87 protein-coding genes are annotated in these 102147 nt (G+C 66.7%); 36 read left to right on the top strand and 51 right to left on the bottom strand.

Annotated elements, in window-relative coordinates:
* From ACYZGB_RS14195 to ACYZGB_RS14185, 3 genes are all read right to left on the bottom strand, one after another.
* Positions 1-2101, bottom strand: a 2101-nt coding sequence (locus ACYZGB_RS14195) for a PAS domain-containing protein (RefSeq protein ID WP_462389107.1), incomplete at its 3' end; no start/stop codon positions are given.
* Positions 2102-2424: 323 nt separating this feature from the next.
* A complete protein-coding gene (locus ACYZGB_RS14190) occupies positions 2425-5367 on the bottom strand; it encodes an aconitate hydratase (protein ID WP_462389106.1) in 2943 nt (980 codons plus the stop codon).
* A gap of 198 nt (positions 5368-5565) precedes the next feature.
* The gene (locus ACYZGB_RS14185) at positions 5566-5976 is read right to left on the bottom strand and encodes a hypothetical protein (RefSeq protein ID WP_462389104.1); all 411 of its coding nucleotides are present in this window, start codon (positions 5974-5976) and stop codon (positions 5566-5568) included.
* A gap of 123 nt (positions 5977-6099) precedes the next feature.
* Here ACYZGB_RS14185 and ACYZGB_RS14180 point away from each other — a divergent pair, with 123 nt between their 5' ends.
* Positions 6100-6975, top strand: a complete 876-nt coding sequence (locus tag ACYZGB_RS14180) for a helix-turn-helix domain-containing protein (protein WP_462389102.1) — start codon at positions 6100-6102, stop codon at positions 6973-6975.
* A gap of 156 nt (positions 6976-7131) precedes the next feature.
* Here ACYZGB_RS14180 and ACYZGB_RS14175 read toward each other — a convergent pair whose 3' ends face one another.
* The gene (locus tag ACYZGB_RS14175) at positions 7132-7434 is read right to left on the bottom strand and encodes an H-NS histone family protein (protein WP_063462523.1); all 303 of its coding nucleotides are present in this window, start codon (positions 7432-7434) and stop codon (positions 7132-7134) included.
* A gap of 439 nt (positions 7435-7873) precedes the next feature.
* Between ACYZGB_RS14175 and ACYZGB_RS14170 the strand changes: the two genes are divergently transcribed.
* Complete coding sequence (locus ACYZGB_RS14170) at positions 7874-8716, top strand: symmetrical bis(5'-nucleosyl)-tetraphosphatase (protein ID WP_462389100.1); 843 nt, start codon at positions 7874-7876, stop codon at positions 8714-8716.
* Positions 8717-8732: 16 nt separating this feature from the next.
* On the opposite strand, the gene ACYZGB_RS14165 is transcribed toward ACYZGB_RS14170, so the two are convergent.
* Together ACYZGB_RS14165 and ACYZGB_RS14160 are read right to left on the bottom strand one after the other, a co-directional pair.
* On the bottom strand, positions 8733-9782 hold the full coding sequence (locus ACYZGB_RS14165; RefSeq protein ID WP_462389098.1) for an FAD:protein FMN transferase: 1050 nt from the start codon (positions 9780-9782) through the stop codon (positions 8733-8735).
* An 11-nt stretch (positions 9783-9793) separates the two neighbouring features.
* Entirely contained in the window at positions 9794-10192 is a 399-nt protein-coding gene (locus tag ACYZGB_RS14160; RefSeq protein WP_462389096.1) for a c-type cytochrome, read from the bottom strand.
* 184 nt (positions 10193-10376) lie between these two features.
* Between ACYZGB_RS14160 and ACYZGB_RS14155 the strand changes: the two genes are divergently transcribed.
* The 8 genes from ACYZGB_RS14155 (at position 10377) to ACYZGB_RS14120 (ending at position 19811) form a co-directional block, all read left to right on the top strand.
* Positions 10377-10739 (top strand): hypothetical protein, encoded by a 363-nt coding sequence (locus ACYZGB_RS14155; RefSeq protein WP_462389094.1) that lies wholly within the window; start codon positions 10377-10379, stop codon positions 10737-10739.
* A gap of 24 nt (positions 10740-10763) precedes the next feature.
* Positions 10764-12686, top strand: coding sequence for a TAT-dependent nitrous-oxide reductase (gene nosZ, locus ACYZGB_RS14150; RefSeq protein WP_462389092.1), 1923 nt, complete (start codon positions 10764-10766; stop codon positions 12684-12686).
* 209 nt (positions 12687-12895) lie between these two features.
* Complete coding sequence (locus tag ACYZGB_RS14145) at positions 12896-15508, top strand: 4Fe-4S binding protein (RefSeq protein WP_462389091.1); 2613 nt, start codon at positions 12896-12898, stop codon at positions 15506-15508.
* A complete protein-coding gene (locus ACYZGB_RS14140) occupies positions 15508-16809 on the top strand; it encodes a nitrous oxide reductase family maturation protein NosD (protein WP_462389089.1) in 1302 nt (433 codons plus the stop codon). The genes ACYZGB_RS14145 and ACYZGB_RS14140 overlap by 1 nt, the downstream gene beginning before the upstream one ends.
* Entirely contained in the window at positions 16784-17728 is a 945-nt protein-coding gene (locus ACYZGB_RS14135) for an ABC transporter ATP-binding protein (protein WP_462389087.1), read from the top strand. Before ACYZGB_RS14140 ends, ACYZGB_RS14135 begins: the two co-directional genes overlap by 26 nt.
* 1 nt (position 17729) lies before the next feature.
* A complete protein-coding gene (locus tag ACYZGB_RS14130) occupies positions 17730-18545 on the top strand; it encodes an ABC transporter permease (protein WP_063462516.1) in 816 nt (271 codons plus the stop codon).
* Entirely contained in the window at positions 18542-19102 is a 561-nt protein-coding gene (locus tag ACYZGB_RS14125; RefSeq protein WP_462389085.1) for a nitrous oxide reductase accessory protein NosL, read from the top strand. Before ACYZGB_RS14130 ends, ACYZGB_RS14125 begins: the two co-directional genes overlap by 4 nt.
* 7 nt (positions 19103-19109) lie before the next feature.
* Positions 19110-19811, top strand: a complete 702-nt coding sequence (locus tag ACYZGB_RS14120) for a nitrous oxide reductase accessory protein NosL (protein WP_462389083.1) — start codon at positions 19110-19112, stop codon at positions 19809-19811.
* Between the two features lie 61 nt (positions 19812-19872).
* Here the strand turns inward: ACYZGB_RS14120 and ACYZGB_RS14115 are convergent, their stop codons facing one another.
* The 3 genes from ACYZGB_RS14115 to ypfJ form a co-directional block, all read right to left on the bottom strand.
* Complete coding sequence (locus ACYZGB_RS14115) at positions 19873-21387, bottom strand: DEAD/DEAH box helicase (protein ID WP_462389082.1); 1515 nt, start codon at positions 21385-21387, stop codon at positions 19873-19875.
* A gap of 405 nt (positions 21388-21792) precedes the next feature.
* The gene (locus ACYZGB_RS14110; RefSeq protein WP_462389080.1) at positions 21793-23955 is read right to left on the bottom strand and encodes a SulP family inorganic anion transporter; all 2163 of its coding nucleotides are present in this window, start codon (positions 23953-23955) and stop codon (positions 21793-21795) included.
* 38 nt (positions 23956-23993) lie between these two features.
* Positions 23994-24878 (bottom strand): KPN_02809 family neutral zinc metallopeptidase, encoded by an 885-nt coding sequence (gene ypfJ, locus ACYZGB_RS14105; RefSeq protein ID WP_462389078.1) that lies wholly within the window; start codon positions 24876-24878, stop codon positions 23994-23996.
* A gap of 131 nt (positions 24879-25009) precedes the next feature.
* On the opposite strand from ypfJ, the gene pcp reads away from it, so the two are divergent.
* The 3 genes from pcp (at position 25010) to ACYZGB_RS14090 (ending at position 28571) form a co-directional block, all read left to right on the top strand.
* Positions 25010-25684 carry a pyroglutamyl-peptidase I gene (gene pcp / locus ACYZGB_RS14100; protein ID WP_462389076.1) on the top strand — a complete coding sequence of 225 codons (675 nt, stop codon included), beginning with the start codon at positions 25010-25012 and terminating at the stop codon, positions 25682-25684.
* 211 nt (positions 25685-25895) lie between these two features.
* Positions 25896-26858, top strand: coding sequence for a delta(1)-pyrroline-2-carboxylate reductase family protein (locus tag ACYZGB_RS14095; protein WP_462389074.1), 963 nt, complete (start codon positions 25896-25898; stop codon positions 26856-26858).
* Between the two features lie 12 nt (positions 26859-26870).
* Positions 26871-28571 (top strand): diguanylate cyclase, encoded by a 1701-nt coding sequence (locus tag ACYZGB_RS14090; protein WP_462389072.1) that lies wholly within the window; start codon positions 26871-26873, stop codon positions 28569-28571.
* A gap of 54 nt (positions 28572-28625) precedes the next feature.
* Here ACYZGB_RS14090 and ACYZGB_RS14085 read toward each other — a convergent pair whose 3' ends face one another.
* From ACYZGB_RS14085 to ACYZGB_RS14030, 12 genes are all read right to left on the bottom strand, one after another.
* The gene (locus ACYZGB_RS14085) at positions 28626-28922 is read right to left on the bottom strand and encodes a hypothetical protein (RefSeq protein ID WP_462389070.1); all 297 of its coding nucleotides are present in this window, start codon (positions 28920-28922) and stop codon (positions 28626-28628) included.
* A 139-nt stretch (positions 28923-29061) separates the two neighbouring features.
* The gene (gene dcd, locus ACYZGB_RS14080) at positions 29062-29634 is read right to left on the bottom strand and encodes a dCTP deaminase (RefSeq protein ID WP_462389068.1); all 573 of its coding nucleotides are present in this window, start codon (positions 29632-29634) and stop codon (positions 29062-29064) included.
* An 85-nt stretch (positions 29635-29719) separates the two neighbouring features.
* Positions 29720-31018 carry a guanine deaminase gene (gene guaD, locus ACYZGB_RS14075; protein ID WP_462389066.1) on the bottom strand — a complete coding sequence of 433 codons (1299 nt, stop codon included), beginning with the start codon at positions 31016-31018 and terminating at the stop codon, positions 29720-29722.
* 97 nt (positions 31019-31115) lie between these two features.
* Positions 31116-32216, bottom strand: a complete 1101-nt coding sequence (locus tag ACYZGB_RS14070; RefSeq protein WP_462389064.1) for a BMP family ABC transporter substrate-binding protein — start codon at positions 32214-32216, stop codon at positions 31116-31118.
* Positions 32217-32362: 146 nt separating this feature from the next.
* Complete coding sequence (locus tag ACYZGB_RS14065; RefSeq protein ID WP_462389063.1) at positions 32363-33991, bottom strand: methyl-accepting chemotaxis protein; 1629 nt, start codon at positions 33989-33991, stop codon at positions 32363-32365.
* A gap of 208 nt (positions 33992-34199) precedes the next feature.
* Positions 34200-35252, bottom strand: a complete 1053-nt coding sequence (locus ACYZGB_RS14060; protein ID WP_462389062.1) for an adenosine deaminase — start codon at positions 35250-35252, stop codon at positions 34200-34202.
* A complete protein-coding gene (locus ACYZGB_RS14055) occupies positions 35252-36232 on the bottom strand; it encodes an aromatic ring-hydroxylating dioxygenase subunit alpha (protein ID WP_462389060.1) in 981 nt (326 codons plus the stop codon). The genes ACYZGB_RS14060 and ACYZGB_RS14055 overlap by 1 nt, the downstream gene beginning before the upstream one ends.
* Before the next feature lie 108 nt (positions 36233-36340).
* The gene (locus ACYZGB_RS14050) at positions 36341-37507 is read right to left on the bottom strand and encodes a BMP family ABC transporter substrate-binding protein (protein ID WP_063462501.1); all 1167 of its coding nucleotides are present in this window, start codon (positions 37505-37507) and stop codon (positions 36341-36343) included.
* Between the two features lie 109 nt (positions 37508-37616).
* A complete protein-coding gene (locus tag ACYZGB_RS14045) occupies positions 37617-38537 on the bottom strand; it encodes an ABC transporter permease (RefSeq protein WP_124515745.1) in 921 nt (306 codons plus the stop codon).
* Entirely contained in the window at positions 38537-39610 is a 1074-nt protein-coding gene (locus ACYZGB_RS14040) for an ABC transporter permease (protein WP_462389058.1), read from the bottom strand. The genes ACYZGB_RS14045 and ACYZGB_RS14040 overlap by 1 nt, the downstream gene beginning before the upstream one ends.
* Complete coding sequence (locus ACYZGB_RS14035) at positions 39603-41198, bottom strand: ABC transporter ATP-binding protein (protein WP_462389057.1); 1596 nt, start codon at positions 41196-41198, stop codon at positions 39603-39605. Before ACYZGB_RS14035 ends, ACYZGB_RS14040 begins: the two co-directional genes overlap by 8 nt.
* Before the next feature lie 79 nt (positions 41199-41277).
* On the bottom strand, positions 41278-42210 hold the full coding sequence (locus tag ACYZGB_RS14030) for a LysR family transcriptional regulator (protein WP_462389056.1): 933 nt from the start codon (positions 42208-42210) through the stop codon (positions 41278-41280).
* A 110-nt stretch (positions 42211-42320) separates the two neighbouring features.
* On the opposite strand from ACYZGB_RS14030, the gene xdhA reads away from it, so the two are divergent.
* Together xdhA and xdhB are read left to right on the top strand one after the other, a co-directional pair.
* On the top strand, positions 42321-43829 hold the full coding sequence (gene xdhA / locus ACYZGB_RS14025) for a xanthine dehydrogenase small subunit (protein ID WP_462389054.1): 1509 nt from the start codon (positions 42321-42323) through the stop codon (positions 43827-43829).
* Positions 43826-46174 (top strand): xanthine dehydrogenase molybdopterin binding subunit, encoded by a 2349-nt coding sequence (gene xdhB, locus ACYZGB_RS14020; RefSeq protein ID WP_462389053.1) that lies wholly within the window; start codon positions 43826-43828, stop codon positions 46172-46174. The genes xdhA and xdhB overlap by 4 nt, the downstream gene beginning before the upstream one ends.
* Before the next feature lie 111 nt (positions 46175-46285).
* Here xdhB and ACYZGB_RS14015 read toward each other — a convergent pair whose 3' ends face one another.
* The 22 genes from ACYZGB_RS14015 to apbC all read right to left on the bottom strand — a co-directional run bounded on the left by ACYZGB_RS14015 (position 46286) and on the right by apbC (position 73216).
* Complete coding sequence (locus ACYZGB_RS14015) at positions 46286-48349, bottom strand: bifunctional 2',3'-cyclic-nucleotide 2'-phosphodiesterase/3'-nucleotidase (RefSeq protein ID WP_462389051.1); 2064 nt, start codon at positions 48347-48349, stop codon at positions 46286-46288.
* An 88-nt stretch (positions 48350-48437) separates the two neighbouring features.
* A complete protein-coding gene (locus tag ACYZGB_RS14010) occupies positions 48438-48665 on the bottom strand; it encodes a DUF7661 family protein (protein WP_462389049.1) in 228 nt (75 codons plus the stop codon).
* A 13-nt stretch (positions 48666-48678) separates the two neighbouring features.
* Positions 48679-49173 carry a RidA family protein gene (locus ACYZGB_RS14005; protein ID WP_462389047.1) on the bottom strand — a complete coding sequence of 165 codons (495 nt, stop codon included), beginning with the start codon at positions 49171-49173 and terminating at the stop codon, positions 48679-48681.
* A gap of 80 nt (positions 49174-49253) precedes the next feature.
* The gene (locus ACYZGB_RS14000; protein WP_462389046.1) at positions 49254-49685 is read right to left on the bottom strand and encodes a group II truncated hemoglobin; all 432 of its coding nucleotides are present in this window, start codon (positions 49683-49685) and stop codon (positions 49254-49256) included.
* 76 nt (positions 49686-49761) lie between these two features.
* On the bottom strand, positions 49762-52281 hold the full coding sequence (locus ACYZGB_RS13995; protein ID WP_462389044.1) for an ABC transporter permease: 2520 nt from the start codon (positions 52279-52281) through the stop codon (positions 49762-49764).
* 63 nt (positions 52282-52344) lie between these two features.
* Positions 52345-54030 (bottom strand): C13 family peptidase, encoded by a 1686-nt coding sequence (locus tag ACYZGB_RS13990; RefSeq protein ID WP_462389043.1) that lies wholly within the window; start codon positions 54028-54030, stop codon positions 52345-52347.
* Positions 54031-54077: 47 nt separating this feature from the next.
* Positions 54078-55034, bottom strand: a complete 957-nt coding sequence (locus ACYZGB_RS13985; protein WP_462389041.1) for a formate dehydrogenase accessory sulfurtransferase FdhD — start codon at positions 55032-55034, stop codon at positions 54078-54080.
* A 181-nt stretch (positions 55035-55215) separates the two neighbouring features.
* Entirely contained in the window at positions 55216-55602 is a 387-nt protein-coding gene (locus ACYZGB_RS13980; protein ID WP_462389112.1) for a hypothetical protein, read from the bottom strand.
* Between the two features lie 17 nt (positions 55603-55619).
* Positions 55620-56828 carry a formate dehydrogenase subunit gamma gene (locus ACYZGB_RS13975; protein ID WP_462389040.1) on the bottom strand — a complete coding sequence of 403 codons (1209 nt, stop codon included), beginning with the start codon at positions 56826-56828 and terminating at the stop codon, positions 55620-55622.
* Positions 56829-56836: 8 nt separating this feature from the next.
* The gene (locus ACYZGB_RS13970; RefSeq protein ID WP_462389039.1) at positions 56837-57076 is read right to left on the bottom strand and encodes a hypothetical protein; all 240 of its coding nucleotides are present in this window, start codon (positions 57074-57076) and stop codon (positions 56837-56839) included.
* The gene (gene fdh3B / locus ACYZGB_RS13965) at positions 57073-57690 is read right to left on the bottom strand and encodes a formate dehydrogenase FDH3 subunit beta (protein ID WP_063458791.1); all 618 of its coding nucleotides are present in this window, start codon (positions 57688-57690) and stop codon (positions 57073-57075) included. Before fdh3B ends, ACYZGB_RS13970 begins: the two co-directional genes overlap by 4 nt.
* Positions 57691-57713: 23 nt before the next feature.
* Positions 57714-60683: a formate dehydrogenase subunit alpha gene (locus tag ACYZGB_RS13960; RefSeq protein WP_462389037.1), complete on the bottom strand. Its 2970-nt coding sequence runs from the start codon at positions 60681-60683 to the stop codon at positions 57714-57716.
* Positions 60684-60695: 12 nt separating this feature from the next.
* Positions 60696-60905, bottom strand: coding sequence for a formate dehydrogenase (locus ACYZGB_RS13955; RefSeq protein ID WP_462389035.1), 210 nt, complete (start codon positions 60903-60905; stop codon positions 60696-60698).
* A 160-nt stretch (positions 60906-61065) separates the two neighbouring features.
* Positions 61066-61701 carry a TorD/DmsD family molecular chaperone gene (locus ACYZGB_RS13950; protein ID WP_462389033.1) on the bottom strand — a complete coding sequence of 212 codons (636 nt, stop codon included), beginning with the start codon at positions 61699-61701 and terminating at the stop codon, positions 61066-61068.
* Complete coding sequence (locus ACYZGB_RS13945) at positions 61698-63767, bottom strand: 4Fe-4S binding protein (protein WP_462389110.1); 2070 nt, start codon at positions 63765-63767, stop codon at positions 61698-61700. Before ACYZGB_RS13945 ends, ACYZGB_RS13950 begins: the two co-directional genes overlap by 4 nt.
* The gene (locus ACYZGB_RS13940) at positions 63727-64425 is read right to left on the bottom strand and encodes a DUF3306 domain-containing protein (RefSeq protein ID WP_462389032.1); all 699 of its coding nucleotides are present in this window, start codon (positions 64423-64425) and stop codon (positions 63727-63729) included. The genes ACYZGB_RS13945 and ACYZGB_RS13940 overlap by 41 nt, the downstream gene beginning before the upstream one ends.
* On the bottom strand, positions 64418-64984 hold the full coding sequence (locus ACYZGB_RS13935; RefSeq protein WP_462389031.1) for a DUF3305 domain-containing protein: 567 nt from the start codon (positions 64982-64984) through the stop codon (positions 64418-64420). Before ACYZGB_RS13935 ends, ACYZGB_RS13940 begins: the two co-directional genes overlap by 8 nt.
* Before the next feature lie 66 nt (positions 64985-65050).
* A complete protein-coding gene (gene fdhF / locus ACYZGB_RS13930) occupies positions 65051-67936 on the bottom strand; it encodes a formate dehydrogenase subunit alpha (protein WP_462389030.1) in 2886 nt (961 codons plus the stop codon).
* On the bottom strand, positions 67933-69840 hold the full coding sequence (locus ACYZGB_RS13925; RefSeq protein ID WP_462389028.1) for an NADH-ubiquinone oxidoreductase-F iron-sulfur binding region domain-containing protein: 1908 nt from the start codon (positions 69838-69840) through the stop codon (positions 67933-67935). The genes fdhF and ACYZGB_RS13925 overlap by 4 nt, the downstream gene beginning before the upstream one ends.
* 189 nt (positions 69841-70029) lie before the next feature.
* Positions 70030-70986: a LysR substrate-binding domain-containing protein gene (locus tag ACYZGB_RS13920; RefSeq protein ID WP_462389027.1), complete on the bottom strand. Its 957-nt coding sequence runs from the start codon at positions 70984-70986 to the stop codon at positions 70030-70032.
* 4 nt (positions 70987-70990) lie between these two features.
* Positions 70991-72049, bottom strand: coding sequence for a PDDEXK nuclease domain-containing protein (locus ACYZGB_RS13915; RefSeq protein WP_462389025.1), 1059 nt, complete (start codon positions 72047-72049; stop codon positions 70991-70993).
* A gap of 75 nt (positions 72050-72124) precedes the next feature.
* Positions 72125-73216, bottom strand: a complete 1092-nt coding sequence (apbC, locus tag ACYZGB_RS13910) for an iron-sulfur cluster carrier protein ApbC (protein ID WP_462389024.1) — start codon at positions 73214-73216, stop codon at positions 72125-72127.
* A gap of 142 nt (positions 73217-73358) precedes the next feature.
* Here apbC and ACYZGB_RS13905 point away from each other — a divergent pair, with 142 nt between their 5' ends.
* Entirely contained in the window at positions 73359-73925 is a 567-nt protein-coding gene (locus ACYZGB_RS13905) for a restriction endonuclease (RefSeq protein ID WP_462389108.1), read from the top strand.
* 97 nt (positions 73926-74022) lie between these two features.
* Positions 74023-75288, top strand: coding sequence for a patatin-like phospholipase family protein (locus ACYZGB_RS13900; protein ID WP_462389023.1), 1266 nt, complete (start codon positions 74023-74025; stop codon positions 75286-75288).
* Positions 75289-75307: 19 nt separating this feature from the next.
* Here ACYZGB_RS13900 and ACYZGB_RS13895 read toward each other — a convergent pair whose 3' ends face one another.
* Entirely contained in the window at positions 75308-76459 is a 1152-nt protein-coding gene (locus ACYZGB_RS13895; RefSeq protein ID WP_462389022.1) for an SMP-30/gluconolactonase/LRE family protein, read from the bottom strand.
* Positions 76460-76634: 175 nt separating this feature from the next.
* Here ACYZGB_RS13895 and metG point away from each other — a divergent pair, with 175 nt between their 5' ends.
* Positions 76635-78725 (top strand): methionine--tRNA ligase, encoded by a 2091-nt coding sequence (gene metG, locus ACYZGB_RS13890; RefSeq protein ID WP_462389021.1) that lies wholly within the window; start codon positions 76635-76637, stop codon positions 78723-78725.
* Between the two features lie 101 nt (positions 78726-78826).
* On the top strand, positions 78827-79063 hold the full coding sequence (locus tag ACYZGB_RS13885) for a hypothetical protein (protein ID WP_462389020.1): 237 nt from the start codon (positions 78827-78829) through the stop codon (positions 79061-79063).
* A gap of 51 nt (positions 79064-79114) precedes the next feature.
* On the opposite strand, the gene ACYZGB_RS13880 is transcribed toward ACYZGB_RS13885, so the two are convergent.
* Positions 79115-79762 (bottom strand): YitT family protein, encoded by a 648-nt coding sequence (locus ACYZGB_RS13880; protein ID WP_462389019.1) that lies wholly within the window; start codon positions 79760-79762, stop codon positions 79115-79117.
* A 330-nt stretch (positions 79763-80092) separates the two neighbouring features.
* On the opposite strand from ACYZGB_RS13880, the gene ACYZGB_RS13875 reads away from it, so the two are divergent.
* Positions 80093-81754, top strand: a complete 1662-nt coding sequence (locus ACYZGB_RS13875; RefSeq protein ID WP_462389017.1) for a SulP family inorganic anion transporter — start codon at positions 80093-80095, stop codon at positions 81752-81754.
* A gap of 36 nt (positions 81755-81790) precedes the next feature.
* Here the strand turns inward: ACYZGB_RS13875 and ACYZGB_RS13870 are convergent, their stop codons facing one another.
* Positions 81791-82303, bottom strand: a complete 513-nt coding sequence (locus tag ACYZGB_RS13870; protein WP_462389016.1) for an outer membrane protein assembly factor BamE — start codon at positions 82301-82303, stop codon at positions 81791-81793.
* 77 nt (positions 82304-82380) lie between these two features.
* Here ACYZGB_RS13870 and ACYZGB_RS13865 point away from each other — a divergent pair, with 77 nt between their 5' ends.
* The 9 genes from ACYZGB_RS13865 (at position 82381) to bioF (ending at position 89913) form a co-directional block, all read left to right on the top strand.
* Entirely contained in the window at positions 82381-82587 is a 207-nt protein-coding gene (locus ACYZGB_RS13865) for a DUF3460 family protein (RefSeq protein WP_121421045.1), read from the top strand.
* Between the two features lie 64 nt (positions 82588-82651).
* Entirely contained in the window at positions 82652-83515 is an 864-nt protein-coding gene (locus ACYZGB_RS13860) for a segregation and condensation protein A (protein WP_462389014.1), read from the top strand.
* A gap of 68 nt (positions 83516-83583) precedes the next feature.
* Entirely contained in the window at positions 83584-85173 is a 1590-nt protein-coding gene (gene nadB / locus ACYZGB_RS13855; protein WP_462389013.1) for an L-aspartate oxidase, read from the top strand.
* Entirely contained in the window at positions 85170-85805 is a 636-nt protein-coding gene (queE, locus tag ACYZGB_RS13850) for a 7-carboxy-7-deazaguanine synthase (RefSeq protein WP_462389012.1), read from the top strand. The genes nadB and queE overlap by 4 nt, the downstream gene beginning before the upstream one ends.
* Positions 85806-85828: 23 nt before the next feature.
* Positions 85829-86203, top strand: coding sequence for a 6-carboxytetrahydropterin synthase (locus tag ACYZGB_RS13845; RefSeq protein WP_462389011.1), 375 nt, complete (start codon positions 85829-85831; stop codon positions 86201-86203).
* 62 nt (positions 86204-86265) lie between these two features.
* Positions 86266-86646, top strand: a complete 381-nt coding sequence (gene panD, locus ACYZGB_RS13840; protein WP_462389010.1) for an aspartate 1-decarboxylase — start codon at positions 86266-86268, stop codon at positions 86644-86646.
* Between the two features lie 2 nt (positions 86647-86648).
* Positions 86649-87977, top strand: a complete 1329-nt coding sequence (bioA, locus tag ACYZGB_RS13835) for an adenosylmethionine--8-amino-7-oxononanoate transaminase (RefSeq protein WP_462389009.1) — start codon at positions 86649-86651, stop codon at positions 87975-87977.
* Positions 87974-88645: a dethiobiotin synthase gene (gene bioD, locus ACYZGB_RS13830; RefSeq protein WP_462389008.1), complete on the top strand. Its 672-nt coding sequence runs from the start codon at positions 87974-87976 to the stop codon at positions 88643-88645. The genes bioA and bioD overlap by 4 nt, the downstream gene beginning before the upstream one ends.
* Positions 88642-89913 carry an 8-amino-7-oxononanoate synthase gene (bioF, locus tag ACYZGB_RS13825; RefSeq protein WP_462389006.1) on the top strand — a complete coding sequence of 424 codons (1272 nt, stop codon included), beginning with the start codon at positions 88642-88644 and terminating at the stop codon, positions 89911-89913. Before bioD ends, bioF begins: the two co-directional genes overlap by 4 nt.
* Before the next feature lie 56 nt (positions 89914-89969).
* Here bioF and ACYZGB_RS13820 read toward each other — a convergent pair whose 3' ends face one another.
* On the bottom strand, positions 89970-90728 hold the full coding sequence (locus ACYZGB_RS13820; protein WP_462389005.1) for a carbonic anhydrase: 759 nt from the start codon (positions 90726-90728) through the stop codon (positions 89970-89972).
* Between the two features lie 274 nt (positions 90729-91002).
* Between ACYZGB_RS13820 and ACYZGB_RS13815 the strand changes: the two genes are divergently transcribed.
* The 5 genes from ACYZGB_RS13815 (at position 91003) to ACYZGB_RS13795 (ending at position 95238) form a co-directional block, all read left to right on the top strand.
* A complete protein-coding gene (locus ACYZGB_RS13815; RefSeq protein WP_462389004.1) occupies positions 91003-91608 on the top strand; it encodes a response regulator transcription factor in 606 nt (201 codons plus the stop codon).
* Positions 91605-93395, top strand: a complete 1791-nt coding sequence (locus ACYZGB_RS13810) for an ATP-binding response regulator (protein ID WP_462389002.1) — start codon at positions 91605-91607, stop codon at positions 93393-93395. The genes ACYZGB_RS13815 and ACYZGB_RS13810 overlap by 4 nt, the downstream gene beginning before the upstream one ends.
* A gap of 153 nt (positions 93396-93548) precedes the next feature.
* Positions 93549-93941, top strand: coding sequence for an MAPEG family protein (locus ACYZGB_RS13805; protein WP_081474639.1), 393 nt, complete (start codon positions 93549-93551; stop codon positions 93939-93941).
* The gene (locus ACYZGB_RS13800; RefSeq protein WP_462389001.1) at positions 93929-94819 is read left to right on the top strand and encodes an alpha/beta fold hydrolase; all 891 of its coding nucleotides are present in this window, start codon (positions 93929-93931) and stop codon (positions 94817-94819) included. The genes ACYZGB_RS13805 and ACYZGB_RS13800 overlap by 13 nt, the downstream gene beginning before the upstream one ends.
* Before the next feature lie 59 nt (positions 94820-94878).
* Positions 94879-95238 carry a 5-carboxymethyl-2-hydroxymuconate Delta-isomerase gene (locus ACYZGB_RS13795; RefSeq protein ID WP_063458819.1) on the top strand — a complete coding sequence of 120 codons (360 nt, stop codon included), beginning with the start codon at positions 94879-94881 and terminating at the stop codon, positions 95236-95238.
* A 61-nt stretch (positions 95239-95299) separates the two neighbouring features.
* On the opposite strand, the gene ACYZGB_RS13790 is transcribed toward ACYZGB_RS13795, so the two are convergent.
* The 3 genes from ACYZGB_RS13790 to nadC form a co-directional block, all read right to left on the bottom strand.
* Positions 95300-97096: a chorismate-binding protein gene (locus ACYZGB_RS13790; RefSeq protein ID WP_462388999.1), complete on the bottom strand. Its 1797-nt coding sequence runs from the start codon at positions 97094-97096 to the stop codon at positions 95300-95302.
* Between the two features lie 77 nt (positions 97097-97173).
* A complete protein-coding gene (gene nadA / locus ACYZGB_RS13785) occupies positions 97174-98304 on the bottom strand; it encodes a quinolinate synthase NadA (protein WP_462388998.1) in 1131 nt (376 codons plus the stop codon).
* Positions 98301-99152 (bottom strand): carboxylating nicotinate-nucleotide diphosphorylase, encoded by an 852-nt coding sequence (gene nadC / locus ACYZGB_RS13780; protein WP_462388997.1) that lies wholly within the window; start codon positions 99150-99152, stop codon positions 98301-98303. Before nadC ends, nadA begins: the two co-directional genes overlap by 4 nt.
* Before the next feature lie 166 nt (positions 99153-99318).
* Here nadC and panB point away from each other — a divergent pair, with 166 nt between their 5' ends.
* Complete coding sequence (gene panB, locus ACYZGB_RS13775) at positions 99319-100200, top strand: 3-methyl-2-oxobutanoate hydroxymethyltransferase (RefSeq protein WP_462388996.1); 882 nt, start codon at positions 99319-99321, stop codon at positions 100198-100200.
* Positions 100201-100236: 36 nt separating this feature from the next.
* Positions 100237-101082: a pantoate--beta-alanine ligase gene (gene panC, locus ACYZGB_RS13770; protein ID WP_462388995.1), complete on the top strand. Its 846-nt coding sequence runs from the start codon at positions 100237-100239 to the stop codon at positions 101080-101082.
* Positions 101083-101155: 73 nt separating this feature from the next.
* On the opposite strand, the gene ACYZGB_RS13765 is transcribed toward panC, so the two are convergent.
* Entirely contained in the window at positions 101156-101878 is a 723-nt protein-coding gene (locus ACYZGB_RS13765; RefSeq protein ID WP_462388993.1) for an alpha/beta fold hydrolase, read from the bottom strand.
* Between the last annotated feature and the right edge of the window lie 269 nt (positions 101879-102147).

Here is a 102147-nt window from a genome sequence, read left to right as displayed (position 1 = left end):
GTGCGCCCAGGCTTTTGGTGCGCTGGCAGCCGGCGATGGAGCGTTGCAGGCGGTCCAGCAAGAGGCGCCGGTTGGGCAGGCCGGTCAAGGCGTCGTAGAAGGCCAGGCGTTCGATTTCCTGCTCTGCGCGTTTGCGGTCGGTGATGTCGCGGCACACACCGAGCACACCGGTCACGCGGCCATGCAGGTCGCGGATGGGGGTCTTGATGGTTTCGAACTGGCCCTGGTAGCCGTCCTCGGCAAAGGTGAGCGTTTCCTCATACACCAGCGGCTGCCAGGCCTGCATGGCCCGCTGGTCGTACTTGCGAAAGCGCTCGGCCTCTGCCGAGGTGGTCAGGTCGTAGTCGTTGCGGCCCACCACATCGCGTTCGGGCCGGCCCGCAAAGCGCTCGAACACGGGGTTGACCGACAGGTACACGCCCTCGGCATCCTTGAGAAACACCATGTCGGGCATGGCGTTGACAACACGCGCGAGGTGCGCCTTCTGATGCGCCAACTCTATCTCGATGCGCTTGAGTGCCGTAAGGTCGTAGGCAAACAGCACTACGGCCAATGCACCATCCCCCGTGATGGCCTCAGGCACGACGGTGGAGTGGCGGTACTGCACGCCGTCGGGCCCGTCGATGCGGTTTTCAAACACCGCCGCCTCACCCGCAAAGGCCTTGTTGAAATGAGGCTGCATGCGCACGAACAACTCCGGCGGGATCACATCCTGTAGCAGCCGACCCTGCAGGTCCTGCGGTGTTTTGTTAAGCCAGCGTGCCTGCTGCTCGTTGACGTACAGAACACGCAAGTCATGGTCAAGCCGGGCCACCCCACCCGGCACTAGGCGCAGCATGTTGGCCATGAGAGCATCTTTGGCATGCGCTGCTTCGGCGGCCTGGTGGTGGGCGGTGATGTCGGTCTGCACGCCGTCCCAGAGCACACGACCATCCTCCAGACTGCGTGGAGACGAACCCAGGTGCATCCAGCGCACCTGCCCATCCGTGCGGCGTACCCGGAACACGGCCTCCATGCTGGTCATGGATAAGAAAGAATACCGCTCTGCAGCGCGCAGGGCCTCAATGTCTTCCTCCAGGACCTGCCGGTAAAGCACGCCAGGGTCGGCCAGCACATCTTGCACGCGCACACCGTTGAGGCGTTCGATGGCATCGCCCATGTGCACAAAATGCACCCGGCCATCGAGTTCGCGCACCACCTGGAACAACACGCTGTGGGGCAAATTTCGGCCCAAGAGCGACAGACGGCCTTCACTTTCGCGCAGGCGGCTCTCGGCCGTCTGGATGCGCGCAAAAGGCCGACGGATGCCTGCATCGAACACCGCCTGGTACAGCAGCGCATAGGCCACTACCCGCAAGCCATGGGCCAGCGGCTCACCGATGGGTGAATGACCGCCCAAAACCCCCACGGTGATTTCGCCACACAAAAAGACCATGGCCGCCCAAGCAAACAGGCGGTCGCGAGACTCGTTGTCGCCCTCTTGACCATCGCCGCCAGCGCGGCGGTACAGCGCCCCGGCAATCACAGCCAGCGCCAGCACCAGCCCCACTGCCAGCACTTGGCGTAGCACGCCACCAGCAACCTGGGCAAACCACCCTGGCAAGGGGCCCATGGCCGACCCTACCACCACCAAGGTGACACCACCCGAAACCACCAACCAGGCGCGGGGCGCCCCCGGTGCTACCAGCCGCGTAGCCATGAGACCCAGGGTTAACACCTCTGCAATGCGTGCCCACCCGCTGAACCAACTGGACATATGCGTGTTGTCCGCTGGCATGTGCATCGGACCGGAATGCACAAGCAAGCCATGCAGAAAATCGCAGGCCACCGCAACCCCCACCCCCACCACCAGCACGTTGGCACGCGCCTGTTCGCGCGCGTCGAGCGCATGCAGCGACACCGACACCACCAGCAGCCCCAACAACACCGCTGCAGTGTCAAGCAGCGGCTCCAGCCCGTACTGCTCCCCGACACCGTTCCCCAACCATTGCATCAACGGTAAGACCACCACAGCCAACACCGCCACTATCAGCACCACCGTGACAGCGGGCGCGTCCGACAGATAGGAGCGCGCGGTCAGGGGGGGTTGGGGAGGGACCATGGGTAGCGTGAAGAGGTGGTACAAAAACGGGGTGGTGGGTGATTCCGGGAGTACGTCACAAGTGTATCGAGGCGTAAGGAAATGACCAGACCATCGCCACCGGTCGCACCCTCCTGGGCCACCCCAAGAAAAACGGGGCCGAAGCCCCGTTGTGCAACCGCTCAGAAGGTGTGAATGAACCCGGCGTGCCCGAGCAGGCCCCAAAAACGCGCCCGATCTAGGCGCAAAGCGCAGCCATAGCGCGGGCTATGGCGAGCATTGGCAACGACGAGCGGGAGTGTTTTGGCGGGATGAGCGGGCATGGCGGGTTCGTTCACACCTTCTCAGCCCTCCAGCAACTGCCGCAGCACAAAGGGCAGGATGCCCCCGGCGCGGTAGTAGTCCACCTCGATGGGGGTGTCGATGCGCAGCGTGACCACCACCTCGCGCACTGCGCCGTCGGCGCGGCGGATGACCAGCCGGGCATCGCTTTGGGGGGTGAGCGCGGCGTCGGGCACCACGTCGATGACTTCGTTGCCCTCCAGGCCCAGCGTCTCCCACGAATCGCCCGCCTTGAACTGCAGCGGCAGCACGCCCATGCCCACCAGGTTGGAGCGGTGGATGCGCTCGAAGCTGCGCGCCACCACGGCCTTGATGCCCAGCAGCTGCGTGCCCTTGGCGGCCCAGTCGCGGCTGGAGCCGGTGCCGTATTCCTCACCCGCAAACACCACCGTGGGCGTGCCCTGGGCCATGTACTGCATGGCGGCGTCGAAGATGAACATCTTCTCACCCTGCAACGCCCCCTCGTTCTGGAACAGCGTGACACCGCCCTCTTCGCGCGAGCCGTCGGCCGTGGGCGGAATCATCAGGTTTTTGATGCGCACGTTGGCAAAGGTGCCGCGCACCATCACGTCGTGGTTGCCGCGCCGCGCGCCGTAGCTGTTGAAGTCGGCCTTCTGCACGCCGTGCTGCCGCAGCCACTGGCCTGCGGGCGAACTCTCCTTGATGGAGCCTGCGGGCGAGATATGGTCGGTAGTGATGGAGTCGCCGAACAGCGCCATGATGCGTGCGCCCAGCACCGACGGAAGTTGGGCATCATTTTGGCCTTCTCCGCCCGTCCCGCTTGCCTTACCAGCCCCTTTTTCAAGAGCAAACTGGGCAAAAAACGGTGGCTCGGCAATGTAGGTGCTGACGGGCCAGGTGTAGGCCGTGCCACTCACGCCCTGGATCTTCTCCCACAGCTTGCCGGGGTCGGTCGCCACCTTGGCGTAGTTGTCGCGGAAGGCCTTGCCCTTCATGGCGAATTTCAGCAGCGCATGCACCTCGTCGCTGTTGGGCCAGATGTCGCCCAGGTACACGTCGCGCCCCCCCTTGCCTTTGCCCACGGGCTCGGTCATCAGGTCCTTGAGCACCGTGCCCGCAATGGCGTAGGCCACCACCAGCGGCGGGCTGGCCAGAAAGTTGGCCTTGAGGTTGGGGTGGATGCGTGCCTCGAAGTTGCGGTTGCCCGACAGCACAGCAGCGCAGACCAGATCGTTGCTGGTGATGGCCTCGTTCAGCTCGGGCGTGAGGTCGCCCGCATTGCCGATACAGGTGGTGCAGCCATAGCCCGCAATCGAAAAACCCAGCTTTTCCAGGTAGGGCAGCAGGCCGGTTTCAGTGAGGTACTCGGTCACGATGCGCGAGCCAGGCGCCAGCGAAGTCTTGATGTGCGGCTGCACCTTGAGCCCCGCCTCCACCGCCTTCTTGGCCAAAAGGCCCGCTGCCAGCAGCACGCTGGGGTTGCTGGTGTTGGTGCAGCTGGTGATGGCGGCAATCAGCACATCGCCATTGCCCACTGTGGGGTCGGCGCCCTTGGCGGGCAACGTGGCACTGCGGGCCTCGGCATGCGCGGTGGCCAGGGCCGGTTTGTTGGCCTCCATCTCGACCACCGAACGCGGTGCACCCGCCGGGGTGGGCTTGCCGTCGGGTGCCACATCGGCCACCACATCTGCCGCGCGGTGAACGTGGAAACGGGTGTGCAGCAGTTCGGCCGGGCGGTTGAAGCCGTTGTGTGCCGCAGGTTGGCTGAACAGGTCGGCAAACTGGCGGCTGACCTGGCCCAGCTCGATGCGGTCCTGCGGGCGCTTGGGACCGGCCAGGCTGGGGGTGACGCTGCCCAGATCCAGCTTCACTACCTGCGAGTAGTCCACCTCGCCCGCCAGCGGCACGCCGAACAGACCCTGGGCCTTGAAGTAGGCTTCAAAGGCTTCGATCTCGGCCTTGGTGCGGCCCGTGCCCTGGAAGTAGTCGATGGTCTTTTCGTCCACCGGGAAGAAGCCCATGGTGGCGCCGTACTCGGGCGCCATGTTGCCGATGGTGGCGCGGTCGGGCAGCGCCAGGGTGCGGGTGCCCTCACCGAAAAACTCGACAAACTTGCCCACCACCTTGTGCTTGCGCAGCAGCTCGGTCACCGTAAGCACCAGGTCGGTGGCCGTCACGCCTTCGCGCAGCCGCCCCGTCATCTCGAAGCCCACCACATCGGGCGTGAGGAAGTACACGGGCTGGCCCAGCATGGCGGCCTCGGCCTCGATGCCGCCCACGCCCCAGCCCACCACGCCAATGCCGTTGATCATGGTGGTGTGGCTGTCGGTGCCCACCAGGGTGTCGGGGTAGTAGACGTTGTCCTTGCGCTTGTGCACCCCACGCGCCAGGTATTCGAGGTTGACCTGGTGCACGATGCCGAAACCCGGTGGCACCACACCAAAGGTGTCAAAGGCCTGCATGCCCCACTTCATGAACTCGTAGCGCTCGCGGTTGCGCTGGAATTCAAGCTTCATGTTCAGGTCGAGCGAATTTTTCTTGCCGTAGTGGTCGATCATGATGGAGTGGTCCACCACCAGGTCCACGGGCACCAACGGCTCGATCTTTTTGGGGTTCTTGCCCAGTTTCACGGCCACGCTGCGCATGGCGGCCAGGTCGGCCAGCAGCGGCACGCCGGTGAAGTCCTGCAGCACCACGCGCGAGACGACGAAGGGGATCTCGTCCTTGCGCTCGGCATTCGGCGCCCAGCGGGCCAGCTGCTCCACATGCTCCGGCGTCACCTTGCGGCCGTCGCAATTGCGCAGCACCGATTCGAGCACGATGCGGATCGACACCGGCAAGCGCTTGATCTCTGGAAACTGTTTGGCCAGCGCGGGCAGCGAGTAGAACTGGCCTTCTTTGCCGGACGCTGTCCTGAAGCTCTTGAGGGTGTTGGCAAACGCGTGGCGGGCGGGCTGGGGCGACAACTTGCGTGAAGTGGCCATGGCGGACTCCTGTGAAAGGCAACACGACCTATTCTGGCAGTCCTGCATGGCGGTGCAATCGTGGGGCCTTACCGCCCCGGGGTGTGGCGGCGGCCTCCCGCCATGCTGCGGGGGGCATTTCTCAAGCAAAAAAGGCCGTTTCCGCCTGATAGACAAGCAAAGTCAGCTATATTTTGTATAGCAAACAAAGATGCGCCATCATGCTGCCGCCCACACACGCAAACGGCGCACGCCCCACCACTGCAGCTCGGCCAGCAGCGCCACCGACACCACATGCACCAGCAGATAGGCCTGGCCCAGCAGCGTGGGCGTGAGCGTGGAGCCCAGCAGGAGGGCCAGGCTGGCCACTGCCCAAGCAAAGTTGCCCACGATCAGCACCCACAGCCAGCCCCGGGGCATGGGCTCTGACCGGGCAATCGCAATGGCCAAGGCGGCGTAGCCCAGCAGCATCACACCCGTGACCTGCAGCAGCACTGCAGGCAGACCCAGCCATTCGGCCAGCGGCGCCGTGAGCAACAGGTGCAACGCGCCCAGCAAAACCCCCGTGGAGGCATCGAACCAGACCACGGCACGCAGGAATCGGGGAGAAGACATCAGCTTGGCGAACATGGAAAGCTCCTTGGTGGATGAAACAACGGTTGAAAGAGGGCTCCATCGTTCCCGCCCTGGCGCATGCCGTCGATGACCTGGCAGGTAATGGCCCGTGCGCGGTTTGCACCTAGGATGCGGCACATGACCTCCACCAACTCCGCACCGCATCGCCCCCCGCGCCATCCACTGCCGCACCGCGTGGCGCCAGCGGGGCCCGCCTCGTTTGGCGACCACCTGCGCACCTGGCGCCAGCAACGGCACCTGAGCCAGCTGGAGCTGGCCGACGAGGCAGACATCTCCACCCGGCATGTGAGCTTCATGGAAACCGGCCGCACCAACCCCAGCCGCGACATGGTGCTGCGCCTGTGCGAGCGCCTGGCCATCCCGCTGCGCGAGCGCAACGCCCTGCTGGTGGCCGCAGGCTACGCCCCCATGTACCGCGAACGCGCGCTGGACGACCCGGCCTTGGCCGCCGCCCGCCAGGCGGTGGAGCTGGTGCTCAAGGGCCACGAGCCTTGCCCCGCCATCGCGCTCGACCGCTGCTGGAACGTGGTGGCCACCAACCGCGCCGCGCTGGCGCTGCTGTCTGCCCATGTCAGCCCCGAGCTGCTGGCCCCACCCATCAACGTGTTTCGCCTGAGCCTGCACCCAAAGGGCCTGGCACCTCGCATTGCCAACCTGGCGCAATGGCGCGCGCATCTGTTCGAGCGCCTGCGCCAGCAAATCCAGGCCACGGCCGACCCCACCCTGATCGCCTTGCAGGCCGAGTTGCAGCAATACCCCACCCCTGAAGAAACCACGCCGCTGGTATTGGCCGGCGAAATGCTGGGCGTGGTCATGCCGTTTTGTTTCGAGAGCGTACACGGCATGCTGTCGCTTATCAGCACCACTACGATATTCGGCACCCCGGTGGATGTGACATTGCAGGAGTTGGCCGTGGAGTCGTTCTTTCCGGCCGACGATTTCACCGCCAACGCACTGCGTGAACTGGCCCTGCAGCAAAATACCGGTGGCTGAAGTCCACAAACCCGCAGATACAGATGTGCAGATACAGGCAGATCGCAGCTATGCACGCCTTGGGGAACGGCGGCTGAGGCCATGCCTTAACCCTCTGCACACACCAATAAAAAAGCCCGCATCAGCGGGCTTTTTTGTGGTGGGAGTTGTAGCCCATCAAATGGCGAACTTCTCGCGGTTTTCATTTTGAATCCACTTGGGCGCCTTGCCACGGCCGGTCCAGGTCTGGCCGGTTGCGGGATCGCGGTACTTGGGTGCCACCTTGGAGCCTGCCGTGGAGCTGCGGCCGGTTTTGCCTGCGGCCTTGCCGGCAGGGAATACATCCTGGGCGGTCAAACCATATTCGGCGACCAGTGCACGAACCTGGGACACAGCATCCGACAACTCCCGGCGCCGTGCTTCGCTAATTTGTTGCTCAAGGGCTTCACGCTGCTTCAAAAGTTCTTTGTAGCTGGTCATGGTGTCAGAATAAGAAGTGTGAGGTTGGTGACGGGCCGATTATAGGAATAATCCCCCAACATGGAAGCACGGCTTGCAAATTTTCTCCGAGAAAACCACAAATAACAGGGGTCTATATTCATCCAGAGCGAATACCCAGGCCTCGCATTGGGGAGTGTTTGCCTTTTTCAAGTCCCTGGGACGGGTACTGCGGCACCTTTTCATGAATATCCCCGGCACCAAACTGGGGCCTCGCGCGGACAAGGGCGCCAAGAGACGCGCGCCGACTTGCAGGGCCCTGCTGCGCCCCTGGTGTAATCCCCCACCGTCTCGGCAGAAAATCCACGCTCCATCCCACCCACACCACACCACACCACACCACACCACACCACACCACACCACACCACACCACACCACACCACACCACACCACACCACACCACACCACACCACACCACACCATGGCTATTTATTGCATAGGCGATATCCAGGGCTGCGACAGCGCCCTGGGCCGCCTGCTGGACACCATCGGCTTTTCCGCCAGCCGCGACACCGTCTACCTGCTGGGCGACCTGGTCAACCGGGGGCCCGATTCAGCCGCCGTGCTGCGCCGCAGCATGCGCCATGGCGACGCCATCCGCTGCCTGCTGGGCAACCACGACCTGCACCTGCTGGCCGCTGCAGCGGGGGCGCGCAAGCCTTCGCGGCGCGACACGCTGGCCTCCGTCCTGGACGCCCATGACCGCGAAGCCCTGCTCGCCTGGGTGCGCCAGCAGCCCCTGGCCCGCGCGCACACGCATGCCGGGCAGACCTTGCTGATGGTGCATGCCGGTGTGCTGCCCACCTGGTCGGTGGCCGACACGCTGGCCTATGCCGATGAGGTTCAGGCCGTGTTGCGCAGCCCCGAGCTGCCCGCCTTCTTGCAGGCCATGTATGGCAACACCCCCGACCGCTGGAGCGACCCACTCACCGGCACCGACCGCCTGCGCGTGATCGTGAACGCCCTCACCCGGCTGCGCTTTTGTTCGGCCGACGGGGTGATGGACTTTGAAAGCACCGAAAGCGCCAGCGACGCCCCACCCGGGCTCATGCCCTGGTTCGACGTGCCAGGGCGCCGCACGGCGGGCACCGTGATGGCCTTTGGGCACTGGTCCACGCTGGGCTGGCTCGATCGCAGCGACCTGCTGGGGCTGGACACCGGCTGCGTGTGGGGCGGCTGCCTGAGCGCCGTGCGGTTTGGCGCAACGCTGGCCGAACGGGAACTGCTGCAGGTGCACTGCGAACAGGCCCAGGCCCCGGGCTGAATAAACCACAGCAGGCTCAAGACGGCACAGGCTCCAGCAGGGCCGACATGGCGGCGGACTGCCAGACACTACCGTCCTGCCCGGCGATCAGCACCGCCAGCCCCGGCGTGCGCTGCGCCAGTGCCCGGCCCGCCTGCGGGCCCTGCACCATCAGCGCGGCGCCCAGGCCGTTGACGGCCGCCACATCGCGCGCCACCAGGCTCACGCCATGCACGCCCGATGCCGGGCGGCCGGTGCGCGGGTTGAGCACATGGTGCTGCCGCTGGCCTGCGTGGAAGAAGAAACGTTCGTAGTCGCCCGACGAGGCCACCACACCGGTGCCCGCCATGGCCACAACACCCAGCAGGCGGTCGGGCGCACGCGGGTCGCGCAGCCCCACACGCCAGGCCCGGCCTTGCCACAGCCCGTGGGTCAACACATCGCCACCGCCATTGATCATGGCGTTCTCGACCCCCTCAGAGCGCAGCACGGTCATACCGGCTTCCAGGATCGGGAGCTTGGCAATCCCGCCCAGGTCCAGGGCCATGCCCTGGCGCACCAAAAAGGCGGTACCCGCCCGGGCATCGAGCACCAGGCCCCGCGCACCCACCAGGGTCCGCTGCCGCGCCAGCTCGGCCGCCCCGGGCACCACCTTGTCGCCCGGACCAAAGTTCCACGATTTGAAGGCGCCCACGGTCACATCAAAAGCCCCCTGGCTCATGGCCGACACGCGCTGCGCACTCTGCAGCACGGCCATGACCTCGGGCGGCACGGCCGCAGGCGTGATGCCCGCCGCCAAGTGGATGCGGCTGACCACACTCTGGGGCTGGTAGCGGCTCATCAGCGCCTCCAGCCGCTGCATCTCTGCATAGGCACGGCCGATGGCCTGGCGCAGCAGCGGGCCATCGGCCCCCTCGGCCACGATGTCCACCTGCGTGCCCATCAGGGGCCGCGTGGCACGGCAGGGCTCCACCCGCCCACCCAATGCCACCGCTCCGGTGTGCCAGAGCGCGCTGCCCAGCAAAGGCAGCGCCATGGCCATGCGGCGGCGTGACAGGCCATGGGCGCAGAGAGACGCTTGCTGCATGGCGCCTCCGCTCAGAGTGACTTGTCGGCCATGTAATCCACGGCGGCCTTCACCTCGGCGTCGCTCAGGTTGGCCGCACCGCCCTTGGCGGGCATCATGCCCTTGGCGCCGGTGTAGCCCTCGATCGCGTGCTTGTACAACGTGTCCTTGCCCTGGGCAATGCGCGGGCCCCAATCAGCCTTGTCACCGGGCTTGGGCGCACCGGCCACGCCAGCGGCGTGGCACATGGCGCAGGTCTTGCCAAACACACCCTTGCCCAACTCGTTCTCTGCCGCAGGGGCCGGGGCAGCCACCGGTGCGGGCGCGGCGGCAGGCGCCGCCGCCGCTGCGGGTTCCGGCTTCTTGTCGCCACAGCCCGCCAGCAGCGCGGCCACGATCGCCACGGCGACCATCATGGTGTTCTTTTGCATCGCATACATCCTGTTCTTGGGGTTGAAACATCCATCCCGAAGGGCCTGGAAAACAGTGCCCGGGCCTTCTCTGGAGGGGTGCAATAACTGTAGGCGCTGGGGGCGTTGTGGGGCAGAGGGGCGCAGCGCCAAAGGATGATCCACATCAATTAGATTCACATTAGATGAATCTATTATCCAACCCATGCAAAGCCACCACACCCTGCGAACCCTGCGCCTGTGGGTGCTGGCGTGGTTTGTGTTGGCGCTGGGGGTGGCGGTAGTCGCCCCGCTGGTATCGCCCCCCAGCATGGAACTGGTCTGCTCCGGCACCGGCAACGGCGCAGCACGTCTCGTCATCAAGACCGCCGATGGCCTGGCAGCGCTGAAAACATCGACGCTGGACTGTCCCCTGTGCCTGGCGGCGGACACCCCACCAACACCGCCACACACAGCACTGCCCACGGCACAAGCCCCGGCTTTTGCGCCCCACATGGGCACCCCCCTTCTCGCACAGGCCAGGGTGGCATTCAGCCCCCCGGCGCGTGCCCCCCCGTTTTTCAACTGAGTCCATCCCCAAGAGGAACCAACCATGACCGAGAGAAAAGACGCATCCCATCCCACCGCCGGCATGGGCCGACGCAGCTTCATCAACACCGCCGCCCTGGTAGGGTTGACCGCTGGCGTCGCCGCCTGCACCGAAAAGCCCAGCGCAGCCACGCCCGCAGCACCCGCCGCCGCACCGGCAGGCGGCCATGCCAGCGCAGGCGCCAACGCGCACCTCAAGCCCGGCGAGCTGGACACCTACTACGGCCTGTGGAGCGGCGGCCACACGGGCGACATGCGCGTGCTGGGCCTGCCCTCGGGCCGCGAGATCACGCGCATCCCCTGCTTCGTGCCCGACGCGCTGGTGGGCTGGGGCGTGACCAACGAGAGCAAGAAGGTCATGGGCACCAAGCCCGACGGCAGCCTGAAGTACACGGTGGCCGACACCCACCACACGCACGCCTCGTACAAGGACGGCAACTACGACGGCCGCTACGCCTGGATCAACGACAAGATCAACAGCCGCATCGCGCGCATCCGCCTCGACTATTTCGTCTGCGACAAGATCACCGAGCTGCCCAACGTGCAGGGCTTCCACGGCATCTTCCCGGACAAGGCCGACCCGGTGGACCCGGCCATCAACTACACCACGCGCGTGTTCTGCGGCGGTGAATTCGCCATTCCCCTGCCCAACACGGGCACCGAAGATTCGGGCAAATACCGCTCCATGTTCAGCTGCGTGGACGCCGAGACCATGGAGGTGCGCTGGCAGGTGCTGATCGACGGCAACTGCGACCTCGTGGCCACGTCCTACGACGGCAAGCTGGCCGCCACCAACCAGTACAACGTGGAGATGGGCGCGAAGTACGAGGACATGATGTCTGCCGAGCGCGACGCATGCCTGTTCTTCAACGTGGGCCGCATCGAGGCCGCCGTGAAGGCTGGCAAGTTCAAGACCATCGGCAGCAGCAAGGTGCCCGTGGTGGACGGCACGCACGAAGCCAACAAGGACCCCAAGACGGCCCTCACCGCCTACGTGTCGGTGCCCAAGAACCCGCACGGCGTGAACGCCAGCCCCGATGGCAAGTACTTCATCTGCGCCGGCAAGCTGTCGCCCACCGGCACGGTGATCGAGCTGGCCAAGGTACTCGACTACTTCGACGGCAAGCTTGAAAAGCTCGATTCCGCCATCGTGGCCGAAGTGGAGCTGGGCCTGGGCCCGCTGCACACCGCGTTCGACGGCCGGGGCAACGCCTACACCACGCTCTTCCTGGACAGCCAGGTCGTGAAGTGGAACGTGGAGGCCGCCATCAAGTTCCACGCGGGCGACAAGACCGCCAAGTACGTAGTGGACCGCCTGGACGTGCAATACCAGCCGGGCCACTTGAATGCCTCGCAGTCCGAGACCCGGGCCGCCGACGGCAAGTTCCTGGCCGTGGGCTGCAAGTTCTCCAAGGACCGCTTCCTGCCCGTGGGGCCGCTGCACCCCGAGAACGAGCAACTCATCGATATCTCGGGCGAGAAGATGGTGCTGATGGCCGACCACCCCGTGCGTGGCGAGCCCCATGACTTCATCATCTTCAAGCGCGACCTGGTCAAGCCCAAGCAGGTCTACAGCCTGGACGACTTCCCGCTGGCCATCAAGGACCCGAAGGAATCCGGCGTGTTCCGCAATGGCAAGAAGGTCACGGTGAAGATGACCTCGCAAGCCCCCGCCTTCAGCCTGCGCGAGTTCAAGCTCAAGAAGGGCGACGAGGTCACGCTGATCCTGACCAACCTGGACAAGATCGAGGACCTGACGCACGGTTTTGCGATCCCGAACTACAACGTGAACTTCATCGTGAACCCGCTGGAGACCGCGTCCGTGAGTTTCGTGGCCGACAAGCCTGGCGTGTTCTGGTGCTACTGCACGCACTTCTGCCATGCGCTGCACCTTGAAATGCGCACCCGCATGATCGTGGAAGGTTGAATGGGGCGATCCCCCTGAGGCGCTGCGCGCCTTCCCCCTTCTCTCGGCTTCGCCGGGAAGGGGGACGCCACCAGCGCGGCGGGGCGGCCCTTGCGCGGTGGCACTCGCCTAAGTGCGCGCCAGTTGCGCAGATTGCGCCCCGTTTTTGAATCAAATGAGCATCTACCGCCCGTCCAATGGGCGCTAGCAGCTATCAAAACAATAGTTCGATGACTTCACTCGCCCCACGGATCGCTGCCTGCTGCATAGCCCTGTTGCTGGCGCTGCTCGCGCCCCGCGTCCATGCGGGTGCGTACGAGGCCGAGCTGCCTGCCAACCTGGCCACGGCGAGCGACCTGTGCGCGCTGCTGCCGTGCACCGATGCCTTCCCCGGCGCCGTGCGGTTCTCCGAGCGCAAGGGGCAGCCGCCGTATGTCGAGGCCTATGGAGACGGCTCCAAGCTGCTGGGCTATGTGATGCTGTCCACCGACATCACCGACACACCCGCTTACTCAGGCAAGCCGGTGGTCACGCTGATCGGCATGGACAAGGATGGCCGCTTCGTGGGCGTCAAGGTGCTCAAGCATTCCGAGCCCATCCTGCTGCTGGGCATTCCGGAATCGGCGCTCACCAACTTCAACAACCAGTACCTGGGCAAGTCGGTCACCGACACCATCGAGGTCGGCCCCTCGCGCCCCGAAGAGAACGTGCTCGGCGTCGATGCCATCTCCGGCGCCACCGTCACCGTGGTGGCGCAGAACCAGGTGGTCATGGCCTCGGGCGCGGCCGTGGCGCGGCAGACCGGCATCATCGCGCCCACGGTGCGCGAGGCGGCGCGTTTTGCCCACACCGGTCAGGCCTACAGCTGGGCCCAGCTGGTGCAGATGGGCGCCGTGCAGCAGCTGCTCGTCAAGCCCGAACAGGTGGGCCTGCCACGGGGCCCCGAGCCCTTCATCGAGTTGTGGTTCGGCGACCTGAACCACCCCGACGTGGGCCAGAGCCTGCTGGGCAAGAACGGCTTCGAGAGCCTGCGCTCGCGCCTGAAGGACGGCGAGAACGCGCTGTTCGTCATCAAGACGGCGGGGCAGGAGTCGTTCAAGGGCTCGGGCTTCGTGCGCGGCGGCATCTTCGACCGCGTGCAGGTCAAGCAGGGGGCGGACTCCTTCACCTTCCGCGACCTGGACGCGCTCAACCTCTACGGGCTGGACGCCGCGGGCGCGCCCGGCTACAACGAATCGGCCATCTTCATCATCCGCTCGCAGGCGTTCTCGGCCGCGTACCCGTGGAAGTTCGCCTTCCTGGGCAACCGCGTGGACCGCGCCACCGGCCACCGCAGTTTTGCGGTGTTCGAATCCAGGTACTGGCTGCCCGCCGCGCTGCTCGACGGCGGCCGCCCCGAGGTCAAGGAGCCCGATGCGCCCTGGGTGCGCATCTGGAAGTCGCAGGCCCTGCCCATCGCGCTGTTCGCGCTGCTGCTGGTGGGCGTCACGGTGGTCTATGCGCTGCGCGAAACACTCACGCGCCGCTCCACCCACAAGAACAAGTGGCCCGTGAACGCGTTCAAGTACAGCTTCTGGGCCATCAGCATCGGCTGGATCGGCTTCGGCCAGATGGCCCAGCCCTCCATCACGCAGGTGCTGACCTGGTTCCACGCACTGCTGTTCCAGTGGACCTGGTCGCTGTTCCTGTCCGACCCGTTCATCTTCCTGTTCTGGATCTTCATCATCGCCACTGTGTTCCTGTTCGGGCGCGGGTTGTTCTGCGGCTGGATGTGCCCGTTTGGCTCGCTGCAGGAGGGCATTTACAAGATCGCACGCGCCCTGGGCCTCAAGCGCTTTCAGACCCAGCTGCCGCAGAAGTGGCACGACCGGCTCAAGTGGGTCAAGTACGCGGTGTTCTTCGGGTTGCTGGTGGTGTCGATGTTCTCGATGGGACTGGCTGAGAAGCTGGCCGAGGTGGAGCCGTTCAAGACCACCTTCCTGGTCGGTGTGATGAACCGCGCCTGGCCCTACAGCCTGTTTGTGGCGGCCATCCTGGGCGTGTCGATCTTCATCGAGCGGCCCTACTGCAAGTACATCTGCCCGCTGGGCGCATCGCTCGCCATGCCCAGCACGTTCCGCTGGTTCGGCCTCAAGCGCAAGCAGGACTGCAACAGCTGCAAGGCCTGCGCCGTGGGCTGCGGCGCGCAGGCGATTGACGCAGACGGCCGCATCGACCACCGCGAATGCCTGCACTGCCTCGATTGCATGGTGCTCTACACCGACACCAAGGGCTGCCCGCCCCTGGCCAAGGAACGCAAGCGCCGCGAGAAAGATGGTCTGGAAATCACGCCCATCGGCAAGAACGGCTATTTCATCCCGATCCACCCTGCCACGGTGCAGGACCAGATCTCAGCCAAGGCCGCCCAGGGACCCGACCCACGCATGCCTACAACGCCTGCACACCCTGCCCACAAGGCTGGAAGCCAAGGCCTGCGCTGGCCGCAATGGGTACTGCTGGAGCTGGTGGACCACCTGTGGCCCTGGAGCCGCGAAGGCTGGGCGTCGCGACGCGCGCTGCAGATCGCGGGCTTCTCGCTGGCCGTGGCTGCCAGCCTGGCCTGGGTGATGACAGCCCTGGGCACGTTGTCGTCGGGCGCCATCATCGGCTGGTGGTTCGGCTGGAGCGTGTACGAGGTGCTGATCCGCCTGTCGGGCAAGCGCTATGTGAAGGACGGCCCCTGGTGGCGGGGCCGCTACCGCCGGGCGGGCGTGATGGACATGCTGAGCTACGTGGGCTTCAAGAACCTGCTGATCGGCGCAGCACTCTTCCTGGCCATCAAGGCCGTGGTGGGACTGGCGTGATGAAGTCCCCCCTTGCACTCGCTGCGGTTGCCACGGCCCTGGCACTGTGGACCGCGCTTCCTGCCACAGCTGCCACCGTGCAGGTCCGCCCCGGCCAGGACCTGCAGGCCGCCATCACGGCTGCGGCGCCGGGCGACACGGTGGAGGTGCAGCGGGGCTTTTACCGCGTGAACCTGCGCATCGACAAGGCCCTGACCCTGCGCGGCATCGACCGCCCCACGCTCAGCGGCGGCCAGGCGGGCGACACCATCCGTGTCACCGCGCCCGACGTGGTGATCGAAGGCCTGATCGTGCGCGACTCGGGCACCAGCCTCAAGGACCAGAACGCGGGCATCTACATCTTCCCTGGCGCGCACCGCGCCGTGGTGCGCCAGAGCGACCTCACCTATAACCTGTTCGGCCTGTGGATCGAGAAGGCCGACGGCGTGCAGGTGCTGCAAAACACCATCACCGGCCTGCGCGATGTGAACTCCTCGCAGCGCGGAAACGGCGTGCAGCTGTACAACACCCAGGGCGCCCGCATCGAGGGCAATCACATCAGCTTCGTGCGCGACGCGCTGTATGTGGACGTGTCGCACCACGCCGTCTTTCGCGGCAACAAGCTGCACCACAGCCGCTACGGCACGCACTACATGAACTCCTACTACAACCTGTGGGAGGACAACGACACCTACAACAACCGGGGTGGCCTGGCGCTGATGGAAGTGCGCGACCAGGTGGTGCGCAACAACCGGGCCTTCCGCAACAGCGACCACGGCATCATGCTGCGCACGCTGCAGGACTCGGTCATCGAGAACAACCTGGTGGCCGACAACCAGCGCGGCTTCTTCATCTACGACGTGGAATACGCCACGCTGCGCGGCAACCGGGTGGTGCGCAACACGGTGGGCGTGCACCTGTCGGCCGGCTCCACCCGCAACGTGGTGGACGGCAACGACTTCATCGGCAACCGCGAGCAGGTGCGCTACGTGGGCGCCCGCGACGAGCGCTGGGGCGGCCCCCTGGGCAACTACTGGAGCAACTACCTGGGCTGGGACCGCGACGGCAACGGCGTGGGCGACGTGCCCTACGAAGCCAACGACATGGTGGACCGCCTCACCTGGCGCCACCCCGCCATCAAGCTGCTCCTGGCCAGCCCCGCCGTGCAGGCCCTGCGCCTGGTGGGCCAGCAGTTCCCTGTGCTGCGCGTGCCCACCGTGGTGGACCCGAAGCCCCGCATGCAGCCGCTTGCGCAGTCGCCCGCGCAGCCGAACACACCCGAACGGAATCTTCAGCGTGACCCGCAACCCTCCCCCCATTGACCCACGCGCCGGCCCCGCCATCGAGGTGCTGGGCGCCCACAAGCACTACGGCGCACACCACGCCGTGGACGGCATCGACCTGCGCATCGAGCGCGGTGAGATCCTGGGCCTCATCGGCCACAACGGCGCGGGCAAGAGCACGCTGTTCAAGTTGGTCCTAGGCCTGGTGCCCGCCACCTCCGGCGAGATCCGCGTGGACGGCACCAGCGTGTCGGGCCGCGACTTTCGCACCGCGCGGCGCCACCTGGGCTACCTGCCCGAGAACGTTGTGCTGTACGACAACCTGAGCGGACTGGAGACATTGCGCTTCTTTGCCCGCCTCAAGGCCGCGCCGCTGGCCCAATGCGATGCGCTGCTTGACCAGGTAGGCCTGGCCCACGCGGGCAACCGCCCGGTGCGCGAATACTCCAAGGGCATGCGCCAGCGCCTCGGGTTCGCGCAGGCGCTGCTGGGCAACCCGCAGGTGCTGCTGCTGGACGAGCCCACCAACGGCCTGGACCCGCAGGCCATCCGCGACTTCTACGCCACGCTGCGGGGCTTGCAGGCCCGGGGCGTGACCATCGTCATCACCTCCCACATCCTGGCCGAGCTGCAAGAGCGTGTGGACCGCCTGGCCATCCTCGCCTCAGGCCGACTGCAGGCCCTGGGCAGCGTGCAGGCGCTGCGCGAGCGTGCGCACATGCCGCTGGCCATCGACCTCGTGCTTGCTCCGGCCGATGTTCCGGCTGCGCAACAGGCACTGGCCCTGCTGCCGGGCATCACCCCACTGCCCACGCCCGAGGGCCTGCGCCTGACCTGCCCCCGCGAGCTGAAGGTCGCCGCGCTCGCGGCCCTGGCGCCGCTGGGCACGCGGCTCGCGGACGTGCAGATCCACGAGCCCTCCCTCGAAGACCTGTACTTCGACCTTCGCAGGAGCTAGCATGGAATTCACCCAGATCCTCACCATCGCCGCCAAGGAATTCCGCGACCGCATGCGCAACCGCTGGGTGCTGGCGGTGGCCCTGGTGTTCACTGTATTCTCGCTGGCCATCACCTACTTCGGCGGCGCGCAGCAGGGCACGGTGGGCCTGCGCTCCATCGAGTTCACCATCGCCAGCCTGGTCAGCCTGGTGATCTACCTGATCCCGCTGATCGCGCTGCTGCTGGGCTTCGATGCCATCGTGGGCGAACGCGAGCGCGGCTCGCTCGACCTGCTGCTGTCACTGCCCCTCACGCGGCTGGAGCTGCTGCTGGGCAAGTACCTGGGGCTGGCGGGCGCGCTCACGGTGTCCACGCTGGCGGGTTTTGCGCTGGTGGCGGTGCTGCTGTACCGCCAGTTCGGCTGGGGCGGGCTGTTCCACTACGGTGGCTTCATGGCCAGCGCCGTGCTGCTGGGCCTGGCGTTCCTGAGCCTGGCCCTGCTGCTGTCGGTGCTGGTGCGCGAGCGCACGCGCGCCTCGGGGCTGGCGATCGCCGCATGGTTCTTCTTCGTGCTGGTGTTCGACCTGCTGCTGCTCGGCGCCCTGGTGGCCACGGGCGGCAGCCACGGCGGCGAGGCCATGGCCTACCTGCTGCTGCTCAACCCTGCGGACGTGTTCCGCATCCTCAACGTGTTCTCGCTGGAAGACGTGCGCACCCTGTACGGCCTGACCAGCATCGTGCCCCCCGCCCTGGCCAAGCCATGGCTCATGGGCGCGGTGATGGGTGGCTGGATCGTGGTGCCGCTGGCGCTGGCGGGCTGGAGATTCAAACCATGACAAAAAAATATGAATGCGCCTGCGCCACGCGGCGCCAGCTGCTCGGCTGGGCGGCCCTCGCCTCGCTGGGCACACTCACCGGCATCACGGGCTGCAGCCAGGCGGACACGGGCGCCCAATCCCTTGCCCCCATAGAAATCGACCGCACCACCAGCTGCGAACTCGATGGCATGCTGCTGGCCGACTACCCCGGCCCCAAGGCTCAGGTGCACTTTGCGGGTCAGAGCAAGCCCTCGTTCTTTTGCGACACGGTGGAGCTGTTCAGCACCCTGCTGGCGGGTGAGCAGGTGCGAGCCGTGCAAGCCGTGTATGTGCAGGACATGGGCCAAGCCGACTGGAACGCGCCGCAGGGCCACTGGATCGACGGCAAAACCGCCGTCTACGTGGTGGGTGGCAAGCGCCACGGCTCCATGGGCCCCACCATCGGCAGTTTTGCGCAAGAAGCCGACGCCCGGAAGTTCGCCGCCGAGTACGGTGGCAAGGTGCTGCGGTTCGCCGAGATCCAGCCAGCCATGGTGGACCTGAGCGGCGGCGCCTTGCACGACACCCGCATGTGACACTGCCATGCGCCTGCTGCACCGCACTGCTTCCACCACCTCCAGCACCTGCCCGCCACCCAACCGGCGTGCAGCACTGACAGCCCTGCTGGTGCTGGGCACAGGCGCGGCCGCTGGGGCTGCGTGGCGATGGCGGCGGGGCAACGGCACGGCGTCATCCGCCGCCCTTCCCGGCCCGGGCGACGATGTGTGCATCGTCGCCCCACCCACACCATACGACCCAACCTCCGGCCTGCCCCTGGCCGCTGCGCGCGAGGTGCCCACCGACGCGCGCTGTCCCGTGTGTGGCATGTACCCGGCGCGGGCGCGGGCCTGGGCGGCGCAGGTCATTTTTGCGCAGGGGGATGCGTATTTTTTCGACTCGCCGCTGAGCCTGATGCTGTACCTGGGCAATGTGGCGCACTACACGCGGGGCCGCACGCCCGATGCCATCGTGGCCCGTTACGTGAGCGATGCCGGCACCGGTGCCTGGGTGGACGCACACCAGGCGGTGTACGTGGCGGGCTCATCGGCCCTGGGGCCCATGCGGGCGGGCAACCTGCCAGCGTTTGCGGGCGCGGCGGAGGCGCGGCGGTTTGCTCAGGTGCAGGGCGGCGCTGTTCTCACGTTCAGCGCCATCGACGCAGCCCTGTTGCGCGGGCTGGCCCCCCACCTGCGCGCCGATCACCGCCTGCATGCACAGGCGGACCAGGCATTGGCTATCAAATAAATAGCTAACAGCGCTTGACAGTCGCGCCGTAGAGGCCAAAAAACCTTCTAAAAACCGGCGCTTACTGCGCCGAAGTTTCTGGCTGGGCGGCGGCCTTGAACAGCGCGGCCACCTTGCGCTTGGGCTTGATGTTGGCCGAGATGCTGCTGCGCGGCGCAGCCTTGGTGGCGGCTTCCCAGGCGGGTGCGGCGTCGGAGGCAACGCTGGCTTCGTAGGGTTTTTCGAAGAACGGGTCGCGCGAGATCGCGGCGGGACGGAAGCCCCGGTGCTGATCGCGTGGATCGCGGGACTCACGGGATTCACGGCCGCTGCGGTGGTCACGATCCCGCTCACGGCGGGGGGCCGATGCACCCAGGGCGTCGCGGCCATCGCCCGTCTCGCCCGCTTCGCGCCAGGCGCGGCGGCCGTCGTTGATGCGGCCCCGGGGCTGGTCTTCGTCGTATTCAACGGCTTCCAGCTCGATCTTCTTCTTGATGAGCTTCTCGATGTCCGCCACCAGGCGGGCATCGCTGCCCGACACCAGGGTCACGGCCAGGCCCGATGCGCCTGCACGGCCCGTGCGGCCGATGCGGTGCACGTAGTCTTCGGCGTTGAAAGGCACGTCGAAGTTGAACACGGCGGGCACATCCTTGATGTCCAGGCCCCGCGCGGCCACGTCGGTGCACACCAGCAGGTCCACTTCGCCCTTCTTGAAGGCTTCGAGCGCCTTGAGGCGCTCGTCCTGGCTCTTGTCGCCGTGCAGGGCGGCGGTCTTGAGGCCTTCGCGCTCCAGGCTGCGCGCCAGACGGGCGCAGCCAAGCTTGCTGTTCACGAAGATGAAGGCCTGCTTGAGCCCCCGGGTCTTGAGGACCTGGTGGATGGCGCGGCGCTTGTCGTCGTCATTGGCGCTGTAGAAGCGCTGCTCCACCGTGGAGGCCGTCTCGTTCGGGCGGGCCACCTCAATGGTGATGGGGTTCTGCAGGTAGCTGCTGGCCAGGCGCTTGATCTCGGGCGAGAAGGTGGCACTGAACAGCAGCGTGGTGCGCTGCTTGGGCAGGTAGCTCAGGATGCGCTGCAGGTCGGGCAGGAAGCCGATGTCCAGCATGCGGTCGGCCTCGTCGAGCACCACGTACTCGACCTGGTTGAGCACCGCGTTCTTGGCCTCGATGTGGTCGAGCAGACGGCCTGGCGTGGCCACCAGCACCTCGACGCCTTTTTTCAGCTCGATGGTCTGGGGCTTCATGTCCATGCCGCCAAACACCACCGTGCTGCGCAGCTTGGTGTGTTTGGCATACAGCGCGATCTGCTGGGCCACCTGGTCGGCCAGCTCGCGCGTGGGCAGCAGCACCAGGGCGCGCACCGGGTGGCGCGCGGGCGAGGTGGAACTGTTTTCGTGCTTGAGCAGGCGCTGCAGCAGGGGCAGCGAGAAGGCGGCGGTCTTGCCGGTGCCGGTCTGGGCGGCACCCATTACGTCCTGGCCGGTGAGCACGACCGGAATGGCCTGCTCCTGGATGGGCGTCATGGACTCGTAGCCCATTTCGGCCACGGCACGTGCCAGCGGCTCGGCCAGCGATAGATTGGAGAAGGAACTAGTCATTAAAAGCGTGTTTGTAGGCGACGCTGAATTTATGTCTGAGCAATGTGGCACGCCCTTGGGAGGGGGCTGGCTGCAAGGCGCAAACCGCAGCCGGGCTGGTGGCCCGGCGAGGAGTGCAACGCCGCAGAAAGGGCCCCAGCGGGCAATGTGCCGTGCGCCGGGGACTGTTGGGGCGTTGCGCTAGAACCTGCTCACGATCTCCCACGACCCCGGGGGCCGTGCGAGGTCATGAACAGGCTCGCAGCCCTCTATTGTCGCACCGGTGGCCCAAAAAGCGATTTTTTGCGCTGCAGAGTGGTATGCCACACAGGTCCACGGGCGGCGTGGGGGCACATGTTTACTATTATTTTTATAGCTAAAAATGCTTACCCATTGCGCGCAGAGGCCAATTTTTGCATGCAAAAGTCACTCCAGAACGGCCCGCAACTGGCGTGTGGTCACCGCCAGCCGCCTCGCCCCGATCTGCGCGAGGTTATTCATCACTGTGAGCGCAGCCTCGGGGTACTGCCGAGCCCAGGCGTCAAAGTGCGCGCGCGACAGCCGCACCAGATGCGCAGCCCCGCGCTCGGCCCCGGCGCAAGCGCTGCGGGCCGCGCCGTTGAGGAAGGCCATCTCGCCAAAGGCCATGCCCGGCCCCACGGTGGCCAGGCGCAGCCCCTTGTCGGGCGGCCACAAGGTCACCAGGGTGATGTGGCCCGACTTGACCACCAGCAGGTCGTGGTCGGTGTCGCCCGCGCGGAAGACCACGCCGTGGGCGGGCACGTCCAGCGGCTCCAGCAGGGCCATGAGCGCATCGGCGGCGGCACGGGGCACGCCTTCGCCGATTTCGCCCAGCAGGTCGCGCTCGGGGCGCGCGGGGCGCTGCTCGATGGGGCGCTGGGCCAGGATGCCGGCCTCGGCCCATTCCAGCGCGCGGTCCAGGTCGGCAAAGGCGCGCACATGTTCGCCCGCGTGTTCGGCGGCCAGGGGGTCGAGCGCAGCCACGGCGGCGGCAATGCCCTGCTGGCCCAGGTCGCGCACCAGCGCGCGCAGCTGGGCCAGCGCCGTGCTGTCCCAGGCGGGCACACGGCCCGCGTCCAGAATCACCCAGCGGTGGCGCGGCTGCAGCAGCATGCGCACCTGCTCGGCCAGGTGGGCCGCCACGCCAAACGACATCACGCCCTGCAGCTCGAACACGGCCACCTGGTTCATGCGCGGCGCCAGCCAGGTGTCCGAGCCCGCCCGGCGCAGGCGCCGCGAACGCAGCTCGCCATCCAGCCGCACATGGCGCAGCACCGTGGCGGCCGAGTCGTGCAGCAGCACAAAGGTGGCCACCACCAGGCCCGCCACCAGCGCGCCCACACCGCCCATCACCGCAAACACCAGGGCCACCAGCCAGCTTTGCGCCCAGGTCACGCGCGAGCGGCGCGCATAGCCCAGCGACCACATCAGCCCCGGCACCTGCATCAGCCCCGCCAGCACCAGCCCACCCGCCAGGCATGCCATGGGAACCCAGTGCAGCCACCATGGCCCCGTGATGGCCACACCCAGCATGATGGCGGCGTGCCAGCGCGGGGCATCGCGCGATGCACCGGCCTGCGCCAGCACAATGCGCGAGCGTGACGCGCTGGTCGATGCCGGGATCATCCCGGCCAGGCCACACAGCGCGCCCAGCAGGCTCTCGCGGCGCAGGGCCAGGTTGGCGTCGCCGCGCAGGCCGTGGTCCAGCTCCAGCTCCTGGTTGAAGACCAGGATTTCCAGGCTGTTGACCAGCGCCATCAAGAGCGCCAGCACCACCAGGGCCGAGCCCTGCTGCTGCGCCAGGGCCATCCAGGGGATGCCGCTCCAGTCGGGCAGCGGCGGCCAAGCAAATGCGCTGGGCTGCACGGCGGGCACAAACACGGCCCCCAGCCCGACGCCCCAGAAGCCAGCCAGGGCCACGGCCAACGCCACCACGGCCACCGCCGTCAGCAGGCCGGGCATGCGGGGCCAGCGGCCACGCAGCCACCAGGCCAGCCCCACCACGGCCCCGGCCGCAAGCGCATGCCAGCCCAGCAGGGCATCCCAGGGCGCGGCCACCCCCGCGCCAAAGCCGTTGCGCACCTGGCCCAGCACCATCGACAGGCCCACGCCCGCCGCAAAGCCATGGGTGACCGAAATGGGCAAGAAACGCGCCACCGACGCCAGCCGCAGCACACCCAGCAGCCACTGGAAGACAAACGCCAGGGCCACCGTGGCCCCGCTCACAGCCAGCACCTGCCGCGCATTCAGCCCCAGCGCGGGCGCCGCGCCATGGGCCGTGGCCAGCACGGCCGCAAACAGCAGCGCCACCACCGTGGTGGGCGCATACACCACGCCCGCCCGGGGCGCCAGCAGCGTGAGCAGCAGGCCTGGCAGCGCGGCCGACCACAGGGCCAGCGCCGCCAATGAGTAGCTGCCCGCCAGAGGCGCAAAGGCCAGCAGCCCCAGGCCCACCGCATGGGGCACGGTGACCGCCGCCGCAGACCATGCCGCCGCCGCGCCCGAGGGCTGCGTTGCGGGGTCAGGCGCCCGGTGGGATGGCGCCGCCAGGGGCACTGCAGAGGACATGGGCCGTGGCCTTCAAAACCCGTGCGGGCTGCTTCCGCCTACAGGCTGCGTGCGGCGAAGGTGTCGCAGGCCTTCACGCTGCCGTTCTGCAGGCCGTTGTGGAACCAGCGCTGGCGCTGGGCGCTGGTGCCGTGGGTAAAGCTCTCGGGCACCACGGCGCCGCCCTGGGCGCGCTGCAAGGCGTCGTCGCCAATCTTGGCGGCCGCGTTCATGGCTTCTTCCACATCGCCCTGCTCCAGGATCTGGCGCGCGTTTTGCGCATGGTGGGCCCACACGCCCGCAAAACAGTCGGCCTGCAGCTCCAGCCGCACCGACAGTGCGTTGTATTCGGCCTTGCTCACGCGGCCACGCATCTGGTCCACCTTGCCGCTGATGCCCAGCTGGTTCTGCACATGGTGGCCCACCTCATGGGCAATCACATAGGCCTGTGCAAAGTCGCCGGGGGCGCCCAGACGGTTCTTGAGGGTTTCGTAAAAGCCCAGGTCGATGTAGACCTTCTGGTCGGCCGGGCAATAAAAAGGGCCCATCGCCGCCTGGCCCGTGCCGCAGGCCGTGGGCGTTGCGCCCCGGAACAGCACCAGGCGCGGCTCTTGGTACCGGCCGCCCCCCTGGCGGAACACCTGGCCCCACACGTCCTCGGTGTCAGCCAGCACGGTAGACACAAAACGGGCCATGGTGTCGTCTGCGGGCGGGCGCTGCACAGGCCCCGGCTGCTGTTGCACATGGGCGGGTGGCCCGCCACCACTGAGCAGCCCCAGAATCGTCAACGGATTGATGCCCAGCACCCAGCCCCCCAGCAGGGCGATGACGATGGTGCCGATGCCAATGCTGCGCCCGCCGAACACCGGTGACCCGCCCCCGCCACCGCCACCACTGCGGCGGTCTTCCACGTTGTCGGATTCGCGATTGCCTTCCCATTTCATTCTGGTTCTCCTGCGCCCTCCTGCGGGTGGAAGGCCATGCCCAATATTACGCGCCGTACCGACGGCGGTGCAGCGAATTACGATGTGCACCTGCCGCACAGCCCCTGATCCTCTCCTGGTTGACGCCCGCCATGATCAACAACACCCAGCACCTCACGCCCGCACCCGCCCCGGTGATCCTGCTCACGGGCTTTGACCCGTTCGGTGGCGACCCGCTCAACCCCAGCTGGCTCATCGCCCAGGCGCTGCAGGGCCAGCGCATTGGCGGCCACCGGGTGGTGGCCGCGCAGCTGCCCACGGTGTTCGGGCAGTCGCTGCAGCGGCTGGCGGCGCTGGTGCACACGCACCAGCCCGCGCTGACGGTGTGCCTGGGCCTGGCGGGCGGGCGCAGTGCGCTGTCGCTGGAGCGCATCGGCATCAACATCAACGATGCCCGCATCCCCGACAACACCGGCGCCCAGCCCATCGACACCCCCGTGGCGGCCGAGGGGCCCGCCGCCTACTTTGCCAGCCTGCCCATCAAGGCCATGCTGCGCGCCGTGCAACGTGCGGGCTTGCCTTGCGAGGTGTCGCAGACGGCAGGCACCTTCGTTTGCAACCATGTGCTGTATGGCTTGCTGCATCTGCTGGCCCAGGGCGCGGGCCCTGCCGGGGCGCGGGGCGGCTTTGTGCATGTGCCCTGGCTCACCGGGCAAGGCGCGCCCCACCTGCCGCTGCGCGACATGGTGCGCGGCATCCACGCCGCGCTGTGGGCCGCTGTGCTGGCGCCCCAGGACATCACCTTGCAGGCCGGGGCCACGCACTGAGAGCGGCTAAAAAAACCCTTCTGGCGTCGTTGCCGCGTCTTGTCGTACTACTCGTACTGCCTCCGACGCGGCGCCTAGCCAGAACCGCTGCGCTGGGTTTTGATATCCGCTCTAAGCCAGTCTGTGGGGCAAGCCCGGGAATGCCCTGAGAAACGGGGGATTGCACCCGCCAAACAGCCCGGAAACGCTGGCCGCTGTGTACAGTCAGGCCATGTCTTTTGCACCCTCCACCCTGGCCGCAGGCACGCTGGATGCCGCCGCCACCGCACAGCGCCTACCCTGGTCCGCGCTGGCCGACGAAATCGCCCAGCTGCTGCACGACAGCACCGTCTCGGTGCCCGCCCGCAGCGTGTTGCCCCTGGCCCAGGGCGGCAGCCTGTTCCTGATGCCCGCCACCGACCGCAGTGTGGCCATGACCAAGCTCATCACGTTCACGCCCGCCAACGCGGGCACCGGGCGCCCCTCGATCCAGGGCGACGTGGTGGTGTTCGACATCGCCACCGGCGCACGCCAGCTGGTGCTGGACGGCCCTACGGTCACAGCCCGGCGCACGGCCGCGGTCTCGCTGCTGGCTGCGCGGCACCTGGCACCAGTACCGCAGGGCCCCTTGCTCATCGTGGGCGCCGGGGTGCAGGGCCTGGCCCATGCCGAGGCCTTTGTGGAGGGGCTGGGCGTGCAGGAGGTCTGGATCAGCTCGCGCAGCATGGCCAGTGCCGAAACCCTGGCGACACAGGTGCGCGCGCTGGGCGCCCAGGTGCGGGTGGTGGCCGATGCTGACGCGGCCCTGGCCCACTGCCCCCTGGTGGCGGCCTGCACCACGGCCAGCAGCCTGGTGCTGCATGCCACACCCCGGCCAGACGCGTTCATCACCGCCGTGGGCGCATTCACCCCCACCATGGCCGAGCTGGCGCCCGCGCTGTGCCTGCATGTGGCACACCACGGCAGCATCGTGGTGGACACGGCCGATGCCAGCCACGAGGCAGGAGACCTGCTGCGAGCCGGGCTGGACGTGACCACCCTGCCCGTGCTGCAGGACGTGGTCTGCGGCCCGTGGATGCACCGTGCACCCGCCGGGCCGGTGCTGTTCAAGAGCTGTGGCTGGGCCGGCTGGGACCTGGCCGCCGCGCGGCTGGCCCTGCGCCAGGGCGCCGCTCAGCCCGCCTCATCCACCTGACAGGCCCGCCTGATGGCCCTGCTCGCACGCTTTTCCGACCACAGCCTGCGCATGCAGATTGCGCTGGTGTTCGGCACGCTGGTCATTGCGCTGGCCGTGTTGCTGTCGCTGGGCTTTGGCGAGCTGCTCAAACACCGCATCCAGCGCGACGCGGGGGATTCGCTGCAGGCCGTGACCGAAAACGCAGGCAAAGTCCTGGCTGCCGGGCTGATGCAGCGCAGCCTGGAGGCCGAGGTGCTGGCCAGTGCCGCTATGGTCTGGTCCGCAGGGCTGGACTCGCCCGAGGCCCAGCACATGCTGGCCCGCAGCCAGGCCATGCAGCCCAGCAACGTATGGATCGGCGTGGCCGACGCACAAGGGGTGGTGCGCAACGCCACCGGCGGCCTGCTGCTGGGCCACAGCGTGGCGCACCGCCCCTGGTTCCAGCGCGGCCTGCAAGAAGTGCATGTGGGCGATGTGCACCCCGCCCAGTTGCTGGAGAGCCTGCTGCCCCCCACAGCGTCTGGCGAGCCCCACCGGTTTGTGGACTTCGCCGCCCCCATCCGCATCGGCCCCACCACCGTGGGAGTGCTGGGTATCCATGGCAGCTGGGAATGGTCGCGCCAGGTACTCGAAGGCCTCACGCCGGCCACCTCAGCCGAAACAGCGCTGGAACTTTTCATCTTTGACCGCCAGGGCCAGATGATCCTGGCGCCCCGGCGACATGGCACCATGCTGCAAGCCTCCGGACAGCGCTTGCCCGAGGGCATCCGTATCAACAACAACCGCGACGGCGGGCGCCTGCAGACTGCCGTGGTGCCCTGGCTCGATGGCAAGCGCTACCTCACGGCCGCCACGCAGCTCCAACCCCGCAATGCCGCCAGCGACCTGGGCTGGCGCATCGTGGCGCGCCAGCCGGTCGAGCTGGCGTTTGCCGAGGCCGACCGCACCGTGCGCATGGCCCTGGCCATTGGCCTCACAGCGGCCCTATTGGCCTCGGCCCTGGCCTGGCTGGCCGCGCGCCGCCTGAGCGAAGACCTCTATGCGCTGGCAGACGCCGCCAGCGCCGTCGAGGCAGGCCGACCCGGCAGCAACATCCCGGCCGTGCACAGCAACCGCGAGGTGCGCCAGCTCTCGCAGGCGCTGGGCCGCATGACCCACCGGCTACTGGCTGCCCGCGAGGCCATGGAAGCAAAGGTGCGCCTGCGCACCCTGGAGCTGGAGGCCGCCAACCGCGCCCTCGACCTGCAGGCCCGCACCGACGCCCTCACTGGGCTGCTCAACCGGCGCGGCTTTGAGACGCAGATGGCGTTTGCACTGGCGCTGGCCCGGCGCAGCACCCGACCGCTGAGCCTGATCGCCGTGGATGTGGACCATTTCAAGCGCGTGAACGACACCTACGGCCACGAGGCCGGGGACGAGGTCCTGCGCCGGCTGGCGCGCACGCTTGAAACGCGGCTGCGCGGCTCGGACGTGATCGCCCGGCTGGGGGGGGAGGAATTTGTGGCACTGCTGCCCGACACCGACCTGGAAGGCGCGCGGGCCATTGCCCAGACGCTGGTCACGGCCATGGCCCAACAGCAGGACCCGGTGGTGGGCACCATCACCGTGAGCGCTGGCGTGGCCAGCATGCGGGGCGCTGATGACAGCGGCGCCGCCATCCTGCGGCGCGGGGACATGGCGCTCTACGAAGCCAAGGGCCAGGGCCGCAACCGGGTTTGCGTGGAGGCCTGAGAGGCCTGAGAGCCTAGAGAGGTTGTGGTTGCAGCAGCGCTGACGACGCGCTGGCTATCTGGACTGTGGTGTATCGAAGTAGGACTGCAGCTGGGCGGCCAGGTGGTGCAATTCGCCATCTGCAGAACCGCGCGCCAGCGCCAGTTGCTCCAGCGCATAGGGGCGGTGGCCCAGCATCATGGACATGTTCACGCAGTGTCCGCTGGCGGCCATCTTCAGCACAAACGCATTGAGCAGCTCACAAGGCCAGTAGGTGGCCGTTGGGCCACCAGCGAGGGCCCCGGCAGCCAGCGCCGGGCACAGGGCCTCGGCCTGGGTGGCGGGCGCAGAAGGTGCAGCTAAGGTCAGCATGGCAAGGCTCCATCCAGCCGCCAGACCACGCGGCGGCATGGGTTCATGCTAAAAAAACCGCCGAGGCCTGCCATTCAGCCAAGCGGCTGAGGCCACGTAGGACGAAAGCCCGGAAGCCAGGCCGCGCCCCCGCACCGAATCAGGCCTTGGGCAGCGTCACACCCACCTGGCCCTGGTACTTTCCGCCACGGTCGCGGTAGCTGACCTCGCAGACATCGTCCTTGTCGCTCTCGAAAAACAGCACCTGGGCGCAGCCTTCGCCCGCGTAGATGCGCGCGGGCAGTGGCGTGGTGTTGCTGAACTCCAGCGTCACATAGCCTTCCCACTCGGGTTCGAACGGGGTCACGTTGACGATGATGCCGCAGCGCGCGTAGGTGCTTTTGCCCAGGCAGATGGTGAGCACATTGCGCGGGATGCGGAAGTACTCCACCGTGCGCGCCAGCGCAAAGCTGTTGGGCGGGATGATGCAGCTGTCGCCCTCGAAATCCACAAAACTCTTCTCGTCGAAGTTCTTGGGGTCCACCACCGTGCTGTGGATGTTGGTGAACACCTTGAATTCGGGTGCGCAGCGGATGTCGTAGCCATAGCTGCTGGTGCCGTAGCTGATGATCTTGCGGCCCTCGGCCTCGCGCACCTGGCCGGGTTCGAAGGGCTCGATCATGCCGTGCTCTGCCGCCATGCGGCGGATCCATTTGTCGCTCTTGATGCTCATAGCAGAACTCCCTGCGCAGTGGCCTGGCTGCTTTTCATGAAAACCGCCGGGCGCTATTAAATGTGTAGCTGTTAGCGCTTGATGATCAGGCGCGGGAGCCGTATTTTGCTTGAGAAATCACGGTTTGCTCCACCACCCGGTCATCGCCGAGCACGATCAGCGCAAACAACAGCTCTTCCAGGTTGCGCGCCTGCTGGGTCTTGCGCGCCAGCAACGGCGTGGCTTGGGGGTTGAGCACCACAAAGTCGGCCTCGCAGCCGGGCTGCAGATTGCCCACCACACCCGCAAGGCCCAGCGCCCGGGCGGCACCCGCCGTGTGCTGCCACCACAGCTGCTGGGGCGACAGGCTCAGGCCCTGCTTGGTCTGGCCCTCTCGCCCCACGTAGTAGGCCGCCATCATGGTGTGAAACGGGCTGAAGCTGGTGCCCCCGCCCACGTCGCTGGCCAGGCCATAGCCAAAGCCCACGCGGTCGGCCCCGGCGTAGTCAAAAAAGCCGCTGCCCAGAAACAGGTTGCTGGTGGGGCTGACGGCCGCCGTGGCGCCCGTGTCGCGCATCAGCGCACGGTCGTCGTCGTCAAAGTGGATGCAGTGGGCGTACACCGCCCGCTCGCGCATCAGGCCGAAGTCGTCGTACACCCCGAGGTAGCTGCGCGAAGCCGGGAACAGCTCACGCGCCCAGCGGATCTCGTCCAGGTTTTCGGCCACATGCGACTGGATCCACACATCGGGGTAGCGCGCGGCCAGCTCGCCCGCGCCGCGCAGCTGCTCGGCTGTGCTGGTGGGGGCAAAACGCGGGGTGATGGCATAGCCCAGGCGGTCCACGCCATGCCAGCGCTGGATCAGCGCCTCGGTGTCGATCAGGCTTTGCTCGGTGTCGTCGCGCACGCCGTCGGGCGAGTGGCGGTCCTGCAGCACCTTGCCGGTGATCAGGCGCATCTGCTGGCGCTGCGCCTCGGCAAACAGGGCATCGGCCGATGCAGGGTGCGAGGTGGAAAACGCCAGTGCCGTGGTCACGCCGTTGCGCAGCAGTTCGGCCACAAAAAACTCGGCCACCTGCTGGCTGTAGCCAGGGTCCACAAACCGCGATTCGTGGGGAAAAGTGTAGTTCTCCAGCCAGGGCAGCAGGCCGTCGGCAGGGGAGCCGATCACATCGGTCTGTGGAAAGTGGATGTGCATGTCCACAAACCCCGGCGCCAGGATGCGCCCCGGCAGGTGCACCACGGGCTCGCCCGCAAACTGCGGTGCCAGGGCCTGCCAGGCACCCGCCGCCAGCACACGCTGGCGCCCCTGGGCGTCGGGGCCCACGGCCAGCAGGCCATCTTCGTCATACAGGGCGCGGCCGTCGTCGGCAAAGCGCAAAAGGGCAGATCGGTATACAGGCATGGGAGCAAGCTTAGCGGCAGGGGGCGCCGCTTGTATACGGCGCGCCCCATAGTGGCTATGGGGTTGGCGGCAAACGCGTTGTTGTGGTGCGAGCCGCTCAGCGCGCCAGCTTGCCCACCACGCCTTCGACCAGCCAGTTCATCTGCAGAATCTGCGCGTCCGTCAGCGCTTGGCCGGGGGCGATGCGCTCCTGCCCTTCGTTGTCGCGCACCGGCGCCTTGCCTGCGCGGAAAGGCTGGAGCTTGCCGCTTCCGATGGTCTTTTGCGCGGCCAGCACCTCCTGCTGCACGGCGGCAGGCACCTTGGCGCCGAAATCACCGACGCGGATCATGCCCTCGCGCACGCCGCCCCACACATTGGCACTTTTCCAGGTGCCGTTTTGCACGGCGCGTACACGCTCGGTGTAGTACGCCCCCCACTGGTGTGTCACGGCCACGATCTGGGCGTCCGGCCCGGTCTTGCGCATGTCCGAGTGGTAGGCCACCGCCATCTTGCCGCGCTCCTGCGCGGCCGCCATCACGGCGGTAGAGCCGGTGTGGAACGCAATCACATCCACATCCTGGTTGAACAGCGCCATGGCGGCGTCACGCTCCTTGGGCGGGTCGAACCACACGTTGAGCCACACCACCTTGACGGTGGCCTGCGGGTTCACCGAGCGCATGCCCAGGGTGAAGGCATTGATGCCCTGCAGCACCTCGGGGATGGGGAAGCCGGCCACAAACCCGGCCACGCCCGTCTTGCTCATGCGGCCCGCCGCAATGCCTGCGAGGTAGCGGCCTTCGTAGTAGCGCGCGTTGGCCGTGGCCACATTGGAGGCCTGCTTGTAGCCAGTGATGGATTCGAACTTCACGTTGGGGAAGTCCTGCGCCACCTTGAGCGTGGGCTCCATGTAACCGAAGCTGGGCGTGAAGATGATCTGGTGGCCGGTGGCAGCCAGGTCGCGGATCACGCGTTCGGCGTCGGCGCCTTCGGCCACGTTCTCGACGAAGGTGGTCTTCACCTGCGGGCCCAGCGCCGCGTCAACGGCCTTTCGGCCTTCTTCGTGCTGGCGCGTCCAGCCCGCCTCGGTGATGGGCGAAACATAGACAAAACCAGCCTTGACGGGCTCGGCGGCGCTGCCCTTGGCGGGTGTGGTCTGGGAAAAAACGGGGGCGAAAAAACAGGCGGCCACGAGCGTGGCTGCGAGGTTTTTATACATGGTATTCCTCTACATGGTCCTGATGAAAAAAACGTGCGAGCCGCAGGACGACGGCTCGCCGTGAAGTGAATGTCCGCGGAGGATTTTCTGGTGTGAGAAATCTCTCTGTCAGCGGGGGCGCCGCATGGGCATGAACTGCCGCGCGCTCAGCTCACACGCAGCTGCTGCCCGGGCTGTGGTGCCGGCAGGCCATATGCGCCAGAAGCGCTGGAAGCGCTCTGCACCCCGTTGCCTAGGCGGAACGCCCCCACCACGTCGGACAGGCGCGAGGCCTGATCCTTCAGGCTCTCGGCGGCGGCAGTGGATTCTTCCACCAGCGCGGCATTCTGCTGCGTCATCTGGTCCAGCTGGCTCACGGCCACGTTCACCTGGCCAATGCCCAGGCTTTGCTCGGACGCCGCGGCGCTGATCTCGCCGATGATGTCGGATACGCGGCGCACTGAGCTGACGATTTCGGTCATGGTGCTGCCCGCGTTCTGCACCAGCGCAGAACCGGATTCGACCTTCTCCACCGACACGCCGATCAGTGTCTTGATTTCCTTGGCCGCGTTGGCCGAGCGCTGGGCCAGCGAACGCACTTCGCTGGCCACCACCGCAAAACCGCGGCCCTGCTCGCCTGCGCGCGCTGCCTCCACGGCAGCATTGAGCGCAAGGATGTTCGTCTGAAACGCGATGCCGTCGATGGTGCCGATGATGTCGGCAATCTTCTTGCTGCTGGCGTTGATCTCGTCCATGGTGTTCACCACTTGTGCGACCACCTCACCACCTCGCTGCGCCACCTGCGCGGCCGATGCAGCCAGCTGGTTGGCCTGCACAGCGGAGTCTGCGCTCTGGCGCACGGTGCTGGTGAGCTCTTCCATCGAGCTAGCGGTCTCCTGCAGGCTGCTGGCGGTCTGCTCGGTGCGTGCGCTCAAGTCCTGGTTTCCGATGGCGATCTGGGTGCTGGCAGTGGAAATGCTGTCCACCACGCCACGCACTTGCCGCAGCGAGCTGTGCAGCGCGCTGCGCATGGCATCCAGGGCGCGCAGCAGGTGGCCGGTTTCGTCATTGGCGTAGCTCGCCTGGGGAGCGCCGGTCAGGTCCATGTTAGCGATGGTCTCTGCAATGGCTTCGGCCTGACGCAGCGGGCGGGTGATGCTGATGGTGAGCACCCAAGCCAGCAGAGCGCCCAGCAGCAGCGACACGCCGGTGCAGATCTGCAGCAGCAGCGTGGTCTGGGCGCGCAGTTCCTCGCTGCGCTTGCCGGCGGCGTCCAGCTCAGCTCGCTGGCCGTCCACCATTTGCTGCACACCCGCAAGGTAACTGCGGGAGGTGGGTTCAAACCGCTCGGTAAAGACCTTGTTGGCGTTCTCAGCATCGCCCGCCTGCTTGAGCTTGCTCACTTCCTCGCGGGCGGCCAGGTAGTCCTTGCGCAGCTCTCCCACCTTGGCGAAAAGCTGCTTCTTTTCTGGCGTATCCATCTTGGATTCGATGAACTTCTGCAGTTCATTGGTTTCGCGGATCGACGCGGCCGTGGCGGGTGCAAAGTAGGGAATCAGGCTAGCGTCACTGCTCTTGGCAATGGCCGCAGCACGCTGCACGCCCGATGTGGTGTGGCGCAACCAGTCCGAACCCGCGCGCTCGGTCTTGATGTTGTCGTCGACCATGGCGTCGATCTCCTTGCCCAACTGGCTGAGCTTGACCACGGCCACTACGCTGCTGGCAAAAAACAGCGCCAGGATCAGGCCCAGCACCAATGTCAGGCGCTTGCCAATGGAGATTTGACTGAGAAACATGGGAGGACTCCAAGAAGGGGAGGCATGCCGTCCGCGCGCAGCACAAAGGCGCGTCGGGCGGCATTGATGGTGGTCGACTACCCCTTAGGCCCAGGAGCCGGAGGCAAGTCGAACGAATGCTTATTATATTTGGGGTTTACCCGCCCCTGCCGCGCGGGAGACTGCATACCAAACAGCCCCCCGATGCCCGCAGCCCCATGCGCAAACCTCAGTAGTCGTGCTCCACACACCGCTCAAAGGTTTCCTTGAGCTTGTGCTCCCACACCCGCTTGTCGGCATTGCCCCCAAAACTCGCCTCGAAGCTGTTGAACGCCAGCTGGTAGGCATGTTTGGCCGTGAGGCCCGTGGCGGCAAAAACCTGGGTGAAGTTCTCGTTGATGTAGCCGCCAAAGTAGGCCGGGTCGTCTGAGTTGACCGTGGCGGCCAGCCCCGCTTCCAGCAGCTGGCCCAGGTTGTGGTCGGCCAGGTTGGGGAACACGCACAGCTTCTGGTTGGACAGCGGGCACACCGTGAGCGCAATGCGCTCGTGCGCCAGGCGCTGCATCAGCGCGGCATCGTGCACGGCCTGCACGCCATGGTCGATGCGCTCGACCTTGAGCACATCCAGCGCACTCCAGATGTAGGCAGGCGGCCCCTCCTCGCCTGCATGGGCGACCAGGTGCAGGCCCAGTTCGCGGCAGCGGGCGAACACACGCGCAAACTTCTCGGGCGGATGGCCCAGTTCGCTGGAATCGAGCCCCACGCCCACGATCTTGTCGATGAGCGGCATGGCCTGCTCCAGCGTTTCAAACGCGGACTCCTCGCTCAGGTGGCGCAGGAAACACAAGATCAGCGTGGCGCTGATGCCCAGCTCGGTGCGAGCATCTTCACAGGCCCGGTGCAGGCCATTGATCACGGTCTCCATGGCCACGCCACGTGCGGTGTGGGTCTGCGGGTCAAAAAAGAGTTCGGCATGCAGCACGTTGTCGCGCGCCGCGCGGCCCAGATACGCCCGCGCCATGTCATAAAAGTCCTGCTCATGAATCAGCACGCTGGCGCCCGCGTAGTAGATGTCGAGAAAACTCTGCAGGTTGGTGAACGCATAGGCACTGCGCAGGGCCTCCACGCTGGCATAAGGCAGTGTCATTTCATTGCGCTGCGCCAGGGCAAAGATCAGCTCGGGCTCCAGCGAACCTTCGATGTGGATGTGCAGCTCGGCCTTGGGCATGGCGCGCAGCAGCCCGGGCAGGCGCTCGGCGGAGATGGGGGGGATTTTGAACATCAGCAAACTCCAAAGGTGATGCCGCTCTGGCGCAAGAAGCGGCGGTAGGCAGATGATGCCTTGTCGGCGGCGGTATGCAACTCCGCCCGCAGATCGAGCGGCAGGCACTGTGGCATTTGCGACTCCAGCACGGGCTGGTCCTGCGTGAAGATGGTGTGCTGAAAAGCCTGCAGCTTCTCGTCGGGCGAATCAAAATCGGCCACTGCGAGGCGAAACCACACCCGGCTGCGCACCGGCGTCATGGGGCAGATGAACAGCGCGATGGACTCACGCCAGCCGTCCACCGCCGTGGTGCCCGCCTCGGGCACCTTGGTGAGCACAGCGGCATAGGGGGCCGTGACTTCGTAGGTGTATTCGACCTGTGCGGCTGCGGTGGAATGCAGGTTCGACTGGGGTTGCCAGGCCTTGCAGCCCGTGGCCAGCAGGCCGGTGGCTGTGGGCTCCACGCGGTAGTCGTCGATGGCGGTGGCTTCGCGACTGCCCAGCCAGCCCTCATGCACAAAACCAAAGTGCGACATATCGAGGAAATTCTCGATGATGCGTGGCGCACTGGCGGCCACGTCGTAAGGGCCGCAGTTGAGCTTGCGCAAGCGCGCATCCTCTTCGGCGGCGAATGGGGGCGGCGCTGCACTGCCCGGCGCAATGCGCACCCACACCAGGCCATGGGCCTCGCAGGCCTCATGGTGCCGGGCGCAGTGCGTGGTGGGCGGCACAAACGCAGGCAGTGCGGGCACATGCGTGCACTGGCCCGAGCCCTCGAACTGCCAGCCGTGGTACGGGCACTCCAGCCGCCCCTGCACCGTCACCCGGCCCAGCGACAAGCGCGCACCCCGGTGCGGACACCGATCGGCCAAGGCCTGCACCCCACCCAGGCCATCACGCCACAGCACCAGCGGCTGGTCCAGCAACTGCACGGCCAATGGGGTGTTCGCCACATCACCCGCCAGTGCCACGGGGTGCCACAACGTCGATTCGACCATCGTCCCTGCTCCAAAAAAAGCACTCAACAATGAAAAAGGGCCACCCTGGAAGGCAGCCCTTTTGAACGGGCAGCCCCAAGAGGCTGCCTGATGACGGGTCAGAAGTGCTTACTTCTTTTCGCCGCCAGGGATCTTGCCTTCCACGCCCTTGACGTAGAAGTTCACGCCGCCGAGGAACTTGTCATCGGCCACCGCGTCTTTGGCCAGCACTTCCTTGCCGTCCTGGCCCACGATAGGACCCTTCCAGATCACGAAGCTGCCGTCAGCCAGGCCCTTTTTGATGGACTCGACCTTGGCCTTGGTGTCGGCAGGCACGTCTTCGGCGATGGAGACGATATCGATCGCGCCTTCCTTCACACCCCACCAGCTTTGGCCCGAAGCCCACTGGCCTTCCAGCGCGTCCTTGGTGGCCTTGATGTAGTACGGACCCCAGTTGATGATGGCCGATGCCAGGTGGGCCTTGGGGCCGTAGGCGGTCATGTCCGAATCCCAGCCGAAGGCGCGCTTGCCCTTTTCTTGCGCCGTCTTCAGCACGGCGGGCGAGTCGGTGTTCTGGAACAGCACGTCAGCACCGCCGTTGATCAGGCTGGTGGCGGCTTCGGTTTCCTTCGGTGGGCTGAACCATTCATTCACCCAGACCACCTTGGTCTTGATCTTGGGGTTGACCGACTGCGCACCCAGCGTGAAGCTGTTGATGTTGCGGATCACTTCAGGAATTGGCACCGAGCCGACCACGCCCAGCGTGTTGGACTTGGTCATGGCACCGGCGATCACACCGGCCATGTAGGCACCTTCGTAGGTGCGGCTGTCGTAGGTGCGCATGTTCTCGGCGGTCTTGTAGCCGGTGGCATGCTCGAACTTGATGCCCTTGTTGTCTTCAGCGACCTTGAGCATGGATTCCATGTAGCCAAAGGTGGTGCCGAAGATCAGCTTGTTGCCCTGGCCGGCCAGGTCGCGCAGCACGCGCTCGGCGTCAGCGGACTCGGGCACGCTTTCCACAAAGCTCGTCACGACCTTGTCGCCGAATTCCTTCTCGATGGCCTTGCGACCGTTGTCGTGGGCAAACGACCAGCCGCCGTCGCCCACCGGGCCGACATAGGCAAACGCGATCTTCAGTGGCTCGGGCTTGGGAGCCGGTGCTTCCGCAACGGGTGCCGGTGCAGGCGCGGGGGCCGGTGCCGGTTCTTCCTTCTTGCCGCAGCCCACGAGGGCAGCAGCAGCCACGGCGGAGAGCGCTGCCACCTTGAGCATGGAGCGTTTCTGCAGATCAGTCATGTCGGTTTCCTTATCGAAGAAGTAAAACTTGCAAGGGTTGAGGGACGAAAACGGTGATTATGGTGCGATCTACCGCAAGGTAACCAGATTTTCATGCGGGCGACCCCTTTCAGGAACCCGGATAAAACGGCTTGCCCAGCGACGCCGGCATGTTGATGCGGATCCACGCCGGATTGCGCGAGATCAGCGCCAGCACCACGATGGTGGCCACATACGGCAACATGCTCAGCAACTGGCTGGCCACCTGCACGCCCGTGGCCTGCAAATGGAACTGCAGCATGGTCACGCCACCAAACAGATAAGCCCCAAGCAACACCCGTGCCGGGCGCCAGGTGGCAAAGGTGGTGAGCGCCAGCGCAATCCAGCCGCGCCCGGCCACCATACCCTCGACCCACAGCGGGGTGTAGACGGTGGAGATGTAGGCACCGGCCAGCCCACACAAGGCGCCGCCCACCACCACGGCGGCCAGGCGGATGCGGCGCACCGGGTAACCCAGCGCGTGGGCCGACTCGGGCGACTCGCCCACCGAGCGCAGCACCAGTCCGGCGCGCGAGCGGTACAGGAACCAGATCAACCCCACCACCAGCAGCATGGTGAGGTACACCAGCGGGTGTTGCTGGAACAGCGCGGGCCCGAGCAGTGGCACATCGCCCAGCACGGGAATTGCGTACTTGGGCAGCTCGGGCAGCTTGGCCTGCACGTAGCTGATGCCCGCAAACGCGGAGAAGCCCACGCCGAACAGACTGAGCGCCAGCCCCGTGGCGTACTGGTTGGTGTTGAGCCAGATCACCAGCACACCAAAGATGGCGGCCAGCACGGCACCAGCGGCCATGCCTGCAGCAAAGCCCAGCCAGGTGTTGCCCGTGTGCACCACGGTGGCAAACCCCGCGATGGCGGCGCACAGCATCATGCCCTCAGCACCCAGGTTGACGATGCCGGCCTTCTCGTTGATGAGCAAGCCCAGGGCCGCGATGGCCAGCACGGTGCCCGCGCTGAGCGTAGCGCCGATGAGGAGTGCGTAGGATTCCATCAGGCCACCACCTTCTTTGTACCTACCCAGCGCACGCGGTAGGCAATCAATGTGTCACAGGCCAGCAGCGTGAACAGCAGCAGCCCCTGGAACACGCCGGTCAGCGACTTGGGCAGACCCAGGCGCGACTGCGCCAGCTCGCCGCCGATATAGAACATGCTCATGAGGATGGCCGAGAGGATCATGCCCACCGGGTGCAGCCGCCCCACAAAGGCCACGATGATGGCCGCGAAGCCGTAGCCTGCGGGCACATAGGGCGTGAGCTGGCCAATCGGCCCCGCCACTTCCAGCGCGCCTGCCAGGCCCGCAGCGCCGCCCGAAATGAGCAGCGCCGTCCACAGCGCACGGCGCGACGAAAAGCCCGCATACCGCGCCGCCGCCGGTGCCAAACCGCCCACCTGCTGAGCAAACCCTGCCCGCGTGCGGAACAGGAACACCCACAATGCGGCCGCCCCGGCCAGCGCCAGCAGCAGGCCGATGGACATGCGCGAACCCTGCATCAGGCGCGGGATCTGCGTGACCTTCTCGAAGGTCTTGGTCTGCGGGAAGTTGTAGCCCATGGGGTCTTTCCACGGGCCGTAGACCAGGTAGCCCAGCACCAGCGTGGCCACATAGACCAGCATCAGGCTCACCAGGATTTCATTGGCGTTGAACTTGTCTCGCAGCAGCGCCGTGAGCCCCGCCCAGGCCATGCCGCCCAGCACCCCGGCAAGCAGGATGGCAGGCACGATCCAGGGGCCCGTTGTCTTGTCGGCCAGCAGCGCCACGCCGCCCGCCACCACGGCGCCGATGACAAACTGGCCTTCGGCGCCGATGTTCCACACGTTGGAGCGGAAGCACACCGCCAGCCCCAGCGCAATGAGCAACAGCGGCGTGGCCTTGACCATGAGTTCGCCAATGGCGTACTGCGTCTTGATCGGCTCCCAGAAGAACACCTGCAGCCCGCGCACCGGGTCTTTGCCCAGTGCGATGAACAGGGCCACACCAATCAGCACCGTGAAGGCCAGCGCCAGCAGCGGCGAGCCGTAGGTCCAGAGCTTCGACGCCTGGGGGCGCGGTTCCAGCTTAAGCATGCTGCACCTCCCCGGCTTGTTGTTGCTGTTGCTGCGCCAGATGGGCCTGCACGTCGGCATGCCACAGGCCGCTCATCCATTCGCCAATGCGCTCCACCGTGGCATCGGCGCGGGGCACTGAGGGCGACAGGCGCCCCTTGGCCACCACATGCAGCCGGTCGCAGATTTCAAACAATTCGTCCAGCTCCTCACTGACCACCAGCACCGCGCAGCCCGCGTCGCGCAGCGCCAGGATGGAGCCCCGTATTTGCGCCGCCGCGCCCACATCCACGCCCCAGGTGGGTTGCGAGACGATGAGCAGCTTGGGGTTGGCGTCGATCTCGCGGCCCACGATGAACTTTTGCAGGTTGCCGCCCGACAGCGACTTGGCTGCCGAATGCGGGCCACCGGCCTTGACATTGAAGCGCTGGATGATGTCCCGGGCATGCGCTTCGAGCGCGCCCACCTTGATCCAGCCGCTGCCCGACACCGCGTTCTTGCGCGTGAGCAACAGGTTGTGCGCCAGGCCCATGGTGGGCACGGCGCCCCGGCCCAGGCGCTCCTCGGGCACAAAGTGCAGGCCTAAAGCGCGCCGCTGGCCCGGCCCCATGCGGCCCGCGTTCTGCCCCACCACCTGGATGCTGGCGGGCTCGGCCCGCTGGTCTTCGCCCGACAGCGTGTAGAGCAACTCTTTTTGCCCATTGCCTGACACACCGGCAATGCCCACCACTTCGCCCGCCTTCACCTCGAACTGCAGGTCGATCAAGTCCACACCGAACTGGTCGGCACGCGGCAGCGACAGGCCTTGCACACGCAGCACGGTAGCGCCGGTCTGCACCGCGCGGTGTTCCAGCGCAGGCGGCTCGGCGCCGATCATCAGGCGCGACAGGGAGGCATTGGTCTCCTCGGCCGGGTTGCACACGCCCGTGACCTTGCCGCCACGCAGCACGGTGCAGGCGGTGCAAAGCGCGCGGATTTCGTGCAGCTTGTGGCTGATGTAGAGGATGCTGCAGCCCTCGCTGGCCAGCTTGCGCAGCACCACAAACAGCTTTTCAACCGCCTGGGGCGTGAGCACCGAGGTGGGCTCGTCCAGGATCAGCACCTTGGGGTTGGTGAGCAGCGCGCGGATGATTTCCACGCGCTGCATCTCGCCCACGCTCAGCGTGTGCACGGGGCGCAGGGGGTCGATGTCGAGGCCGTATTCGGCGGCCTTGGCGCTGATGCGCTGGGTCACCTCGGCCAGAGTCAGGCTCTTGTCCAGGCCCAGCCACACGTTCTCGGCCACGGTGAGGGTGTCGAACAGGCTGAAGTGCTGGAACACCATGGCAATGCCCAACGCCCGCGCCTCTTGCGGGTTGCGCACCTGCACGGCTTGGCCGTTGAAGAACACGCTGCCTTCGTCGGGCTTGACCGAGCCGTAGATGATCTTCATCAGCGTGGACTTGCCTGCGCCGTTTTCGCCCAGCACCGCATGGATTTCACCCGGCAGCACGGTGAGCGACACACCGCTGTTGGCCACCACGGCCGGGTAGCGCTTGGTGATGCCCACAAGCTGCAGCCGGGGCGGCGGCGACGCCCCCGGGGCGGAGGGAATAGGAGGTGAACTCATGCGGGGATTGTCTCTCAGTTTTACAACTTGTTATAAGAACGAAAACACCTTCTTGCGCTTGTTCAGCATACCCAAGCAGCTATTCTTTTCGTAGCGAAGACGCGACAGCCTTGACACATTCGCGCAGCCACACGGCCGCCGCCGAGTGGTGGGTGCGCGCGTGCCAGAGCTGGTAATACATGAGCCGGGGAAACGGCACCGGGCACGGCAGGATGGCCAGCGGCAACTGCTCCACATAACGCTCGCAATACTGACGGCCCGTGGTCAGCACAAGCAAGCTGGATGCCACGATGCTGGGGATCAGGCTGAAATGCGCGCAGCGCGCCGTGATGTGGCGCTGCATGCCCAGGCTGTCCAGGTGCACGTCGATCACGCCGCGTGCACCGGGGTGGGTGGGGGTGGGCGCGATGTGCTCGGCCGCCAGCCAGCTCTCCACGTCCCAGCCGCGCCGCACGGCGGGGTGGTCCTTGCCCACCAGGCACACCACCTCGTCGCCAAACAGGCGGCCCATGTGCAGGTCGTCCGGCGGCTGGGGCCAGTTGCCGATGACCACGTCCACCTCGCCCTGCGCCAGGTGCGCGTGGTAGTGCGCGTCAGCCGACAGCGGCAGGATCTCGATGGGGCACAGGGGCGCCTCGACCTTGATGCGGGACACGAGCTGGGGCAGGAACAGCGGGTCGAGGTAGTCGCTGGCGGCGACGCGGAAAGTGCGGGTGGCGGTGCGTGGATCAAACCCGCGTGCATCCGAAAACAGCGCCTCGGCCGCACGCAGGATGGCACCGGCGGGCTCCACCATGCGCAGCGCGGCATCAGTGGGCATCATGCTGGCGCCCGAACGCACCAACAACGGGTCGCCCGACAGGTCGCGCAGCCGTTTGAGCGCAGCCGACACCGCCGGCTGGTGCATGCCCAGGCGGACGGCGGCCCTCGATACGCTGCGTTCTGTGAGCACGGTGTGCAAGACCCTTATGAGATGGAGGTCTATCTTGTCGAAAAGGGCGTGGTCTCTCATAGCAGTGCGTGCATTGATGTCATAAGCTTGTACTTATGCTGAAGGCCTCAGGGCGCCCTACCCTCTGATGAATTGAAGAATTGATAGCAATCGAAGAAGCGGCATCCGTCATGACCACCCAACCCTTGCAATTCCTGCGCCGAGGCCAGCCCGTGGCGCTGGGCAATGTACCACCCGACCGCACCCTGCTGGAGGTGCTGCGCGAAGACCTGGGCTGCACCGGCACCAAGGAGGGCTGCGGCGAAGGCGACTGCGGCGCCTGCACCGTGGTGCTGGGCGAAGAGCGCGATGGCCAGCTGCACTACAGCGCCGTGAACAGCTGCATCCGCCTGGCCCATTCGGTGAATGGCATGGCGCTGTGGACCGTGGAGGACCTGGCGGAAGACCCGCTGATTCAGCCCGTGGGCGATGCCGCCGCTGCCCGACAAACGATCACGCTCCACCCCGCGCAGGAGGCGATGGTCCAGTGCCACGGCTCCCAATGCGGTTTTTGCACACCGGGCTTCGTCATGAGCCTCTTCGGCATGTACCAGAACCACGTCTGCCATGGCGAGCCCATCACCCGCGAGCTGGCCCAGGAAGAACTCTCGGGCAACCTGTGCCGCTGCACCGGCTACCGCCCCATCCTCGACGCCGCCCAGCAGATGGCAGCGCTGCCCGGCATGGCGGTCAATGAAACCGAAGTGCTACAAAAATTGAAGCTGCTAGCAAATGAGCAGAGCGCGCAAGCAGCCAATTTGTCTTACATCGCCCCCACCAGCCAGGCCACCCTGCTGGCCGCACGCGCCGCCCACCCCGGCGCGCAAATCGTGGCGGGTTGTACCGACGTGGGGCTGTGGGTGACCAAGCAACACAAGCAATACACCCAGGTGATCGACGTGACCCGCGCGGCCGAGCTGCGCCAGGTGACACAGCACGCTGACGCCATCCACATCGGCGCGGCCGTGAGCCTGACCGACGCGTTTGCAGCCCTCACCGCACAGTGGCCGCAGCTGCACCGTTTTGCCACGCGGTTTGCGGGGCTGCCCGTGCGCAACTCGGGCACGCTGGGCGGCAATGTGGCCAACGGCTCGCCGATTGGCGACTCCATGCCGCTCTTGATCGCCCTGCGCGCCCACGTGGTGCTGGCGAGCCAGGCCCGGGGCGAGCGCCAGCTGCCGCTGGAAGACCTCTACACCGGCTACCGGCAGAACGTGATGGCGGCGGATGAGTTGCTGGTACGCATCGTGGTGCCCCGCCCCACGGCGCAAGAGCAGCTTCGGGCGTACAAAATTTCGAAACGCTTTGACGACGACATCTCCGCCGTCTGCCTGGTGCTGAACCTCGATATCGCCAACGGCACCGTGCAGCGCGCCAGCATCGGCGCGGGCGGCGTGGCTGCCACCCCGGCCCGCGCGCGGCAGACAGAGGCCGCGTTGGTAGGCCAACCGTGGACCGAGGCCACCGCGCAGCGCGCCGCTGCGGTTTTGCAGGCCGAGTTCAGCCCCATCTCGGACATGCGCGCCAGCGGTGCCTACCGCCGCCAGGTGCTGGGTAGCCTGCTGCAACGCTACTGGCTGGAGAGCCAGGGCCACCCCTCGGTGAGCCTGGACACCTTGACGCTGGAGGCCACGGTATGAACGCCCCCGAACACATCCCCACCCAGGCCCTGCCCTCACCCACCCGGGCCGCCATGGGCCATTCGCACATCCACGAAAGCGCCCGCGCCCAGGTAGCAGGCGCCGCGCACTACATCGACGACCTGCCCGAGGTGAAGGGCACGCTGTATGCGGCGCCCATCCTCTCCACGGTGGCGCATGGCCGCCTGAACGGCGTGGATGCCACCGCCGCGCTGGCCCTGCCCGGCGTGCGCGGCGTGGTGCTGGCGGGCGATGTGCCCGGCGACAAGATCCTGGCCGCCTTCGCGCACGACGAACCGGTGTTTGCCATCGACAGCGTGCAGTTTGTGGGCCAGGTGATCGGCCTGGTGGTGGCCGATTCTGTGATGCAGGCGCGCCGCGCGGTACGCGCTGTGAAGCTCGACATCACGCCCCTGCCTGCCGTGCTGACGGTGCAGGACTCGCTGAAGGCACAAAGCTATGTGCTGCCCCCCGTGTTTGTGCGCCGGGGCGACGCGGCGGCGGGCCTGGCGCAATCCGCCCACCGCCTGAGCGGCGCGTTCGAGGTGGGTGGGCAGGAGCATTTCTACCTCGAAGGCCAGATTGCCTACGCCATGCCGCTGGAGCAAAAGCAGTGGTGGGTTTACTCCAGCACGCAGCACCCGGGCGAGGTGCAGCACTGGGTCTCGCACGCCTTGGGCATCGACAATCACGCGGTGCGCGTGGAATGCCGCCGCATGGGTGGTGGCTTTGGCGGCAAGGAGACGCAGGCCGGGCACCTGGCCGTGTGGGCCGCCGTGGCCGCCCACAAGCTGGGCCGCCCCATCAAGCTGCGGCTGGACCGGGACGAGGACTTCATGGTCACCGGCAAGCGCCACCCGTTTGCGTACGAATACGACGTGGGCTTTGACAACACCGGCCGCATCACGGGCCTGAAACTGCACATGGCGGCCAACTGCGGCTTCAGCGCCGACCTGTCGGGCCCCGTGGCCGACCGCGCGGTGTTCCACAGCGACAACGCCTATTACCTGAGCGATGTCGAGATCGCCTCGTACCGCTGCAAGACGAATACCCAGAGCCACACCGCGTTCCGTGGTTTTGGCGGCCCACAGGGCGTGATCGTGATCGAGGCCATCCTGGGCGACATCGCGCGTGCGCTGGGCCTGGACGCACAGGACGTGCGCCTGGCCAACCTGTATGGCAAGGACGCGAGCAGCGGCCGCAACGTCACCCACTACCAGATGGCGGTGGAAGACAACATCCTGCACGAGCTGATGCCCACGCTGGAGCAGACCTCGGGCTACCGCCAGCGCCAGGCCGAGATTGCGGCCTGGAACGCGCACAACCCGATCATCAAGCGCGGCATCGCCATCACACCCGTCAAGTTCGGCATCAGCTTCACGGCCACGCTGTTCAACCAGGCGGGCGCGCTGGTGCATGTGTACACCGACGGCAGCGTGCAGGTGAACCACGGCGGCACCGAAATGGGCCAGGGCCTGCACACCAAGGTGGCGCAGATCGTGGCCGACGAGCTGGGCGTGCCGCTCGCGCGCGTGCTGGTCACGGCCAGCGACACCAGCAAGGTGCCCAACGCCAGCGCCACCGCCGCCAGCAGCGGCACCGACCTGAACGGACGCGCCGCCCAATATGCCGCGCGCAACGTGCGCGACAACCTGGCCTCGTTCGTGTGCGGCCTGGACGGCTGCGGTGCAGGTGCTATCCGGTTCTCGGGTGGCCAGGTGATCTCGCCAAAGGCCGTGCGCAGCTTCGACGCCGTGGTCAAGGAGGCGTACGCCAACCGCATCCAGCTGTGGAGCGACGGCTTTTATCGCACGCCCAAGATCCACTACGACAAGGCCACGCTCACCGGTCGCCCGTTCTATTACTTCAGCTACGGCGCAGCCTGCACCGAGGTGGCCATCGACACCCTCACCGGCGAGAGCCGCGTGCTGAAGGTGGACATCCTGCACGACGTGGGCCACAGCATCAACCCGGCCATCGACATCGGCCAGATCGAGGGCGGGTTTGTGCAGGGCATGGGCTGGCTCACCACCGAGCAGCTGGTGTGGAACGACAAGGGCTACCTGGCCACCCACGCGCCCAGCACGTACAAGATTCCGGCGACGGGCGACATCCCGGCGCACTTCAAGGTGGACCTGTGGCCCGAAGCCAACCGCGAGGACAACGTGGGTGGCAGCAAGGCGGTGGGCGAGCCGCCGTTCATGCTGGCGATCAGTGTGTACGAGGCGTTGCGCAATGCGGTGGCGGCTGGGCGTACCGGGGTGGATGCAGCGGCGCCGGTGGTGTTGACGGCTCCGGCGACTGCGGAGAATGTGCTCAGAGCGTTGGGACGGGTGGGGGATTGAGATGGCGGTTTAAAAAATAGCCACCAGCGTCCGTCCAACAAGCGCCAGCAGCTATCAAAAGAGAAGCATCGCATTCCCGCCTGGGGCTGCGATGCTCTCTGCAGGCACTGCCTACTTGGACAGGTCCACGGCGTACTTCGACGTGCCCTTGCCCGACCCGTCATCGGCCGCCAGCAGCGTCACGTTCGCCAGCCCTGCGGCCTGCGCCACGGTCAGCGCATTGGCGCCCGAGCTGAACACCACCGGCCCCGCCACGCTGGCCTTGGCGAAACGCCAGCTCTTGGCCGCGCCGTTCGCGACGCGGGTCACCGCCGGGTTCTTGCGGATGTAGTCGATGACCACGTCGCGGTTCGCATCGGGCGAGGCCCAGATGGTGCCGGAGCCATCGAGCTTGTCGATGAAGCTCTTGCCGCTGGTGGCGCGGTAGTTGTTGGTGGCAATCACAAACTCCTGCGCCACATCGATGGGCTTGCCCAGGTAGGCCAGGTTCTTGATGCGGCTTCCCACGGGCTGCGTCACGTCGATCTCGTACTGCACGTCGGCCGTGGTGAACATGTCGAAGTTGTAGCCCGGGAACGTGCTGATGAGCTGCTGTTCGGTGGTCTTGGCCGGGTCGATCTGGTTGAAGCGCTTGGCGGCGGCTTCGAGCCAGTTCTTGATATCACCGCCGTTCACCTTCACCGCATACACCGTGTTGGGGTACAGGTACAGGTCGGCCGCGTTGTTGATGGCCAGCGGGCCCACGGCCACGTCGGTGTAGTCGGCGCCGCCCTGAAAGCCGCTCTTGAACGGCGCGCTCACCGACAGCACGGGCAGCTGCGCATACTGCGGCAGACTGGCCTTGATGTACGCCGCCACATAAGCCTGCTGCGCCTGGTTCACGATCTGGATCGCGCCCGGGTCGCCCACGTCCGCGAACAGCGTACTCATGCGGAAGTCGGTCTGGCCGATGGGCGTCTTCACGTACTGGATGGCGGCCTGGTGCTGTGGCTCGATCAGCGGTGCCACCGCTGGGTCTGCATCCACATACACGTTCGCACCCGCGGCGTTCTTGCTCTGGATGTTGCGCAGCTCGCTCTTGCTGGCCGACTTGTTGACCGTCCACTTCGCGCCATCCCACTGCAGCGCCAGCTGCACCACACCCAGCGCCTTGCCCCAGGAGCTGGCCATGACGGTCGGCACACCGTTCACGGTGCCCGCCTTGTGGTCCACGCCGGGCAGGTTGAAGCCGGGCGTGGCCGCCGTGTCGGGGAACACGCCGTGCTGGTGGCCCATCACCATGGCGTCGATGCCCGCCACCTTCGAAAGATGCAGGCCGGGGTTCTCCATGGTGGGCGAATACGCCGCGCCATCGAGCCCGCCGTGCAGCAGCGCCACCACGATGTCAGCGCCCTTGGCGCGCAGTTCGGGCACGTACTTGGTGGCGGCTTCCACTGCGCCCTCGGTGCTCACCTTGCCTTCCAGGTAGCGCTTGTCCCAGTTCATGATGCCGGGCGTGGTGAAGCCGATCACGCCCACCTTGATGGGCAGCTTCACTTCCTTGCCGTCCGCGCCCTTGGCCACCAGGGTGCGCTCCAGCACCGTGTAGGGCTGCACCAGCGGCTTCTTCGTCTTGTTGCTGATCACGTTGGCCAACACCATCGGAAAGCCCGCGCCCGCGCATTTCTTGCTCGCGTCCACGCCGTCCACCTCCAGGCCGCCACCCAGCACCTGGTTCAAGAACGGCAGGCCGTAGTTGAACTCGTGGTTGCCCAGCGTGCCGGCATCAAAGCCCAGCGCGCCCATGGCCTTGTACATCGACAGCTGCTGCGTGCAGGGGATGGGGCTGATGGTGGCCTCGTAGTCGGCCAGCGCCGTGCCCTGGATGGTGTCGCCGTTGTCCACCAGCAGGGTGTTGGCAAACTCCTTGCGCGCCGCACGCACCAGTGTGGCGGTGCGCTCGAAGCCGTAGCTCTTGTCCTCGGCCAGCTTGAAGTAGTCGTAGCTGCGCACGTTGAAGTGCAGGTCGGTGGTTTCCAGCACGGCCAGCGTGGCCGTGGCGCCCGCGTTGGTGTTGTCGCTGCCACTGCCGCATGCGGCCAGCGAGGCCACCAGCGCCACCAGGCCCATGGTGGCCACGCGGCGTGAGAGCCGCGCAGGAGAAGAAGTCGAATGGCTCAGAGTGCGTTCAGACATGAACAGTCCCGGGATAAACAAGGGACCGAGTGTCTGGCGGGGGTTTGACAGCGGTGTGACGTGGCGCCCGGGGGCTTAGAACCTGTTCTTACCCGATGCGGTGCACGTCGCCGTTGTGGGGCGAAGCACTTTCGTGGAACAGGTCTTCGAGGAACTGCGCCAGCTCCTGCTCTTCGACAAAGTCGGGGATCACGAAGCCCGCGGGTGTCCGCTTGCCATCGGCCCCGACACGGTAGGCCTGCCACAGCGCGCCCTCGCGGCGCACTTCGACGATGCGGCCAAAGACGTTGAAACGGGGATGCGTCGGCGCGTCCATGTGCGGCACGCCTTCACGTGGCGGGATGTGACACCACGGTGGTGGTGGTGGCGATCAGGTCCACTTCCACCGTGGCGTTCTTGGGCAGTTGCAGCACGCCCACCGACGTGCGCGTGTGCGCCCCGGCGTCACCCAGCACGGTGAACAGAATGTGCGATGCGCCATCGGCCACCTCGCTTTGCTGCGTGAAGCCGGGCGCCGACTGCACATACACGGTGATGCGCAGGATGGACTGCACGGCGTCAAGCGAACCCAGCGCACGCTGCAGCAGGGCGAGTGCCCGCATCACACACACCTTGGCGGCCTTTTGCGCATCGGCCAGCGAGGCCCCGGCACCGGCCGCGCCGGTGACCACCACCGTGTCGCCCACGCGCGGGATCTGCCCGCTCAGGTAAATGTGGTGGCCGTCGCGCACCAGTGGCACGTAATTGCCGCCGATCTTGATTTCGCCATCAAAGCTGTAGCCCAGGGCCTGGGCCTGTTCCTCAAAACGGGCATCACGGGACATAAAAAACGACGCTCCTCTTCTTCACCACAAGCAGCGCGCACCAGGTCGGGGGCGCGTCAGCACAAAAATCAATGCAGCCGTCACACGCCCTTGTTGCGCATCCAGTCTGCCGTGCCCATGAAGCTCTCCTTCAACCGCGTACGCAGGTCAACGGGCACGCCCGTCTCGCCCATGGCCTGGTCCATGCAGGCCACCCACTGGTCGCGCTCCTTGATGCCGATGGCAAACGGCATGTGGCGCATGCGCAGGCGCGGGTGGCCAAAGCGGCTCTGGTAGTGGTCGGGCCCGCCCAGCCAGCCGCAGAGGAACCAGAACAGCTTTTGCCGAGCACTGGCCAGGTCGCTGCCATGGGCGGCGCGCAGTTCGGCGTAGGCGGGCTCCAGGTCCATGAGGTCATAGAACCGCTCGACCAGCGCATGCACGCGGTCTTCGCCGCCGATCCATTCGAAGGGCGTGGTGGGTGGGGCGGCAGGGGAAGAGGCCTCTGGGGTGCTCGATGCTTCAGAATTCATAACAAAAACAGGCCTTTGCGCTTGTTCATCATACCCTTATAGCTATATTTTTTATAGCAAACAAAACAACCACCACCTACTCGGCCGCGCGTCGCAGGGTGTCCACCACGGGGCGCAGCAGCACCTCGCGCAGGCCCCACCAGCCGGCTGCCAGCGCCAGCACGGCGCCAGCCAGGGCACCCGCCAGCGGCACCCAGGGGGCGGCCGTCCAGGTGAAGTCGAACACATAGCGCGCCAGCGCCCAGCCCACACCCACCGCCACCGCGCTGGCCAGGAAGCCCGCCAGCAGGCCCACGCCCACCAGCTCGGCGCGCTGCACCTGGCGCAGCAGGCTGGCGCGGGCGCCCACGGCGCGCATGATGGCGTACTCGCGGGCGCGCTCCTCGCGTGTGGCGGTGACAGCGGCAAACAGCACCACCAGGCCTGCTGCAAGCGTGAAGGCGAACAGGAACTCCACCGCGCGGATCACCTGTTCCAGCACGCGCTGCACCTGGGCAATGGTGGCGCCCATGTCCACGTTGGTGATGTTGGGGAATTGGCGCACCAGACCGTTGTCAAAGCCGTGGGTTTCGGGGGCACGGTAAGCCGCGAGGTAGGTCACGGGCACGTCCTTCACCTCGGCCACCGGGTACATCACGAAGAAGTTGGCCCGCATGGAACCCCAGTCCACCTTGCGCAGGCTGGTGATGCGCGCCTCGTTCTGCACACCGCCCATGTCGAACAGCAGGCGGTCGCCCATCTTCAGACCCAGGGTTTCGGCAATACCTTCTTCAACACTGATGGCGCCCTCTTCGCCGGGCGTCCACTGGCCCGCCACCACCTGGTTGTGCGGCGGCGCCTCGACGGCGTTGGAGAGGTTGAATTCACGGTCCACCAGGCGCTTGGCGCGGTCGTCGGTGTAGTCGGCCGGGCCCACGGGCTTGCCGTTCACGGCCAGCAGGCGGCCCCGGATCATGGGGTACCAGTCGTAGCGCGCTACACCGTTGTCCTTGAGCGTCTGCTGGAACGCATCCGCCTGGTCAGGCATCACGTTGATGACAAAACGGTTGGGCGCATCGGGCGGCGTGGCCTGGCGCCAGCTGCTGATGAGGTCTGTGCGCAGCAACACCAGCAGCACCAGCGCCAGCAGGCCCACGGCCAGGCTGCTGACCTGCACCACGGCATAGGCCGGGCGCGCCGAGATCTGCCGCGTGGCCAGTACCAGCCAGCGGGGCGCGGTGCTTTCGTTCACGCTGCGCCGCAACAGCTTGACCGCCACCCACGACAGCCCCGCAAACAAGGCCACGGCTCCGGCAAAACCGCCCACGGCGATCAGGCCCAGCTTGATGTCGCTGCTCACGGCCAGCAGCAGCGCTGCAAACCCGGCCACGCCAATGCCCAGTACCGCCAGCGATGCAGGCTTGAGCCCGCCCACGTCGCGCCGGATCACGCGCAGCGGCGGCACCTGGGCCAGTTGCAGCACAGGCGGCAGGCCAAACGCAAACAGCAGTGTGAGCCCCATGCCCAGGCCAAAGGCCACGGGCCACAGGCTGGATGCAGGCAAGGCCGACTCCACCAGCCCCGCGAGCAACAGCACAAAGGCGTGGTGCACCGCATAGCCCAGCAGCACGCCTAAAGCGCTGGCAAACAGGCCCACCAGCGCAAATTCGGTGGTGTAGGCACCGGCAATGGTGCGCTGGCTCTGGCCCAGCACGCGCAGCATGGCCGAGGCATCCAGGTGGTCGGCCGCAAACCCCCGCGCGGCCAGCGCCACGGCCACGGCCGACAGCAAGGCTGCCAGCAGGGCCACCAGGCTCAAGAACTTTTGGGCACGGTCCAGCGTCTGGCGCATCTCGGGGCGGCCGCTTTCCAGCGACTCCACCCGCACGCCGTGCACCTCGGGCTTCTTGGCCTCAGCCACCGCCCAGTCGTTGAAGGCTTTGACGGCAGGCGCAGCGCCCACCACGGCAAAGCGATAGGTCAGGCGGCTGGCGGGCTGCACCAGGCCGGTGGCAGGCAGGTCGCGCTCGTTGACCATCACGCGCGGCGCAAAACTCATGAAACCCGCACCCCGGTCGGGTTCGATCACGATGATCCGTGCAATGCGCAGCTGGGCGTCGCCCAGCAGCAGCTTGTCGCCCATGGCAAGGTTGAGCGATTCGAGCAGCGGCGCATCCACCCACACCTCGCCCGGCGCGGGGATGTCGCGCGTGGGCTGCTCCAGCGCGCCTGGGGCATCGGCCACCGTGAGGCGGCCGCGCAGCGGGTAGCCCGGTTGCACGCTCTTGAGCGCCACGAGCTTGCTAGCGCCACCCTGGGCATCGCTCGCGCGGCCCATGGTGGGAAAGCCCAGCGTGGTCACCGACTGCAGACCCAGGGCTTGGGCGCGTTCCACAAAGGCGGCGGGCGTCGGGTTGTCGCTGGCCACTACGGCATCACCACCCAGCAATTGCAGGGCGTCGCGCTGCAGGCCGCCCTGCAGGCGATCGGCAAAAAAACCTACGGAGGTGAGCGCGGCCACCGCCAGCGTGACCGCCACGATGAGCAGGCGCAATTCGCCCGCACGCAGGTCCCGGGCCAGGGTGCGCCAGCCAAGGCGCAGAAAAGACAGGTTCATGGCATGGGACCTTAGCGCAAAGCGAACGGGCTGGCGGGCCGTGGGGTGTTTGGGTGGGGCGGGTTACGGGGCGCGGCTGGCAGGGGCTGCCGCCACGCTGCTGCCGCTGGCCTCGGGCTCCACCTGGGCCGTCTGCAGCCGCTGCTCCAGCGCCTGCAGCACCGGGGTGATCTGCTTGCCCACGCGGATCTGCGGGTTCGAGAAACCATCGGCCTTGCCCGCCTCCACCTCGCGCTGCTTGATCAGCGGCACGGCCTTGGCAAACGCCTCGGTGAACGAATGGGTCTGGCGCAACTGCTCGTGGAACACCGCACGGCCAAAAAAGGTCAGCTCCGACAGCCTGCCGCAGCCATACGAGGTGTGCGTGGCATCGGCCGCCGTCATGATCAGGGTGCCGTCGGTGGCCAGGGGTTCGATCCAGCCGCCCGAGAAGCAGGCCGACACCGCAATCACCCGGTGGCGGATGCCCGCCACGTCCAGCGCCGCACGCAGCATCTCGGGCGTGGCGGGTGCCACCTGCAGCGGCCAGTGCGAGGCCGCCAGCGCGTGGTCGCGTGCGCCGTGCGAGGTCAGGTACACCACCAGCAGGTCGTGCTCGCGGTCCATGCGGGCTGCCAGCGCGGCCACGGCCCGCTGCAGGTTCTCGGGCGTGGCCCAGGCATGGGTGTCGGCCGTCTCGGCGTGGTTGAGCAGGTGCAGCACCCGGCCCTGGGCGTCAAAACGCTCCTGCAGCAAGCTGCTGACCATGGTGCTCTCGCGGCGGAACACGTTTTCGTCGGCATAGGGGGCGAACACCAGCCCATAGACATCGACCACCCCGGGGCGCTCGGGCGCCAGCGCATCCACCTGCTGCTGCCACAGAGTTTGCTGCTCTTCAAACATCGCCTGGGTCAAGGCCAGCGGCACGGGCTCGGGCGCCTGCGCCTCGTCAGAGGCGGCGGCAGCAGTCTCTGCCGATGCATCGACCATGGCCTGGACATCCGGCTCCCAGGGCTGGTCCTGGAACTGCCACATGCCTACCCCGATCACTGCCGCCATGGCCGCAGAAAACGCCGCCGTGCGCCAACGCGACTGGATGAAGCGTGCACTCACCACCACCAGAGTGGCCAGCACCCACAGCATGAGCACCCCATAGGCCACCCAGAAAACGATGGCCGCCACAGTGTCATCCCACAGGCCGGGCCGGTGCACTGCCGTCGCCATCAGGGCATACAGCACCAGCAAGGGCGCCAGCGGGGCCCAGGCCGTCAACACATACCAGGCAGCCAAACCCCCTGTGGGCGCGGGCACACCCGCCGATGCCACCGCTGGGCTGGCAGCGGCACGCTGTGCCGGTGCCATGGCCCACCAGGCCAGCCACAGCAGCACCAAGCCACTCCACATCGGCGTGAGCCAGCCGCGCAGGTTGAACTGGGCAGGCCCCACCACCTCCAGCCGTGAGGCCGCCACCAGCAAGCCCGCGCTGACCAGCGACAACACCAGCAACTGCCAGGGCGTAGGCGCTGCGGCGGCCGTGCGGGGCGGCAGGAACAGCGCGGCACGCAGGCCCTCGCGCATCCAGCCCCACAGCGACAAACGTGCGGCAGCGGCACCATTCGCAGCCTCCGGGGCCGGCGGCTGCTGCGCGGGGTCCTGCGGCGGGCGGTTCAGCGGGACTTCCACCTCGGACTGGGTCTCGGCAAGTTCAGGGCCCCACTGGCTGGGCAATGTATCGGCCCAGGTGCTGCTGCTGGCGTTCAGGTCTTTCATGCGCGGATCATGCCATTGGGGCGTGACGAATCAGGCCCCAAGCCAAGTTAAACATCCCCACCCGCCCTCACCCCATGCACCACCGCCAGCTCCGGCTGCAACACCAACCGGTGTGCACCGCTGTAGCACACAAACCGGCGATTCGTCGCCCGCCCGATGGCACACAGGCCCAGCTGCTGAGCCACCGCGTGGCCCATCTGGGTCATGCCGCTGCGCGAGACCACGATAGGCACGCCCATCTGGGCGGATTTGATGACCATCTCGCTGGTGAGGCGGCCGGTGGTGTAGAAGACCTTGTCGGTACCGGACATGGGCACGACAGGCGCGCTCGCTTCCATACTGCCAGGTACAGCGCTGGCTGAAGGTGGGGTTGCCTCGGGGTTCATCCACATCCAGCCTGCGATGGTGTCGATGGCATTGTGGCGGCCCACGTCTTCCACAAAGGTCAGCAGTTCCTCGCCCTGGAACAGGGCGCAGCCGTGCACAGATCCTGCGGATTTGTAGGTGCTCTCCTTGAGCCGGATGGCGTTGACGATGCCGTAGAGCTGGGCCTGCGTCAGCTGCGCCTCGGGCAGCGCAATGCGGTCTACCTCGTCCATCAGGCCGCCAAACACGCTGCCCTGGCCGCAGCCGGTGGTGACCACCTTGCTGGCGGTGCGCTCTTCGATGCGGGCAATGCCGTGGCGTGTGCGAACGGCAGCGGCGTGCACCTCCCAGTCCACGGTGATGGATTCGATGTCGAACACCGATTCAACCAGCCGCTGGTTGCGCAGATAGCCCAGCACCAGCAGCTCGGGCTGTGCCCCCAGCGTCATCAAAGTGACCAGCTCGCGCTTGTCCACATAAATAGTGAGGGGCCGCTCGGCGGGGATCTGCACCTGCTCGGCTTCGCCCCGTTCGTTGACGACCTCCACCTGGTGGGTGAGCGGCGCCTGGGCCTGGGTGAGGCGTGGCAGCACGGGCGGTACAGCGGGTGAGTGCGAAGGCGTCGAAGGGCGGGTCATGGGCTGAATATACGCACTACGGCACCTCACGGTGGCCCGCAGCGCCGAACCACGGGATTGCGCAGGCATGCGACACAAATCCCTGCCCTGCACGGGCAGAGTGCACCAAAAAAACACAAAAGCCGCGCCACCAGAGGGGACGCGGCTTGCTACCCAACGGGCTGATCGGAAGCCCGTGCCCTCAGGACTTGGATGCGGGCGTGGCTGCTGCTGCCGGCACCTGAGTACTGGGTGGGCTGCTGGCCGTGCCGGGTGGCGAATGGGCGCCCGCAGCCTCGGCAGGCTTGGCCGCAGGGGGCGTGTAGGCAAAGGGGCCCGGGTCGGCACAGGCTGCACCTGCTGCAGCGGGCTTGGCCGATGGCGTGGTCTTGCGGTAATGCGCGGCCACCTTGTCTTGCGAAAGGCACAGTTTGTAGTTGTCCACCTTGCCCGCCCAGGCGGTCTTGGCAGCGGCTTCTGCGGCCTTGGCGGCGGCCTCGGGCGACGGGGCGGGCAGCTTGGCGGATGCCAGGGTGCACACACCTGCCGCGCACAGTGCCAGCGCCAGGGAGCGGGTAGTTCGTGTCATCGTCATGGTGCGGGTCCTCATACCTGCGCGGGCTGCTGGCCCGCAGATGCTGTGGCGGCATCGGCCACTGGCTGGCTGGCGCTGCGCTGGCGCGGGATCTTGCCGGCCTGCACGTCGTCGTACCAGAGCTCGTGGTGCTCCTTGGCCCAGCCCTCGCTCACGTAGCCGGTGCGCATGGCCTTGTACGCGCCCTTCATGCCCACCGTGCCCATGTAGATGTGGCCGCAGATCAGCGCCATCATCCAGATGGCCAGGGTGGCGTGGATCATGTGGGCGATCTGCATGTCGCCGCGCACATCGCCAAAGCCGGGGATGAGCTTGTCGAGCACCAGGCCCGTGGCCACCACAAAGATGCCGGGGATGGTGATGCCCCACCAGAACAGCCCCTTCTCGCCCGCATTGAAGCGGTGCGAAGGCACCTCGTGCTCGCCCTTGCCCAGCATGCCACCGCCTTTGGCCAGCCAGACAAAGTCGGCGCGGTTGGCGATGTTGTCCTTGATGAAGGTAAGGATGATCACCAGCAGCGACACGGCAAACAGCGGGCCCACAAAGTTGTGCACGTTCTTGAGCGCATAGGTCAGCCAGCCAAACAACGTGGTCCCCAGGATGGGCAACAGGAAGAACTTGCCAAACGCCATCACGATGCCGGAGATGGCCAGCGCGATGAAGGCAAACGCATTGGACCAGTGGGCCGCGCGCTCGAACGGGGTGAAGCGCTCGATGCGGCGAGGGCCGGTGCCGTCGGGGTGCTCATGCCCCAGCGGGCCCTTCACAAAGTAGAAGATGCCCAGAGCCAGCAGCACGATGGCAAACAGCGCCGCGCCGTAGGGAATGATCCAGTGGTTGCGCACCTGGCGCCAGGCCTCGCCCGCGTTGGTGTAGCGCGACCCGGGGTACTGCACAAAAGGCTGGATCAGGTTGCCCGCCTCGGGCGCCTGGGCTGTGGGCAGGCTGCTGTAGCCCGTGACGCCCTGCCCCACCTGGCGCCACATGGGCGCGTTGTTGCCGGGCTGCACCTTGGCGCGCTCGCCGTTGGTCTGCTCGGCGTACTTGGGGTCGGCGCTGGCGTCGGGTTTGACTTCGAAGATGTTCTGGCTCTTGATGCCACCGGGCGCAGGCGCGGCAGCGGGGGCCACAGACGCTGGCGCCTGTTGCGCAAACGCAGCTCCACCCGACAACCCGGCCAGCCCCGCCGCCAGAGCCAAGGACCACACGATGTGTTTCATGGTGGGCCTCACTTGGTTTGGGTGCGGGTGTACTCGTTCTGGCCGTACTGCTGGCGGGCCTTCAGCTGGGCTTCCCAGCTGGCTTTGTCGCCCGCCTTCCAGCCCGGCTCGGTGAAGTTGCTGCCGGTGCCTGCATAGGGCACGGCATCGCTGCGAATGCCCGCGCCGGTCTGCGGCTTTTCGCCGCAGGCAGTCAAAGCGCCCAGGGCCAGAACGGCGATGGCGATGAGATGAAGGCGATGGATCATGACTTGCCTCCTGCAGGCTGACCTGCCTGTTGCGAACCATAGGCCGTGCCCCAGCCCCACACTTCGGCGCCCTTGCCACGCTGCACCACGCGGTTGCGGAAGATGTCTGCCACCACATCGCCATCACCGGCCAGCAGAGCCTTGGTGGAGCACATTTCTGCGCAGGCGGGCAGCTTGCCTTCGGCCAGGCGGTTGCGGCCGTACTTTTCAAACTCGGCCTGGCTGCCGTGGGTCTCGGGACCACCGGCGCAGAAGGTGCATTTGTCCATCTTGCCGCGCACACCAAACGTGCCCTGAGATGGGAACTGTGGCGCACCAAACGGGCAGGCGTAGCTGCAGTAGCCGCAGCCGATGCACACGTCCTTGTCATGCAGCACCACACCTTCTTCGGTGCGGTAGAAGCAGTTGACGGGGCACACGGCCATGCAGGGTGCATCGCTGCAGTGCATGCAGGCCACCGAGATGGATTTTTCGCCGGGCACACCGTCGTTGAGCGTGACCACGCGGCGGCGGTTCACGCCCCAGGGCACCTCGTGTTCGTTCTTGCAGGCGGTCACGCAGCCGTTGCACTCGATGCAGCGCTCTGCGTCACAGATGAATTTCATTCGTGCCATGTGTGTCTCCTTGCGTGGCGCGATCAGGCGCGTTCCACGTTGCAGATCGTGGTCTTGGTTTCTTGCATCATGGTCACGCTGTCGTAGCCATACGTCGTTGCGGTGTTGACGGCCTCACCGCGCACCACAGGCGCCGCGCCCTTGGGGTAATACGCCAGCATGTCCGCCCCCTGCCAACGGCCCGAGAAGTGGAACGGCATCCACACCGTATCGGGGGCCACGCGCTCGGTCACCAGCGCCTGCACATTGAGCCGCGCGCCGGTGGGCGAGCTCAGCCACACACGCTCGCCATTGCGAATGCCCCGGTCGGCAGCGGTCTTGGGGTTGATCTCGACAAACGACTCCTGCTGCAGTTCAGCCAGCCAGGGGTTGGAGCGGGTTTCCTCACCGCCGCCTTCGTACTCGACCAGACGGCCCGAACTCATGATCAACGGAAATTTCTCGTGCACCTTGTCGGCGATGTTCTTCTCCTGCACGCTCTTGTACAGCGTGGGCAGGCGCCAGAAGGCCTTCCTGTCGTCGTGGGTGGGGTACTTGGCCATGAGGTCGGGCCGGGTACCATACAGCGGCTCGCGGTGCTGCGGAATCGCATCGGGGAAGTTCCACACCACGGCGCGCGCCTTGGCGTTGCCAAACGGGTGGCAGCCATGCTTGAGGGCCACGCGGATGATCGCGCCCGTGGGGTCGGTCTTCCAGTTCTTGCCTTCGGCCTTGGCCTTCTCGGCATCGCTCAGGTCGTCCCACCAGCCCAGCTTTTTCAGCAGCACATGGTCAAACTCGGGGTAGCCCGTGGTGATCTCGCAGCCCACGGAGTGCGAGCCATCCTCTGCCAGCAGATTGACGCCGTCCTTCTCCACACCGAAGTTGGCGCGGAAGTTGCCCCCCCCCTCCATCACGTGCTTGGAAGTGTCGTACAGGTTGGGCGAGCCGGGGTGCTTGAGTTCGGGCGTGCCGTAGCAAGGCCAGGGCAGGCCAAAGTAGTCGCCGCCAAAGTCGTAGCCGGTTTCCTTGTCCTTGCCGCCCTTGGACTTGAGGGTCTTCACATCGAACAAATGCATGTTCTTCATGTGGGCCTTCAGGCGCTCAGGGCTTTGGCCGGTGTAGCCAATGGTCCAGACCGACTTGTTGATTTCACGCAGGATGTCTTCGACCACGGGCTCGTCCATGCCCTTGACCTTCTGCATCTTGTAGTTCTTGGACAGCTCGGCGGCAAAGCCCAGCTTTTCGGCGAACTGGTGCATGATCATGTGGTCCGAACGGCTCTCCCACAGCGGCTCGATCACTTTTTCGCGCCACTGGATGGAGCGGTTGGAGGCCGTGCACGAGCCACTGGTTTCGAACTGCGTCGCAGCAGGCAGCAGGTACACCGCACGGTTGGGATTCAGGTCTTCGGCCTTGCCGGGCATGGCGGCCATGGCGGCGGTGGCCGACGGGTACGGGTCCACCACCACCAGCAGATCCAGCTTGTCCATGGCCCGCTTCATTTCCAGGCCACGGGTTTGCGAATTGGGCGCATGGCCCCAGAAGAACACGCCGCGCAGATTGGAATCCTGGTCGATCAGTTCATTCTTCTCCAGCACACCGTCAATCCAGCGCGACACAGTGATGCCGCTCTTGGTCATCATCGCGGGCGAGGCGTACTGCTTCTTGATCCACTCAAAGTCCACACCCCACACGGCCGCGAAGTGCTTCCACGAGCCTTCGGCCAGGCCGTAGTAGCCCGGCAGCGAGTCAGGGTTGGGGCCCACATCGGTCGCACCCTGCACGTTGTCGTGGCCGCGGAAGATGTTGGTGCCACCGCCGGTCTTGCCCACATTGCCAAGCGCCAGCTGCAGGATGCAAGAGGCGCGCACCATGGCGTTGCCGATGGTGTGCTGCGTCTGGCCCATGCACCACACAATGGTGCCGGGGTTGTTGTCGTGCAGCATCTTGGCGACCTTGAACATCTGGTCTTCCTTGACGCCGCAGGCCTCTTCCACCTTGTCAGGCGTCCACTTGGCCAGCACTTCTTCGCGCACCTTTTCCATGCCATAGACACGGTCGTGGATGTACTTCTTGTCTTCCCAGCCGTTCTTGAAGATGTGATACAGCAGGCCGAACAGGAACGGGATGTCGGTGCCCGAGCGGATGCGCACGTACTCGTCGGCCTTGGCTGCGGTGCGGGTGAAGCGCGGGTCCACCACGATCATCTTGCAGCCGGTCTCCTTGGCGTGCAGCATGTGCAGCATGGACACCGGGTGGGCTTCTGCCGCGTTGGAGCCAATGTACAAAGCGACCTTGCTGTTTTGCATGTCGTTGTACGAATTGGTCATGGCGCCGTAGCCCCACGTGTTGGCCACGCCCGCTACGGTGGTCGAGTGGCAGATGCGCGCCTGGTGGTCGCAATTGTTGGTGCCCCAGAAGCTCACGAACTTGCGCAGCAGGTAGGCCTGTTCGTTGTTGTGCTTGGACGAACCGACAAAGTACACGCTGTCAGGGCCGCTGGCCTTGCGCAGCTCCTGCATCTTGGCGGTGATTTCGTTCAGGGCCGTGTCCCAGCTGATGCGCTCGTACTTGCCGTTGACCAGCTTCATGGGATAGCGCAGGCGGTACTCGCCGTGGCCGTGTTCACGCAGGGCCGCACCCTTGGCGCAGTGGGCGCCAAGGTTGATGGGCGAATCGAACACGGGCTCCTGGCGGACCCACACGCCGTTTTCGACCACGGCATCCACCGCACAGCCCACCGAACAGTGGGTGCAGATGGTGCGGCGCACCTCGATCTTGCTATCACCGATGGCGACCTTGGCGCCTTCGGCGGCATTGGATTTCTTGACCAGCGCAAGCTGGGATGCAGCGATGCCGACCCCCACCCCCAGGCCGGAGCGGCGCAGGAACGAGCGCCGGTCCATGGTGGGCAGGGCCTGGGACAGGCCCCGGCGCAGGCTGTGAACAAAGGGCGATGCAGAGGCACTGGTGCTCTGCGCGGCGTGAGAGGACTTCTTGGTCAGCAACATGGCAGGCCCCTGTCAGAGTTGGGTGGTCTTGTAGTACTGCTTCACATGCGCAGACAGGTGGTAGCCACCGCCCTTTTCGGGTGCGGCGCGGGGCGCATCAGTGACTACAGAGTCGGACGGAGCCACATGGGGAAGTGCCACGACGGCTGCTGCTGCAGCCCCTGTGGTGACGGCGCCAGCAAAGAAGCTGCGGCGTGAGGAATTCGGCTGGCGGTTCTGCATGGTTGTCTCCAGAATGGCTGGCAGCAAATGGGGAAGCTATGAAAAGCTATTCATACAGTCTATGTCACTGTGTAAAACACTGCAATCCAGCTTTACACCCCCCACTAAAGCACTCATCTTTTGTAGCGCTGGCCGCAGGCGCGCTGCGGCCTCGCACAGATCAATCGAGCATGTCAAAGCCCTGCGCCTCCACGGACGCAAAGGCCCGCGTGAACTGGGCCAACGCGGCATAAAAGCGCGCTTGCGGATGGGCCGCCAACACATCACAAAGCTGCGGAAGCCAGGGCTGCAGATGCGTTGCAAAAAAGTCGCGCTGGGCCGTCAGGTTACAGACAGCTACGTCATCCCCCGCGATCAGGTAGCGCATCACCTCGCACAGGTAGGCGACGTGGTCCTCGGTCTCGGGCATGGCGTCGTCGCGCGCCAGACCCAGGCGATCCAGGTACGTGCGCAGGCGGGCCAGGGGTTTTTCGTTCAAGAAGCCGCTCAGATAGTGCGAGCCATACAGGTAGACCTCGGGCTTGCCCACGCCGCCAAACAGGCGGTCAAACTCTTGCGCAATGGCCGCGTCGTCCTGCGCGCGTGCCGCGCCCACCAGTTGCTGCCAGGGCTCCTGCAAAAAACCGCCATCGGCGGGTGCCTCAGTCACCGCCACGCGCAAGGCCGACATCAGCTCGGGGCTGGGCGCCGCGTAGTAAAGCTGCGACAGCAGGCCATACAGCTCGGCCCGCGCGGTCTCCTCGTCCAGTGCGGAACTGCTGCCCGGGGATGTCAAAGAAGCAGAGGGTGCGCTCACAGGTCGGTCACTTTCGTCTCGTTTTGTGCGGAATACAGGTCGATCACGCGGCAGTCGCTGCACATCTTCAGGCGCTCCAGCGCCTCGCCCTGGAACATGGGGTGGCCCGAAAGTTTGCCCAGCATCGCCTCGATGGCCTTCACCGTGCCAAAGGGCTTGCTGCAGCGCACACAGGCCCAGGGCTTGGCCTCGTTGAGCACGCGCAACTGCGCCCGCTCGGGCGTCAGCAACAAACGGGGTTGCAGGGTGATCGCGTCTTCGGGGCAGGTGGTGGCGCACAGGCCACATTGCACGCAGTTCTTTTCGATGAAACGCAGCTGCGGCAACTGGGGGTTGTCCTGCAGCGCGCTGGCGGGGCAGGCACTCACGCAGCTCAGGCACAGGGTGCAGCGGTCCTTGTTGACCTCGATCGTGCCCAGGGGCGAGCCCACGGTGGGCAAGGTGATGGCTGCGGGCCGTTCGGCCACGGGCATGGGGGCCTGCTCGATGAGGTGGTCCAGTGCCATCTCCAGCGTGCTGCGTTTTTCTTGCGCCACGGCAAAACGCGCGGCCACGGCGGGGGTCTTCTGGCGCGTCTGGCCCAGGGCCTGCAGCGCGGCATCCAGCTCGGTGGGGTGCGTGGCGCGCAGCAGCTGCACATGGGTGCCGGTGTAGCCCAGGCCCCCCAAGATGGCTTGCGCCACATCCATCTGCGCCGGCAGCCCATCGAGGTACTGCGGCGCCTCTTCGTGTGTCGCCAGCACCACCACCTGCGAGGCGCCGTAGGCGATGGCGCTGAGCCATAGGTCCACCCCGGTGCTGGCCGTGTGCCACAGCGCCACCGGGATCACATGGGCACGCACGCCCTGCGCCAGCTTGAGCTGCGCGGCGCGGCCCAGTTCTTCCACCAGCGCCTGGCCACGCTCCTGGCTGTGCAGCAACAGCACGGCATCCTTGCCACCTGCGGCGGTGTAGGTGGACAGCAGCGTCTTCAGCTTGGTGCCCTGGTCCGTGGCACTGGGGTAGGCATAGGTCAGCGCGCCCGTGGGGCACACGGTGGTGCAGGCGCCGCAGCCCACACACAGGTTGGGGTTCACCTTGATTTGCTGGCGGCCCTTGTCACTGCTGATGGCCTCGGCGGAGCAGATGTCCACGCAGGCGTTGCAGCCCACGGCGCTATTGCGGCTGTGGGCGCAGAGTTTTTGTTTGTAGGCAAAAAATTTGGGCTTCTCAAATTCACCCACCAGTTCGCGCAGTTGGAGCAGTGCCGACAGATCGCGCCCGTCCCAGCGGAAGTAGCCCTGCGGCAACGCATGCTGCAGGAAGGTGGGCGTGGCAGTGGCGGGGCGCAGGTCCAGCACCAGGTCGAAGCGCTCCTGCTGCACTGCAGCATCTCGCGTGAAATCGATGGCGCCCGCCACCTGGCACACCTTCACGCAGGCGCGGTGCGACTGGCAGGCTGCCAGGTCAATCTGGTAATCCAGCCCAATGGCGTTCTCGGGGCAGGCCGCCACGCAGGCGTTGCAGCGTGTGCACAGGTCCAGGTCGATGGGGTTGTCTGCTGACCACTGCAGCTCGAAAGCACCCAGCCAGCCCGCAAGGCCCGTGATGCGCCCCCCCAGCACGGGGTAGCGCCGCGCCTGTGCACCGCCCGCATTGCCGGGGCCCTGGGTGAACAGGGTCACGTCCAGCTCATCCGACACCAGGGCGGCGGCCTGCTCGGCCTGGTCGAGTGGGCCGATGATGAGCAAACGGCCCGTGCTTTTGTAGGTGACAGTGGGCACCGGCTCGGGCTCGGGCAGGTGGGCGGCAGCCAGCAGCGCGGCAATCTTGGGGCTGGCCTTGGCCGCGTCGCGGCTCCAGCCACCGGTCTCGCGGATGTTCACAAACCGGATGGGCGACACCGCGCCCTCGGTCTGTTGGCCCAGGTCGCCAAACAGGCGTTGCTCTTGCGTACAAGCCACCACCACATCCTGCCCGGACTGGATGGCTTTTTGAAAAGCCCCTGCGTCGCGTCGGCACAGGGTGGAGTGGAGGGTCAGGTCTTCATGCAGTGCCTCGCCCAACACCTTGGCGTTGAGGGGCATCGTCTGGTTGCAGTCGCAAATGAGCGTCGTGGTCATCGTGGGTGTGGCTGGCTGGCGTGGCCAACCCATCCTCTGCAGAACGGGCGACCCGCACAGGCTCGCTGGTGGGAACGCTAGGAACAGCGTTGCATGCCTCGGACTGTGCCACGTCTGTGGTGCCATCGGCCTCCGCATCATCCCGAGGCTGAGCGGCCTCCGGGGCTATTGCGTCGCCTGCTTGGGCCCCTGCTTCGTCCCCGGCTTTCTTTTCATCGTCAAAGAAGCCCATCGCATGGGCGCTGGCCATCTGGCGCAGCATGCCTGCGGGCAAGGGGTCGGGCTGGGTGTAGTCGTCGATGTAGATATCGAGCCCATCCATCACGTTGAAATGCGGATCGGCAAACAGCTTTTTCATCGCGAGGTTGCGCACCTCGGGCGACACGGCGCGGGACACAAAAGGCTTGAAGTCGGACGCGGGGGTGAGCGCCTCGGCGTCCGCCAACGTGGGCGCTGGTGGCTCGGCAGCGGACGCCGGGGGGGTCGGGGCGGCGGGTGCAGAGGCCGGTGTAGCAGCCTGGGGTACCAGCGCAGGCGCGGGTGGCGGAGGCTCCTCCACCGGCTTGCCCTCCCGCACGTCCTGTTTGCGGCGCGACCAGCGGCCGAGGAAGCCGTCAGCCATGGCCGCGCCCTCCTCCGCCACCACCGCCACGTTGTTTCTCGGTAGATACCGACGCAGGGTTGCCGAAGCGGTCCGTCAGCGACTGGAAACTGTCCGGCCGCTTGCGGCGCTTGGGCTCGGGCTGGTAGTGTTCGGCCACAAAGGCGCGCAGCGCCTCCAGCACCTCGGGGGCCGCAGGCACCTGTTCCACGGTTTCCTGAGCGTCCAGCCAGCGGCCAGCGTCGTGGTAACTCAGGCTCACGGCCACCGGGCGGGCCAGGGGGATCTCGCCTGTACCGGGGTCTTCATCGCGGCGCCACATCACAAACCAGCAGGGCGCGGGCGAGGTGAGATTGAGGTGGTAGCCCTCGGCGTCGTCGCGGAACAGCTCCACCCGAAAGCCCGGGAACAGCCAGCGCTGCTCGCGCTCGTCCTGGATCAGCAGGCGGGGTTCAGTGCCGAAGGTGGGTTCGTGGATCACCACCTCGGCCAGCGACCAGCGCCAGGGTTGCCAGCGGTTGTCGATGTGCTCGCAGCGCATGATCACGGCAACGTCGGTGTAGGGGCGCGGGGCAGTCATGGGCGCTGACTGTACCCCGGCGCAGCACCCCGGGCGGCGCTGCTGGCAATGCCCCTTTGCGCCGCGTCAGCTTGCGGCGCTTTCCAGCACCTCCACCGCCACCGCGCAGTACTTGAACTCGGGGATCTTGCCGAACGGGTCCAGCGCCGCGTTGGTCAGCAGGTTGGCCGCCGCCTCCACGTAGGCAAAGGGCATGAACACCGTGCCGCGCGGCGTGCCGTCGTCGCGCCGTACACGCACCTGCACCATGCCGCGCCGCGAGCGGATGCCCACCAGCGCCCCGGGCGCCACGCCAAGCCGCGCCAGTTCGTCGCCATGCAGCGATGCGGTGGCCATGGGCTCGATGGCATCGAGCACCGTGCTGCGCCGCGTCATGCTGCCCGTGTGCCAGTGCTCCAGCTGGCGGCCGGTGATGAGCACCAGGGGGTAGTCGGCATCGGGCTTTTCCGCCGCCGGGATCACGCTGGCGGGCACGAGCTTGAGGCGCCCCGTGGGTGTGGGGAACTGCTGCGTGAACACGATGGGCTGACCCGGGTCGTCGGCCGCAAGGCATGGGTAGGTCACGCTGGAGTCGCGCTCCAGCCGGTCCCAGGTGATGCCTTCAATGCTGGCGTGCATGGCCTGTCGCATTTCGTCGTAGACAGCGGCCACGCCGGACTCTTCGCCTTCGTAGTTCCAGCCCAGCCCCATGCGCGCGGCAATCTGCTGGATGATCCACAGGTCCGGCTGCGCATCACCGGGCGGGTTCAGCGCGCGGCGGCCCATCTGCACCATGCGGTCGGTGTTGCTGGCCGTGCCGGTCTTTTCGGGCCAGGCGCTGGCGGGCAGCACCACATCGGCCAGCCAGGCGGTCTCGGTCAGGAAGATGTCCTGCACCACCAGGTGCGACAGGCTGGCCAGCGCGTGGCGCGCGTGGTTCAGGTCGGGGTCGCTCATGGCGGGGTTCTCGCCCATGATGTACATGCCGCGCACCTTGTGCGGGTCGCTGTCAGGGGCCAGCGCCTTGTGCATGATCTCGACCACGGTGTAGCCCGGTGACTCGTCGAGCCGGGTGCCCCAGAAGTCCTCGAACCACGCATGCGCTCCCGCGTTGTCCACGCGCTGGTAGTTGGGGAACATCATGGGGATCAGCCCCGCGTCGCTCGCGCCCTGCACGTTGTTCTGGCCGCGCAGCGGGTGCAAGCCCGAGCCGGGCTTGCCGATCTGGCCGGTGACGGCACACAGCGCGATCAGGCAGCGCGCATTGTCGGTGCCATGCACGTGCTGGCTCACACCCATGCCCCAGAGGATCATGGAGGACTTCGCCTGCGCAAACGCCCGCGCCACCTCACGCAGCGCGTCGGCCGGGATGCCACACACGGGCGCCATGGCCTCGGGGCTGCAGCCCATCACATTGGCCTTGAGCGCCTCGAAATCGGTAGTGCGGTCGCGCACAAAGGCTTCATCCACCAGCCCTTCGTCGACCACCGTGTGGATCAGCGCGTTGAGCATGGCCACGTCGGTGTCGGCCTTGAACTGCAGGGTGCGCCAGGCGTGGCGGCCGATGTCCGTGATGCGCGGGTCGGCCAGCACGATCTTGGCGCCGCGCTTGGCCGCGTTCTTCATCCAGGTCGCTGCCACGGGGTGGTTGGCCGTGGGGTTGGAGCCGATCACGAAGATCAGCTCGGCATGCTCCACGTCGCCCGCCGGGTTGCTCACTGCGCCCGAGCCCACGCCTTCGAGCAGCGCGGCCACGCTGGACGCATGGCACAGCCGCGTGCAGTGGTCCACGTTGTTGCTGCCAAAGCCGGTGCGCACCAGCTTCTGGAACAGGTAGGCCTCTTCGTTGCTGCCCTTGGCCGAGCCAAAGCCCGCCAGCGCCTTCGGGCCGTGGGTGTCGCGCAGGTTTTTGAGCGTGCCAGCGGCCAGGTCCAGCGCCTCGTCCCAGGTCGCTTCGCGGAAGGTGTCGCGCCAGTCAGCACCGTAAGGCCGCACCTCCTTGGGCACACCGGGCTTGCGGATCAGCGGCACCGTCAGCCGGTCGGGGTGGTGGGCGTAGTCAAAACCGAAGCGCCCCTTAACGCACAGGCGGCCGTGGTTGGCCGGGCCGTCGCGGCCTTCGACGCTGATGATCTTTTCGTCGCGCACTTTGTAGGTGATGAGGCAGCCCACACCGCAGAACGGACAGACCGAATCGACCTTGCGATCCACCTTTTGTGAACCGATGTGCGTCTTGGGGCTGAGCGCGCCCGTGGGGCAGGCCTGCACACATTCGCCGCAGGCCACGCAGGTGCTCTCGGCCATGGGGTCGTCGAGGTCGAACACGATCTTGCTGTCCGCCCCGCGCAGCGCGTAGCCGATCACATCGTTGACCTGCTCTTCGCGACAGGCGCGCACGCAGCGGTTGCACTGAATGCAGGCGTCCAGGTTGACGGCCATGGCCGGGTGGCTCAGGTCGGGCGCGGGCTGCTCGCGGCGCAGGGCTTTGAGCGCCGGGCGCACAGCCACGCCCAGGCGGTCGGCCCAGGCGCTCAGCTCGCCGTGCTGGCCGATGGTTTCGGCATTCTTTGAATCAAATTGGCCTTCACCGCCTGATGGGTCTACTTTTTTTGCTATTAATTCAGGAGCATTTTCATTTCCATCATTCCACCGGTAGCCCTGGTCCGGCATGTCGGACAACAGCATCTCCACCACCATCTGCTGGCTTTTACGGGCGCGCGGGCTGGCGGCCTGCACCTTCATGCCCTCAGTGGGCGCGCGGCAGCAGCTGGGCGCCAGCGTGCGCTCGCCCGCGATCTCGACCACGCAGGCGCGGCAGTTCCCGTCGGGGCGCAGGCCGTCGGTGTAGCAAAGGTGCGGAATCTCCACGCCGTGGCGCTGCGCGGCTTTCAGGATGGTTTCGCCGGGGTGGGCGGTGACAGGCTGACCGTCCAGTTCAAAGGCCACGCCGGGAGTGTCGTGCGCCGCACTCATGGCTTGCCTCCTGCGGGCAGTTGCTCGGCCAGCGGGCTGTTGCGCGGCTTGGGCAAATCGCCCGGCCATGGCGCCTCGCCCACCTCGTGCGGGAAGTATTTGTGGATACAGCGGATGGGGTTGGGCGCCGCCTGGCCCAGGCCACAGATGGAGGCGTCACCCATCACCTGCGCCAGATCGTCCAGCAGGTCGGCGTCCCACTGCGGTGCCTCCATCAGCGCGGCGGCCTTGGCCGTTCCCACGCGGCAGGGCGTGCACTGGCCGCAGCTTTCATGTTCAAAAAAGCGCATCACGTTCAGTGCGGCATCGCGCGCGCGGTCGTGCTGGCTGAGCACGATGACCGCGGCCGAGCCGATGAAGCAGCCGTAGGGCTGCAGCGTGTCGAAGTCGAGCGGAATATTGTTGAGACTGGCGGGCAGGATGCCGCCCGAGGCGCCGCCGGGCAGGTAGGCGTAGAGCTGGTGGCCGCCCAGCATGCCACCGCAGTATTCGTCGATGAGTTCCTGCACGGTGATGCCCGCCGGAGCGAGCTTGACGCCGGGGCGCTTCACGCGCCCGCTCACGCTGAAACTGCGCAGCCCCTTGCGGCCGTGGCGGCCAAAGCCCGCAAACCAGTCCGGCCCGCGCTCGACGATGTCGCGCACCCAGTACAGCGTCTCGAAGTTGTGCTCCAGCGTGGGCCGGCCGAACAGGCCGACCTGCGCGATGTAGGGTGGGCGCATGCGGGGTTCGCCGCGTTTGCCTTCGATGCTCTCGATCATGGCCGACTCTTCGCCGCAGATGTAGGCGCCCGCACCGCGCCGCAGCTCGATGTGCGGCAGTGGGCATGGCGGCTCGGCACGCAGGTCGTCCAGCGCCGTTTGCAGCAGTGCGCGGCAGCCGTGGTATTCGTCGCGCAGGTAGATATAGATGGCCTCGGTACCCACCACCTGGGCGGCGATGAGCACGCCTTCCAGAAAGCGGTGCGGGTCGCGTTCCAGATAAGTGCGGTCCTTGAAGGTGCCGGGCTCGCCTTCGTCGATGTTGACGGCCATCAGGCGTGGAGCGGGTTGATCCCTAACAATCCTCCACTTGCGCCCAGCCGGAAATCCCGCCCCGCCCAGGCCCCGGAGGCCCGAGTTTTCCATGGCCGCGAGCACGGCCTCGACGTCCATCTCGCCATTCACCAGCGCAGCGGCCGTCTGGTAGCCGCCGTGGGCGCGGTAGGTGGCCAGGTCGGTGTGGGCGGGGCTGACCTCGCCAGGGGGCATGGGAATGCTTTTCTCCGCCAGCGCCGCAACATCAAAATTGATAGCTACCAGCGCTTGTGGGTGGCGCGCAAGAGCCCTTTTTGGCTTGGATTCCACCACCTCCAGCACGGTATCGACCGTGGCGTGCGGCACCGGGCACTGGTGCACCACGGCCACGGGCGCCTGCTCGCAACGCCCCACGCAAGGCACAGCCAACACCTCTACATCGCCCTGACCGACCGCGCGCAGGCGTTCGGGCAGCACGGCCAGCAGCTCGCGCGCGCCCGCCAGGCTGCAGCTCAGGCTGTCGCACACGCGCAGCACCAGGCGCGGAGCCTGGGCATCCTCGCCGCGCACGATGTCGAAGTGGTGGTAGAAGCTCGCCACCTCGTACACCTCGGCCATGGGCAGGTTTATCTGCTTGGCGAGAGCCACCAGGTGCCGGTCGTGCAGCACGCCAAAGTGGTCGTTCAGGCGGTGCAGGTATTCGATGAGCAGGTCGCGCCGAAAACCGGTGGCCGGGCGCGGGCCCAGCAACTGCGCCACTTCGGCCATGGCGGCATCTTCAGGCTGGCGGCCTTTGAGGCGGCTTTTGCGGCGGATACGCTCGCGCATGTCGTTGACCGACACGGCGGCGACAACGGTTGCAGGGGGGGCTTCGGGGGCAAGGTGCATGGACCGGGGGCGTGGGGGCGTTGTTTTGTATGAAGGCGCCTGCATAGGCCTGGCGCGCCGCCGCAGTGTCGGCCAGGGGCGCGTGCGGCGTCAAATTGCCGATGCACATGGGTCGATTACAAAAACAAATGAAACAGCCGTTTTTGCAGCAGCCCATGAATCAACCACCGCAACCCGTGCGGTCAGCGCTCAATCGGCGACCAGAAGCCCACTGTGCGCTGCTGCATGCTGCAGCCAGTCGGGGTCCTGTGCCAGTGCCAGCGCTGCATCGAGGGCGCGGGTGGGCTGCACCTGGCGGTGCGACATGAAGCCGATGGGGGTAGTGAGCACCGGGCCGACCAGCGGCAGCGCTTCCAGCCCGTCGTGCCCGCGCACGGCATCAACCAGTGCGCCGGGCAGCACACTGCAAAGCTCGCCTGCCACCACGCTCAGCGCCAGGGTCAGCACCGAATCCGTCTCCATGGCGGGCATCACCGTAGCGCCTGCGCTGCGAAAGGCACCATCCACCAGGCTGCGGTTATGCATCTCGGGGGTGAGCAGACACAGCGGCAGCGCCGCCGCATCGGCCCAGGCCATGGGTGGGCCGATCTGCAGCCCGCGCGCTGCGCCCTTGGGCGGCCGGGGCGCGCGGCGCAGTAAAAAGTAGTGCTCCACGTACTGCGGCCAGGCCCGCAGTGGCCCACCGCGCGCAGGCATGCGCTCGGTGTAGCCCAGCGCCAGGTCGAGCGCAATGTTCTCCAGCCCTGCCTCCAGCGCCTGCGAGCTCATCGACAGCGCCACCGGCACGATGCCCGGGTGCCGCGCCTGCAGCTGCGCCGCAAACCGCGCCAGGATGGGCATGGCGGTGGGCACCGCGCCCAGGCGCAGCGTGCCGCGCGGGTGGGCGGCGTCGCTGCTCAGGTCCTGCTGCAGCACCTGGTGCTCGTGCAGCATGCGCTGGGCCGAGGCCAGCACGCGCTCGCCCTCGGGCGTGAAGCCCTCGAAGCTGCGCCCCCGGCGCACCACCACCACGCCGAATTCCTTTTCCAGCGCACGCAGCGCGTTGGACAGCGCTGGCTGCGTGATGTGGCAGGCCTGCGCCGCCCGGCCAAAGTGCCGGTGCTCGTGCAGCGCCACCAGGTAGCGCAGGGACGCGAGCAGGTTCATGGGATCAGGCCTGGGTCTCTGGCAAGGCGCCACCGCCCATCAGTTCGCGCTCGATCTGCGCGATGCTGGGCAGGTTGGTCTTCAGCTCTGCGGGCAAGGACTCCAGAAGCTTGTATTCGGCGATCCCGAGCGGCTGCGCCGTATCGCGCAATGCGTACTCGGCCACCACCTTGTTCCTGGATTTGCACAGCAGCAGGCCGATGGTCGGACCATCATCCGGGTGCTTGACCTGGGAATCCACCGCCGTCAGGTAAAAGCCCAGTTGGCCCAGATGCTCAGGCTTGAACTTGCCGGCCTTGAGTTCGATCACCACGTAGCAGCGCAGCTTGAGGTGATAGAACAGCAGGTCGATGAAAAAGTCGTCGCCGCCCACGTCCAGCAGCACCTGCCTGCCCACGAAGGCAAAGCCAGCACCGAGTTCCAGCAGAAATTCGGTGACGTGCTTGACCAGGGCGCCTTCGATCTCGCGCTCGTGCGCTTCATCGGACAAACCCAAGAAGTCGAATCGGTACGGGTCCTTCAATGACTCTCGCGCCAGGTCCGACTGCGGTTTAGGCAGGCTGGCCTCGAAGTTGGTGATGGCCTGGCCGCTGCGCTCCAGCCGACGTGTTTCGATGTGGATGTTCAGCACGTTTCGCGACCAGCCATGCGCAATGGCGTGTTGCGCATAAGCCAGCCGCAGCTCGGGGTCTTTGAGCTGAGTCAGAAGCACCAGGTTGTGCCCCCAAGGCAATTGTCCAACAGCCTGTTGGACAATTTCAGCATCCGGCCAGGCCTGCGCAAACGCGCGCATGTACATGAGGTTGGCGCGAGAGAACCCCTTCATCTCCGGAAACGCTGCGCGCAAGTCCTGCGCCAGCCGCTCGATCACCTTCGCACCCCAGCCTTGTTCAGCCTGGCGCTGCAGGATGTCCCTGCCGATCTGCCAGTACAGCAGCACCAGCTCGCGGTTCACCGCCAGCGTGGCCCGCTGCTGGGCGGTGTGGATGCGGCCCTTTAAATCGACCAGCCAGTCGGCGTAACCAGCGGGAGGGTCGATCAGGCCTGCGGGCTTTTCGCTCATGGGTTTTGAGTCTTTCTGGCCACCAGCGCCCGCCACTCAAGCGCTAGCAGCTATTATTTCAATAGCAAATCCAACTCACGTGTTCTTGCTGATCGAAATCGTCGGGAACTTGTTCGAGAAATCCTTGGCCTGCTGGGCGATCTTCACCGCCACGTCGCGCGCCACCTTTTTGTAGATCTTGGCCACGTCCCCGTCGGGGTCGGCCACCACGGTGGGCTTGCCGCTGTCGGCCTGCAGGCGGATGCTCATATCGAGCGGCAGTGCGCCCAGGTAGTCCATGTTGTAGTCGGCCGCCATCTTCTTGCCGCCGTCGGCGCCAAAGATGTGTTCCACATGGCCGCAGTTGCTGCACACGTGGGCCGCCATGTTCTCGACGATGCCCAGGATGGGCACGCCCACCTTCTCGAACATCTTGATGCCCTTCTTGGCGTCCAGCAGGGCGATGTCCTGCGGGGTGGTGACGATCACCGCACCGGTCATGGGCACACGCTGGGAGAGGGTGAGCTGGATGTCGCCGGTGCCCGGCGGCATGTCGATGATGAGGTAGTCCAGGTCCTTCCAGTTGGTCTGGCGCAGCAGTTGCTCCAGCGCCTGGGTGGCCATGGGGCCGCGCCAGATCATGGCTTCGTCCTGGTCCACCAGGAAGCCGATGGACATCACCTGCACGCCGTAGTTCTCCAGCGGCTCCATGGTCTTGCCGTCGTCGCTTTCGGGGCGGCGGTTGATGCCCAGCATCATGGGCTGGCTGGGGCCGTAGATGTCGGCATCGAGCACGCCCACACTGGCACCCTCGGCGGCCAGGGCCAGGGCCAGGTTGGCGGCGGTGGTGCTTTTGCCCACGCCGCCCTTGCCAGAGGCCACGGCGATGATGTTCTTGACCTGGGGCAAGAGCTGCACGCCGCGCTGCACGGCATGGGCGATGACCTTGGTCGTGATGTTGACCGAGACGTTCTCCACCCCAGCCACCCCCTTGGCAGCAGCCACCAGGCTGCGGCGCAGCTCGGGCACCAGGCTCTTGGCGGGGTAGCCCAGTTCCACGTCAAAGGCCACATCGCCACCGGTGATCTGCAGGTTGCGCAGGGCGCGGGTGCTGACGAAATCCTTGGCCGTGTGGGGGTCCAGCACGCTGGAAAGTGCGGCCAAAAGGCCCTGTTCGGTGACTGACATGCAAATAACTCCTGTGGGGCGGGTAGTCTATCCAAGCGCCGTGCCCTCAGCGCGTGAAGGACAATGCGCACGCTTTGCCCCTGGCGCTACAACAGTCGGCAACCCGTGCAACCGAACGAAAAGGACCCCCGTGAAATTCAAGATGGCCGAGAAATCCCTGTTTGCCATGCTGCTGCGCTCGCCATGGTGGGTCAGTTTTGTGGTGGTCGGCCTCATCGTCCTGGCCGCAGGTGCGCTGCTGCCCAAGGAATACTTCGTGGTGGGTGCGCTGGCTGGTTTCCCCATTTTTGTGGTCGGCTGCATTGCCGCCTGGAAGCAGCTGCGTGCCCCCAACCCCACCAAGGTTGCCGAGATGCTGGAGGCCGTTGCCAGCATGCCCTGGCGCAGCTTTGCCGACACCCTGGCCACAGCCTGGACCCGGGCTGGCTACACCGTGGAGCGGATCAACGGCAACAACGCCGGGGCCGACATGCGCCTGACCCAAGGTGGCAAGACCACGCTGGTCAGCGCCAAGCGCTGGAAAGCCGCCACCCATGGTGTGGAGCCCCTGCGCGAGCTGCAGGCAGCCATGGCGGCAGCTGATGCCCCCGCCGGGGTGTATGTGGCGGCGCTGGGACAGGTCAGCGACAACGCCCGCATCTACGCCCGCGACCATGGCATCGTGGTGCTGCAGGGCGACGCCGTGGCGCAGTTGCTGCTCAAGGGCTGAGAAGGTGTGGTTCCATGCGGGTTTTCCCACATGAATCGCCCGGGGCGCACCTCCACACTCTGGGCATCCGTTTGCACCACCTGCCACGCCTGCTTCCATGCCCTCTTCTTCGGACACCCCCGGCGCAGCGCCCTCCATCCCCGCCACCGGCCTGCTGCTGACAGGCGGCGGCGCCCGCGCTGCCTACCAGGTGGGGGTGCTCGAAGCCATTGCCGACCTGCGCCTGGCCTGCGGCGAAGCTGACAGCCCCAACCCCTTCCCCATCATCACAGGCACCTCGGCCGGGGCCATCAACGCCGCCGCGCTGGCCTGTGGGGCCGATCACTTTGACCGCGCCGTGCGCCGCATTGCACGCGTGTGGCGCCAGTTCCACGCCAGCCAGGTGTACGGCGCCGACTCGCTCAGCGTGATGCGCAGCGGCGCGCGCTGGCTCACGCTGGTGTCGCTGGGCTGGGCGCTGGCACGCTGGCGGCGCATGCGGCCCCGCTCGCTGCTGGACAACACACCGCTTGAAAAACTGCTGGTCAAGATGGTGCCGCTGGTGCGCCTGCCCCGGCTTATCCGTCAGGGCCACCTCACCGCGCTGGCAGTGACGGCGTCGAGCTACAGCTCGGGCGAACATGTCACCTTTTTTGAGGCCGCTACACCCGTCAAGCCCTGGGTGCGCTCGCAGCGCAAGGCCGCCAGCGACCGCATCACGCACGAGCACCTGCTCGCGTCTTCGGCCATCCCGTTCATCTTTCCGGCCAAGGGCATCGAGGTCGATGACCACATCGAATACTTTGGCGACGGCTCCATGCGCCAGTCCGCGCCCATCGCTCCGGCCATCCACCTGGGGGCCGAGCGCATCTTGGTGATCGGCGCGGGCCGCATGCACGAGCCCAAGGGCGATGCCGCCGCCAACCCCACGGCCACCTACCCCACGCTGGCGCAGATTGCCGGGCACGCGCTGTCCAACATCTTTCTGGATGCGCTGGCCGTGGACGTGGAGCGCGTGCAGCGCATCAACCAGACCCTGTCGCTCATCCCCGAAGAAAAGCGTCTGCACAGCGCGCTGCGCCCCATCGAGCTGCTGGTGATCGCCCCGTCACAGCGCCTGGACGCCGTGGCCGCGCGCCATGTGGGCGACCTGCCGGGGCCCGTGCGCACCATGCTGGGCGCACTGGGCGTCACCTCCAACATGGCCGATGTGCGCGGCGCCGCGCTGGCCAGCTACCTGCTGTTCGAGTCCGGCTACACGCAGGAGCTGATGGCCCTGGGCCGTGCCGACACCCTGGCCATGCGGGCCGAGGTGTGCAAGTTCTTTGGCTGGACGGACACCGGCGCCGAGGTGAAGACAAGGCACCACGGGGAAACCGCCTGAGACGCCCCCGGCCTGAACCCTACGGCTTGGGCAGCCACCCCAGGCCATGTGCGTGCAGGCTTTGCACATACAGCCGGTCCGCGGTCTCGGTGATGGCCGTGGTCTCGGGGTAGGCACCGCTTGGGTCCTGCAGGTCGGCCACCACCTTGCCGTCGTCGGTGAACGCGATCACATGCCCGTACGGCTGGGGAATCGGCCACAGCGCGCGCGGCAGGCGCAGGGTCAGGCTGCGCAGCCACGGCTTGCCGGACATGTTGTCAATGGCGGCGCCGCGCGGCTTGGCAAAGCCCAGCCAGATGCGGCCGTCCATACCGCGCATCAGGTTGTCGGGGTAGCCAGGCAGGTTGTCCAGCAGCACGCGGGCCTGGGGTGCGGGCTGGCTGCCGATGGGGGCCTTGACCTTGGCATCGGCCTCGCTGATGTCGAGGTCGTTCGCGTCCACCGCGATCTTCCACACGCGGTATTTGCCGGTTTCGTTGACGAACAGGCTTTTCTCGTCCTGGCTCAACGCCACGCCATTGGCAAAGCTGATGCCCCGGGCCACCACGCGTGTGGCACGCGTCGCAGGGTCGTATTCGATCACCCGGCCGGTGCTGGCCTGCTCCAGGATGTCGAGCACGCTGGCCTCAAAGGTACCGCCCCAGTCCTTGGGGGCAAAACGGGTGGAGGCGTCGCTCAGGTACATCTTGCCGTTCTGGGCCACCACCACCGCATCGGCGTAGCGGATGGGGTCATTGCCCACCTTGTCGGCCAGCACGGTGACCTTGCCATCGGGCGCGATGGACAGCAGTCCCTTGACCGCATCGGCGGCAATCAGGTTGCCCGCCGCATCAAAGTCAAAGCCCAGCACCCGCCCGCCGGTGTTGACAAACACCTCCTGGCTCGAGCCGTCGGCGTTCATGCGCAGGATGTTGCCGCTGAGCACCGTGGTGTAGAGCTTGCCGTCCTTGCCAAAAGCGATGTGCTCGGGGCCCACCTCGCCCTTCAGGTCAATCATCTGCAGCTTGGCCAGGCGCTGGTTGGGTGCGTGCACACCCTGGTAGCCGGGCGCGGCAGGCGCGCTCCAGGCCACCGGCTGAATGGGCACGGGCCATGCCGCCAGGTATGCGGCTACCGCCACCACGGCGGCGCCCACGCCCCACCCCACCCGTTTTGCCCATGTTCCGGCCATGTGTTGCCTCCTCGTTGAATGTTGGAATGCGGCGCATTGTGGCGCCATCGGGGGCCCGCGCGCACGCCTTGGTTGGCACCTGCGCGACCCGGCCCATCCGGATCAGAACCCACCGCGGCCCAGGGTACCGCCGACCGCCTAAAATCACGGGTTCCGCCTGAGAAAGCCGCTTTTCATGACGTCATCCGCCCGCAAACTCTTCGTTACCACCGCCCTGCCGTATGCCAACGGCAACTTCCACATCGGCCACATCATGGAATACATCCAGGCCGACATCTGGGTGCGGTTTCAGCGCATGCAGGGCAACGCGGTCAACTTTGTGGGTGCAGACGACACCCACGGCGCACCCATCATGATTGCCGCCGAAAAGGCAGGCAAGACGCCCCAGCAGTTCGTGGCCGACATTGCTGCAGGCCGCAAGCAGTACCTGGACGGCTTTCACATCAGTTTTGACAACTGGCACAGCACCGACGCGCCCGAAAACCACGACCTGGCCCGCCAGATCTACCGCGACCTGCGCGATCGTGCCGATGGCAGCCTGATCGAGGTGCGCACCATCGAGCAGTTCTTCGACCCCGAGAAGAACATGTTCCTGCCCGACCGCTACATCAAGGGCGAATGCCCCAAGTGCCACGCCAAGGACCAGTACGGCGACAACTGCGAGGTGTGTGGCTCGGTCTATGCACCCACCGACCTCATCAACCCCTTCTCGGCCCTGTCGGGCGCCAAGCCCGAGCTGAAGCACTCCGAGCATTTCTTCTTCAAGCTGTCGGACCCGCGCTGTGTGGAGTTTCTGGAAAACTGGACGCAGGATGGCAAGCTCCAGCCCGAGGTGGCCAACAAGATCAAGGAGTGGTTCACCGTCCGCACCAACCCCGACGGCACCACCAGCGAAGGCCTGGGCGATTGGGACATCAGCCGCGACGCGCCCTACTTCGGCATCGAGATCCCCGACGCGCCCGGCAAGTACTTCTACGTGTGGCTGGACGCGCCTGTGGGCTACCTCGCATCTCTGAAGAACCTGCTGGAAAAGCGCGGCGAGAGCTACGACGCCTACATGGCCGACCCCGCCCTGGAGCAGTACCACTTCATCGGCAAGGACATCGTCACCTTCCACACCCTGTTCTGGCCCGCCATGCTGCACTTCAGCGGCCGCAAGACGCCCAACAACGTGTTCGTGCACGGTTTCCTCACGGTGAACAACGGCGAGAAGATGAGCAAGAGCCGGGGCACGGGCCTGGACCCGCTCAAGTACCTGAGCCTGAACATGAACGCTGAGTGGCTGCGCTACTACCTGGCCGCCAAGCTGAGCGCACGCAACGAAGACATCGACTTCAATGCCGAAGACTTCATGCTGCGGGTGAACAGCGATTTGATTGGCAAGTACGTGAACATTGCGTCACGTGCGGCGGGATTCCTTACCAAGCGGTTTGATGGCAAGCTGACCAGCCACTTTGGCGCCACGGGTACAGCCCTGCTGGCCGAGGTGCGCGGTGCGGGCGACTCCATCGCGCAGATGTATGAAACCCGCGAGTACAGCAAGGCCACACGCGAAATCATGCTGCTGGCCGACAAGGTCAACGCCTATGTGGACCAGAACAAGCCCTGGGACCTGGCCAAGGACGCTGCCAACAACGAGGCGCTGCACCAGGTGTGCTCGGTGCTCGTGAACGCCTTCGCCGCACTCACCCGCTACCTGGCCCCGGTGCTGCCGGGCCTGGCCCAGGCAGTGCAAGGCTTTGTGGGCCTAAACATGCAGCAGTGGAACGTGGCGGGCGACGTGCAGGCCATCCAACCCTATCAGCACCTGATGCAGCGCGTGACCCCCGAACAACTTGAAGCATTGTTTGAGGCCCCAGCGCAAGCAGAGCAAGCGCAAACAGCTACAAAAGTGATAGCACAACCCGGTGGCGAAGAACTGGCCCCCACCATCACCATCGACGACTTCACCAAGATCGACCTGCGCATTGCGCTGATCGTGAACTGCGAGCCAGTGGAAGGCTCCACCAAGCTGCTGCGCCTGACGCTGGATGTGGGCGAAGGCCGCACACGCATTGTCTTTTCAGGCATCGCCAGCGCCTACAAGCCCGAAGACTTGGTGGGCAAACACACCGTGATGGTGGCCAACCTGGCCCCGCGCAAGATGAAGTTTGGCGTGTCCGAAGGCATGGTGCTGGCTGCGAGCCATGGCGACGAAAAAGCCAACCCCGGCATCTACGTGCTCAACCCCTGGCCGGGCGCCACGCCGGGCATGCGGGTGCGGTGAGCTTGTTGCTTCGTCAATCCGCGCCAGGTCTGCAACGCGGGCTTGTACTGGAGCGCTGCCTTGTGCGCCTTGCGGCAGCATCCTTCGCTGCATGCCTTGCGATGGCTGCTTTGCCAGGCTGCACTGTGATCGCGGTCACGGGCACAGCCGTCAGCGTCACGGCCTCGGCGGTCGGCATGGCTGCCAGCGCCGCCGTGGGCACGGTCAAGGTCGCAGGCAAGGGCATCGGCATGGCGGCTGACGCGCTGGGCGGCGATGACAAGCCGGACCAGAGCGGCATCATCATCCGTGAATCGATCCGCGACACCACAGTCGCCGCCCCTCGCGAGGGGCCCTAGGGATGTCCTGCAGAACTCCCTGCGGTCTGTGATAGCGCGGCCTCGGGGGTGTCAGTGCCCCACGTACCGCCCCGGCCGGTGGCTGATCCACAGGAACCCGCTCATCACCAGCACGGCCAGCACCGAATACGCCACGCGGTCCACCGGCACCACCCACAGCGCCAGCAGCACCACCGTGCCGTCAATCATCATCTGCACCTTGCCCGCGCGCATGCCGTAGCGGCCTTGCAAGTACAGCGACACCACGGTGGCGCCGCCCAGGCTGGAGCGGTGGCGCGCCAGAAACAGGCAGCCTGTGCCCAGCAGCAGCCCGCCCAGCAACGCGGCGAACAACGGGTTCAGGTAGTCCACACGCATTACGTGCGGGAACAGCTCGGTCAGCAACGAGAGCAGGCCCACACAGACGAAGGTCTTGATGGTGAACTCGTGGCCCATGCGTGTCCAGGCAAACCAGTAGAACGGCAGGTTGACCACAAAGAACAGCTTGCCAAACGAGATGCCGGTGACGTAGTGCAGCAAAAACGCCGCGCCCGCTGTGCCACCCACCAGCAGGCCCGCCTGGTTAAACAGCATCAGCGCCATGGCCACGAACAAGGTGCCTGCAAACAGGGCCTGGGCGTCTTCAAAGGCGCCGTGGCGCAGGGTGGCCGCCTGGGCGGCGGCGTCCACGGCAGAGCGGGGGGTGGGTGTGTCGGGCATGGGTAATTCAACCATCGGCGGCTGGCACAGAGGGTCTGTGCGCTGAAAAAAGTGCATGGCAGCGGGTAGACCGGGGTCAGCAAGCAACATGCCAAGCCCCACCGTGGCTGCACCGGCGTGGAGGCCCATGCCTCAGTCGGAGCTCAAAAATTTCCAAGCTTTTTGAGGCCCCTGCGCCTGATGGCATTGTCTTTATAGCTATCAAATGTATAGCATCTCTCAATTTCAGCGGGCCCGCGAGGCGACGGCGCGGCATGCAACCTGCTTGGCGCCTGGGGATTGGCTCCCTACACTGAAACCCACCACCCCGCCCCGAAAGCACCCGCCACCATGTCGCTGAGCTTCGCCTTCCACCCCCGCCTCATCGACGCACTGCGCGGCTACGACAAAAGCCGCTGGCTGGCCGATGTGGGCGCAGGTGTCACGGTGGGCATCGTGGCGCTGCCGCTGGCCATGGCGTTTGCGATAGCCAGCGGGCTCAAGCCCGAGGCCGGGCTGTGGACGGCGATCATCGCGGGTTTTCTGATCTCGGCACTGGGCGGCACCAACGTGCAGATTGGCGGGCCAGCGGGCGCGTTCATCGTGATCGTCTACGGCATCGTCGAGCGCTACGGTGTGGCCAACCTGCTGATCTCCACCGCCTGCGCGGGCGTGCTGCTGGTGCTGCTGGGCCTGTTCCGGCTGGGCACGCTGGTGCGGTTTGTGCCGGTGAGCATCGTGATCGGGTTCACCAACGGCATTGCGGTGCTGATCGCGCTGTCGCAGGTGAAGGACTGGCTGGGGCTGTCGATCGACCGCATGCCGGGCAATTTTTTCTCGCAGGTGGGCACGCTGGCACAGCACCTGGACAGCTTCAACCCCTATGCCTTCGGGCTGGGTGCGGCCTGCGTGGCGGGCTTGTTCCTGTGGCCCAAGCTCACGATGAAGGAATCGCCCGTGATGCGGGTGCTGGAACAGCACACGGTGCGCACGTTTGCGCGTGTGCCCGCCCCCGTGGTGGCCCTGGTCACGCTGAGCCTGCTGGCCTGGGCGATGGAGCTGCCGGTGGAGACCATCGGTTCGCGCTTTGGCGGCATTCCGCAAGCGCTGCCGGTGTTTGCGCTGCCCGATTTTTCGTGGGAGACGGTGCGCCTGCTGGTCACGCCCACGCTCACCATTGCGCTGCTGGGCGCCATCGAATCGCTGCTGTGCGCCCGCGTGGCCGACCAGCTGGCCACCGATGTGCACCACAAGAAACACGACCCCAACCAGGAGCTGGTGGCCCAGGGTCTGGCCAACATGGTGGTGCCGTTTTTTGGCGGCATGCCGGCCACGGGCACCATTGCGCGCACGGTGACCAACATCCGCTCGGGCGCCACCTCCCCCATCGCGGGCATGGTGCATGCGCTCACGCTGGCCGTGATCGTGCTGGTGGCCGCGCCGCTGGCGCTGCACATCCCGCTGGCGGTGCTGGCGGGCATCCTGCTGTTTGTGGCCTGGAACATGGGCGAGTGGCACGAATTTGTGCGCCTCAAACATTTCAGCAACCACTACCGGCTGCTGATGCTGGGCACGTTTTTCCTCACGGTGGTGTTCGACCTCACGGTGGCGGTGGAGGTGGGCCTGTTCCTGGCCTGCGCGCTGTTTGTGCGGCGCATGAGCGCGCTGTTCCGCGTGGAGCGGCAGCCCGACCCGGACACCGCCGCACCCCCCCGGCACCCGGCCGCCACCTGGCGCCTGCACGGCGCGCTGTTCTTTGGTGCCGCCGCCAAGCTGGACGCCATCATCCAGGCTGTGGAGGCGGGCCCACCCGGCCTGGACGTGGTGCTGGACGCGAGCGAACTGGTGGCGCTGGACACCACCGGGCTCGATGCGCTGGCCCAGCTGCTCAAGGCCGTGGCGGCACGCGGCGGGCGCTTGCGCATCGAGCACCTGCACGAGCAGCCACGTTCACTCATTGAGCGATCAGGCTTTGGCGCGCGGCTGGCGGCGCAGGACGATCTGGCCGTTTAAGCTGCGCTGATGGGGAAGGTCGCAGGCTGAAAGGCCCTACTTGCCGCCCTTGAACTCCGGCGCATCCATGTCCGCCCCGGTCTGCGTGCGCAGCACCACATGGTCGGGCCCGTGGACCACCGTGAACACCTTGGCCTGGTTGGACGCCTCCAGGTAGCGCCAGTCCACCCAGGTCTCCTTCTTCAGCTCGTAGGGCGTGGACTTGGCGGGTTTGCCCAGCAGGCGGCGCACCTCGTCCATGCGCTGGCCGGGCGACACGCGCGCAAAGGTTTCGGGCGTGAGCACCTGGCGCAGTGCGGTCATGCGGCCATCGGGGCCGATGGTGATCATGTAGTTGACCTGGCCCGCAGGCTGGCGGTTGTACTCGAAGGTGCGCGCGCCGCCGGGTTCTTCCCACACGTTTTCGGGGGCACCAAAGCGGTCGCGCACGTCGGCTTCGGTCGATACGCCCTCCTTCAGTTCGCTGATGCGCTGGGGGTCGCAGGCGGTTAGAGCGATCAGGGAAAAAGCGGCAGCTGCCAGGGCAGCGGCGCGATATATCAAGCGCATAAATTCGTCCCGGTAAAATCTTGGACCTTTGGTGCGTCACTGTGCCTGACGCGTTCCAAGAAAGAGATTCACAGTCCATGTCCATTTTCCGCCGCCCCGACTACCAGTCCGACGCCACCCAGTTCATCAACCAGCTCAAATCCAGCCGCCCCGAGCTGGACCAGCAGCAGCAAGCCGGCCGTGCCCTGCTGTGGGACAAGCAGGTGGACCGCAAGATCTGGGGCGAATACCGCGAAGGCCAGGTGGCCCAGAAGCCCTACGTCTACCAGACGAACGCTGATTGAGCACCAAATTGGCCTTCTGCGCCTGTCCATCAAGCGCCGATAGCTCACATTTTAATAGCACTCAATGACCACCGCGAACGCAGCCGACACGGCCGATTCGCCGGACATGCCCGCCCTGGATGCGGCAGGCATGCCCGACGTGGTGGACCAGGTGGCGCTGGCGCGCCTGTACGGCGAGCCGCTGTTTGCGCTGCCCAACGACCTGTACATCCCGCCCGACGCGCTCGAAGTCTTCCTCGAAGCCTTTGAAGGCCCGCTCGATCTGCTGCTGTACCTGATCCGCAAGCAGAACTTCAACATCCTCGACATCCCCATGGTGGGGGTGACCAAGCAGTACCTGGCGTATGTGGACGAGATCCGCAGCCGCAACCTGGAGCTGGCGGCAGAGTATTTGCTGATGGCGGCGATGCTCATCGAGATCAAGTCGCGCATGCTGTTGCCGCCCAAGAAGCAGGCAGAAGGCGAAGAACCCGAAGACCCACGCGCCGAGCTGGTGCGCCGCCTGCTCGAATACGAGCAGATGAAGATGGCCGCAGCCCGCCTGGGGCAGCTGCCGCAGTACGGCCGCGACTTCCTCAAAGCCCAGGTCTACATCGAACAAAGCCTGCAGCCGCGTTTTCCCGACGTGCATGTGGTGGAACTGCAGGAGGCCTGGCGCGACATCCTCAAGCGCGCCAAGCTCGTGCAGCACCACCGGATCACGCGCGAAGAACTGAGCGTGCGCGAATACATGAGCATGGTGCTCAAGACGCTGCAAGGCCGCCGCTTTGTGGAGTTTGAAGAACTCTTCGAGCCCGAAAAAGGCAGCACCGTGCTGGTGGTGACCTTCATCGCCCTGCTGGAGCTGGCCAAAGAGACGTTGATCGAGATCACACAGGCCGAGGCCTTCGCACCCATCTACGTGCGCCTCGCCTACACGCCGGCCTAGGCTGGCCCCACCGTTCACCGCCCTGGCCGGTGGCCGTGGGCGCTACTCCCAATCCTCACCCGCAAGCCATGGCATCCCACGACTTCGACGTTCTCATCGTAGGCAGCGGCCTCGCCGGCCTCTCGGCCGCTTTGCACCTGGCGCCCACGCACCGCGTGGCCGTGATCACCAAGCGCACGCTGCAGGATGGCTCCAGCGGCTGGGCCCAGGGCGGTATTGCCGCTGTGCTGGCCGACGACGACAGCTTTGCCGCCCACATTGAAGACACGCTGGTGGCGGGAGCCGGCCTGTGCGACCTGGCCACCACGCGCTTTGTGGTGGAGAACGCGCCCGCATCGATTGCCTGGCTGCGCGAGCTGGGCGTGCCCTTCACGCTCGAAGGCGACCAGCTGCACCTGACGCGCGAAGGCGGCCACAGCGCGCGCCGCATTGCCCACGTGACCGACGCCACCGGCGCGGCCGTGCAGCGCACGCTCATCGACGTGGTGCGCGCCACGCCCGGCATCACGCTGTTCGAGCAGCACACGCTGGTGGACCTGATCACCACGCGCAAGCTGGGCTTGCCGGGTAACCGCTGCCTGGGCCTGTACGCGCTCGACAGTGACACCGACGAGGTCGTGACCTTCCGCGCGCCGCAAACCATCCTGGCCACGGGCGGCGCAGGCAAGGTGTACCTGTACACCACCAACCCCGATACCGCCACGGGCGACGGCATTGCCGCCGCCTGGCGCGCGGGCTGCCGCGTGGCGAACATGGAGTTCATCCAGTTCCACCCCACAGGCCTGTACCACCCGCACGAAAAGTCCTTCCTCATCAGCGAGGCCGTGCGCGGTGAGGGCGGCAGGCTCCTGTTGCCGCCATCGGCGGGCGGCACGCGCTTCATGCTCGACCACGACCCACGCGCCGAACTGGCCCCGCGCGACGTGGTGGCCCGCGCCATCGACTTCGAGATGAAGAAACACGGGCTGGACTGCGTGCACCTCGACATCTCGCACCAGAGTCCCGCGTTTTTGCAGGAACACTTTCCGAACATCCTCGCGCACTGCGCGTCGCTGGGCATCGACATCACGAAGGAACCCATCCCCGTGGTGCCCACCGCCCACTTCACCTGCGGCGGCGTGCTGACCGACCTGGCGGGCCGCACCGACCTGCCGGGCCTGTTTGCCGTGGGCGAAGTGGCCTGCACCGGCCTGCACGGCGCCAACCGGCTGGCCAGCAACTCGCTGCTCGAATGCATGGTGTTCGCCCGCGCCGCCGCGCAGGCCATTGCCGCAGCACCCACCGCCACGCTGCCCGCTGTGCCCGCGTGGGACGACAGCCGCGTGCAGGACGCCGACGAGTCCGTCGTCATCTCCCACAACTGGGACGAGCTGCGCCGCTTCATGTGGGACTACGTGGGCATCGTGCGCACCAACAAGCGGCTGGAGCGCGCCGCCCACCGTATTGCGATGCTGCAGGGCGAGATCCAGGAGTTCTATGCGCACTTCCACGTCACGCGCGACCTGCTGGAGCTGCGCAACCTGGTGCAGGTGGCCGACCTCATCGTGAAAAGCGCACAGCTGCGCCGCGAGAGCCGGGGCCTGCATTACAGCCGCGACTACCCCGAGGTGGCTGCTCCCGCCGCCCCCACCATCCTTGTTCCGCCGGTACCCCGATGACCTACAGCGTCAAAGAAATCTTCTACACCCTGCAAGGCGAGGGCGGCCAGGCGGGCACGCCTGCCGTGTTCTGCCGCTTTGCGGGCTGCAACCTCTGGACGGGCCGCGAGCAGGACCGCGCGCAGGCCATCTGCCAGTTCTGCGACGCCGACTTTGTGGGCACCGACGGCACGCTGGGCGGCAAGTTCGAGACGGCCACCGCACTGGCGGAATTGATCGCCGCCCAATGGCCTGCAGGCGCGGGCCATCGCCTGGTGGTGCTGACCGGCGGCGAGCCCCTCCTGCAGGTCGATACGGTGCTCATCGACGCACTGCACGCGCAGCAATTCCGCATCGCTGTGGAAAGCAATGGCACCGTGGCCGCGCCCGAGGGCATCGACTGGTTGTGCATCAGCCCCAAGGCGGGTGCCCCGTGGGTGCAGCGCAGCGGGCAGGAACTGAAGCTCGTGTGGCCCCAGCCCGGCTTTGACCTGCAGGCGCTGGAGCAAGGCACACAGTTCACCCACCGCTTTCTGCAACCCATGGATGGCCCGTTGCAGCGACAGAACACTGCCGCTTGCATTGACGCCTGCCTGGCCCACCCCGCATGGCGCCTGAGCCTGCAAACCCACAAGCTCACCGGCATCCGGTGAGCGGTTTTCTTTTTGGTTCCCGTATGTTGTTCACCATTTCCCAGCGGTTCTTCTTCGACGCCGCCCACACCCTGCGCCGCGAAATCGAGGCCGAAGGCAGCCGCCGCGTGCACGGCCACACCTACCACGCCGAAGTCTTTTTGAGCGGCCCACGCGACCCCGCAACCGGCATGGTGCTGGACCTGGGCCTGCTGCGCCGGGGCCTGGAGGTGGTGCGCGAGCAACTGGACCACCACATGCTGGACGACGTGCCCGGCCTGGGCACGCCGACGCTGGAGAACCTGTGCGTTTTCATCGCCCAGGCGCTGCCTGCCAACCTGCGCCCCAGCGTGAGCCGCGTGCGCGTGTGGCGCGAGGCGTTGGGCGACAGCTGCGTGCTGGACTTTCCGCAGCCCTGATCGACCACGGCCCTGCCACCGGCAGATCCTCCCCCATTCACAGACTTCACTGAAGGAAGCCGATGTTCCGCACCCTGCTCAAATCCAAGATCCACCGCGTGGCCGTGACCCAGTGCGAGCTCCACTACGAAGGCTCGTGCGCCATCGACGAAGACCTGCTCGACGCCGCCAACATCGCCGAGAACGAGCAGATCCATATCTGGAACATCAACAACGGCGAGCGTTTTGTCACCTACGCCATCAAGGGCCAGCGCGGCAGCGGCATGATCTCGGTGAACGGCTCGGCCGCACGCCGCGCATCCGCAGGCGACCTCATCATCATTGCGGCCTTTGCGCAGGTGCATGAAGACCAGGTCGGCACGCACCGGCCGCAGCTGGTGTTTGTGGACGAGCACAACCGCCAGACGGAACTGCGGCACGCCGTTCCCACGCAGGCCCTGTAACGGTGACACCGAACCACGACGGGCTGGTAGCCCGCAGCCACGCCAGCGTGTGGCACCCCTGCACACAGATGAAACGGCACGAGGCCCAACCGCCCGTGGCCATTGCGCGAGCCCAAGGCCCGTGGCTCTACGACACCAACGGCAGCCGCTACCTCGATGGCATCAGCTCCTGGTGGGTCAACCTGTTTGGGCACAGCCACCCGCACATCCAGGCGTCGCTCGTGGACCAGCTGGGCAAGCTCGACCACGTGATGCTGGCGGGCTTCACGCACGCGCCGGTGGTGGAACTGTCGGAGCGCCTTGCTGCGCTCACCGGCCTGGGCCACGCGTTCTATGGCAGCGATGGCGCGGTGGCCACCGAGATCGCGCTGAAGATGAGCGCGCACTACTGGCGCAACACAGGGCGCCCCGCCAAAAGCCGCTTTGTGGGCCTGGCAGGCGGCTACCACGGCGAGACCGTGGGTGCGCTGGCCGTGACCGACATTGCGATCTTCCGCGAGGCCTATGCCCCGCTGGTGCGTTTGGCCGATACCGTGCCCAGCCCCGATGCACGCGGAGCTGCCCCAGGTGAGACGGCGCAGGACGTGGCCCGGCGCGCCGCCGCCGCGCTGGAAGCCTGGCTGCAGGAGCACCACACCACCACCGCCGCCTTCATCGTCGAACCGCTGGTGCAATGCGCTGCGGGCATGGCGATGCACGACCCCGAGTACCTGCGCCTGGCGCACGCACTGTGCAACCGCTACGAGGTGCACCTGGTGTTGGATGAGATCGCCGTAGGCTTTGGTCGCACGGGCACGATGTTCGCGCACCAGCAGGCGGGCATCCAGCCCGACTTCATTTGCCTTTCCAAGGGCCTCACCGGCGGCACACTGCCGCTGTCGGCCGTGCTGACCACGGATGTGGTGTACGCCGCGTTCTACGACGACGACGTAGCACGCGGCTTTCTGCATTCGCACTCGTACACCGGCAACCCCCTGGCCTGCCGCGCGGCGCTGGCCACGCTGGAGTTGTTTGAACAGCTGGATGCGCTGAATTCCAACAAGGCGCTGGCGCAGCACATCGATGCGGCGTGCGCACCCTTGGCACAGCACCCACGTGTGCGCCATGCGCGCCGCCTCGGAATGATCTGGGCCTGGGATGTGGACACCACGCTGCCCGACTTTTCCCGGCGCTACCACCAGCACGCAATGGCGCGCGGACTGGTGCTGCGCCCCATTGGAAAAACGCTGTACGCCATGCCGCCCTATGTACTCGACGACGAGGCCGTCCAGTGCCTCGCCAGCGGCGCGCTTGATGCGCTGAACGCCACCCTGCAGGAGGAGACCCCATGATTGGTTGTTTTGTCACCGGCACCGACACAGGCGTCGGAAAGACACTGGTATCTGCCGGGCTGCTGCATGCGCTGGCACGCCACCACCGCCGCGTGGTGGGCATGAAGCCCGTGGCAGCCGGCCTGGTGCCCTGGGGCGAGGACTGGGCCAGCGAAGACGCTATCGCGCTGCGCTCGGCCTCTACGCTGGCCGTGCCACCCGCGCTGGACAACCCCGTGCTGCTGCCCGACCCGCTCTCGCCCCACATCGCAGCCGCGCGCGCGGGTGTCGAGATCGACATCGCCGCCATCGTTTCCAGCTACCAGGCGCTCGCTGCCCAGGCCGACGCCGTGGTGGTGGAAGGTGCAGGCGGCTTCCATGTGCCGCTCACCGACACGCTCACGGGCGCCGACCTCGCCCAGGCACTGGCGCTGCCCGTGGTGCTGGTGGTGGGCCTGCGCCTCGGTTGCCTGAACCATGCGCTGCTGACGGCCGAGGCCATCCGCGCACGTGGCCTCGCGCTGGTCGGCTGGGTCGCCAACCGCATCGACCCGGAGATGGGTGCCGCCGACGAAAACATCGCCTACCTGTGCGCACGTCTCAACGCGCCGCTGCTGGCCGAGGTGCCCTACCAGGACCTGCCCGAGCCCGGCAGCCTGGTTTTTGATTTGCCGAAGGACTGGCAATGACAAGCTCCAAGGCACCCCAGCCCTCCTGGCTGGACGAAATCCCCGCGCGCCTGGCCGACATCGAACGCGCCCACCTGCTGCGCCGCCGCCGCGTGGTGGAGCCCGCAGGCGGCGCCCGCCTGCGGGTGGACGGCAAACCCATGCTCGCGTTCTGCAGCAACGACTACCTGGGCCTGGCCAGCCACCCCGCGCTGGCCGAGGCGGCGCGCGAGGCCACCCACCACTTTGGTGTGGGCTCGGGCGGCTCGCCCCTGGTCAGCGGCCACAGCGCCGCCAACGATGCGCTGGAGCGCGACCTGGCCGCCTTTGTGCAGTTGCCCCGTGCGCTGTACTTTTATGCGGGCTATGCCACCAACACCGGCATCATCCCGGCGCTGGTGGGCGATGGTGATGCACTGTTTTCCGATGCGCTCAACCACGCCTGCCTGATTGACGGTGCCCGCCTGTCGCGCGCCACCATCCACCGCTACCCCCATGCCGACCTGGCCGCGCTGGAGGCACAGCTCGCCGCCAGCCCCGCACGGCGCAAGCTGGTGGTCAGCGACGCGGTGTTCAGCATGGACGGCGATCTGATCGACATCCCTGCCCTGCTCGCGCTGTGCGAACGCTACGATGCACTGCTGCTGCTCGACGACGCCCATGGCTTTGGCGTGCTCGGCCCCCAGGGACGCGGCAGCCTCGCGCAGGCGGGCCTGACGGGCGCCACGGCATCGCGCCGGGTGCTCTACATGGCCACGCTGGGCAAGGCAGCGGGCGTGGCAGGCGCCTTTGTGGCGGGAGATGCTGCACTCATTGAATGGCTGCTGCAAAAGACCCGCACCTACATCTTTGCCACCGCCGCCCCACCCCTGCTGGCGAGCGCATTGCGTAAAAGCCTGGAGCTGATCACGGCTGCGGACGACCTGCGGGAAGGGCTGCGCCAGCGCATCGCCCAGTTGCGCGAAGGCCTGGCCACGCTGCCCCCGGAGCTGGGCTGGCACCTGGTGCCGTCCCACACGGCGGTGCAGGCGCTCATCATCGGCAGCAACGAAGCGGCCCTGGCCGTGATGGAAAGCCTGCGCCAGAGGGGCCTGTGGGTGCCCGCCATCCGCCCGCCCACGGTGCCCGCAGGTACGGCCCGGCTGCGCATTGCGCTGTCGGCCGCGCACACGGCGGCCGATGTGGATGAGTTGCTGGCAGCGCTGGCGGCCCATGCCGCCGACTGCGTGGCAGCTCTTCAACAAAAAGCTGCAGGCACCAGCGTGGCGCCTGCAGCAGTTATCGCCTGAACACAGCCTGATGGCTCAGCCGACCCCATAGAAACCGCAGGGTCGGCGGGGCAGCATCAGGTGCTTTCCTTCACCACACGCCCATTGAGCGGCTGCAGAGGCCGCGCGTTCGCGTTGTAGAGCTGGCGGAACGCCTTGATCTGCTGCGGGCCCAACTTCACAGGCTCCTTGAGAACCATCCACTGCACGCCCTCGGAACAAGGCGGTGTGGTCAGCGACCCGGCAAAGCTGTAGTAGCCCTTCTTGGCAGGCAAGAGGGTGCTGGCATCCAGGCTCAGGCCATCCACCATCACCTGTTCGCCCACGCGCGGCAGGTGCGCGAAGATGGGTGCCCAGGCCGCGTTGGTCTTGCCGGGCTGGATCAGCACGGCCACCACACCGAGCCCGCCGTCCGGGCCCTTGTGCACAAAGTGCGCCACCATGGCCGCGTGTTTTCCGCCAATGGCCTCTTCGCTGGGGGTGTGGAAGTGGAACTGCAGCAGCTCCATCGCCTTGCCGTCCACCACCAGCTTGCTGCCCGCAGGCATGTTCACCTGCACCGTGTGCCCGTTGTTGACCAGCGTGGGGGCCCCGGCGGTGTACTGGAAGTCCAGCGCAGGCAGCGCCTCTTTCACGGTGTTGCGGATGTCGATGGGGCTTTGCGCCGCACCGCGTGCGCAGGCCTCAAAGCCAGCCTCCAGCGCCCCCCAGTGGGCGGCGCCGTGTTTGCCCTTGTACGCCCAGTGCGGGCGAGCCCCTTCTGCGCTGGCCCAGTCGGCAGCGCACAGCGCCAGAGCGGCCACGGTAGTGTGTCGAATCAATGTTTGGTATTTCATGGTTTTATTGAAGACAGGTGACGAAATGCTGCAGCCTGCCCGCATATCCACCTCCCCTCCTGCACAGCAGCCCTTCGGATGTCACCCTGGAAGGCTTCTGGCAGTACGGCGGACACACAAAACCGGCACACAACGCGGGCCCCACAACGCGCGGGGCCGCTCGGATTCTGAGCAAGTGGCTTGCGATACGGCAACAGGCATGCACAAGGCCCTGATGCCGTGTCAAACAAGCCACGGGGGTCGGAGCCCCCCGGCGTACACCACAATCCCCTGCATGAAACTCCTGCTGGTGGATGACCACCCCCTGTTCTGTGTAGGCTTCGCGCACGCACTCGCCCAGGCGCTGCCGACTGCGCAGGTATTGACCGCGCCCACGCTGGACGCGGGGCTCCAGGCGGCAGCGGGCGAGCAGGACCTGGACCTGGTGCTGCTGGACCAGCGCCTGGGCGCCCACACGGGCCTGGAAGGCCTGCGGCTTTTTGCCGCGCAGTTCCCGCTCGTCGCCCGCGTACTGATATCGGGCGACGAAGACCCCGCGCTGGCTGCAGCGGCGCGTAGCGCCGGGGCAAGCGGCTTTCTTGGGAAATCACAGCCCGTGCCTGCACTGGCGGCCGCGCTGCAGCGCATTGCCGAAGGGGGCGTGGTGTTTGATATTCCGGCACCTCCGCAGGCCAGCGCCGCCCCCACCCCCACAGCTCGGCAGCGCGAGGTGTTGCAGCTGGTGGCCCTGGGGCACCCCAACAAGCGCATCGCGCAGGAGCTGGGTATCGCCGACCGCACAGTCAAGCTCCACGTCACCGCGTTGCTGGACACCCTGCAGGCACGCAACCGCACCCACTTGCTGGTGGTGGCCCGCGCACAGGGGCTGCTGCAGCGATGACACGGACCGAACCCGCTGCAGCGGCCATGGACGCGGAGGCCCTGGACACGCTGTACCGAGGCGCGCCGATGGCCGCCCTGGTGGGGGTGGTGGAGGCTTTTTTCCTCAGCGTGCTGTTCTGGCGCGATGTGCCTGCAACTTCTATCGCCTGGTGGCTGGTCGCGTTTGCGGCCGTGCGCAGTCTGCGCATCGGCCTGGGCCTGGCGTACCGCCGTGCGGGGGCGCTGCAGCCAGGCCGCAACGCCTTCTGGGCCCGCTGGGTGGTGGCCAGCGCACTGGCCCAGGCGCTGGCCTGGGGGGCCAGCAGCTGGGTGCTGATGGCCCCCCACAACGTGGTGGCCGAGATGGCCTTGCACATTGGCCTGGCCGCCGTGGTGCTGGGCAGCGTCACGCACCTGGCCCACCACCTGCCAGCCCTGGCAGCCTATGCCGCCGGTGTGTTCGGCCCGCTGGCTCTGCGCGATGTGCTGGTGGGCCAGCCTCTGCACTATGCGCTGGCGCTGGCCTCGGTGCTGATGGCTTTGTACGTGTGGCGCAGCGGCCGGGCGCAGGCGCTTACGCTTGTGCAAGCCCGCGCACAACGCCAGGAGAAGCTGGCCCTGATCGATGCCTTGCAGCGCGAAAACGCAGCCACCCGGCAGGCACGCGCCGACGCCGAGGCCGCACATGCCTCCAAGGCTCGCTTTCTGGCCACCGTCAGCCATGACCTGCGCCAACCCCTCAATGCCCTGGGGCTGCTCTCACACACGCTGCGCCACGCTCCCACAGCCGCTACACCCGGCAGGGTGCAGGAGTTGTCTGGCGCCATCGCCGAATGTGTGGGCAGCATGGGGGCGCTGGTGGAGGGCCTGCTGGAACTGTCGCGGCTGGATGCGCGCAGCCTCACACCCCGGCCCACGGCCTTTGCGCTGCAGGGCCTGTTCGATGAAATGACCGGCAACTTTGCTGCCGTGGCGCAAGAACGGGGGCTGGACTTGCAGGTTGCCACCACCCCGGCCACCGTGTGGGGCGACCGCGCCTTGCTGGCACGTGTGTTGTCCAACCTGGTGTCCAACGCCATCCGCTACACGCCCGCAGGGTTCGTGCGCGTTGCAGCTGCGCAGGAGGACGGAGCCCTCACCCTAGCCGTGCACGACTCCGGCGTGGGCATGGAGGCTGCCGAGTTGCCGCGCATCTTTGACGAGTACTACCAGATCGACAACCCGCAGCGCAACCGCAGCCAGGGGCTGGGCCTGGGGCTGGCCACCGCCAAACGGCTGAGCGACCTGCTGGGGCTCGACCTCGCGGTGCAATCCACCCTCGGTCATGGCAGCTGCTTCAGCCTGCGCCTTCCATTGGCGAAGCCCGCCCCTGCCGCCCCACTGCAGGCACAGCCCGCCGAGGCCACCACGCCCGCGCCCCTCGCAGGGCGGCGGATTCTGGTGCTGGAAGACGATGCGGATTCACGCAAGGCGCTCTGCGGGCTGCTGGCGTCCTGGGGCTGCGCCGTGGTCGAGGCCGGCGATCTGGCGGCCGCACTGGCGCTGATGCCCCGTGCGGACACCGCCGCAGACCCCATCGACGCCCTGGTGGTGGATCTGCGCCTGCCCGGCGCAGACGACGGGGTAACAGCGATCGCACGCCTGCGGCAGGCCCTGGGCAGCCCCGCACCGGCCCTGCTGGTCACGGCCGATGCCCACCAGGCCGACGTGCAGCAGCGGGCCACGGCGGCCGGCCTGCCCCTGCTGCCCAAGCCCATTGCGCCGATGAAGCTCCGGGCCTTTCTGCAAAGCCACACGCCGGGCTGACCAATCCACCACGGGTGGCGTGCTCCCTCCACGCGCGCCCACCCGTGCAAGCCACTGTGGTGGGTGCACACACCTGCCCTTTGGTGCTATTGGCGATCGCGCCGGGGCTTTCTAAGCTGGTGGCTTCTTAACCGACATCCACCCCATTCATCCATGTCCACCCTTAGCTTGGCAGCCACCACCTTGGTCACGCTGGCGCTGCTGTTGACGGCCCTGTCCCTTCACGTGTCGCGCCTGCGCCTGCGCTACCGGCAGACCTGGGGAGATGGAGGCCACAAGGATCTGGCTGCGGCCATCCGCACGCATGGCAACACGCTGGAACAGTCGATGCTGTTTGGCCTGCTCCTGCTGGCCCACGCGCAGCTCCACAGTGCAACGCCCGGGGCACTGGCGGTGGCCTGTGCGGGGTTTGTGCTGGCGCGGCTGCTCTATTGCATGGGCGCCTTGACCCGGCGGCTGGCGTGGCGGCAGGCCGCACACGCCTTCACGCTGCTCACCCAACTCACGGCCACGGCGCTGCTGGCACACACCGCATGGACCGCCTGACGCCCGCGCTGCGGCACTGGCAGGCCCAGGGCGGCATGGTCGCGCTGGGCGGCCATCGCCTGTTCGTGGCACAAGCGGGCCAACACGGCAGCGTGTTGCTGCTCATCCATGGCTACCCCACCAGCTCGTACGACTGGCATCCGCTGTGGGCGCCCCTGGCCACACGCCACCGCCTCATCGCGCCGGACCTGCTGGGCATGGGCTTTTCCGACAAGCCCGCGGACCACACCTACGGCATCGAAAACCATGCGGACCTGCTGGAGGCGCTGCTGGACCGGCTGGGTGTGCAACAGGTGCACATCGTCGCCCACGACCTGGGGGTGAGCGTGGCCCAGGAGATGCTGGCGCGGCGGCAGACCCACCCATTGGCGCCACGCATCCAGTCGCTCACCCTGCTCAACGGCGGCGTCTGCCCCGAGGCGTACCAGCCACGCATGCTGCAGCACCTGCTGTCGTCACCCTTGGGCCGCTGGGTCGCACCGCGCATTCCCCAAAAAGCGTTCGAGCGCACCATCACGCGCCTCTTTGGCCCACAGACCCTTCCTTCCCCTGCGCTGCTGCAAGACTTCTGGGCGCTGGTCAACCACCACAACGGCCGCGCCATCAGCCACAAGACCGGGCGCTTCTACATCGACCGCATGGCCCTGCGGGACCGCCTGGTAGGGCCGCTGCTGCAGCACGTTGTGCCGGTGCGGCTGATCAACGGCGCGGCAGACCCGAACTCGGGCGCCCACATGGCGGCGCGCTACCGTGCGCTGGTGCCCGACGCCGACGTGGTGTCGCTGCCCGGCATCGGCCACTGGCCACAGATCGAGGCGCCTGACCAGGTGCTGCAGGCATTGGAAGAGTTTCTGCAAAAACACGACCAGGCCGGGTGACCCCAAAGGCGTGGGGCCTGGGCCCTTAAACTAGCGCACTGCCCAAGACCGGAACCACCATGCCCCACCTCACCATCGAATACTCCGCCAACCTGCCCCACTACCCTGAGGCCGAGACCCTGACCGCCCTCAACGCCACGCTGTGCGCCCACCCCCAAGTACAGGACGAAGCCGACCTGAAGACGCGCTTCATCGTGGCCGACAGCTTCGAGATTGGCACCGCCCCGGCGAACCGCGCTTTTGTGCATGCGCAGCTGCGCCTGCTTGCGGGCCGCACGCCCGAAGCCAAGACGGAGCTGGCGGGCCGCATTGCCGCCGTGCTGCGCGAACGCACGCCCCGGCCGCAGGGCGTGATGGTGCAGCTGAGCGTGGAGATCGTGGACATGGATCGGCCGAGCTATGTGAAGGAACGGCTCTGAAAATTGGACAGCTGCCAGCGCTTGTTCCACGGGCGCTGGGAGCCGATTGGATTCAGATTTTCTATCTGTCCAGCTCGGCGGCCAGCCAGCCGCGCAGGCTGTTGATGAAGGCCCAGCCCTGCACCCGGGGCACATCGGCCACGCGCAGTACCGCCTCCACCACCCGGCCCTCGCGCAGCGCCACGGCGCGGCCCACGCCGGGCAGCAGGCCGCAGGACAGCGGCGGCGTCACCCACCGCCCGTCGATGAGGGCGGCGATGTTGCCGAAGGTGCCCTCGGTGATCTCGCCCGCCGCATTCCACAGCAGAGTGTCGAACACACCGGGCGTGGTGGGCGCAAACGCCGCGTAGTGCGCACGGCGCGTGGTTTTGTAGCGCACAAATTCGCTGTGGGCTTCGGCAAAAGCGCTTTTTGCCAGTTGCAAGCGCACGGGCTCCTGCGTGGGCAGCAGGGCAAAGGCCTCGGCCCGGGGCGTGCCCGTAGCGCCCAGCAGCAGACGCACGCGCCAAGCGCCGTCGGCATGGTCTGCCGCCAGCGCCTGCAGGCATTGCAACACGGCCGCCGCATCCCAGGGCACACCGAAATGTGCAGCAGCTGATTGCAGGCGCGCCAGGTGCTCGCCCTGGTGCCGGAAAACGCCCGCCTGCAACGCCAGGGTTTCGAGCAGGTCAAAGGGCTGGCTCGCGCGCTCCACAAACGCGCGCTTGTGCTGCCACTCGCTCCACTCGGCATCGGCCAGCGCCCCCGAAGTGATGCCGCTGCCAATGCCACAGGTGGCGCGAACGGTATCGCCTTCAGGACGCAGCACCACGGTGCGGATGGGCACATTGAAGGTCGCGGCCACCGCATGTTGGCCCTGCGCATCGAGCGGACCGGCCGGGCGCACCACACCCACGGCGCCGCAGTACACGCCGCGCGGCGCGCCTTCCAGCGCGTGGATCATCTGCATGGCGCGCACCTTGGGTGCCCCGGTGACGGAGCCGCAGGGGAACAGCGCGGCAAACACGTCTGTCAGCGTGGTGCCGGGCCGCGTGCGCGCGGTCACGTCCGAGGTCATCTGCCACACGGTGGGCAGGGCCTGGGTGGCAAAAAGCACGGGCACGCGCACGCTGTGGGGCAGCGCAATGCGCGACACGTCGTTGCGCAGCAGGTCCACGATCATCACGTTCTCGGCACGCTCCTTGGGCGCCGTGCGCAGGTGCGCCGCCTGCTGCGCGTCCTGTTCGGGCGTGGCGCCGCGCGGGGCCGTGCCTTTCATGGGGCGGGCCAGGATATGGCCGCCGCCTGGCGCATCCCGCCAGTCGAAGAACAACTCGGGCGACACCGACAGCACCTGCTCGCCCCCGGTGTCGATGTGCGCCGCATACCCGCCGGGCTGGGCGCGCAACAGTGCGGCAAACAGGGCCGGGGCCGAGCCTTGCAGCGAGCCGTTAAGGGGGGCCGTGTGGTTGACCTGGTACAGCTCGCCCGCCGCAATCGCCTGCTGGATCTGCGCCAGCGCGGCGTCGAAGGTGGCGCGGTCGGGGCTGTCGGTCCACGTCACCTGCGCCGGGGGCCCGTCTGCCCCGCCATCCGCCCCTTCGGGCCAAGGCAAGGGCGCGTCATGCACCGCAAACCAGGCCAGCGGGCCGTCGGCCGCGTGGGTCAGCAGCGCGGCATCAAAGGCGGCAGCCGCCTCGTAGCGCACGAAGCCCACACACCAGCGGCCTTGTTGTGCCGCCACAAACACGGCATCCAGCACGCCACGCACCTCGTGCAGCGCATGGGCGGCCAGCACCTCGCGCGGCGTGCCAAAGGCGTGGCGCAGGCGCGGGGCGCCGGGGTCCAGCGGCTGGGTGAAGTCAATGCGGGAAATCACAAACAAAAAAGGCCCCTGGCGCCTGACCAGTGGACATAGTTAGCTATCAATTAAAGAGCAAATGCACTCTTGTACCTTCAGGCTGCCCCCAGGTGTGGCACCAGCGCTGCGGTGGGCTGCCCGTTCCTGAGCGCTGCCGTGAACGCCAGCATGCGGTCAATCGGCTGGCGCGCGCGCGGGATCAGCGCCGGGTCCACCTGGATGGCATTGGCACCGGTTTCCAGCACCCGCGCCACATCGGCCAGACCGTTCATCGCCATCCAGGGGCAGTGCGCACAGCTCTTGCAGGTGGCACTGTTGCCAGCGGTGGGCGCTTCGTAAAAGGTCTTGCCGGGGTTGAGCGTGCGCAGCTTGTGCATCATGCCGTTGTCGGTGGCCACGATGAACTCGGTGGCGTCCATCTCGCGCGCGGCCTTGAGGATGGCGCTGGTGGAGCCCACGGCGTCGGCCAGGGCCACGACGTCGGCGGGGCTCTCGGGGTGCACCAGCACCTTGGCGGCGGGGTGGTCCTTCTTGAGCAGTTCCAGCTCGACGGCCTTGAACTCGTCGTGCACGATGCAGGCGCCGTTCCAGAACACCATGTCGGCGCCGGTCTCGCGCTGGATGTAGGCGCCCAGGTGGCGGTCGGGGGCCCACAGGATCTTCTGGCCTGCGGCCTTGAGCGCGCTGACGATGTCGAGCGCACAGCTCGATGTGACCAGCCAGTCCGCGCGCGCCTTCACGGCCGCGCTGGTGTTGGCGTAGACCACCACGGTACGGTCGGGGTGCTGGTCGCAGAACGCGCTGAATTCGTCGATGGGGCAGCCCAGGTCCAGCGAGCAGGTGGCGTCCAGGTCGGGCATGAGCACCGTTTTTTCCGGGCTCAGTATCTTGGCCGTTTCGCCCATGAAGCGCACGCCACTCACCACCAGGGTCTGCGCCGCGTGGTCGCGGCCAAAACGGGCCATCTCCAGCGAGTCGCTCACCAGGCCGCCGGTTTCCTCGGCCAGGTCCTGCAAGTCCGGGTGCACGTAGTAGTGCGAGACCATCACCGCGTTCTTCTCTTTCAGCAAGCGGCGGATCTTGTCCTTGAGCGCGGCACGCTCAGCCTGGGTGAGCTCGGGTGGCACGCGCGCCCAGGCGTGTTTGGTGGAGCAGACGGCGCCTTCCTCGGTATCGAGCGGCTGCTCGTACTCCACGTCGATGCGGTTCAGTACAGCGGTGCTCATGCCAGCTCCTGCAGACGCATCGAAAAGTCCGTGGCCTTCACGTCCTTGGTCAGCGTTCCGATGGAGATGCGGTCCACGCCGGTTTCGGCCAAGGCGCGCAGGCCGTCGAGCGTGACGCCACCCGATATTTCCAGAATCGCCCGGCCTGCATTGATGCGCACGGCCTCGCGCAGCTGGGCCAAGGGCATGTTGTCCAGCAGCACCATCCTGGCGCCCGCATCCAAGGCCTCGGTCAGTTGCTCCAGGGTTTCGACTTCGATCTCGATGAACTTTGCCTGTGACGCCACCTGCTCGGCAGCGTGCAGCACGGCGGTCACGCCTCCCGCAGCGGCAATGTGGTTCTCTTTGATCAGCACCGCATCGTGCAGGCCAATGCGGTGGTTGGTGCCGCCGCCCACGCGCACGGCGTACTTTTGCGCCAGGCGCAGGCCGGGAATAGTCTTGCGCGTATCGACGATGTGGGCGCGGGTGCCAGCCACCACATCCACATAGGTACGGGTTTTGGTGGCCACGGCCGACAGCAGTTGCAGGAAGTTGAGTGCCGTGCGCTCGGCGCTGAGCAGCGCGCGGGCATTGCCTTCAATCTCCAGCACCACCTGGTCGGGGGCGCAGCGCTGACCCTCGGCCACATGCCAGGTGATCTGCACCGTGGGGTCGAGTGCGCGCAGCGCGGCTTCGGCCCAGGGGGCGCCGCAGATCACGGCAGCTTCGCGCGCCAGGATGCGCGCGCGGGCGCGGCGGGTCGGGTCGATCAGGCCGGCGGTGAGGTCGCCGGTGCCCACGTCTTCGGCCAGGGCGCGGGCCACATCGGCCTGGGCCAGGGCCTTCACTTCGTCGTTGTCTCTCATGGTGCTTTTCGCGGGGGGTAACGCTGCTGTCATGGGCCGCGAGCATACCGGGAACGCAAAGGCCACTGCGTCGACACGGGCCGCTGGCCTGGGGGCCGTAAACCAATAAGTACACCCAGTATTGGTCGCATAGACTCGCGGCAATTTTTTGGCCTCACCACGCTACATGACCGCCACCAGCCCTGTTTCTGCCACGCCCTACGGCACGCTGCCGCCCGCATCCCCCCTGCCCCAGCGCCGCCCCGTGAGCCTGCCGCGCCTGGCGCAGATGCGCGCCGCAGGCGAGAAGATCACCATGCTCACCGCCTACGACGCCACCTTTGCGGCCGTGGCCGATGCGGCGGGGGTGGAATGCATTCTGGTGGGTGACTCGCTGGGCATGGTGTGCCAGGGCCTGCCCAGCACGGTGGGAGTGACGCTCGACACCATGGCCTACCACACGGCCAGCGTGGCGCGCGGCCTGCACCGCGTGCAGGGCACGGCCTGGCTGGTGGCCGACCTGCCCTATGGCACCTACGCCGAAAGCCGCGAGCAGGCGCTGCGCAGCGCCTGCGTGCTGATGCAGGCGGGTGCACACATGGTCAAGCTCGAAGGCGGCGGCTGGACGGCGCCCACGGTGGAGTTTTTGGTGCAGCGCGGCGTGCCGGTATGCGCCCACCTGGGCCTGACGCCGCAAACGGTGCACGCGCTAGGTGGCTACCGCGTGCAGGGCAAAACCGACGACGCGGCCCGCACGCTGCGCAAAGAGGCCCATGAGCTGCAGGACGCAGGCGCCGCCATGCTGGTGCTGGAGATGGTGCCCGCAGCGCTGGCTGCCGACATCACGGCCGAGCTGCCGCACTGCCACACCATCGGCATCGGCGCGGGCAACGGCACGGCCGGCCAGGTGCTGGTGTTGCACGACATGCTGGGCATGAACCTCGGGAAGATGCCGAAGTTCGTGCACAACTTCATGCAGGACGCGGGCAGCGTGCGCGGCGCCATGGAGGCGTATGTGCAGGCCGTGAAGCAAGGGCGCTTCCCGGACAACGCTGTACACGCCTGGTGAGCCCTTTTCCTTCCTTTCTCTGACCCGTCCGACCCCATGCTGATTGCCCGCTCCATCGCCGACCTGCGCCAGGCCCTGGCCCCCTACCGCCGCCCCGCCTTTGTGCCCACCATGGGCAACCTGCATGAGGGGCACATCGCCCTGGTGCGCCAGGCCAAGCCCCTGGGCGATGTGACCGTGGCCAGCATCTTCGTGAACCGCCTGCAGTTTCTGCCGCACGAGGACTTTGACAGCTACCCCCGCACCTGGGAGGCCGACTGCGCACAGCTCCAGGCCGCCGGTTGCGACGTGCTGTTTGCCCCGCGCGAGACGGACCTGTACCCCGAGCCCCAGACCTTCAAGGTGCACCCCGACCCGGTGCTCGCCGACATGCTGGAGGGCCATTTCCGCCCCGGCTTTTTTTTGGGCGTGAGCACGGTGGTGATGAAGCTGTTTGCCTGCGTGCTCGGCCAGACCGGCGGCACCGCCGTGTTCGGCAAGAAGGACTACCAGCAGCTCATGGTGATCCGCCACATGGTGCGGCAGTTTGCGCTGCCCATCGAGATCGTGGCGGGCGAGACCTGCAGGGCGGCCGACGGTCTGGCGCTGAGTTCGCGCAACGGCTACCTGGGCCTGGAGGAACGGCAAGAGGCCGTGGCCCTGTCGCAAGCATTGCAGCGGCTGGCGCAGCAGTGGCTGGGCACCGCCCCGAGCGACCGCAACCTGCTGGAGACATTGGCCCTGGACGCCCTGCGCGCACGCGGCTGGGCGCCTGACTACCTCACCGTGCGCCGCCGGGCCGACCTGTTGCCCGCCACGGCCGACGATGCAGCGGGCACGCTGGTGGCACTGGGCGCCGCGCGGCTGGGCAGCACGCGGCTGATTGACAACCTGGAGTTTTGATTAGCTATAAATTTAATAGCTATCAGCGCTTATCCATCGCGCGGTAGCGGCCAAAAAAACCTCAAACCCCGGATCAAATCCACCCGTTGCGGCCCAGCCACTGCACCAGCAAGCCGGTGACGACCTCCGGCTGCTCCATGGTCAGCATGTGGCCGCTGTCGGGCATCAGGTGGTGTTCGGCGCCGGGCACCAGCGCCGCAATCTCTGCCGAGCATTCGGGCGGCGTGAGCTGGTCGGCCGCGCCACACACCACCAGCACGGGGCAGGCCACCTGGGGCAGATGCACCCGCGCATCGGGCCGATGGATCACGGCGCGGTTCTGGCGCACCAGGTGGTCGGCGCCCGCATCCAGCACAAAGTCCAGGTAGGCCTGCACCAGGTCCACCTTGGCAGCGTTCACTGGGTGGAAGGCCAGAGCCACGTTGGGCTCGATGACCTCGCGCATGCGGCCCTGTTCAAACAGCTCGATGGCGCCTTCGCGCAGGGCGCGCATGTCGGGCGTCTCGGGCCGCGCGGTAGTGCCCAGCAGCGCGAGCCCTGCCACACGCTGCGGCGCCTGGCGCGCGGCCTCCATGGCGACCATGCCGCCCATCGACGCACCCGCCAGCACCAGCGGCCCCGCGTGCTGTGCCAGCAGGCGTGCAGCAAAGTCCTCGATGCGGTGCAGGTTCACATCCTGGTGGGCTGTGGCGACCTCTGGGCGCAGCGCGGCGGGCAGCAGCGGCAGCACGCCGCGCCACATGCGTTCATCGGCGGCCAGGCCGGGCAGAAGCAGAAGTTGGGGGGAATGGGACATGGGTCAAAAGGGCGTCACCAAGATGGTGCACAGTCAAAAAACAGGCGGCCCCAGCAGCGGGGCACGGACCGTATATTGTGAACAGCCGATGACCGCTTGTCACCGCCCCTGGAATAGTTGCCCGCGATGGCTCGGGACTTGCTAGTCCACTGAATCATTGAAATTGGCTGCATGCACTCCATATTCGAAGGTATGCACAGGATGAACTTAACGACAGACGAGCGTGACCAATTGGAGGCATTGGTCCGCAAGCGAAGCGCCAGCGCGGC

The sequence above is a fragment of the Acidovorax sp. Q11 genome, from assembly GCF_054950075.1.
Note: the sequence above shows the minus strand (reverse complement) of the source record. Positions and strands in the feature narration are given on the sequence as shown.

Excerpts from the sequence above, each read along its gene's own strand:
- ACYZGB_RS13935 (WP_462389031.1), bottom strand. The coding sequence starts at position 64,984 with ATGACTGCCCCGCGCCCCTACACCGACGTTGCCGTGATCATGCGCTGC.
- ACYZGB_RS14030 (WP_462389056.1), bottom strand. The coding sequence starts at position 42,210 with ATGAGAGACCACGCCCTTTTCGACAAGATAGACCTCCATCTCATAAGG.
- ACYZGB_RS13885 (WP_462389020.1), top strand. The coding sequence starts at position 78,827 with ATGGCTGCTTTGCCAGGCTGCACTGTGATCGCGGTCACGGGCACAGCC.
- ACYZGB_RS14040 (WP_462389058.1), bottom strand. The coding sequence starts at position 39,610 with ATGCTTAAGCTGGAACCGCGCCCCCAGGCGTCGAAGCTCTGGACCTAC.
- ACYZGB_RS13845 (WP_462389011.1), top strand. The coding sequence starts at position 85,829 with ATGTTGTTCACCATTTCCCAGCGGTTCTTCTTCGACGCCGCCCACACC.
- dcd (WP_462389068.1), bottom strand. The coding sequence starts at position 29,634 with ATGAGCATCAAGAGCGACAAATGGATCCGCCGCATGGCGGCAGAGCAC.
- ACYZGB_RS13995 (WP_462389044.1), bottom strand. The coding sequence starts at position 52,281 with ATGAACCTGTCTTTTCTGCGCCTTGGCTGGCGCACCCTGGCCCGGGAC.
- ACYZGB_RS13915 (WP_462389025.1), bottom strand. The coding sequence starts at position 72,049 with ATGAGCGAAAAGCCCGCAGGCCTGATCGACCCTCCCGCTGGTTACGCC.
- ACYZGB_RS13865 (WP_121421045.1), top strand. The coding sequence starts at position 82,381 with ATGTCCATTTTCCGCCGCCCCGACTACCAGTCCGACGCCACCCAGTTC.
- fdh3B (WP_063458791.1), bottom strand. The coding sequence starts at position 57,690 with ATGGCACGAATGAAATTCATCTGTGACGCAGAGCGCTGCATCGAGTGC.
- ACYZGB_RS13985 (WP_462389041.1), bottom strand. The coding sequence starts at position 55,034 with ATGACCCGCCCTTCGACGCCTTCGCACTCACCCGCTGTACCGCCCGTG.
- metG (WP_462389021.1), top strand. The coding sequence starts at position 76,635 with ATGACGTCATCCGCCCGCAAACTCTTCGTTACCACCGCCCTGCCGTAT.
- ACYZGB_RS13805 (WP_081474639.1), top strand. The coding sequence starts at position 93,549 with ATGTCCACCCTTAGCTTGGCAGCCACCACCTTGGTCACGCTGGCGCTG.
- pcp (WP_462389076.1), top strand. The coding sequence starts at position 25,010 with ATGATCAACAACACCCAGCACCTCACGCCCGCACCCGCCCCGGTGATC.
- ACYZGB_RS14170 (WP_462389100.1), top strand. The coding sequence starts at position 7,874 with ATGGCTATTTATTGCATAGGCGATATCCAGGGCTGCGACAGCGCCCTG.
- bioD (WP_462389008.1), top strand. The coding sequence starts at position 87,974 with ATGATTGGTTGTTTTGTCACCGGCACCGACACAGGCGTCGGAAAGACA.
- ACYZGB_RS13875 (WP_462389017.1), top strand. The coding sequence starts at position 80,093 with ATGTCGCTGAGCTTCGCCTTCCACCCCCGCCTCATCGACGCACTGCGC.
- panD (WP_462389010.1), top strand. The coding sequence starts at position 86,266 with ATGTTCCGCACCCTGCTCAAATCCAAGATCCACCGCGTGGCCGTGACC.
- ACYZGB_RS14175 (WP_063462523.1), bottom strand. The coding sequence starts at position 7,434 with ATGACCAGCTACAAAGAACTTTTGAAGCAGCGTGAAGCCCTTGAGCAA.
- ACYZGB_RS14035 (WP_462389057.1), bottom strand. The coding sequence starts at position 41,198 with ATGAGTTCACCTCCTATTCCCTCCGCCCCGGGGGCGTCGCCGCCGCCC.
- ACYZGB_RS13860 (WP_462389014.1), top strand. The coding sequence starts at position 82,652 with ATGACCACCGCGAACGCAGCCGACACGGCCGATTCGCCGGACATGCCC.
- ACYZGB_RS13880 (WP_462389019.1), bottom strand. The coding sequence starts at position 79,762 with ATGCCCGACACACCCACCCCCCGCTCTGCCGTGGACGCCGCCGCCCAG.
- ACYZGB_RS13940 (WP_462389032.1), bottom strand. The coding sequence starts at position 64,425 with ATGGCTGACGGCTTCCTCGGCCGCTGGTCGCGCCGCAAACAGGACGTG.
- ACYZGB_RS13960 (WP_462389037.1), bottom strand. The coding sequence starts at position 60,683 with ATGTTGCTGACCAAGAAGTCCTCTCACGCCGCGCAGAGCACCAGTGCC.
- xdhB (WP_462389053.1), top strand. The coding sequence starts at position 43,826 with ATGAACGCCCCCGAACACATCCCCACCCAGGCCCTGCCCTCACCCACC.
- ACYZGB_RS14110 (WP_462389080.1), bottom strand. The coding sequence starts at position 23,955 with ATGTCCTCTGCAGTGCCCCTGGCGGCGCCATCCCACCGGGCGCCTGAC.
- ACYZGB_RS13925 (WP_462389028.1), bottom strand. The coding sequence starts at position 69,840 with ATGCACCTTGCCCCCGAAGCCCCCCCTGCAACCGTTGTCGCCGCCGTG.
- panC (WP_462388995.1), top strand. The coding sequence starts at position 100,237 with ATGCTGATTGCCCGCTCCATCGCCGACCTGCGCCAGGCCCTGGCCCCC.
- ACYZGB_RS14070 (WP_462389064.1), bottom strand. The coding sequence starts at position 32,216 with ATGTATAAAAACCTCGCAGCCACGCTCGTGGCCGCCTGTTTTTTCGCC.
- ACYZGB_RS13820 (WP_462389005.1), bottom strand. The coding sequence starts at position 90,728 with ATGAAATACCAAACATTGATTCGACACACTACCGTGGCCGCTCTGGCG.
- ACYZGB_RS14120 (WP_462389083.1), top strand. The coding sequence starts at position 19,110 with ATGCGCCTGCTGCACCGCACTGCTTCCACCACCTCCAGCACCTGCCCG.
- ACYZGB_RS13765 (WP_462388993.1), bottom strand. The coding sequence starts at position 101,878 with ATGTCCCATTCCCCCCAACTTCTGCTTCTGCCCGGCCTGGCCGCCGAT.
- ACYZGB_RS14145 (WP_462389091.1), top strand. The coding sequence starts at position 12,896 with ATGACTTCACTCGCCCCACGGATCGCTGCCTGCTGCATAGCCCTGTTG.
- ACYZGB_RS13920 (WP_462389027.1), bottom strand. The coding sequence starts at position 70,986 with ATGAACCTGCTCGCGTCCCTGCGCTACCTGGTGGCGCTGCACGAGCAC.
- ACYZGB_RS13975 (WP_462389040.1), bottom strand. The coding sequence starts at position 56,828 with ATGAAACACATCGTGTGGTCCTTGGCTCTGGCGGCGGGGCTGGCCGGG.
- queE (WP_462389012.1), top strand. The coding sequence starts at position 85,170 with ATGACCTACAGCGTCAAAGAAATCTTCTACACCCTGCAAGGCGAGGGC.
- ACYZGB_RS14095 (WP_462389074.1), top strand. The coding sequence starts at position 25,896 with ATGTCTTTTGCACCCTCCACCCTGGCCGCAGGCACGCTGGATGCCGCC.
- ACYZGB_RS14115 (WP_462389082.1), bottom strand. The coding sequence starts at position 21,387 with ATGACTAGTTCCTTCTCCAATCTATCGCTGGCCGAGCCGCTGGCACGT.
- ACYZGB_RS14090 (WP_462389072.1), top strand. The coding sequence starts at position 26,871 with ATGGCCCTGCTCGCACGCTTTTCCGACCACAGCCTGCGCATGCAGATT.
- ACYZGB_RS14165 (WP_462389098.1), bottom strand. The coding sequence starts at position 9,782 with ATGCAGCAAGCGTCTCTCTGCGCCCATGGCCTGTCACGCCGCCGCATG.
- apbC (WP_462389024.1), bottom strand. The coding sequence starts at position 73,216 with ATGTCAGTCACCGAACAGGGCCTTTTGGCCGCACTTTCCAGCGTGCTG.
- ACYZGB_RS14045 (WP_124515745.1), bottom strand. The coding sequence starts at position 38,537 with ATGGAATCCTACGCACTCCTCATCGGCGCTACGCTCAGCGCGGGCACC.
- ACYZGB_RS13970 (WP_462389039.1), bottom strand. The coding sequence starts at position 57,076 with ATGATCCATCGCCTTCATCTCATCGCCATCGCCGTTCTGGCCCTGGGC.
- ACYZGB_RS14160 (WP_462389096.1), bottom strand. The coding sequence starts at position 10,192 with ATGCAAAAGAACACCATGATGGTCGCCGTGGCGATCGTGGCCGCGCTG.
- ACYZGB_RS14050 (WP_063462501.1), bottom strand. The coding sequence starts at position 37,507 with ATGACTGATCTGCAGAAACGCTCCATGCTCAAGGTGGCAGCGCTCTCC.
- ACYZGB_RS14065 (WP_462389063.1), bottom strand. The coding sequence starts at position 33,991 with ATGTTTCTCAGTCAAATCTCCATTGGCAAGCGCCTGACATTGGTGCTG.
- ACYZGB_RS14060 (WP_462389062.1), bottom strand. The coding sequence starts at position 35,252 with ATGTTCAAAATCCCCCCCATCTCCGCCGAGCGCCTGCCCGGGCTGCTG.
- ACYZGB_RS14190 (WP_462389106.1), bottom strand. The coding sequence starts at position 5,367 with ATGGCCACTTCACGCAAGTTGTCGCCCCAGCCCGCCCGCCACGCGTTT.
- ACYZGB_RS14015 (WP_462389051.1), bottom strand. The coding sequence starts at position 48,349 with ATGTCTGAACGCACTCTGAGCCATTCGACTTCTTCTCCTGCGCGGCTC.
- ACYZGB_RS14130 (WP_063462516.1), top strand. The coding sequence starts at position 17,730 with ATGGAATTCACCCAGATCCTCACCATCGCCGCCAAGGAATTCCGCGAC.
- ACYZGB_RS13955 (WP_462389035.1), bottom strand. The coding sequence starts at position 60,905 with ATGCAGAACCGCCAGCCGAATTCCTCACGCCGCAGCTTCTTTGCTGGC.
- ACYZGB_RS14010 (WP_462389049.1), bottom strand. The coding sequence starts at position 48,665 with ATGGACGCGCCGACGCATCCCCGTTTCAACGTCTTTGGCCGCATCGTC.
- ACYZGB_RS14180 (WP_462389102.1), top strand. The coding sequence starts at position 6,100 with ATGACCTCCACCAACTCCGCACCGCATCGCCCCCCGCGCCATCCACTG.
- guaD (WP_462389066.1), bottom strand. The coding sequence starts at position 31,018 with ATGCCTGTATACCGATCTGCCCTTTTGCGCTTTGCCGACGACGGCCGC.
- ACYZGB_RS14000 (WP_462389046.1), bottom strand. The coding sequence starts at position 49,685 with ATGAATTCTGAAGCATCGAGCACCCCAGAGGCCTCTTCCCCTGCCGCC.
- ACYZGB_RS14125 (WP_462389085.1), top strand. The coding sequence starts at position 18,542 with ATGACAAAAAAATATGAATGCGCCTGCGCCACGCGGCGCCAGCTGCTC.
- ACYZGB_RS14185 (WP_462389104.1), bottom strand. The coding sequence starts at position 5,976 with ATGTTCGCCAAGCTGATGTCTTCTCCCCGATTCCTGCGTGCCGTGGTC.
- ACYZGB_RS13810 (WP_462389002.1), top strand. The coding sequence starts at position 91,605 with ATGACACGGACCGAACCCGCTGCAGCGGCCATGGACGCGGAGGCCCTG.
- ACYZGB_RS13905 (WP_462389108.1), top strand. The coding sequence starts at position 73,359 with ATGGCCGAGAAATCCCTGTTTGCCATGCTGCTGCGCTCGCCATGGTGG.
- ACYZGB_RS14005 (WP_462389047.1), bottom strand. The coding sequence starts at position 49,173 with ATGTCCCGTGATGCCCGTTTTGAGGAACAGGCCCAGGCCCTGGGCTAC.
- ACYZGB_RS13945 (WP_462389110.1), bottom strand. The coding sequence starts at position 63,767 with ATGCCCCTCAACGCCAAGGTGTTGGGCGAGGCACTGCATGAAGACCTG.
- ACYZGB_RS13990 (WP_462389043.1), bottom strand. The coding sequence starts at position 54,030 with ATGAAAGACCTGAACGCCAGCAGCAGCACCTGGGCCGATACATTGCCC.
- ypfJ (WP_462389078.1), bottom strand. The coding sequence starts at position 24,878 with ATGAAATGGGAAGGCAATCGCGAATCCGACAACGTGGAAGACCGCCGC.
- bioF (WP_462389006.1), top strand. The coding sequence starts at position 88,642 with ATGACAAGCTCCAAGGCACCCCAGCCCTCCTGGCTGGACGAAATCCCC.
- nosZ (WP_462389092.1), top strand. The coding sequence starts at position 10,764 with ATGACCGAGAGAAAAGACGCATCCCATCCCACCGCCGGCATGGGCCGA.
- ACYZGB_RS14155 (WP_462389094.1), top strand. The coding sequence starts at position 10,377 with ATGCAAAGCCACCACACCCTGCGAACCCTGCGCCTGTGGGTGCTGGCG.
- ACYZGB_RS13980 (WP_462389112.1), bottom strand. The coding sequence starts at position 55,602 with ATGACACGAACTACCCGCTCCCTGGCGCTGGCACTGTGCGCGGCAGGT.
- ACYZGB_RS14055 (WP_462389060.1), bottom strand. The coding sequence starts at position 36,232 with ATGGTCGAATCGACGTTGTGGCACCCCGTGGCACTGGCGGGTGATGTG.
- ACYZGB_RS13895 (WP_462389022.1), bottom strand. The coding sequence starts at position 76,459 with ATGGCCGGAACATGGGCAAAACGGGTGGGGTGGGGCGTGGGCGCCGCC.
- nadC (WP_462388997.1), bottom strand. The coding sequence starts at position 99,152 with ATGAGAGACAACGACGAAGTGAAGGCCCTGGCCCAGGCCGATGTGGCC.
- ACYZGB_RS13815 (WP_462389004.1), top strand. The coding sequence starts at position 91,003 with ATGAAACTCCTGCTGGTGGATGACCACCCCCTGTTCTGTGTAGGCTTC.
- xdhA (WP_462389054.1), top strand. The coding sequence starts at position 42,321 with ATGACCACCCAACCCTTGCAATTCCTGCGCCGAGGCCAGCCCGTGGCG.
- ACYZGB_RS13800 (WP_462389001.1), top strand. The coding sequence starts at position 93,929 with ATGGACCGCCTGACGCCCGCGCTGCGGCACTGGCAGGCCCAGGGCGGC.
- ACYZGB_RS13900 (WP_462389023.1), top strand. The coding sequence starts at position 74,023 with ATGCCCTCTTCTTCGGACACCCCCGGCGCAGCGCCCTCCATCCCCGCC.
- ACYZGB_RS13795 (WP_063458819.1), top strand. The coding sequence starts at position 94,879 with ATGCCCCACCTCACCATCGAATACTCCGCCAACCTGCCCCACTACCCT.
- nadA (WP_462388998.1), bottom strand. The coding sequence starts at position 98,304 with ATGAGCACCGCTGTACTGAACCGCATCGACGTGGAGTACGAGCAGCCG.
- ACYZGB_RS14140 (WP_462389089.1), top strand. The coding sequence starts at position 15,508 with ATGAAGTCCCCCCTTGCACTCGCTGCGGTTGCCACGGCCCTGGCACTG.
- ACYZGB_RS13870 (WP_462389016.1), bottom strand. The coding sequence starts at position 82,303 with ATGCGCTTGATATATCGCGCCGCTGCCCTGGCAGCTGCCGCTTTTTCC.
- fdhF (WP_462389030.1), bottom strand. The coding sequence starts at position 67,936 with ATGAGTGCGGCGCACGACACTCCCGGCGTGGCCTTTGAACTGGACGGT.
- ACYZGB_RS14085 (WP_462389070.1), bottom strand. The coding sequence starts at position 28,922 with ATGCTGACCTTAGCTGCACCTTCTGCGCCCGCCACCCAGGCCGAGGCC.
- nadB (WP_462389013.1), top strand. The coding sequence starts at position 83,584 with ATGGCATCCCACGACTTCGACGTTCTCATCGTAGGCAGCGGCCTCGCC.
- panB (WP_462388996.1), top strand. The coding sequence starts at position 99,319 with ATGACCGCCACCAGCCCTGTTTCTGCCACGCCCTACGGCACGCTGCCG.